Annotated in this window: 112 protein-coding genes and 1 pseudogene (1 of these 113 running past the window's edge); 34 read left to right on the forward strand and 79 right to left on the reverse strand. The window is 69.0% G+C overall.

What is annotated here, in order from left to right; all coding sequences use genetic code 11:
• Positions 1-137 precede the first annotated feature (137 nt).
• Together ACGFNN_RS20860 and ACGFNN_RS20865 are read right to left on the reverse strand one after the other, a co-directional pair.
• On the reverse strand, positions 138-815 hold the full coding sequence (locus tag ACGFNN_RS20860) for a TrkA family potassium uptake protein (protein WP_362539389.1): 678 nt from the start codon (positions 813-815) through the stop codon (positions 138-140).
• Entirely contained in the window at positions 815-1,483 is a 669-nt protein-coding gene (locus tag ACGFNN_RS20865) for a TrkA family potassium uptake protein (protein WP_073748169.1), read from the reverse strand. Before ACGFNN_RS20865 ends, ACGFNN_RS20860 begins: the two co-directional genes overlap by 1 nt.
• A gap of 383 nt (positions 1,484-1,866) precedes the next feature.
• On the opposite strand from ACGFNN_RS20865, the gene ACGFNN_RS20870 reads away from it, so the two are divergent.
• The 5 genes from ACGFNN_RS20870 to ACGFNN_RS20890 all read left to right on the forward strand — a co-directional run bounded on the left by ACGFNN_RS20870 (position 1,867) and on the right by ACGFNN_RS20890 (position 11,829).
• A complete protein-coding gene (locus ACGFNN_RS20870) occupies positions 1,867-3,921 on the forward strand; it encodes an APC family permease (RefSeq protein ID WP_362666727.1) in 2,055 nt (684 codons plus the stop codon).
• Between the two features lie 141 nt (positions 3,922-4,062).
• Positions 4,063-5,406: a class I SAM-dependent RNA methyltransferase gene (locus tag ACGFNN_RS20875; protein WP_393557770.1), complete on the forward strand. Its 1,344-nt coding sequence runs from the start codon at positions 4,063-4,065 to the stop codon at positions 5,404-5,406.
• 549 nt (positions 5,407-5,955) lie between these two features.
• Positions 5,956-6,543 carry a hypothetical protein gene (locus ACGFNN_RS20880; protein WP_393557772.1) on the forward strand — a complete coding sequence of 196 codons (588 nt, stop codon included), beginning with the start codon at positions 5,956-5,958 and terminating at the stop codon, positions 6,541-6,543.
• A 694-nt stretch (positions 6,544-7,237) separates the two neighbouring features.
• Entirely contained in the window at positions 7,238-7,609 is a 372-nt protein-coding gene (locus ACGFNN_RS20885) for a trypco2 family protein (RefSeq protein ID WP_393557774.1), read from the forward strand.
• Positions 7,610-7,656: 47 nt separating this feature from the next.
• Positions 7,657-11,829, forward strand: a complete 4,173-nt coding sequence (locus ACGFNN_RS20890) for a hypothetical protein (protein WP_393557776.1) — start codon at positions 7,657-7,659, stop codon at positions 11,827-11,829.
• A gap of 222 nt (positions 11,830-12,051) precedes the next feature.
• On the opposite strand, the gene ACGFNN_RS20895 is transcribed toward ACGFNN_RS20890, so the two are convergent.
• On the reverse strand, positions 12,052-12,945 hold the full coding sequence (locus ACGFNN_RS20895; RefSeq protein WP_393557778.1) for an IS3 family transposase: 894 nt from the start codon (positions 12,943-12,945) through the stop codon (positions 12,052-12,054).
• Positions 12,942-13,244 (reverse strand): transposase, encoded by a 303-nt coding sequence (locus ACGFNN_RS20900; RefSeq protein WP_393557780.1) that lies wholly within the window; start codon positions 13,242-13,244, stop codon positions 12,942-12,944. The genes ACGFNN_RS20895 and ACGFNN_RS20900 overlap by 4 nt, the downstream gene beginning before the upstream one ends.
• 351 nt (positions 13,245-13,595) lie before the next feature.
• Between ACGFNN_RS20900 and ACGFNN_RS20905 the strand changes: the two genes are divergently transcribed.
• From ACGFNN_RS20905 to ACGFNN_RS20925, 5 genes and pseudogenes are all read left to right on the forward strand, one after another.
• Entirely contained in the window at positions 13,596-16,364 is a 2,769-nt protein-coding gene (locus ACGFNN_RS20905; RefSeq protein ID WP_393557782.1) for an N-6 DNA methylase, read from the forward strand.
• Between the two features lie 48 nt (positions 16,365-16,412).
• On the forward strand, positions 16,413-19,643 hold the full coding sequence (locus ACGFNN_RS20910; protein ID WP_393557784.1) for a type I restriction endonuclease subunit R: 3,231 nt from the start codon (positions 16,413-16,415) through the stop codon (positions 19,641-19,643).
• Positions 19,644-19,683: 40 nt separating this feature from the next.
• A complete protein-coding gene (locus ACGFNN_RS20915) occupies positions 19,684-21,342 on the forward strand; it encodes a protein kinase (RefSeq protein WP_393557786.1) in 1,659 nt (552 codons plus the stop codon).
• A gap of 406 nt (positions 21,343-21,748) precedes the next feature.
• Positions 21,749-21,982: a hypothetical protein gene (locus tag ACGFNN_RS20920; RefSeq protein ID WP_393557788.1), complete on the forward strand. Its 234-nt coding sequence runs from the start codon at positions 21,749-21,751 to the stop codon at positions 21,980-21,982.
• A gap of 417 nt (positions 21,983-22,399) precedes the next feature.
• Positions 22,400-23,266, forward strand: a pseudogene (locus ACGFNN_RS20925) (endonuclease NucS domain-containing protein).
• A 395-nt stretch (positions 23,267-23,661) separates the two neighbouring features.
• Here the strand turns inward: ACGFNN_RS20925 and ACGFNN_RS20930 are convergent.
• The 7 genes from ACGFNN_RS20930 to ACGFNN_RS20960 all read right to left on the reverse strand — a co-directional run bounded on the left by ACGFNN_RS20930 (position 23,662) and on the right by ACGFNN_RS20960 (position 32,352).
• Positions 23,662-24,177 (reverse strand): NUDIX domain-containing protein, encoded by a 516-nt coding sequence (locus tag ACGFNN_RS20930; RefSeq protein ID WP_393557790.1) that lies wholly within the window; start codon positions 24,175-24,177, stop codon positions 23,662-23,664.
• Positions 24,174-25,019 carry a sugar phosphate nucleotidyltransferase gene (locus tag ACGFNN_RS20935; protein ID WP_393557792.1) on the reverse strand — a complete coding sequence of 282 codons (846 nt, stop codon included), beginning with the start codon at positions 25,017-25,019 and terminating at the stop codon, positions 24,174-24,176. Before ACGFNN_RS20935 ends, ACGFNN_RS20930 begins: the two co-directional genes overlap by 4 nt.
• A 191-nt stretch (positions 25,020-25,210) precedes the next feature.
• Positions 25,211-27,340: a hypothetical protein gene (locus tag ACGFNN_RS20940; protein ID WP_393557794.1), complete on the reverse strand. Its 2,130-nt coding sequence runs from the start codon at positions 27,338-27,340 to the stop codon at positions 25,211-25,213.
• Positions 27,337-28,935 (reverse strand): hypothetical protein, encoded by a 1,599-nt coding sequence (locus ACGFNN_RS20945; protein ID WP_393557796.1) that lies wholly within the window; start codon positions 28,933-28,935, stop codon positions 27,337-27,339. The genes ACGFNN_RS20940 and ACGFNN_RS20945 overlap by 4 nt, the downstream gene beginning before the upstream one ends.
• The gene (locus ACGFNN_RS20950; RefSeq protein WP_393557798.1) at positions 28,932-29,981 is read right to left on the reverse strand and encodes an Ldh family oxidoreductase; all 1,050 of its coding nucleotides are present in this window, start codon (positions 29,979-29,981) and stop codon (positions 28,932-28,934) included. The genes ACGFNN_RS20945 and ACGFNN_RS20950 overlap by 4 nt, the downstream gene beginning before the upstream one ends.
• On the reverse strand, positions 29,972-31,537 hold the full coding sequence (locus ACGFNN_RS20955; RefSeq protein WP_393557800.1) for a glycoside hydrolase family 3 N-terminal domain-containing protein: 1,566 nt from the start codon (positions 31,535-31,537) through the stop codon (positions 29,972-29,974). The genes ACGFNN_RS20950 and ACGFNN_RS20955 overlap by 10 nt, the downstream gene beginning before the upstream one ends.
• 41 nt (positions 31,538-31,578) lie before the next feature.
• On the reverse strand, positions 31,579-32,352 hold the full coding sequence (locus ACGFNN_RS20960; RefSeq protein WP_393557802.1) for a hypothetical protein: 774 nt from the start codon (positions 32,350-32,352) through the stop codon (positions 31,579-31,581).
• A gap of 271 nt (positions 32,353-32,623) precedes the next feature.
• On the opposite strand from ACGFNN_RS20960, the gene ACGFNN_RS20965 reads away from it, so the two are divergent.
• On the forward strand, positions 32,624-33,946 hold the full coding sequence (locus ACGFNN_RS20965; protein ID WP_393557804.1) for a helix-turn-helix transcriptional regulator: 1,323 nt from the start codon (positions 32,624-32,626) through the stop codon (positions 33,944-33,946).
• 135 nt (positions 33,947-34,081) lie between these two features.
• Here the strand turns inward: ACGFNN_RS20965 and ACGFNN_RS20970 are convergent, their stop codons facing one another.
• From ACGFNN_RS20970 to ACGFNN_RS21020, 11 genes are all read right to left on the reverse strand, one after another.
• Positions 34,082-34,303, reverse strand: coding sequence for a helix-turn-helix domain-containing protein (locus ACGFNN_RS20970; protein ID WP_393557806.1), 222 nt, complete (start codon positions 34,301-34,303; stop codon positions 34,082-34,084).
• Positions 34,300-34,542 (reverse strand): hypothetical protein, encoded by a 243-nt coding sequence (locus tag ACGFNN_RS20975; RefSeq protein ID WP_393557808.1) that lies wholly within the window; start codon positions 34,540-34,542, stop codon positions 34,300-34,302. Before ACGFNN_RS20975 ends, ACGFNN_RS20970 begins: the two co-directional genes overlap by 4 nt.
• A 207-nt stretch (positions 34,543-34,749) precedes the next feature.
• Complete coding sequence (locus ACGFNN_RS20980; RefSeq protein ID WP_393557810.1) at positions 34,750-36,126, reverse strand: DUF317 domain-containing protein; 1,377 nt, start codon at positions 36,124-36,126, stop codon at positions 34,750-34,752.
• 61 nt (positions 36,127-36,187) lie between these two features.
• On the reverse strand, positions 36,188-37,306 hold the full coding sequence (locus tag ACGFNN_RS20985) for a DnaB-like helicase N-terminal domain-containing protein (protein WP_393557812.1): 1,119 nt from the start codon (positions 37,304-37,306) through the stop codon (positions 36,188-36,190).
• Complete coding sequence (locus ACGFNN_RS20990; RefSeq protein WP_393557814.1) at positions 37,306-38,574, reverse strand: DNA cytosine methyltransferase; 1,269 nt, start codon at positions 38,572-38,574, stop codon at positions 37,306-37,308. Before ACGFNN_RS20990 ends, ACGFNN_RS20985 begins: the two co-directional genes overlap by 1 nt.
• Positions 38,571-39,434: a hypothetical protein gene (locus ACGFNN_RS20995; protein ID WP_393558426.1), complete on the reverse strand. Its 864-nt coding sequence runs from the start codon at positions 39,432-39,434 to the stop codon at positions 38,571-38,573. The genes ACGFNN_RS20990 and ACGFNN_RS20995 overlap by 4 nt, the downstream gene beginning before the upstream one ends.
• Positions 39,435-40,095: 661 nt before the next feature.
• Complete coding sequence (locus ACGFNN_RS21000) at positions 40,096-40,563, reverse strand: hypothetical protein (RefSeq protein ID WP_393557816.1); 468 nt, start codon at positions 40,561-40,563, stop codon at positions 40,096-40,098.
• On the reverse strand, positions 40,556-41,368 hold the full coding sequence (trpA, locus tag ACGFNN_RS21005; protein ID WP_393557818.1) for a tryptophan synthase subunit alpha: 813 nt from the start codon (positions 41,366-41,368) through the stop codon (positions 40,556-40,558). Before trpA ends, ACGFNN_RS21000 begins: the two co-directional genes overlap by 8 nt.
• A 5-nt stretch (positions 41,369-41,373) precedes the next feature.
• A complete protein-coding gene (locus ACGFNN_RS21010; RefSeq protein ID WP_393557820.1) occupies positions 41,374-42,240 on the reverse strand; it encodes an alpha/beta fold hydrolase in 867 nt (288 codons plus the stop codon).
• Positions 42,241-42,383: 143 nt separating this feature from the next.
• Positions 42,384-43,121, reverse strand: coding sequence for a DUF317 domain-containing protein (locus ACGFNN_RS21015; protein WP_393557822.1), 738 nt, complete (start codon positions 43,119-43,121; stop codon positions 42,384-42,386).
• Positions 43,118-43,789, reverse strand: a complete 672-nt coding sequence (locus ACGFNN_RS21020; protein WP_393557824.1) for a hypothetical protein — start codon at positions 43,787-43,789, stop codon at positions 43,118-43,120. Before ACGFNN_RS21020 ends, ACGFNN_RS21015 begins: the two co-directional genes overlap by 4 nt.
• 6 nt (positions 43,790-43,795) lie before the next feature.
• Between ACGFNN_RS21020 and ACGFNN_RS21025 the strand changes: the two genes are divergently transcribed.
• Positions 43,796-43,966, forward strand: coding sequence for a hypothetical protein (locus ACGFNN_RS21025; protein ID WP_393557826.1), 171 nt, complete (start codon positions 43,796-43,798; stop codon positions 43,964-43,966).
• 47 nt (positions 43,967-44,013) lie between these two features.
• Here the strand turns inward: ACGFNN_RS21025 and ACGFNN_RS21030 are convergent, their stop codons facing one another.
• From ACGFNN_RS21030 to ACGFNN_RS21180, 31 genes are all read right to left on the reverse strand, one after another.
• On the reverse strand, positions 44,014-44,775 hold the full coding sequence (locus ACGFNN_RS21030; RefSeq protein WP_393557828.1) for a hypothetical protein: 762 nt from the start codon (positions 44,773-44,775) through the stop codon (positions 44,014-44,016).
• Positions 44,772-45,188: a hypothetical protein gene (locus tag ACGFNN_RS21035; protein WP_393557830.1), complete on the reverse strand. Its 417-nt coding sequence runs from the start codon at positions 45,186-45,188 to the stop codon at positions 44,772-44,774. Before ACGFNN_RS21035 ends, ACGFNN_RS21030 begins: the two co-directional genes overlap by 4 nt.
• 283 nt (positions 45,189-45,471) lie before the next feature.
• Positions 45,472-47,262, reverse strand: a complete 1,791-nt coding sequence (locus tag ACGFNN_RS21040) for a type IV secretory system conjugative DNA transfer family protein (RefSeq protein ID WP_393557832.1) — start codon at positions 47,260-47,262, stop codon at positions 45,472-45,474.
• 31 nt (positions 47,263-47,293) lie between these two features.
• Entirely contained in the window at positions 47,294-48,073 is a 780-nt protein-coding gene (locus tag ACGFNN_RS21045) for a DUF317 domain-containing protein (protein ID WP_393557834.1), read from the reverse strand.
• Between the two features lie 2 nt (positions 48,074-48,075).
• Positions 48,076-48,696 (reverse strand): hypothetical protein, encoded by a 621-nt coding sequence (locus ACGFNN_RS21050; protein ID WP_393557836.1) that lies wholly within the window; start codon positions 48,694-48,696, stop codon positions 48,076-48,078.
• Positions 48,668-49,492: a DUF317 domain-containing protein gene (locus ACGFNN_RS21055; protein ID WP_393558428.1), complete on the reverse strand. Its 825-nt coding sequence runs from the start codon at positions 49,490-49,492 to the stop codon at positions 48,668-48,670. The genes ACGFNN_RS21050 and ACGFNN_RS21055 overlap by 29 nt, the downstream gene beginning before the upstream one ends.
• Positions 49,483-49,836: a hypothetical protein gene (locus tag ACGFNN_RS21060; protein WP_393557838.1), complete on the reverse strand. Its 354-nt coding sequence runs from the start codon at positions 49,834-49,836 to the stop codon at positions 49,483-49,485. Before ACGFNN_RS21060 ends, ACGFNN_RS21055 begins: the two co-directional genes overlap by 10 nt.
• A gap of 26 nt (positions 49,837-49,862) precedes the next feature.
• Positions 49,863-50,669 carry a DUF317 domain-containing protein gene (locus ACGFNN_RS21065; RefSeq protein ID WP_393557840.1) on the reverse strand — a complete coding sequence of 269 codons (807 nt, stop codon included), beginning with the start codon at positions 50,667-50,669 and terminating at the stop codon, positions 49,863-49,865.
• Complete coding sequence (locus tag ACGFNN_RS21070; protein WP_393557842.1) at positions 50,666-51,049, reverse strand: hypothetical protein; 384 nt, start codon at positions 51,047-51,049, stop codon at positions 50,666-50,668. The genes ACGFNN_RS21065 and ACGFNN_RS21070 overlap by 4 nt, the downstream gene beginning before the upstream one ends.
• A 385-nt stretch (positions 51,050-51,434) precedes the next feature.
• Positions 51,435-52,184: a hypothetical protein gene (locus tag ACGFNN_RS21075; RefSeq protein ID WP_393557844.1), complete on the reverse strand. Its 750-nt coding sequence runs from the start codon at positions 52,182-52,184 to the stop codon at positions 51,435-51,437.
• A 425-nt stretch (positions 52,185-52,609) separates the two neighbouring features.
• A complete protein-coding gene (locus ACGFNN_RS21080) occupies positions 52,610-53,452 on the reverse strand; it encodes a relaxase/mobilization nuclease (RefSeq protein ID WP_393557846.1) in 843 nt (280 codons plus the stop codon).
• On the reverse strand, positions 53,449-53,874 hold the full coding sequence (locus tag ACGFNN_RS21085; protein ID WP_393557848.1) for a hypothetical protein: 426 nt from the start codon (positions 53,872-53,874) through the stop codon (positions 53,449-53,451). Before ACGFNN_RS21085 ends, ACGFNN_RS21080 begins: the two co-directional genes overlap by 4 nt.
• A gap of 99 nt (positions 53,875-53,973) precedes the next feature.
• The gene (locus tag ACGFNN_RS21090) at positions 53,974-54,423 is read right to left on the reverse strand and encodes a hypothetical protein (RefSeq protein WP_393558430.1); all 450 of its coding nucleotides are present in this window, start codon (positions 54,421-54,423) and stop codon (positions 53,974-53,976) included.
• 150 nt (positions 54,424-54,573) lie between these two features.
• Positions 54,574-56,373 (reverse strand): hypothetical protein, encoded by a 1,800-nt coding sequence (locus ACGFNN_RS21095; RefSeq protein ID WP_393557850.1) that lies wholly within the window; start codon positions 56,371-56,373, stop codon positions 54,574-54,576.
• The gene (locus ACGFNN_RS21100) at positions 56,370-57,512 is read right to left on the reverse strand and encodes an AAA family ATPase (protein ID WP_393558432.1); all 1,143 of its coding nucleotides are present in this window, start codon (positions 57,510-57,512) and stop codon (positions 56,370-56,372) included. Before ACGFNN_RS21100 ends, ACGFNN_RS21095 begins: the two co-directional genes overlap by 4 nt.
• Before the next feature lie 193 nt (positions 57,513-57,705).
• Positions 57,706-57,927, reverse strand: a complete 222-nt coding sequence (locus tag ACGFNN_RS21105) for a hypothetical protein (protein ID WP_393558433.1) — start codon at positions 57,925-57,927, stop codon at positions 57,706-57,708.
• Complete coding sequence (locus ACGFNN_RS21110; protein ID WP_393557852.1) at positions 57,924-59,225, reverse strand: MFS transporter; 1,302 nt, start codon at positions 59,223-59,225, stop codon at positions 57,924-57,926. Before ACGFNN_RS21110 ends, ACGFNN_RS21105 begins: the two co-directional genes overlap by 4 nt.
• 19 nt (positions 59,226-59,244) lie before the next feature.
• Positions 59,245-60,429 carry a hypothetical protein gene (locus tag ACGFNN_RS21115; RefSeq protein ID WP_393557854.1) on the reverse strand — a complete coding sequence of 395 codons (1,185 nt, stop codon included), beginning with the start codon at positions 60,427-60,429 and terminating at the stop codon, positions 59,245-59,247.
• Positions 60,426-60,881 carry a hypothetical protein gene (locus ACGFNN_RS21120; RefSeq protein WP_393557856.1) on the reverse strand — a complete coding sequence of 152 codons (456 nt, stop codon included), beginning with the start codon at positions 60,879-60,881 and terminating at the stop codon, positions 60,426-60,428. Before ACGFNN_RS21120 ends, ACGFNN_RS21115 begins: the two co-directional genes overlap by 4 nt.
• A 379-nt stretch (positions 60,882-61,260) precedes the next feature.
• Positions 61,261-62,004 carry a glycosyltransferase family 2 protein gene (locus ACGFNN_RS21125; protein WP_393557858.1) on the reverse strand — a complete coding sequence of 248 codons (744 nt, stop codon included), beginning with the start codon at positions 62,002-62,004 and terminating at the stop codon, positions 61,261-61,263.
• Between the two features lie 177 nt (positions 62,005-62,181).
• Positions 62,182-62,766 (reverse strand): hypothetical protein, encoded by a 585-nt coding sequence (locus tag ACGFNN_RS21130; protein WP_393557860.1) that lies wholly within the window; start codon positions 62,764-62,766, stop codon positions 62,182-62,184.
• Entirely contained in the window at positions 62,753-63,268 is a 516-nt protein-coding gene (locus tag ACGFNN_RS21135) for a hypothetical protein (protein WP_393557862.1), read from the reverse strand. The genes ACGFNN_RS21130 and ACGFNN_RS21135 overlap by 14 nt, the downstream gene beginning before the upstream one ends.
• Positions 63,265-64,080, reverse strand: coding sequence for a ParB N-terminal domain-containing protein (locus tag ACGFNN_RS21140; RefSeq protein ID WP_393558435.1), 816 nt, complete (start codon positions 64,078-64,080; stop codon positions 63,265-63,267). The genes ACGFNN_RS21135 and ACGFNN_RS21140 overlap by 4 nt, the downstream gene beginning before the upstream one ends.
• Positions 64,081-64,403: 323 nt before the next feature.
• Positions 64,404-65,918 carry a VirB4 family type IV secretion system protein gene (locus ACGFNN_RS21145; protein ID WP_393557864.1) on the reverse strand — a complete coding sequence of 505 codons (1,515 nt, stop codon included), beginning with the start codon at positions 65,916-65,918 and terminating at the stop codon, positions 64,404-64,406.
• A gap of 28 nt (positions 65,919-65,946) precedes the next feature.
• Positions 65,947-66,384: a DUF6238 family protein gene (locus ACGFNN_RS21150; RefSeq protein WP_393557866.1), complete on the reverse strand. Its 438-nt coding sequence runs from the start codon at positions 66,382-66,384 to the stop codon at positions 65,947-65,949.
• Between the two features lie 25 nt (positions 66,385-66,409).
• A complete protein-coding gene (locus tag ACGFNN_RS21155; protein WP_393557868.1) occupies positions 66,410-66,898 on the reverse strand; it encodes a DUF4259 domain-containing protein in 489 nt (162 codons plus the stop codon).
• Positions 66,899-66,915: 17 nt separating this feature from the next.
• Positions 66,916-68,385: an SCO6880 family protein gene (locus ACGFNN_RS21160; RefSeq protein ID WP_393557870.1), complete on the reverse strand. Its 1,470-nt coding sequence runs from the start codon at positions 68,383-68,385 to the stop codon at positions 66,916-66,918.
• A gap of 75 nt (positions 68,386-68,460) precedes the next feature.
• A complete protein-coding gene (locus tag ACGFNN_RS21165; RefSeq protein WP_393557872.1) occupies positions 68,461-69,834 on the reverse strand; it encodes an ATP-binding protein in 1,374 nt (457 codons plus the stop codon).
• A gap of 36 nt (positions 69,835-69,870) precedes the next feature.
• The gene (locus tag ACGFNN_RS21170) at positions 69,871-70,563 is read right to left on the reverse strand and encodes a hypothetical protein (RefSeq protein ID WP_393557874.1); all 693 of its coding nucleotides are present in this window, start codon (positions 70,561-70,563) and stop codon (positions 69,871-69,873) included.
• Positions 70,563-70,877 carry a DUF6112 family protein gene (locus tag ACGFNN_RS21175; protein WP_393557876.1) on the reverse strand — a complete coding sequence of 105 codons (315 nt, stop codon included), beginning with the start codon at positions 70,875-70,877 and terminating at the stop codon, positions 70,563-70,565. The genes ACGFNN_RS21170 and ACGFNN_RS21175 overlap by 1 nt, the downstream gene beginning before the upstream one ends.
• A gap of 132 nt (positions 70,878-71,009) precedes the next feature.
• On the reverse strand, positions 71,010-72,128 hold the full coding sequence (locus ACGFNN_RS21180; RefSeq protein WP_393557878.1) for a C40 family peptidase: 1,119 nt from the start codon (positions 72,126-72,128) through the stop codon (positions 71,010-71,012).
• A 516-nt stretch (positions 72,129-72,644) separates the two neighbouring features.
• On the opposite strand from ACGFNN_RS21180, the gene ACGFNN_RS21185 reads away from it, so the two are divergent.
• The 17 genes from ACGFNN_RS21185 (at position 72,645) to ACGFNN_RS21265 (ending at position 84,792) form a co-directional block, all read left to right on the forward strand.
• On the forward strand, positions 72,645-73,400 hold the full coding sequence (locus ACGFNN_RS21185) for a DNA-methyltransferase (protein WP_393557880.1): 756 nt from the start codon (positions 72,645-72,647) through the stop codon (positions 73,398-73,400).
• 242 nt (positions 73,401-73,642) lie between these two features.
• Positions 73,643-74,194 (forward strand): DUF4913 domain-containing protein, encoded by a 552-nt coding sequence (locus ACGFNN_RS21190; protein ID WP_393558437.1) that lies wholly within the window; start codon positions 73,643-73,645, stop codon positions 74,192-74,194.
• The gene (locus ACGFNN_RS21195; protein WP_393557882.1) at positions 74,191-74,676 is read left to right on the forward strand and encodes a hypothetical protein; all 486 of its coding nucleotides are present in this window, start codon (positions 74,191-74,193) and stop codon (positions 74,674-74,676) included. The genes ACGFNN_RS21190 and ACGFNN_RS21195 overlap by 4 nt, the downstream gene beginning before the upstream one ends.
• Positions 74,677-74,692: 16 nt before the next feature.
• Positions 74,693-75,388 (forward strand): hypothetical protein, encoded by a 696-nt coding sequence (locus ACGFNN_RS21200; RefSeq protein ID WP_393557883.1) that lies wholly within the window; start codon positions 74,693-74,695, stop codon positions 75,386-75,388.
• A 17-nt stretch (positions 75,389-75,405) separates the two neighbouring features.
• Entirely contained in the window at positions 75,406-76,149 is a 744-nt protein-coding gene (locus ACGFNN_RS21205; protein WP_393557885.1) for a hypothetical protein, read from the forward strand.
• A gap of 149 nt (positions 76,150-76,298) precedes the next feature.
• Entirely contained in the window at positions 76,299-76,646 is a 348-nt protein-coding gene (locus tag ACGFNN_RS21210; RefSeq protein ID WP_393557887.1) for an SH3 domain-containing protein, read from the forward strand.
• A 91-nt stretch (positions 76,647-76,737) separates the two neighbouring features.
• Positions 76,738-77,220 (forward strand): hypothetical protein, encoded by a 483-nt coding sequence (locus ACGFNN_RS21215; RefSeq protein ID WP_393557889.1) that lies wholly within the window; start codon positions 76,738-76,740, stop codon positions 77,218-77,220.
• The gene (locus tag ACGFNN_RS21220; protein ID WP_393557891.1) at positions 77,217-77,660 is read left to right on the forward strand and encodes a hypothetical protein; all 444 of its coding nucleotides are present in this window, start codon (positions 77,217-77,219) and stop codon (positions 77,658-77,660) included. Before ACGFNN_RS21215 ends, ACGFNN_RS21220 begins: the two co-directional genes overlap by 4 nt.
• A 10-nt stretch (positions 77,661-77,670) precedes the next feature.
• Positions 77,671-78,099 carry a hypothetical protein gene (locus ACGFNN_RS21225; RefSeq protein WP_393557892.1) on the forward strand — a complete coding sequence of 143 codons (429 nt, stop codon included), beginning with the start codon at positions 77,671-77,673 and terminating at the stop codon, positions 78,097-78,099.
• A gap of 37 nt (positions 78,100-78,136) precedes the next feature.
• A complete protein-coding gene (locus ACGFNN_RS21230; protein ID WP_393557893.1) occupies positions 78,137-78,979 on the forward strand; it encodes a winged helix-turn-helix transcriptional regulator in 843 nt (280 codons plus the stop codon).
• Positions 78,976-79,494 (forward strand): regulator, encoded by a 519-nt coding sequence (locus tag ACGFNN_RS21235; RefSeq protein ID WP_393557894.1) that lies wholly within the window; start codon positions 78,976-78,978, stop codon positions 79,492-79,494. Before ACGFNN_RS21230 ends, ACGFNN_RS21235 begins: the two co-directional genes overlap by 4 nt.
• Complete coding sequence (locus tag ACGFNN_RS21240; RefSeq protein ID WP_393557895.1) at positions 79,491-80,726, forward strand: MFS transporter; 1,236 nt, start codon at positions 79,491-79,493, stop codon at positions 80,724-80,726. The genes ACGFNN_RS21235 and ACGFNN_RS21240 overlap by 4 nt, the downstream gene beginning before the upstream one ends.
• A 33-nt stretch (positions 80,727-80,759) precedes the next feature.
• The gene (locus ACGFNN_RS21245; RefSeq protein ID WP_385449702.1) at positions 80,760-81,062 is read left to right on the forward strand and encodes a hypothetical protein; all 303 of its coding nucleotides are present in this window, start codon (positions 80,760-80,762) and stop codon (positions 81,060-81,062) included.
• A 50-nt stretch (positions 81,063-81,112) separates the two neighbouring features.
• Positions 81,113-82,342, forward strand: a complete 1,230-nt coding sequence (locus tag ACGFNN_RS21250) for an ATP-grasp domain-containing protein (RefSeq protein WP_393557896.1) — start codon at positions 81,113-81,115, stop codon at positions 82,340-82,342.
• Complete coding sequence (locus ACGFNN_RS21255) at positions 82,339-83,214, forward strand: DUF317 domain-containing protein (protein WP_393558439.1); 876 nt, start codon at positions 82,339-82,341, stop codon at positions 83,212-83,214. Before ACGFNN_RS21250 ends, ACGFNN_RS21255 begins: the two co-directional genes overlap by 4 nt.
• Before the next feature lie 33 nt (positions 83,215-83,247).
• Positions 83,248-83,736, forward strand: a complete 489-nt coding sequence (locus ACGFNN_RS21260) for a hypothetical protein (protein ID WP_393557898.1) — start codon at positions 83,248-83,250, stop codon at positions 83,734-83,736.
• 33 nt (positions 83,737-83,769) lie between these two features.
• Positions 83,770-84,792 carry a SpaA isopeptide-forming pilin-related protein gene (locus tag ACGFNN_RS21265; protein ID WP_393557900.1) on the forward strand — a complete coding sequence of 341 codons (1,023 nt, stop codon included), beginning with the start codon at positions 83,770-83,772 and terminating at the stop codon, positions 84,790-84,792.
• A 527-nt stretch (positions 84,793-85,319) separates the two neighbouring features.
• On the opposite strand, the gene ACGFNN_RS21270 is transcribed toward ACGFNN_RS21265, so the two are convergent.
• Both ACGFNN_RS21270 and ACGFNN_RS21275 read right to left on the reverse strand, forming a co-directional pair.
• Positions 85,320-85,478 (reverse strand): DUF6233 domain-containing protein, encoded by a 159-nt coding sequence (locus tag ACGFNN_RS21270; protein WP_393557902.1) that lies wholly within the window; start codon positions 85,476-85,478, stop codon positions 85,320-85,322.
• A 131-nt stretch (positions 85,479-85,609) separates the two neighbouring features.
• Positions 85,610-86,923, reverse strand: a complete 1,314-nt coding sequence (locus ACGFNN_RS21275) for a hypothetical protein (protein ID WP_393557903.1) — start codon at positions 86,921-86,923, stop codon at positions 85,610-85,612.
• Positions 86,924-87,147: 224 nt separating this feature from the next.
• On the opposite strand from ACGFNN_RS21275, the gene ACGFNN_RS21280 reads away from it, so the two are divergent.
• The 3 genes from ACGFNN_RS21280 (at position 87,148) to ACGFNN_RS21290 (ending at position 88,726) form a co-directional block, all read left to right on the forward strand.
• Positions 87,148-87,522 (forward strand): DUF317 domain-containing protein, encoded by a 375-nt coding sequence (locus ACGFNN_RS21280; protein WP_393557905.1) that lies wholly within the window; start codon positions 87,148-87,150, stop codon positions 87,520-87,522.
• 81 nt (positions 87,523-87,603) lie between these two features.
• Positions 87,604-87,894: a hypothetical protein gene (locus ACGFNN_RS21285; protein ID WP_393557907.1), complete on the forward strand. Its 291-nt coding sequence runs from the start codon at positions 87,604-87,606 to the stop codon at positions 87,892-87,894.
• Between the two features lie 25 nt (positions 87,895-87,919).
• A complete protein-coding gene (locus tag ACGFNN_RS21290) occupies positions 87,920-88,726 on the forward strand; it encodes a DUF317 domain-containing protein (RefSeq protein ID WP_393558441.1) in 807 nt (268 codons plus the stop codon).
• A 588-nt stretch (positions 88,727-89,314) separates the two neighbouring features.
• On the opposite strand, the gene ACGFNN_RS21295 is transcribed toward ACGFNN_RS21290, so the two are convergent.
• Together ACGFNN_RS21295 and ACGFNN_RS21300 are read right to left on the reverse strand one after the other, a co-directional pair.
• Positions 89,315-90,010, reverse strand: coding sequence for a hypothetical protein (locus ACGFNN_RS21295; protein WP_393557909.1), 696 nt, complete (start codon positions 90,008-90,010; stop codon positions 89,315-89,317).
• Between the two features lie 79 nt (positions 90,011-90,089).
• Positions 90,090-90,533 carry a hypothetical protein gene (locus ACGFNN_RS21300; protein ID WP_393557910.1) on the reverse strand — a complete coding sequence of 148 codons (444 nt, stop codon included), beginning with the start codon at positions 90,531-90,533 and terminating at the stop codon, positions 90,090-90,092.
• 186 nt (positions 90,534-90,719) lie between these two features.
• Between ACGFNN_RS21300 and ACGFNN_RS21305 the strand changes: the two genes are divergently transcribed.
• Positions 90,720-91,535 (forward strand): SDR family oxidoreductase, encoded by an 816-nt coding sequence (locus ACGFNN_RS21305; RefSeq protein WP_393557911.1) that lies wholly within the window; start codon positions 90,720-90,722, stop codon positions 91,533-91,535.
• A gap of 26 nt (positions 91,536-91,561) precedes the next feature.
• On the opposite strand, the gene ACGFNN_RS21310 is transcribed toward ACGFNN_RS21305, so the two are convergent.
• From ACGFNN_RS21310 to ACGFNN_RS21345, 8 genes are all read right to left on the reverse strand, one after another.
• Positions 91,562-93,298, reverse strand: coding sequence for a relaxase/mobilization nuclease domain-containing protein (locus ACGFNN_RS21310; protein ID WP_393557913.1), 1,737 nt, complete (start codon positions 93,296-93,298; stop codon positions 91,562-91,564).
• The gene (locus ACGFNN_RS21315) at positions 93,295-93,912 is read right to left on the reverse strand and encodes a plasmid mobilization protein (protein WP_393557915.1); all 618 of its coding nucleotides are present in this window, start codon (positions 93,910-93,912) and stop codon (positions 93,295-93,297) included. The genes ACGFNN_RS21310 and ACGFNN_RS21315 overlap by 4 nt, the downstream gene beginning before the upstream one ends.
• Positions 93,909-94,121, reverse strand: coding sequence for a hypothetical protein (locus tag ACGFNN_RS21320; RefSeq protein WP_393557917.1), 213 nt, complete (start codon positions 94,119-94,121; stop codon positions 93,909-93,911). The genes ACGFNN_RS21315 and ACGFNN_RS21320 overlap by 4 nt, the downstream gene beginning before the upstream one ends.
• Before the next feature lie 86 nt (positions 94,122-94,207).
• Positions 94,208-94,399, reverse strand: a complete 192-nt coding sequence (locus ACGFNN_RS21325; protein WP_393557919.1) for a hypothetical protein — start codon at positions 94,397-94,399, stop codon at positions 94,208-94,210.
• Complete coding sequence (locus ACGFNN_RS21330) at positions 94,396-95,988, reverse strand: hypothetical protein (protein WP_393557921.1); 1,593 nt, start codon at positions 95,986-95,988, stop codon at positions 94,396-94,398. The genes ACGFNN_RS21325 and ACGFNN_RS21330 overlap by 4 nt, the downstream gene beginning before the upstream one ends.
• Entirely contained in the window at positions 95,985-96,626 is a 642-nt protein-coding gene (locus ACGFNN_RS21335; RefSeq protein ID WP_393557923.1) for a WhiB family transcriptional regulator, read from the reverse strand. The genes ACGFNN_RS21330 and ACGFNN_RS21335 overlap by 4 nt, the downstream gene beginning before the upstream one ends.
• A 164-nt stretch (positions 96,627-96,790) precedes the next feature.
• The gene (locus ACGFNN_RS21340; RefSeq protein WP_393557925.1) at positions 96,791-97,498 is read right to left on the reverse strand and encodes a hypothetical protein; all 708 of its coding nucleotides are present in this window, start codon (positions 97,496-97,498) and stop codon (positions 96,791-96,793) included.
• 2 nt (positions 97,499-97,500) lie between these two features.
• On the reverse strand, positions 97,501-98,397 hold the full coding sequence (locus ACGFNN_RS21345) for a helix-turn-helix domain-containing protein (protein ID WP_393557927.1): 897 nt from the start codon (positions 98,395-98,397) through the stop codon (positions 97,501-97,503).
• Positions 98,398-99,066: 669 nt separating this feature from the next.
• On the opposite strand from ACGFNN_RS21345, the gene ACGFNN_RS21350 reads away from it, so the two are divergent.
• Positions 99,067-99,921 carry a helix-turn-helix domain-containing protein gene (locus tag ACGFNN_RS21350; RefSeq protein ID WP_393557929.1) on the forward strand — a complete coding sequence of 285 codons (855 nt, stop codon included), beginning with the start codon at positions 99,067-99,069 and terminating at the stop codon, positions 99,919-99,921.
• Between the two features lie 27 nt (positions 99,922-99,948).
• Here ACGFNN_RS21350 and ACGFNN_RS21355 read toward each other — a convergent pair whose 3' ends face one another.
• From ACGFNN_RS21355 to ACGFNN_RS21420, 14 genes are all read right to left on the reverse strand, one after another.
• On the reverse strand, positions 99,949-101,190 hold the full coding sequence (locus ACGFNN_RS21355) for an MAB_1171c family putative transporter (RefSeq protein WP_393557931.1): 1,242 nt from the start codon (positions 101,188-101,190) through the stop codon (positions 99,949-99,951).
• Positions 101,190-101,480, reverse strand: a complete 291-nt coding sequence (locus ACGFNN_RS21360) for a hypothetical protein (RefSeq protein WP_393557933.1) — start codon at positions 101,478-101,480, stop codon at positions 101,190-101,192. Before ACGFNN_RS21360 ends, ACGFNN_RS21355 begins: the two co-directional genes overlap by 1 nt.
• A 972-nt stretch (positions 101,481-102,452) precedes the next feature.
• Positions 102,453-103,109: a hypothetical protein gene (locus ACGFNN_RS21365; protein ID WP_393557935.1), complete on the reverse strand. Its 657-nt coding sequence runs from the start codon at positions 103,107-103,109 to the stop codon at positions 102,453-102,455.
• 462 nt (positions 103,110-103,571) lie between these two features.
• Positions 103,572-104,438, reverse strand: coding sequence for a phytanoyl-CoA dioxygenase family protein (locus ACGFNN_RS21370; RefSeq protein WP_393557937.1), 867 nt, complete (start codon positions 104,436-104,438; stop codon positions 103,572-103,574).
• Positions 104,435-106,546: a phosphoketolase gene (locus ACGFNN_RS21375; RefSeq protein WP_393557938.1), complete on the reverse strand. Its 2,112-nt coding sequence runs from the start codon at positions 106,544-106,546 to the stop codon at positions 104,435-104,437. The genes ACGFNN_RS21370 and ACGFNN_RS21375 overlap by 4 nt, the downstream gene beginning before the upstream one ends.
• On the reverse strand, positions 106,536-107,189 hold the full coding sequence (locus ACGFNN_RS21380) for an L-threonylcarbamoyladenylate synthase (RefSeq protein WP_393557940.1): 654 nt from the start codon (positions 107,187-107,189) through the stop codon (positions 106,536-106,538). Before ACGFNN_RS21380 ends, ACGFNN_RS21375 begins: the two co-directional genes overlap by 11 nt.
• 14 nt (positions 107,190-107,203) lie before the next feature.
• Entirely contained in the window at positions 107,204-107,974 is a 771-nt protein-coding gene (locus ACGFNN_RS21385) for a phytanoyl-CoA dioxygenase family protein (RefSeq protein WP_393557941.1), read from the reverse strand.
• A gap of 80 nt (positions 107,975-108,054) precedes the next feature.
• Positions 108,055-108,834: a class I SAM-dependent methyltransferase gene (locus tag ACGFNN_RS21390; protein WP_393557943.1), complete on the reverse strand. Its 780-nt coding sequence runs from the start codon at positions 108,832-108,834 to the stop codon at positions 108,055-108,057.
• Positions 108,831-109,529, reverse strand: a complete 699-nt coding sequence (locus ACGFNN_RS21395) for an HAD family hydrolase (RefSeq protein ID WP_393557945.1) — start codon at positions 109,527-109,529, stop codon at positions 108,831-108,833. The genes ACGFNN_RS21390 and ACGFNN_RS21395 overlap by 4 nt, the downstream gene beginning before the upstream one ends.
• Entirely contained in the window at positions 109,526-109,903 is a 378-nt protein-coding gene (locus ACGFNN_RS21400; RefSeq protein WP_393557947.1) for a hypothetical protein, read from the reverse strand. Before ACGFNN_RS21400 ends, ACGFNN_RS21395 begins: the two co-directional genes overlap by 4 nt.
• Positions 109,904-109,974: 71 nt before the next feature.
• Complete coding sequence (locus ACGFNN_RS21405) at positions 109,975-111,024, reverse strand: enolase C-terminal domain-like protein (protein WP_393557949.1); 1,050 nt, start codon at positions 111,022-111,024, stop codon at positions 109,975-109,977.
• Positions 111,011-112,129: a hypothetical protein gene (locus ACGFNN_RS21410; protein WP_393557951.1), complete on the reverse strand. Its 1,119-nt coding sequence runs from the start codon at positions 112,127-112,129 to the stop codon at positions 111,011-111,013. The genes ACGFNN_RS21405 and ACGFNN_RS21410 overlap by 14 nt, the downstream gene beginning before the upstream one ends.
• Before the next feature lie 26 nt (positions 112,130-112,155).
• The gene (locus tag ACGFNN_RS21415) at positions 112,156-113,058 is read right to left on the reverse strand and encodes an NUDIX domain-containing protein (protein WP_393557953.1); all 903 of its coding nucleotides are present in this window, start codon (positions 113,056-113,058) and stop codon (positions 112,156-112,158) included.
• Between the two features lie 127 nt (positions 113,059-113,185).
• A protein-coding gene (locus ACGFNN_RS21420) for a M15 family metallopeptidase (protein WP_393557955.1) crosses the window boundary here: on the reverse strand, positions 113,186-113,963 show its 3' portion. It continues 410 nt past the right edge of the window; only the last 778 of its 1,188 coding nucleotides appear in the window; the start codon falls outside the window, past its right edge; it ends in the stop codon at positions 113,186-113,188.

Consider the following 113,963-nt stretch of genomic DNA (forward strand, 5'->3'; position numbering starts at 1 on the left):
CACCCGCACCAGCCACTTCACAGCACTTCGCCCCGCCGAGCTGACGCTCGACGGGGCGAACTGATCAAGACCCCGGATTAACCAACAGCATCCGTGTGAACGGTCCGGGGCCACTCGCTGTCTCCGGGCGGGGCGCGTCAGTCCTCGACCGGCTCCCGGCGGACCGACAGCAGGTCCTCCAGCTGCTCCTCGCGGGCCTGCGCCGCCACGAACAGCAGCTCGTCGCCGGCCTCCAGGGTCTCCTCGGGGCTCGGCGTGAGCACCCGCGTACCGCGGATGATCGTGACGAGCGAGGTGTCCTCGGGCCAGGCGACATCGCTCACCCGGATACCGGCCATCGCCGACTCCGGGGGCAGCGTCAGCTCGACCAGGTTGGCGTCGCCGTGGCTGAACCGCAGCAGCCGGACGAGATCGCCCACACTCACGGCCTCCTCGACCAGGGCGGACATCAGACGCGGCGTGGACACCGCGACATCGACCCCCCAGGACTCGTTGAAGAGCCACTCGTTCTTCGGGTTGTTCACCCGCGCCACGACCCTCGGGACCCCGTACTCGGTCTTCGCGAGGAGCGAGACGACGAGGTTGACCTTGTCGTCCCCGGTCGAGGCGATCACGACGTTGCACCGCTGGAGCGCCGCCTCGTCGAGGGAGGTGATCTCGCAGGCGTCCGCGAGCAGCCACTCGGCCATCGGCACCCGCTCCACCGAGATGGCCGTCGGCGCCTTGTCGATCAGCAGCACCTCGTGCCCGTTCTCCAGGAGCTCGGCCGCGATGGAACGGCCCACCGCGCCGGCCCCGGCAATCGCCACGCGCATCAGTGACCGCCCTCCTCGGGACCCTCGGCGAAGGCCTCCTCGACCTTCGCGATCTCGTCCGTACGCATCATCACGTGGACCAGGTCGCCCTCCTGCAGAACCGTCTGCGACGTGGGCAGTATGGCCTCACCCAACCGGGTGAGGAAGGCGACGCGGACGCCGGTCTCCTCCTGCAGCGTGCTGATCTTGTGCCCGATCCACGAGGGAGTGGTGTGCACCTCGGCGAGCTGCACACCACCGCTGGGGTCGCGCCACAGCGGCTCGGCGCCCGACGGGAGCAGTCTGCGCAGCATCTGGTCCGCGGTCCAGCGGACCGTCGCGACCGTGGGGATGCCGAGGCGCTGGTAGACCTCGGCACGCCGGGGGTCGTAGATGCGGGCCGCGACGTTCTCGATGCCGAACATCTCGCGGGCCACCCGGGCGGCGATGATGTTGGAGTTGTCGCCGCTGCTGACGGCCGCGAACGCTCCGGCCTCCTCGATGCCCGCCTCGCGCAGGGTGTCCTGGTCGAAGCCGACCCCGCTCACTCGACGGCCGCCGAATCCGGCTCCCAGGCGGCGGAACGCGGTGGGGTCCTGGTCGATCACGGCGACCGTGTGCCCCTGCTGCTCCAGGGTCTGTGCGAGAGCGGCTCCGACACGCCCGCAGCCCATGATGACGATGTGCACCTCGCGCCTACCTCGCCGTCCTGGTCGTCGTCCGGATGACCTGCGAAAACACCCTGCTCACACTTCTCTCTCAGCTTGCGGGGCAAAGAACCGGGCAACCACCCTCGGCGTCGCCCGGGGACGAGCTTAAGCGGCGGCGTCCGGACCGCCTCATCCGAGTGTGCGTATCCGACGGGCCGAAGGGCAAAGCGGGAGTCCGGCAGGAGTCCGGAAGACGGCCCGGCAGGCGGCCTGGCAGACGGAAGCAACCCGTCCGTAACGCAAGGATTTCGTTAAGAATCCCATGGACTTTTCCGGTGAGGGCGGGTAATTATGAAGGTTTTCCAGGCGCGGAGGGGGTGGTGGATCGGCGGCGTGTCTCGCCAGCGCTTACGATCCTCTGCGTGTCCAAACTGACCGACGTGCCCAAACGGATCCTGATCGGCCGGGCGCTGCGCAGCGACAAGCTGGGGGAGACCCTCCTCCCGAAGCGCATCGCGCTCCCCGTCTTCGCATCCGACCCCCTGTCCTCCGTTGCGTACGCACCCGGAGAAGTACTCCTCGTGCTGTCCATCGCGGGCGTGTCGGCGTACCACTTCAGTCCGTGGATCGCGGTCGCGGTCGTCGTCCTGATGTTCACCGTCGTCGCCTCGTACCGCCAGAACGTGCGCGCGTACCCGAGCGGCGGCGGCGACTACGAGGTGGCCAACACCAACCTGGGCCCGAAGGCCGGCCTCACCGTCGCCAGTGCGCTCCTCGTCGACTACGTCCTCACCGTCGCCGTGTCGATCTCCTCCGGCGTCGAGAACCTCGGCTCCGCCATCCCGTTCGTCGTCGAGCACAAGACGTTCTGCGCCATAGGCGCCATCGTGCTGCTCACACTGATGAACCTGCGAGGGGTGAAGGAGTCAGGCAAGCTCTTCGCGATTCCGACGTACCTCTTCGTGGCCGGCGTGTTCGTGATGATCCTCTGGGGTGCCTTCCGGGGGATCGTGCTCGGTGACACCATGCACGCGCCCACCTCGGACTACGTGATCAAGCCCGAGCACCAGGGCCTCGCCGGTTTCGCCCTCGTCTTCCTGCTGCTGCGCGCGTTCTCCTCCGGGTGCGCGGCGCTCACCGGGGTCGAGGCCATCAGCAACGGTGTCCCGGCCTTCCGTAAGCCCAAGAGCAAGAACGCGGCCACCACGCTGGCCGCCATGGGCCTGCTGGCCGTCACCATGTTCTGCGGCATCATCGGCCTCGCCATGGCCACCGACGTGAAGATGGCGGAGAACCCGGCCAAGGACCTGATCCACAACGGTGTGGCCGTCGGCGCGAGCTTCGTCCAGGACCCGGTGATCTCCCAGGTCGCGGCGGCGGTCTTCGGCGAAGGCACCTTCCTCTTCGTCTTCCTCGCCGCGGCCACCGCCCTCGTCCTCTTCCTCGCGGCCAACACCGCGTACAACGGCTTCCCGCTGCTCGGATCGATCCTCGCGCAGGACCGTTACCTGCCCCGCCAGCTCCACACCCGCGGCGACCGGCTGGCCTTCTCCAACGGCATCGTGCTGCTGGCGGGGGCCGCGATCCTGCTCGTCTGGATCTACGGCGCGGACTCGACCCGGCTCATCCAGCTCTACATCGTCGGCGTCTTCGTCTCCTTCACGCTGAGCCAGACCGGCATGGTGCGGCACTGGAACCGTCACCTGCGCACGGAGAGGGACCCCGCGGCGCGGCGGCACATGATCCGCTCGCGGGCGATCAACACCTTCGGCGCGTTCTTCACCGGCCTGGTCCTGGTCGTGGTCCTGGCCACCAAGTTCACCCACGGCGCGTGGGTCGCCCTGCTGGGCATGGTGATCTTCTTCGGCACCATGACCGCGATCCGCAGGCACTACGACCGGGTCGCCGAGGAGATCTCCGCCGAGGACGCGCCGTCCGACGACACCGTGCGGCCCTCGCGGGTCCACTCCATCGTCCTGGTCTCCAAGCTGCACAGGCCCACCCTGCGGGCCCTCGCGTACGCCAAGCTCGTCCGCTCGGACCACCTGGAGGCGCTGTCCATCAGCGTGGACCAGGACGAGACCAAGGCGCTGAAGCAGGACTGGGAGCGGCGTGGCATCGACATCCCGCTGAAGATCCTCGACTCGCCCTACCGCGAGGTCACCCGGCCGGTCATCGAGTACGTCAAGAGCCTGCGCAAGGACCGCCCGCGCGATGTGATCAGCGTCTACATCCCCGAGTACGTCGTCGGCCACTGGTACGAGCACCTGCTCCACAACCAGAGCGCACTGCGGCTCAAGGGACGGCTCCTGTTCACCCCGGGCGTCATGGTTACCTCGGTGCCGTACCAGCTGGAGTCCTCGGAGGCGGCGAAGGTGCGCGCCAGGAAGCGCGCCGACTGGAACGCGCCGGGCGCGGTCCGTCGCGGGCCCGTCGAGCGGCGGCACCACAAGGAGTCCAGCAGCACCAAGAGCTGACCGGGTCACCTCCTGGCGGCGGGCAGTCACCGCTGCGGCCCTTGGCGAGCAGCCGGCTTCCGTCCACGTAGACTTGTGGGCTGTTGTCCGGCCGTTCCCACTTTCCTCTTTCACCTCCCTGATCTCTGGAGCCACCCCCTCATGCAGAACGAATCCACGTCGTCGCAGGCCGGGGAGGACCTGATCGGTCAGGAGTACGAGGTCGAGGTCGGCCCCGTCGCCCACGGCGGCCACTGCATCGCCCGTACCGCCGAGGGGCAGGTGCTCTTCGTGCGCCACACCCTGCCCGGTGAGAAGGTCGTCGCTCGTGTCACCGAGGGCGGGACCGAGTCCCGCTTCCTGCGCGCCGACGCGGTCACGGTCATCGAGGCATCCAAGGACCGCGTCGAGGCCCCCTGCCCGTACGCCGGCCCCGGCAAGTGCGGTGGCTGCGACTGGCAGCACGCCAAGCCGGGAGCGCAGCGCCGCCTCAAGGGCGAGGTGATCGCCGAGCAGCTCCAGCGCCTGGCGGGCCTCACGCCCGAGGAGGCCGGCTGGGACGGCACGGTCATGCCGGCCGAGGGCGACAAGCTCCCGGCCGGCCAGGTGCCAGCCTGGCGCACCCGGGTCCAGTACGCGATCGACGCGGACGGCACGGCGGGGCTGCGCAAGCACCGCTCGCACGAGGTCCAGCCCGTCGACCGCTGCCTGATCGCCGCCCCCGGTGTCTCCGAGCTCGGCGTCGAGAAGCAGGACTGGCCGCAGATGGCCACCGTCGAGGCGATCTCCGCAACCGGCTCCCACGACCGCCAGGTCATCCTGACGCCGCGCGAGGGCGGCCGGCTCCCGCTGGTCGAGTTGGACAAGCCCGTCTCCGTGATGCGCGTCGACGAGAAGGACGGCGGCGTCCACCGCGTCCACGGCCGCGCCTTCGTGCGCGAGCGCGCCGACGACCGTACGTACCGCGTCGGCTCCGGCGGCTTCTGGCAGGTCCACCCGCAGGCCGCGAACACTCTGGTCCGCGCCGTCATGCAGGGCCTGCTGCCCCGCAAGAACGACACCGCCCTCGACCTCTACTGCGGCGTGGGCCTCTTCGCCGGAGCCATCGGCCAGCGGATCGGCGAGAAGGGCGCGGTGCTCGGCATCGAGTCCGGCAAGCGCGCCGTCGAGGACGCCCGCCACAACCTCAAGGACCTCGACCGGGTCCGCATCGAGCACGGCAAGGTCGACCAGGTCCTGCCCCGCACGGGCATCACCGAGTGCGACCTGATCGTCCTGGACCCGCCCCGCGCGGGCGCCGGCAAGGCCACCGTCAAGCAGCTGGTCGCCCTCGGCGCCCGCCGAATCGCGTACGTGGCCTGCGACCCCGCGGCGCTGGCGCGGGACATCGCGTACTTCGCGGAGGGCGGGTACCGGGTGCGGACGCTGCGGGCGTTCGACCTGTTCCCGATGACGCATCATGTGGAGTGTGTCGCTATCCTTGAACCGGCCGCGAAGGGCTCCTGACCTGCTGTTTTGCGTGTGCGCATTATGTGCGGTGTGGGCGCTACGGGCGATATCTTGACGCTGAAATGACGCTCGTGACGCTCATTTGACGCTCGTTCTGATGGTCTGTCAGGTGCCCTACTGGGCAGGTCAGGCCCTGCCAGGGTGGCGTATACCGATGAGGTGTCGAGGGCGGGTGACGCCCTGCGTGGATCTGCTGGCCCCCTGATGGCCGGTTGTCCCGGAAGTGACCAGCGAGCGCGGTGAACTGCCATGATGGAGGCGTGGTGGCCTTTGAGCAGTGCGAATGAACTTTCGGTTGTTTCACGCTCGTGTCGGTTGCCAGGGTCGGAAGTCCCAGAGGACTCCCATGGCTGGCGGAGGCCCTTTCGGCTCTACTCGAGGCAGGGCAGGGCAGCGCGGCATGGGATGGAGCCTGTGCGCTGGTGGTCAGCCTGGATCGAACGGCAGCATCGGCTCCCCGTGGACCCTGTTGTCGACGAGGGCGCTCGGACCTTGACGTCAAGTGGCTGGCGTTCGGCCGACGTGATGCGGGATCGTTGGCTCCTGATGATTGACGACGACTCTGCGGTCGCCGACGGCGGTGAGCCGACGGAGTCTGCCAAGCCTCGGCCGCCCTATAGCGAGCGGCCCATCGCGCGCGCCCGGCAGGCGAAGGCGCAGGAAATGATTGAGCGGCTCGTCGCCGAGGGGCACGTCCGGATCGCTGATCCCGATGACGACGAGGTCGCGGAGTGGCGGCGCGTCGTCAATTATGCGAAGCGCCACGGCCTGGAGCCGACGGGCAAACGCATCGCGAAGGTCCCTTATGGCGGGCCGGGGCTGGAGTTGTTCCTTGCGGAGGGCCCGCATCCCAACGCGCGGAGTCAGCGGCCGACGGCGGTCGGAGGGCCGGTTCCTGTCCCTGCACGGCTGGGACACCTGCATCCGGTGGTGGCTGCGCTCAAAGACGACGAGAGTCGGTTGGTGATGCCGTCTGCGCTGCGCCGTAGGTCGCTGCTCCTGTTGCAGGGTCTGGCGGCTGAGGTGGTGCGGCGAGGGTATGAGGTGCAGAAGGCACGGTCGTCCTTCTTCCCGCGCGAGGGCGGCGTGGACGTCGTTGTCGACGGCTTCGCGTACACCGTCACAGCCAGGTAGGAGTTCCCGGAGTCCACGGATCCGGAGCGCTCCGCTCGTCTCGTCGTGGAGCTTGCCCATGGTCTGGCCGGTCGGCCCGGTCGCTGGCGGGATCGGAAGAGCCGGACGCTTGGAGAAGCCTTGGGCGTGATCCTTAGAGAGATCGAGGCACGAGCTGTAGAGGATGCTCGGCGCCGGCAGGATGAACAGCAGGCCAGGGCGAAACGCGAAGCTCGTTGGCAAGCGGCCATGGGCGTGGCGAAGGAACAAGCTGTTCGCGAACAACTTGCCCAGGTGCTACGCGAAGAGGCCGGGAGGTGGCATGAAGCGGCTGCCCTCAGTGCGTACTGCAAGGCATTGGAACGTCGCATCGGCGAGTTGGACGGCGCCGTGGACGAGCAGGCTCTGGACTCGGCCCGAGATTGGTTGAAGTGGCCAAGGGGGTACGTGACGTTGGTCGACCCCTTGGGCAGCGGGCTTCCGGAGATGCCGCACACACGTGAACCCACGCCGGAGGAGCTCGAGCCGTACCTCAGGGGATTGAGTCCCTACGGGCCGGAACGGCGCGCCGGACGGTGACGCGAGCCGTCGGCCAAGAACACGGCTGGGACGACTACTCGGTTGCTCTTTCTGCTGTCGGTGACCCTGCACAGTTGGCGCGATATGACGTGGTTGGGCAGACTGCTGCGGAAGCGGCGGCGGCAATCGGCCGTTGATGATCAGATCCGAAGCTCTAAGGCCGCTTCGACAGGTGAGGACGCGGGGGTACAGGATGGCAGAGATTGGGCTGGCTGCAGCAATCGAGGAGCTGCGTCAGGAGCTGTACGCAGCCCAGGGGGCAAGCGTGGGGCAGCAGTTCGCATTTGAGATTGAGCAGGCCCAACTTGAGCTGCTCTTGGAGCTACGCAACGAGGGCCGTGGGGAGGGGAAGCTGACCTTCGGCGTGGCCACCGCAGGTGTCGGCGGCTCGACCGGGTCGATGAGGACACACAAGCTAACCCTCGCGCTGAAGGTCAAAGATCGGGCCACTGGCGGCGGGCGGGCTGAGGTCAGTGCCGACGAGACCGGCTCCTGGGGCGAGGACTGACGGTAACGCAGAGGGTGGCTGATCAGGGCATAGGCTGAGACGACTGCATGGACAAGCACAGACTGGCAGATGTCCGCTGCGATGGCACAGGCCGCCGCAAATCTGGGTCGGGCTACCTCATCGCTCCTCAATTGGTGCTGACCGCCCGCCATGTCATCGTCGATGAAATCGGTAAGGTCTGGCCGAGGATCACCGCCGGGGTGGGCCATCCGCCGTCCGGCGGCGTGGAACGGCGTGCGGCCACCGTCTGCTGGATAGATCCTGACGGCGCGGACGCGGCCCTGCTGCACCTGGACGCGCCAGTGGACGTCCCAGGAACGGTGCGCTGGGGCCGTCCGGTCGGCACTGAAGCCCTTCCATACTCTGGCCTGGGTTACCCGCTCCAGACCAGAGCCGAGGACGGCCAACGTCTCGTGGAACACCTACGCGGTGTCCTCTCGCCGCTGGCCGGAGGCGAAGGCCCGCACGACCTTTACACGCTCGACCAGCACGCTGCGCCGCGCCTACGAACCGACCAGCGGAGGGCGTGGAGTGGGATCTCAGGGGCGGCAGTCTTCTGCCAAGGTTGCCTCATCGGCATCGTGCTTCACGACGACGAGGAGCACGAGAATCGCCGCCTGCGCGCGCTGCCGGCCCGTAGGTTCGCCACAGGTTCCGCCTTCGTCGACCTGCTGCAGAAGAATGGGGCCCCGGCTCCCGAACTGATGCCTGCGGAAGGACAGCCAGCGATTCCCCACTCGGGCCGCCAACTTGAAGCACGCGGGTTCACAGCGGAGCATTCCGAGTCCCACGCGGAGGAGTTGGTCGCGATGGCAGACTCCTGTATACAGCCCTCCGAACCGACGAGCAGTGACGTTGCCAACCGCATTGCACAGTTGCGCGACAAGCTGGAGCTCGGCGCCATGGTTGTCATCGGAACAGGGTTGTCCCTTACGGCCCCGTACCCTACCAGTGCAGGACTGACCGCACTGCTATGGGACGCCATCGACGCCGATCCCGAAGCCCGAACGCTGCTCGCTGCTGAACTTGGCCAGCCCGATCAACCTGCGAAGCTCCTCATCGGCGACGACTTTGCTCGTAGCAATCTCGCGTGGCGCACTGTGGACAACCACATACTGGCCAGACGGCGCTTCCAACAAGAGATGGCCAACCTCGATGTCCGTCGCAGCACACAGCCATCCACTGCCCACGAGGAACTCGCGGCGCTGATCCACGCCGGCGTTATTGAGTGTGTCGTCTCGCTCAACTGGGACACCTCTCTCGAATCTGCTTATCGCCGTCAGTACGGAACCGAGATCCCTTCCGGAATTCTGTTCAAACCCCACGGCGACGCTGCTCGTCCTGAACAGCCATGGGTGCTTCCTCATCTGCCCGGAACCCTCAGCCCTGAGCTCGATGCCCGCATACAGCACCTCGTAGCCCACCACCCGCGCACCCTGCTCCTGGTCGGATACTCAGAACGAGACCGACACATGGTCGAGCAACTTATCGCCCCTTTGGGCCACGGGTGGCTCATCTGCCGCATTGGGCCTGAAGCGACTGGCATCGACGATATCCCCTCCACAGCCGACACGGCTCTGACCGTCCTTGCCCGCAACGTCCGCGAACGAGAAGCCATGTCGGCATGGCACACGGTCACGTTCACTGGCAAAGGAGATATCGGGCGTGCTTTGGCCGGAGCACGCCTCGGGCCTCGCGACGTGGACGCCTGTCCACGACTCCTCGAAGTCGATCTCCTCGCCGACGCCCTACGCCGCGATCACGCCGTCGTGCTCAACGGGGACAGTGGCTGTGGCAAGTCGATTACCGCGTACCAAGCCACGAGTGATCTCCTCAAGGGCGACGGCTACGAGGTACTGAGGCTGCGCGACGATGCTCGCAAGCGCGATCCGCGGCAGTGGGCGGCCGATCTCGCCCTGTATGCACATCGCAAAGTCCTCCTGATCGACGATGCGCAGGATCTGTCTGCAGATCTCGTACGTGAGTTGGCTGAGACCGCCACCACAGATCAGCTGATACTGATCGTCGGAGTGGATCATGTGGCAGGCGGCGTCAGCACTTACCGCATCAGCGGTGCTGCGGCGGTAGGCACGCTTGCCCACGAAATGCGCAAGCGTGCGGACGAGATCCTCCCTGCGGTACGCAGGCTAGACGACTCCGTTGGGGAGCAGATCGGTGACGAGCGGCTGCTTGACCGCCTTACCGAAGCCGGTCAAGCAGAGTCTGCCTGGCGTTTCTTCTATACGCTTACCGGCGGTTGGCGGCGCACCGAACGCGACGTGCTCGACTTGCGCGGCCATGACCGTGCGGATCTGCTTCTGCTAGCGCTCGCCATCGCGCAGGTTGCCAGTGTGGATTCCGGTGTGACGGCTCGCGACCTTGAATCCTATGCATACGCGCTTGGCCGCGACCGCGCCTGGATCGTTCAGGGTCTGCGCATCCTGCAGGACAAGCGCCTGACGATTGTGAGTGACGGGATTCTGCGCTGCGCACACCTCAGGGCCGCTTGGGCGCTGATCACGTGGATGCTGCATCTACCTCAGATTCCCCTCCCGCCCCAGAAACGCATCGTGATTCCGCCTATCGCCTCAGCAGTGGCTCCCGGGCCACCGACGCCCGTGCCTGCTGCTCGCCGGTCGTGCCGTGTCCGAGCCGCACTGCCTGAGAGTCAGATTGAAGCAGATCGTGAGGCTGCAGCGGCCCTTCTCTGCCTCGCGCTGGACGCACCCGGAACATCGATGCGGGGCGCCGCGTGGCTCATTGGAAGAAATCACAGTTCGGAAGCGCGTTGGATGCTCGCACGGCACGGGGTTCTTACTCGCTCACGTATTCGCGCGCTGGCCGAACGTGCGCTCTCCACGCCTGCCGGAGCTGATGTCGGCATGGCTGCCCATCTCCTCGAACGCCTCCTGCTTCTGGACGAGAGCGTCTGCCTGGATCTAGTTCGCAATCGTTGCGGTAACATCCGTGAATGGCTAGTCGAGGTCTCACCGGAGAACGGGTGGGCAATCGGAGACTTGATCAATTCTCTATCTTATCATGATAGGGAATTCACTGAGAATCTTCTCGTCGATGTGGACCCGCATGCACTGGCGCGGCTTATTTCCGAGGGTGGGTGGCCGCATATCTACTCCACCACCCACGCCGTAGAAAGGATCACGCAGGGGGGTGGGCTGAGCCTTATGGAGAGAGTCGGCGACGCCTATGACCCGAATTCCTTTCAGGTGCTTGTCGACCGCCCTCCTGCGAGTATTGAAGGAATTAGCGAGCTGCTCAAGACTCTGGCCTACACGGCTCGGGATCTAGGTCTTTCGATATTTGAAAGGTTGATTCCCTACCTTGCGGCGCAGGTCTCAAAGAATCCTCCCGTTGAGTCGCAGAAGATATTTGATACATGGGCATTTCTCCTGGGGTTTGCTCCACGATTCCTCCGGGGCAGGCGATCTCCCGACCGCGCGGCTCGCCGACTGGCCAAGAAGTTTGCCCGGAGCCTTGACCTTGACCAACTTGCGCAATCCCTCTCACGGCCTCGCGCAGACCTGACCTGGCACAACTTCCACTATTTCGTCTCCTTCGTTTGGGAAGCCGATCCCACGATCGGCAAGGCCGTCGTAGGCCGGATGAATCTTGAAGCGCTCGCAGCTGAGTTCGAGCGGAGCCTGCCGTCTCCTCCCCAAAACCATCTGTATGCGGTCGAAGTTCTCCACGAATTCAGGCCGGCCGAGGCCCGGGAACTCCTCGAACGATACGAGGCTCAGTACGCCACGATCGATCCTTTCCTAGCCCACATGGCCCCCGAGATGACGATCCGGTTGCTTCGCCGCAGTCTGCCACTCGACCTCGGTCTGCCCAGCCAGCACTGGGAATTCGCCGCGGAACTCCTGAACAGCCTGGCGAGCTATGACACTCAGGTTGCAGTCGAACTCGCCGCTGCCAACTGCTCTGGATTTGTTGCAGGATTGTCCTCTAATTACACAGACCCGTTTGAAGGTCTCTCCGCCTGGGTGCAAGCATGCGACACCCACGCTCCCGGGCTTGTAGACGATGTAATTCGCCTGCTCCCCTCCGGCGCAGTTGCGAATTGGGCGCGAGCGCTTCGGAAGCGTAACCGGAGGCGCGAGATCGCACCACTTCTATACCGGGCTCTGGAAACGGATGGGGCAGCCGTAGCAGAAGCGCAAGAGTTGATTCGCCAATTCCCTAGCTTGAAACAACCCTGACTCGGGCGAACTTGGCTGTGCGGGCGCCCTCTGGTCGAGGCAATCCTTGCCGACGCTTGGACCGCCGCCTATTCGGTAGCATCTGCGAGATCATCCTTGGCGACTCTGCGGTGAAACGGGCGTCCCATCTGAGCCCGGACCCCGAGACGTGCATCAGCGTGTCTCGAACTTCCTGGATTGTGCCCGCTGTTCCCCTCCCCCATGACCTTGGACACTCGTTCCTTACGCTGCCAGGAAATGACCTTGCTGGTGTCGTTGTCGGATCTCGAGCGGGGTGAGGTAGCCCCACAAAGGGTGCTTGCGTAGCCGTCGGCGGTTGTAGAAGGTCTCGATGTAGGTGAAGATCGCTGCTCGGGCGGTGGCCCGGTCCGGCCAGACACGGACGCCGATCTCTTCCTTTAGGACGGCGAAGAAGCTCTCAGCTGCGGCGTTGTCGTAGCAGGATCCGGTCCGGCCCATGCTTTGGCGCAGGTTCAAGCCCTGTATGCGGCGGCGGAGTTCGTCCGAGGTGTATTCGCTGCCGCGGTCCGAGTGCGCGATGCAGCCGGGCTGGAGGTTGCCTCGGCTTGCGGCCATGGTGAGTGCGTCGACGACCAGTGAGGCCCGGTGGTGGTCGGACATCGCGTAGCCGACGACCTCGCGGGTGGCCAGGTCCAGCCAGGTCGCCAGGTAGAGCCAGCCCTGTTCGGTGGGGATGACGGTGATGTCGCCGACCAGCTTTACTCCGGGCGCCGGAGCGGTGAAGTCGCGGCCGATCAGGTCCGGGGCCGGCACCGCCCGTTTCGCGGGCCTGGTGAGCGACCGGCGCCTGCGGCGCGTGACGCCGGTGATGCCCCGCTCCCGCATGACGCGCTCCACCCGCTTGCGGTTGACCTGGCGTCCGCGGCGGGCCAGCTCCGCGTGGATGCGCGGGGACCCGTAGGTGTGCTTCGAGGCGACGTGCAGCACGGTGATCTCGTGGGCCAGCGCGTCGTCGGCCTCCTGGCGGGGGCGGCGGGCAACCTCGCCCTCAGCCCACGCATAGAAGGAGGCCCGGGCGACCTTCAGCAGTCGGCACAGGAAAGCGACGCCGAAGGTGGCCTTCTCCGCCTCGATGAACCGGTGGACATCGGTCATCGATCGCTCTCCTTCGCGAAGAAGACCGCCGCTTCTCGCAGCACCTCGATGGTCTTGGCCTGCTCGGCGTTCTGCCTGCGCAGCCGCTTGAGCTCCTCATGCTCGGCCGAGGTCAGCTCGCCAGGCCGGCCCTGGCCTCGGTCGGCCTTCGCCTGCTTCACCCAGCCCCGGAGGCCCTCGGCACTCACGCCGAGGTCACGGGCGACCTCGGTGACCGTCTTGTCGGAGGCCAGCGCCAGCTCGACGGCATCGCGCTTGAACTCCTCCGTGTACCGCCTGCTGCGGTTGCTCTTGCTCAACCTGAACCACTCCCCCCGGGACCCATCCGTCCCAGTGTCCATGTGTCCAGGTCAATGGGGGAGCTTTAGTCCCGCCGAATACGAGACCGCACTCGCAGCCTGACCACCACACCAATGGTGTCCGTCAAAGCGGATCAAGCCCACAACCTCCTGTCATGGCACGTGGCCTCGGGTGTGTCGCGAACGGCGTGAGCGCAGCGGCCCAGACGACGCCAGCAGCGATGAGGAGAATACCTGTCGGCGTCCCGAGGAGGACGTTCGCTTCCGTACCCTGGTGAGGTTCGCCGTCCGGCTCGCTGTAACGGGCGGCACAGAGACTTCTCGGCAGGAAGCAACACGAAAAGGTGACGAGTGAGCGACAAGAACCAGGAGCTGGCCGACTTCATCTGGTCGGTGGCCGATCTGCTGCGCGGCGACTACAAGCGCTCTGAGTATGGCAAAGTCATCCTGCCGATGACCGTGCTGCGCCGCATGGACTGCGTGATGGAGGACACTCGCAAGGACGTGTGGGCGCGTGCCGAGTCCTACGCGGGTATGAACAAGGACGGCGTGCTGCGGGCTGCTGCCGGCCGGAACTTCTGGAACCTTTCCCAGCAGTCATTCGCCACCATCGGTGCCGACCAGGACACCGACAAGGTCGAGAAGAACCTCAAGGACTTCATCGACGGCTTCTCGGCGGAGGCCACCGAGATCCTCGACCACTACGCCTTCCACCTTCAGATCGAGCGGCTGGCCAGGACCGGTCTGCTCTACCTCGTCGTGCAGAAGTTCGCCGAGATCGATCTCAGCCCCGCAGTCGTGGATAACCACAACATGGGCTTCGTCTTCGAGGAACTCATCCGCAAATTCGCAGACGCCTCGAACGAGACCGCCGGCGAGCACTTCACTCCACGCGAAGTGATCGAGTTGATGGTCGAGCTGCTACTTGCTCCAGACGCTGAACGCCTCACCGGTGAGGCTCCTGTGGTCGATATCCTTGACCCGGCCTGCGGAACCGGTGGCATGCTGTCGGCAGCTGAGGAACACATCAAGACGCTCAATCCTCGGGCACGCGTGAACCTGTTCGGGCAGGAGGTCAACGCTGAGTCGTACGCGATCTGCCGCTCAGACATGCTCCTCAAGGATCAAACGGCCTCCAATATCTGCTTCGGGAATTCCTTCACCCAAGACGGTCATGAAGACGAGCAGTTTGAATACATGCTCGCCAACCCGCCCTTCGGCGTGGAATGGAAGAAGGTCGAGAAGGAGATTAAGGAGGAATACGAAGATCGCGGCTACGATGGCCGCTTTGGTGCTGGCCTGCCCCCCATTAACGATGGCTCCTTCCTCTTCCTTCAGCACATGATCCAGAAGATGAGGCCATTGAAGAAAGATGCCGAAGGCGGGGAAAACGGGGGCAGTCGAATCGCCGTTGTATTCAACGGTTCGCCGCTTACTGGCGTTGCGGGATCGGGCGAGTCGGAAATCCGCCGATGGATTATCGAGAACGACTATCTGGAAGCGATCGTTGCTCTCCCGGACCAACTCTTTTATAACACAGATCTTTCTGCCTATTTCTGGATCGTCACCAACCGAAAGCCGAAGAACCTTAAGAATCGGATCATTCTTGTCGACGCGCGGGATCAGTGGCGCAAAATGACAAAGTCGCTGAGCAAGAAGCGTAAGCGGATCGCTGAGGAGCAGCGCAAGGAGATCTGTCATTGGTATGGGCAGGCGTATCGACTGGCGCGCTCAGGTGAGAACTCTGAACACTCCGTACCGGATAAGGTGAAAGTCCTTGCTGCCGACGAATTCGGATACAAGCGGATCGCCGTTGACCGGCCACTCAAGCTGCGCTTCGAGGTCACTGAGGACACCCTTGACGGGTTGCGTGCATCCAGGGTAGTTGCCAGGGAGTTCCGCGATCCAGAGAAGCTAGTTGATGCATTGAAACCCCTGGTCGGGTCGAGTTGGGCTACCAAGGCCCAGGCGTGGGGTGACCTTCTAGCAGCAATGGCTGAGAAGGGTGTGCCGTGGCCGAAGGGCAAGCCCTTCGACAGGGCCATGCGTGACGCAGTCGGAGTGCCGGATCCCGAGGGTGAGATCCAATTTGCAAAGAAGGACCAGCCCGAACACGACCCAGGTTTGCGAAACTTCGAGTATGTGCCCCTTCGTGGTGACATCGACGAATACTTCGCGCGTGAGGTGAAACCCAATGCCGAGGAGGCGTGGATCGCGGAGTCCAAGAATGCGGAGACGCAAGAAATCATCCGTTTTCGGATCGGGTACGAAATCCCGTTCACGCGACACTTCTACGTCTACGAGTCCCCGAATTCACCGACTGATATCGACAGGGAGATGAAGGCCCTGGAGGCGAAGATCCAGACGTTGCTGAGTCAGTTGGCCACATTGGATGATTTCACCTTCGCTGAGATCTCTGAGACTGTGTCGCCCGGCGGTTTGGGGAAGTCGCGTGCCGAAGGGTCGTGGAGGTGGCTCCCCGAACTGCCTGACAGTTTTAAACTGGTACGCCTCGCGTATTTGGCTCGCCTGCAGAATGGGTTGACGGTCGACGCGAAACGCGATATCACCGGGGATGTCGTCACGCGTCCGTATCTGCGAGTAGCCAATGTTCAAGCTGGTCGTCTTGCGCTCGAATCCGTCACGGAGATCACGGTGCCGCGGAGTGTGGCCCGGCGTAGCACGCTCAGGGCTGGTGATGTTTTGATGACCGAGGGCGGGGACTTGGACAAGTTGGGCCGCGGGACCGTATGGCGAGGTGAGCTGGAAGGTTGCTTGCACCAGAATCACATCTTCGCCATCCGGCCCGATGAACGGCATCTCGATGGCGAGTACTTGGCTTACGTCACTCAGTCCCTCCATGGGCGCTGCTATTTCGAGAGCACGGGAACTAGGACTACAAACCTCGCGTCCACCAACAGCAGCAAGATCCAGAACTTCCCAGTGCCGCTCCCGCCCGTGCCGACACAAAAAGCATTGGTCCGTTCCCTTAACGCGTCGCTCGACCGCCAAACACGGCTGCGCGACGAGATCGAGTGCCAGCTCGCGCTCCTCATCGAGCGCCAGCGGGCACTCTCCACCGCTGCAGTCACCGGTCGACTGCAGGTTGCCACCACTTAATTGCCGCTCGATGTTGTATGCCGCTTCCCCTATCCCCAAGGAGAATCGATGACCCCCGTCCCTGTGCAAGCACGAGAGGCGCACACTGAAGGAGCCTTCGAGGCCGTCATCGAGTCTGCCCTGCTCCGGAACGGCTGGGAGCAAGGGCTCGGCAATTCTTACGACCACAAGCTTGGCATCGACACCTCCGAACTCTCCAAGTACCTTCGCGCGTCCCAGCTCGACGCCTGGGAGCGGCTGATGGATGCCTACGGAGAGGAGGAGCCAGACGCCGTCCATCGCTTCGCAGCTCACGTGGCCCAGCAGATAGACGCCCGCGGGACCCTCGACGTACTACGGCACGGAGTTGTGGACCGGAACGTGAGGCTGCGGCTCGCCTACTTTCGCCCCGCGCACACCCTCGCCGTCGGTGCGCTCGACGAGTACGACGCCAACCGCCTCACTGTTGTCCGGCAGTTCCACTACTCCTCGGTCAAGCCGACGAGGTCGCTCGACCTAGCGCTTTTCCTCAATGGCCTACCCATCGCATCCGCCGAGTTGAAGAACCCGCTCACCGGCCAGACCGTCGAGCACGCCAAGCGGCAATACCGAACGGTTCGAGATCCGAAGGAGTTGTTCTTCGCGCGTCGTAGCCTCGTGCATTTCGTGGTCGACCCGGATTTGGTGTTCCTGACGACGCGTCTGGCTGGTCCCCAGACCCGCTTCCTGCCGTTCAACATGGGCGATGGAGGCCCGGGGAACATCGGCGGTGCCGGCAACCCGCCCACTCCCGACGGCACCACGTATCGCACTTCGTACCTGTGGGAACAGGTGTGGCAGCGTGACAACTGGCTCGACCTCCTGCACCGCTATCTGCACGTCGAGGACGAAGCCGCCAAGGCGGGCAAGGCCCCCCGCTATCGCCCGGGCGCCGCGCACACCCAGCCGCTGATCTTCCCGCGCTTCCACCAGTGGCATGCCGTACGGAAGATGACGGCGCACGCCGCCCAGCACGGGGCGGGCGAGAACTACCTGATCCAGCACTCGGCGGGGTCCGGCAAGTCCAACACCATCGCCTGGCTCGCTCACCGTCTCGCATCACTGCACACGCCCGAAGACCCGGTACTCCTCGACCCGGCCGCAGCCAAGGCCAAGAACCTCGCGGCGAACAAAGCCGTCTTCGACAAGGTCGTCGTCATCACCGACCGCCGCGTGCTGGACAAGCAACTCCAGGACACCATCTACCAGTTCGACCACACACCGGGTGTCGTGCTGCGTGTCGACGACAGCTCCCAGCAGCTGGCCGAGGCGCTGACCGGGGCGACCGCCCGGATCGTCATCACCACGCTGCAGAAGTTTCCCTTCATCCTGGGCAAGACCTCCGGCCTTGGCCGCGAGCGCCGCTACGCGATCATCATCGATGAAGCGCACTCCTCACAGGGGGGCAAGGGCGCCGACGCGCTCAAGAAGGCTCTGGGCAAGATCGGTTCGGATGCAATCGACGAGGACGGCGATCCACTGACCGCTGCCGCCCTCGCCCGCGGCAAGCAGCCCAACCTGTCCTTCTTCGCGTTCACCGCGACCCCGAAGGATAAGACGCTCAAACTCTTCGGTACTAGGACTTCTGATGGCGGGCAGATGGAGCCGTTCCACATCTACTCGATGCGGCAAGCCATCGAGGAAGGCTTCATCCTGGACGTGCTGGGCACCTACGTTACCTACGGCACGTACTTCAAGCTTCAGAAGGCAGCCGTGGACGAGGCGGAGAAGCAGGTCGATCCGCGCAAGGCCAAGTCGAAGCTGGTACGGGCGGCCCTGCTGTCCGAGGCGTCTCTCGACTCCCGGGCGAAGATCATGGTGGACCACTTCCGGGCACACTCTGCCGACCGCCTCGGCGGGCGGGCGAGGGCGATGGTGGTCACGCCCAGCCGTGAGCACGCCGTGCGCCTCTATCAAGCAATCCGCGCCTACGTGGAGCGGTGCGGCTTTACGGACTGCGCGACTCTGGTCGCGTTCTCCGGCACTCTCACCCTCGACGACATCGAGTACACCGAGGCCAAGCTCAACGGCTTCGCCGAGAGCGAGCTTCCAGTTCGATTCGCCTACACCCGTCTCGACGATCCGAAGCCGCCGTCCGTTCCCCGCCCTGAATACCGCATTCTCGTCGTCGCCGACAAGTATCAGACCGGATTCGACCAGCCGCTGCTGACCACCATGTACGTCGACAAGCCACTGGCTGGCCTGGCGGCCGTGCAGACGCTGTCGCGGCTCAACCGCACGCATCGACTCAAGTCCGCCGAGGACCTCTTCGTCCTGGACTTCGCCAACAGGCCCGAGGTCATAGTGGAGGCATTCCAGGCGTACTACGAGGCGTCCCTCGCCGAAGAGCCCGAGCCCAACCTGCTGTTCACCAGGCACGATGAGGTGATGGCCTATCGCCTGCTTATCGAGGCGGAGATGGACGCCTTCGTGACCGCGTACTTCGCCGCGTTCCAGGACGGCTCCGCCACCGATGCGGCGGTGTCCAAGGCTCACGCGAAGCTGCACCACTACACCACCGGAGCCGTGGACCGATTCAATCGTTTGGCGGACGAAGAGCCGGACGCCGCCCAGGAGTTCCGGAGCGCGTTGGACGCGTACGTCAAGGCGTACGGATGGCTCTCCCACGTCATCGGGTTCGAGAACGAGGAACTGGAGCGGCTCTTCCAGTACGGACGGTTCCTGGTACGACGCCTGCGTCTACCGGCGGGTTCCGCCAGCGTGGACATAGGGGAGATCACTCCTAGCCACATGAACGTACGGAAGACCGGCACCCCCGAACTACGGCTCAAAGCGGAGGGCGCGCAGCTCCTGCCGGGCATCGTGCCGCAGCCCGCTGGCGCATCCCCTGATGCGCAGGAGAAGTCGCTAGCTGAGGTCATCGAGTCGGTCAACGAGGAGTACGGCATCGGCCTGTCCACCACAGACCAGATCCTGCTCGGCCAGCTCGTTGTCGCCGTCTCTGAAGATCCCGATTTGAAGCGGATCGGCCTCCACAACGATGAGGAGACCTTTCGCCGGGAGGTCGACCGGGACATGGACCGCATCGTCATCGACCAAGCCCAGTCCAATGATGCCCTCTTGGTGCGCTACTACGACGATCCGCTGGTGAACAAACTGTTCAAGCAGGTCGCCACCCAACAGGCGTACGGACTGATCCGCCGGCCCGCCCGCCGCGAGGCGGAACGCCGAGCGACCGCCGAGCGGGCCGCGGCGATCAAATCGGGTGAAGCCCCGGCCGCACCGTCCGCCGATGCGTAACCTGCGCAGGTAACGGCCTGTCACGTCAAACAGCCGGTGCGTGCCCAGCGCCCGCGCGGAAGGGACCACCGAGGTGCTGCAAGACGAGTCGACCGAGGATGCCGCCGTGCCGTCCCGTCTCCTCGCTGGACGCTACCGGCTGGACAGGCCGATCGGTGCCGGCGGTATGGGCGAGGTGTGGCACGCATACGACGAACGGTTGGGGGACAGGCGCGTCGCGGTCAAGATGATGCTCACCGACGTCCGCGGCGTATCCGGCATGCCGGGCTTCGGCGCCGCCGAGGCGCTGCAAAACCGGCGCGAACGCTTCCTGCGCGAGGTGCGCACCACCGCCGCCATCGAGCACCTCGGCATCCCCGCCGTCTACGACACCGGCGTCGACGACATCTCGGGACGGCTGTATATCGTGATGCAGCTTCTGCGTGGGCGGGAGATGCAGAGGTTAATCGACGAGGCGGACTACACGGCTCAACCACTCGCCGTTTCCTGGGTGGCCGGGGCGGGCGCACAGATCGCATCCACGCTGGATGAGGTCCACCGGCACGACGTTGTCCATCGCGACATCAAGCCTGCCAACCTCATGCTCACCCCGGAGGGCGTGGTCAAGGTTCTCGACTTCGGCGTCGCCGCCCTCCTCGGCTCGGGCACTAACCCGCGCCTCACCCAAGAAGGCATGACCGTTGGCACGCCGCCCTACATGTCGCCTGAGCAGAGCTTGGCCAACGCGGTCGGCCCTGCCTCCGACATCTACGCCCTTGCATGCGTGCTGTACGAACTACTCACCGGAAGACCGCCGTTCACTACCGACAGCAGGGGCTCCTGCACTTTTCACCATGTCCGCACTCCACCTCCGCCGATCCGCACCGTGCGCTCGGACATCCCCGAGGAGCTGGAGCATCTCCTCCTGGGGATGCTGGACAAGGAGCCGGAACGGCGGCTCGGGGCCTCGCAGGTCTACGATGCTCTACTGCCCTGGGTATACGGACAGGACGACTCCACCACTGCCCAGCAGGAGTACGACCCGCGCCAACCTTTCCGCCGCCCCTTCGGCGGCCCGACCAAACGCGTCGCCGTCCGCTCGTACACGCCGACCGAGGTCGTCACGGTCACCCATCATGCCGCTGGTGAGAAGGGGCCCACACCGCTGACCGATCAGGAAGCGGACGAAGTGTCGGACGTTGCGGCACGCTTGGCCCAGGACGGAAAGTTCGCTCAGGCTGCCGATCTCCTCGCGGGTGCCATAAACCGTGCCGCGAACGGAGTCCTACACGATGACCTCGTCTTTTCCCTGGCCCAAGTGAAGTTCTTGGCGGGAGCCCACCGAGAAGCGGCAGACCTTTTTGAGGAAGCGGGAGCCGCCTACGACGCTCTATACGGGGCTGAGGACGAGCAGGCCAGGCTGTGCCACTACTTTGCCGGGCAGTGTCGCATGGCCCTTGGCGAATCCACTGCTGCCATCCAGGCGTTCCGCGCATACTCGGCCAGGCAGCCCGACACGACCGACGGTGAAGCCATCGACCGATACCTGGACGCCCTTGCCTCCCTTACCCGTCTGCATGCCGCCAAGGAACGTTTCCCCGAGACCGTGGCCGCAGCGGAGGAGCTGCGGGAAGCCACTCGACGCCTTCGTGGTCCTGACGCACCGGAACTCACCGACATCGATGGGTTCCTGGCCCGTCTTGGCCGCTTCACAGGCTGACGATGGCGACGGGATGCGCGGCCAACACAGGCTCAAATCGCGGGCCTGCGCGGCCAGCTCGGCCATCAACTCCAGGTCCGGGCCGGTATCCTTCCAGCTGTGCAGCGCCGAGCACTGGAGATCGGGTGGTAGGAGGTCCGGTGCTTTCCGACCCGAACCATCACCCACACCGGCTTCTCCTCGCGCGTCTCCGGCCTCGTCAGCACGTGCGGTGATGTCTCCACGGATACCCCTCCCAGGAACGGGCACCAGCCCGCGTGCAGGGTACTGGTCCCGCAGCCTTCGGCGAGGTCGGGCTCTCCGTCTGGTGGCAGGACTTCGGCCAGGTGTCACAAGCCGGTCCCGTAGCCAGGTTCTCGGAGTACGGTCGGGCGACGCGACCAACGAGAAGAGGGGCCGGAGCGGGATGGCGAGCGAAGACCGGAAGAAGCTGCTGCGGGCGGTGGAGCTGTTGCTGCTGCCGGGGGTGACCACCACGCCGATCGGCGAGCTGATGCCGTTCCTGACGGACAGCAACCACCGCAAGTGGGAGATCGCGAAGGCGGTCCGCGAGGCGATGAACAACATGACCGGCGAGGGCTTGGAGGACGAGCAGCGCGTGGAGCTGATCTCGCTCTCTGAGGTCGTGCGCCAGCACTGACCGGTTTGGTACACGTGGGCCCTGCTTCGGCAGGTCCCATCCATGCAGTATGGCCCGCTTCTGGATCATCTGACCCGCCGCGGCTCCGTCCTCCGGTCAGTCGCAGGCGACGCCGTCCTTGTCCCGGTCCAGATGGAGCAGGCGCTTAGAAGGCACGTGCTCTATCCACTGAGCTACGGGGGCTGACCTGCGTAAACGCAGCTTCCGGGCGCTGTCCCCCGAGGGCCGGGGGACGCATGGGGGAATCGCTGCGTCCCGGCGGTTGGGGGAGGCGAGTGCTCTCCGGCTAGGTCGTAAAAAGGGTCTCACATTACCTTCACGCCCTCATGGCCTCGCGCGGAAACAATCTGGTACCTCTCCGGCGTTGATGATCTCCGAGCCGAGGAGGGGTCGAGTCTGAAGTTGTTTCGCACGGACATGATGAGTAGCGGCATGACTGAAGTCGTGCCGCGTCTTGCTGAGGTTGAGGCCGACGTGCAGGGTCTCGTCGAGATGCACATGGAGACGCTGCTGGGCGTCCGGTTCCTGGCGAGCGAGTACAGCACCGGACCGTTGCACGGGGGCCGGATCGACTCGCTCGGACTGGATGAGAACGGATCTCCGGTCATCGTCGAGTACAAACGCGGCACCGATGCCAGCGTAATCCATCAAGGATTGTTCTACCTCTCGTGGCTGATGGACCACCGGGCGGAGTTCGAGCACCTGGTCCGCGACCGGCTCGGGGTGACGGCCGCGTCCCAGGTCCTGTGGAGCGGCCCACGCCTGATCTGTATCGCCGGCGACTTCACGCGCTACGACGTGCATGCCGTGCGCGAGCACCGTCGGTCGATCGACCTGGTCCGCTACCGACTCTTCGGCAGCGACCTGCTCGGCCTTGAGACCGTGGCGTCGGTGAGCGGCGGCATGCGGGTGGCCGGTCGGGCGCGCCGGCAGGCGGTTGCTCGGGCGGCGGCTGATGTCCAGGGCGCGTCGATGGTGGAGCTGGCGGGTGCGGTGGACGAGGCGCTGCTCGGGCTCGGGGACGGCGTGAAGCGTGTCGAGCGCAAGACGTACCGGGCGTATCAGCGGCTGCGGAACTTTGCCTGACTGTGCCCGCCGCAGCGGAGCAAGGTGCTGGTCTACCTGAAGGTCGATCCGAAGGATGTCGACCTCGTGCCGGGGTTCACCCGGGACGTGTCTGGGCTCGGTCACCACGGGACGGGCGACCTGGAGGTGCAGCTGCATACCCCACGGGATGTGGAGCGGGCAGGGGATCTGTTCCGGGCGAGCTTCGCAGCGGCGTGATCGCCTGCCGGCCTCTCGGGCGTGGCTGTTTTGTGGTCGTGGGGACGATGCCTTTCGACGTGCGGGTGGGACGTGGCGGTGGACTATCAATGATGCGCGGGATCGCCGGTTTGGCTAACCGGCGATCCCGCGTTATGTTGCGCGGCCGGTGGGCGGCGGCTATCGACTCAAGCTGGGCTGCCTCGGCCGCTGTGGCGTCCCAGGCCCGCACAGTCCAGCGAGGACGCTGGGCGACAATCCACCCGTGAATCCCTCCCGGGGCATGCGCCGAAAGAATGGATTGCCATAGTTCTGGTGCGAGGCGGGAGGGAGGCCCTTCTACGGTGGCTCGGAGCTCCAGCACGGTTGTCTTGTCGGCGTCTTCGAGGGTGAACTGGCGGCTTCCATCCGTTTGATCAGCGCCAGGTGTACGTCTGGTCGGTGATCGGGGGGAGCAGTACATCGCTGGGCGGGTCGGTGGGTTCGGTCAGCTCGCTGAGCGCGTTGCCAACGGCGGGGTAGAGGTGGCGGCGGGCGGCCTGCGTGAGGGGAACCCAGACCACGCTGGTGACGTCTTCGGCGTCTTGCTCGGTTGTGGGGAGGGCGGCCCGGACGTGGCGGGGGATGGCCAGAAGATGGATGAGGTGGAGCCGGCGGAACGTGCCGGTTCTGCCGGGGCGTGTCGTGATCTGGTCTTGTGCCCAGCGCAACCGGGGACGGTCGGGGAGAGCGGTGACATCGAGATCGAGCTCTTCCTTGAGTTCGCGGGCGAGGGCGACTGGTACTTCCTCGTCCGGGTGGAGGAGGCCGCCCGGCAGTGAGTACTGGTCTCCATCGGGGCGGTTCCGGCGGATCAGGCAGATTTCGTCGTTTTCGATGATGGCTGCGCAGGTGCGGATCGCGATGGCCGGAACGGCGCCCGTCGTGGTCATGAGTCCGTCCGCGGCTGGAGGGCGACAGCGTTGTTGGCGGCCAGCCAGCCCGTCGGGTTGCCGCAGTCGAAGTACTGGCCGGTGACGGGGTGGATGAGCACGTTGTGGTCGCGGGCGAAGGCGGTGATGGCGTCGGTGGCCTGGTACTCGCCGTTCGCGGCCGGGGTGAGCTTCTCGAAGTAGGCGGTGGCTTCGGCGGGAAGCAGGGTGCGGCTGATGTTGATGTAGGCCGTCGGTGCGCTGTAGGTGGTCGGCTTTTCCAGCAGGTCGTCCATTACCTGCTGGCTGTCCTTCGTGTTTCGGGGCTTCAGGATTCCGTACCGGTGAGCGTCGCTGCCGGGGACGGTGGCGGCGGCGACAGCACCCGCGGTGCCGGCGGCGTTGCGGGCGGCGGCCAGGTCGGCGAGGTCGGATCCGCCGTCGGTCCGCAGGAGCAGGTCGTCGCCGGCGATGAGGAAGAAGTCCTGGTCGCCGATGAAGTCGGCGGCCAGGATCGCGGGCAGGGCCGTTCCGTACCGGTCGCCGTCGCGGGGCTGCTCGATGAAGTGGAAGTCCGCCTGGTCGTGAAGGTGTGCGATCGGTTCGTACTTCTTGTGCCAGCCGCGGGCGGCGAAGTAGTCCCGCATGCCGTGGTCTTCGGTGAAGTAGTGGCGGACCTGCCGTCCGCCCTCGCCCTGTGAGGTGACGATCGCGATCTCGCGCACGCCCGCTGCCAGGCAGTCGGCGACCGCGTAGGCGAGGACGGGTTGGTCGAGTACCGGCAGCATGCACTTGTTGACCGATTTGGCGATGGGGAAGAAGCGGGTTCCCATGCCGGCTACGGCGATGACGGCGCGACTCACGCGGGCCCTTCGGGTGGGTGCGGGCTCTGCCTGTGGTCCTCCGGCAGGGCCCGGCGGGGCGGGATAGGCGCGACAGTCTACGCATACCGCGCACGGTTTTCGTGTACCCGCAGTCCGCGGCGGTGGCGCTCAACTGGCCGAGCCGCCATCGCTGTTGAGCGAGGCGGCTTGGGCGGGGCGCGTCTTCTGGATCAGCGGGTGGGGGGTGTGATCGAAACGGAGAGGGGCTTGGGGGCCGCGGCGGCGGTCAGCGAGCCGGCCTCGCGGATCCGGTCCCAGATCGGGGTGGCCCGTTTGCTGGGGTCGAAACCGTGGCGTACTGCCTGCTGGTGGACCGCGGCGAGCATGGTGTCGTAGTCGCGGGGCGTGCCGACCTGGCCGTCCACGTAGCGGTGCAGGGCGGCGATACCGACCTCGATGATGTGGTGGCCGGTGCGCTGGAGGGCGCCGAGCAGGTCGGTGTCGAAGGACAGCCGGTGATCGGTGACCTGGGGCAGGGCGGCGGCGAGGGCGGTGCGGGTGAACGCCTTGAATCCTGCCTGGGGGTCGGTGACGTGCAGGCCGAGGAGTTCGTTGGCCGCCTGCATGTAGAGCAGGGTGGCCGGCGTGGGGCCGGCAGGCGGGTAGTAGCCGTGCGAGTCGGGCCTACGGCGCGATCCGATTACCGCCCCGGCTCGGGAGTGGGTCAGTGCTTCGAGGTGTAGGCCCAGTTGGTCGAGGGGGTAGGTGAGGTCGAGGTCGGTGTAGGCGAGGGTCGTGTGGCCGGCGGCGTGCAGCTGGTTGAGGCCCCACAGCACCGCTCCGCCCTTGCTGCTGGTCGCTGCTGCTCGGTGCGCGATGGTGATGCTGATCCGGGGGTGGGAGCCGGTCAGTTCCGCGGCGGCCTGTGCGGAGGCGCTGTCAGGGGCCTCGTCGATGAGCAGCAGGTGCGCGCGGGCGTCGGGACGGGTGTCGAGGAGCCAGGCGAGCTGTGCGGTCTTTGCGGCCAGGGCGTCGAGTCCGTCGGGGTTGTCGGGTGAGGCGGGGGCGAGCCGGCCGGTTTCGGAGCGCATGGGGATGACGATGCCGACGTCGGGTGTCTGGGTGAGGGTGAGGAGCGCCGCTTTCGAGCGGGCTGCTTTGAGCGCGGCGATCAGGCCGTGGATGTGCAGGGCTCCGGGGATCTTGTGCCGGCTGTTCTTGGCGTGGGCCTGGACGAAGGTGATGAGCAGGGCGTCATCGAAGTGCGGAAGCGGGCTGTGACCGAGGTGGCCGGTGAGGTGGTCCGCGATGGTGTGCAGCAGGGCACGTCCTGCCGGGTCGGAGGCCCAGCACTGCTCGGGGGTGGGAGCGGTGCTTCCGGTGTAGTGGGTGCGGACGTGCTCAGCGAGGAGGTCGTAGCCGGCGATCAGCGCCCGTTGGCTGGGGTCCCAGGTGGACCCGTCTGTGGTGGTGGCGGCCTTCTGCCAGGCCGGTGACCAGACCTGGGGGTGACGGCTCGCGGCGCGAGCGGTGGCTCGAAGCTGCTGCCAGCGGGCCTGGACGGCGGGCCAGGGGCACTCGGGCACCGCGTCGGCGGCGAGCGTGCGCGGGGCAAGGAGGGCTATCGCCAGGGCGCGTCCGGCGTTCTGCGGGGTGTCGGCGGCCTCGGCGAGCGCGCCGAACCAGAGGGTGGCGGCCAGGGTGAGGCCGCCGGTGTGCTGGGCGATGGCGGCGATTGTTTGCTCGCGTCGGGCGGCGAGTTCGGTGCCGATCCGGTTGCGCTGGGTGCGTTCTCTTGCACGGGCGGCGGCTTGGTCCAGGTCGCTCGCCGGGATCTGTGCCGCGCTGCGGGCCTGGATGAGGGCCCCAAGCGCCGCGTCGGCGGGCCCGGTCAGGACGGGGGCGGCGAGCAGGGGCGCGAGGAGGTCGTTCAGCGCCTGGGGGTTCACGGTGGCAGCGGCTTCGGCGAAGCGGGGGCTGGCCAGGAACAGGTGGTCGATCGTTTCGGGGCGGTGGGCGAGCTGGGCCATCGTGCGGGCGAAGGTGTGGCACCCGGTGGCCGTGGCGGGGAAGAGCAGGTCTTTGAGCCGGGACGTGGCCGGCTTGGACGCTGGGCGGTGGGCGACCAGCAGGGCGAGTGCTGCAGGGGGCAGGTCGGTCCGGGCTTCCAGGGCGGCGGTGATGAGGCCGGCCGCCTCGGGGGCACGGACGTTGAGGAGGGAGCGGATGGTGTCCGGGTCGGGTAATGCCTGATGGGCCAGCCGGATGGCGAGTCCGGCGTCTGAGCGGTGCGTCCGGCCGGTGAGCAGCGGGGACTGGGCAAGCGGCAGGTAGGTGCGCGGTGCGGGCAGGGTGGTCATGCGGAGAGCCTTCCGGCGACGAGTTCGGCGGCCTGGCGGGCCGTGTGCACGGGGTGGAGGAGGTTCTGGCGCAGGAACGTGCGCTCGAACGGGCTGAGGTCGGCGTGGACGACGACGGTGGAGGGGGTTATGTCGACCGGGGTCCCTTCCCGGTCGATGCGGGCCAGGAGCTGTTGAACTGTTTCCTCGTCCGGGCTCTGGCTGGCCGCGCACACGTCGTGCTGGGCGGTGGGGCAGCGCAGGCGGCAGTTCGTCTGGGGCAGGTCGTAGTGGCCGTTGTAGTCGGGGATGTGGCTGCCGCGTTCGACCGACCGGCCGCAGGAGGAGCGCTTGAGGACGGCCGGTTGTTCGTTCGCGGGGACGTCGGCGTACACCTCGTTGAACGCGGTCATGATGCGTTTCTCGGTGGCGCCGGTCAGCAGTTTCTTTCCCGGGGTGAAGGACCCGCTGGGCAGCGGCAGGCCGTAGGACATGAAGGAGTGGACGTGGTCGTCACCGAACTTGAGACCCCCGAGGACGACGGTGCGGGCGCCGGCCTCTTTGAAGGTCTCCCAGACGTGGCGCAGGTGGGCGTCGGTGGTATTGATGCCTTCGGCGATCGGCCGGTAGTAGGCGAGGGTGTTGATCCGGTCGGACGTCAGGATGCGGCGCAGGAAGTCCAGGCGCCGTTTGCGGTTGGGCGGCTCGATCGCCTCGGGCATCGCGGCGTAGCAGACGTTGACGTCGAGGTCGACGTTGACGAGGGACTCCAGGCATCCGATCTGTTCGTCGGACAGCGTGTACTTGGTGATGCAGGAGACGCGGTTGGTCAGGCCCAGGCGATCCAGAAGCTGCAGGGTGGCCCACGTTCTGGGCCACAGCTTGGGCAGGAACGCCTCGCTGGTGGACATGTGCAGACCGATCGGGGTGACGTGCGGGGTGAACCAGGGGTGGGCGAGCAGCCGCTCGACCGCCTGGTCCGCGGTCAGAAACCCGGTGGGTTCCCACGAGCCGAGGTAGCCGTCGACGGTGTCGCCCTCGCGCCGGTAGCAGTAGGCGCACATCAGCGGGCATCCGATCCCGAAGTCGACCGAGACCCCGCCCTTCATCTGCGACACCATGTAACTGGTGTTCAGGCCGTCGGGGCCGGCCATCGCCTGGGTGGCGGCGATCTCCTGGGCGGTAGCCACCGGCTTGAAGCCGTCGGGCAGCGTGGTCTTCAGCGCGAGGGGCGCGTCGGGGGTGCCGACGATGCCGGGGTAGGCGAAGGTGCAGCGGAGCACGAAGTGCAGCGCGTCTACCTGTTCCGGACGGAGTCGGTGGCGGGCCGTGAGCGGGCGCAAGGTCCGGGAGGGCAGCTCCTGCAAAGGGATGCGGCGGCCGGTCACTTCGTGGAGCAGCCGCTGGTCGACGACGTCGGTGAGAGCGAGTTCCAGCACTCCGTCGCACAGGCGGCGAGCGGTGGTGACCACCGAGTACGGATCCGCGATGTCCAGGGTGTCCTGCAGGGCCTGGGCGGCGTCCGGGCGGAGTCCTCGGTCGTGAAGGACCCGGTGCCCGGCGTCGATGAGCCGGGCCAGGGCCGCGGTGGTGGGCGGTGTGGCGTGCGTGGTCACAGCAGTACCTCCGTGGAGTTGTCGGTGCGGTCGTTCTGGCGGGTGGTCCAGGCGGGCGGTGGGTGCACGTGCGGGGCGCCGACGGCGATCAGCGCGGCCAGATCCGGTTCGGCCAGGCTGATGCCCTGGGTAGCGGCGTGGTCGTGATGGGACCAGGCGCGTTCGCCGGGCAGCCGGGCGCCGTGCTCGCTGAGGGCAAGGGCGACCTCGGCGACGGCACCGGCGAGCTGACCGCTGGTACCGAGACGGGCAGGGTCGACGGACAGGCACAGCAGACCCCGGCCTTCGTCCCCGCAGGGCAGTGCGGGGCTTCCGGTCAGCGCGCCGACCAGCAGCTCCAGCACGATGACCAGCGCCTGGGCCCGTTCGCCGGACGGCAGCAGGACGGCGGCCTGCGCCGGGTCACGGGTAGGCTGCCCCGCTTGGTCGAGCGCGCAGCCGTCAGGCAGCTGACGACCGGCACGGGCATGCTCGTGCAGACGGCCCCAGGACATGGACCCGGCGGCCATATCCAGCAGCGCCGGCCGCTGCGGGTCGGTACCGGGAACGGCCACAGCCAGCGCCGAGTTACCCAGCAGCGCTGTCCCCGGGCCACCCAGTACGGCCACGCTCGGCCCGGACGTCTGGGCGGCCAGCACCCCGACCAGCCCACGCCGGGCCAGCTGGGCGGCTCCCACACCGAGTGCCCCGGCGTGGCCGGCGTTGCGCACGATGACGAGCGCGACGCCCTGGCGGCGCGCCCCGGTGGCCGCGAAGGAGACCGCGTGGTCCACGGCCAGCGGTCCCGGTGCCCGGTCCGCGTCCATGACCAGGCAGCCGGCCCCGGCCGGTCGGCGGGTCATCTTCGGCCGGGCTGTCAGGCGTCCGGAGCGCAGCTTTGCCACATACCCAGGAGCGAGCCTGCTGCCGTGGCCGACAACGCCCCGTAGGTCGGCCTCTACCTGCGCGGCGGCCACCGTTCGCGCTCCGCCCCGGGTCATTCCGGCCGTCAGGTACAGGCGGATCAGGTAGTCGGTCAGTTCTTCGGGGCGCACAGTTACCGCCATGTCGTGCCCCCTACAGGGACGTCGGCAGGGCAGGGAGCCCTGCCGCCCAGCAGGAGGTCCACCACCGACTCGGCGCTGGAGCGGTGCGGGCTGAACGCCGCTACCAGGACATCGGCCGGCGAACCGGCCAAGTCGTCCGGATCACCGAGGGCGACCTGGACGACCACGCGCCCAGCATCGACCCACCGGGCCGTCTCGGCCGCCGCGGCGCTGCCGGTGTCGTACCCGTACACCACGACCGTGCCAGTGCCCGGCGGCATGGCCGCACCTGGGCTGAGAGAGGTCACGGGCCGGTGCCTGGTAAGGGAGCCGAGCAGATGATCCGGGGCATGGCGGGCACTGTCGGCCCGGCGCTCCCCGGTGTTCGGTACGCGTACCGCAAGCACCGGTTCGGTGGGGGAGAGCGGGAGGTCATGGCGACCGTGCACCACGGCCACCGATCGGCCCGCGATACGCCGGGCCGCGTGCTCGGCCGCCACGTTCGCCTCCTCCCACGACGGAAGGACGGCGTCGGCGCCGAGACCGTAGGCGTGGTGCAGCGCCCGCACACGGGCCGCGGCCTCTTCGATCCGGTCCTGACTCACCCGGTGTTCACGCACCGCGTTCAACAGGGCCCGGGTGACGAGCGCGCGGCGCCGCACGCCGGCTGCTCGTTGGGCGAAGTCCTGGTGGCCGCGGGAGATCTCGGAGTCCAGCATCACGATGTCCACGCCGGCGGCAACGGCTGCTACCGCTGCTTCGCTGAGTCCGCCGAACGGCTGGTGCACCGCGGGGATCGACAGGTTCTCGCTGACGATCACACCGGTGAAGCCGAGATGGTCCCGCAGCAGCCCAAGGACGCGCGGCGACGCGAGCGCGGGCCGGTCATCAAGGGCCCGCACTGTATGGCTGCCTGCCATCACGCACGCCACCCCGGCTTTCACCGCAGCCCGGAAGGGCAGCAGCGCTCCGTGGGGGAGCCGTTCGGTGACGGGGGCGTCGTGGTGGGGGTCCGCCGTGATCCCGCCCAGTCCCGGAAAATGCTTGGCCGTCGCTGCGACCTTGCCGCCCTGCAGGCCCCGGACGTAGGCCGCCGCCATAGCGGCCACGGCTTCCGGGTCCGAGCCGTAGGATCGCGTTCCGACTGCGGACACGGATGGCCACGTCGCCAGATCACACACCGGCGCCAGATTCCACGTCAGTCCCGCAGCCCGCAGCTGGCCCGCGATTACCGACCCGGCCAGCTCGGCGGCCTCCGGGTCCCGGCCCGCACCGAGAGCGAGGTTGGCGGGAAGCTGGGCCACCTGCGGCCAGTCGAGTGCGTTGAGCCGGCCCCCCTCCTGGTTCACGCTCACCAACAACGGGTACGGAAGCGACTGTTGTGCCCCGCGCAGAGCCTGGCGGAGCGCGTCCGGGCTGGTGATCGTGTCCTTGCAGAGCCGCCCGGACGCCGCGCCGGCCACGCGCTCCAGCCGGGCCTCGGTGATGTCATAGGCCAGAGAGTGCCGGCCGGGACGGACGATCAGATCGATGCACGCCTTCAGGTCCGGTGTTGCTCGGGCGGGGTATCCGGGCATGGCAGTCCTCCTCGCTCACGTGCTCGTTTGCCGGACGGAATTCAGGACGCCGGTGTCGCGGGTCCGGCGAGTTCGAAGCCGTCGCCGCTGGGCCGTTGTGTCTCCTCCGACAGCAATCCCGCGACCGAGAGGATCTGCCGGGCCATCTCCTGGGGGGTGTACTGCTCCGTGTCGAAGACCAGCACCGTGTGGTGACGGCGGCCGAGGTAGTGCACAAGCGCCGAGTTAAAACGGCCCGCGAAGCCTTCCTCGACGCTGTTGCGGTCACCGACGTCCACGCGCTGGCGACGCAGCATCCGGGCGCGGCGCGCCTCGGGGGATGCGTGCACGTACACGGCGACATCGAAGGCGGCGAAGTAGCGCGCGGCCCACAGTGCCAGGGCGGCCGACAGAAAGGGGCCGCCGGCCAGTCCGACGGCCATGGTGCGATCCACGTAGCCTTCCTGGACCAGGATGGCGTCGCCGCACTGCGGCGGGTCGAGGTGGACCAGCAGGGCGTCCAGGGCGAACCCCCCGACGAGATAGGCGGTGGTGATACCGCTCGACTCGTATTGGTGGGCCAGCGGCAGCCGCTTCAAAAGCTTCTCCAGCGGGTGGTGCTCAGCGAGCATCCCTCGGTGGCGTACCGCCGCCGTCCCTTGCGCGGCACACATGGTGAGCAGGGCGTCGGTCAGGGTCGTCTTACCCGACAGGTCCAGTCCGTCGATCAGGATGCGCGGCCGGCGAGATGACCGGCCGGCTCCACCAGCGAGCCAGCGGACAGGGCGGTTGCGGCGAGCGGCGTCCCCCGGCGGGGGAGCGGAGGGTCTGGGCATGGGTGTCCCTTCACGATCTCGCGCTCCGACATGGGAGCGCCGGCGGAGAACCTCCCGGTCGAGCTGTCACCCGGGAGCGCGCGAGCCACTGGCTGATGTCTGCGGCTGTCGTTTCCTGGAGGACTTCTTCCGGCTTCGAGCGGAACCTGCTCGATGTGCGTCGAGTACAGCCCAACCTCCGTCAACACGACAGGAGTTGCCTGTAGATGCGGGGTAGATTCGCTGTCGCTGACGGTAGAGTCGCCGTCACGGTTGATGATGGAATCGAAGCGTGGACAACCCGATCCGGCACCCGCTTGCCTACGCCAGAGAAGTCAACGATCTGTCCCAGAACGAGCTGGCCCATCTCCTGGACCGGGCGGCCCGGAAGCGCGGGCTGCGCTCTGGCGCCGACAAGACGACCATCAGCCGGTACGAGCGTTGGCTTCAGCGGCCGAACCGCGAGACCCAACTCCTTATGGCCGATGTGGGAGTGTTCGACGTGCCTGTGGCCCACGTGGACCGGTACGGCTGGCCGGACTGGCTGCCCGGCTCGGAGATCCCGCTACCGCTGGGGTCGGGGTACACCGTTCAAGTCCTTCGCGACGCACAGAAAGCCGCTATGGATCGCCGCACCTTCATGACCTACAGCGCAGCCGCACTGGCCGGCCTCGGGGCCCAATGGGTCTCGATCGAACCGGACCACCTGGCCTCCGCACTCAGCGGAAGAACGACAGCCGACCACGAACTCATTGACTGGCTGGAGGAAACCAGCCGGAAACTGACCGGCCTCCCCACCGAACAGCGACAGCACACCATCAAAATGATGGATGCCCACCTGGAAACCGTGACCGACCTGATCGAAGGCGGACGCCACACCGGGACATCTACGAAACGGCTGCACAGCCTTGCCGCATCCTTGTCCACCACGTGCGGCTGGTACCGGTTCGACCAAGGGAGGCACTATGCGGCGGGAAAGCTGTGGACGGCAGCCTTGCATTCCTCCCATGCCGCAGGCGACCGCGACTTCGGAGCCGGCGTCTTATCTGATTTCGCCTATCAGTCCAACTGGCTCGGACAACCGAACGTCTCCGTGGACCAGCTCGGCCACGCGATCACCGGCACCGAACACCCGACCGCCCGGTCGCTGCTGTTCCTCCGCCGGGCCAGGGCCTACGCCGCACTCGGCGAACGCTCCCTCTGCTACCGCGATCTCTCCGCAGCCGAGACGGCACTGTCGTTGCAGCCCGTCGATGCCGCACCGAACTGGTGCTCGTGGATGAGCCCCGCCGACCTCGCGGTCGACTCCGGTCAATGCCTGCTCGACCTCGGTAAGGTCGATGACGCCTCGGCGAAGATGCGCGAGGGCCTTAGCTTGCTACCGAAGGCCCGGGACAAGACACGCGGCATCTTCCTGACCTATCAGGCCAGAGGACTCCTGCAGTCCCACGACGTCGAACACGCCCTCGCCGTTACGGAGGAAGCCCTCGAGCTGGCCCGTCGTATCGGCGCCGAACGATGTGTGGCCCAGGTTCGCGAACTCGCGCGGGCCTTCAAGCCCTACCGGCAGGTGGACGGCGTGGATGACTTCATCGAAAAACTACACGCGGCCTAACGCTGTGACCAGCACCATTCGCCGGACACCTTGGCCCCGGTGACCCTTGCCTTCTCGGCCGCGGAGCCCCGATATGGGCTACCTGACTCGACGAGGGCGGTCAGTATTCCGATCACGGTTACGAAGGTTGGCGCTTCAGGTAACGAGCTGACACGAACGCCAGCGGCGAGATGTGCGACGGACTAGACCCCGCTCTTCCAGCTGGCCCAGTTGATAGTGGACTGAGCTGGCGCTGGTGAGGCCGACCCGCTCGGCGATTTGGCGGAGGCTAGGCGCCTCACCGCTCTCGGTTATCGCGGCTTTGATCGCCTGGAGGATGGATTCCTGCCGTGCACTGAGGGGAGCGTCACCGGTCATGCCGGTCTGCCCTGCTCCGCGGCGCGGGCGGACCTTTGGAGTTCCATCCGGGCTGCCGAGGCCCGGCCATTCCTCGTACCCCAGAACGGATGCCACCAGACCCGCGCGGACAACTGCAGCAGCCGTCGACGCAGGGCGGTGTTCTCGACAGGGCTGAAGGTGCTGAGCGCCAGGTAAGCGGCGTGCCTCTCACGCTCGGCTTGCAGCAGATCGTAGGGGAAGGGGGGTGTCGGAGCCATACTCCAATTAGAGCATGCGTTCGAATTTGGAGCACCTTCTGGAGCAGCGGCGGGTCGGACCCAATGAACGTGCACGTTGGTCGAGTGCCTCATACGAGTGAGTGCAAGCGTTCGCTTGGCGGACGGTCGGCTCGGGATCCGGACGATGGCCTGTGGTGCATCGGCAGCATTTTTCCGCGCTACGTTGAGTCGTTTGGTCTCTGAGGATCAGCGCGTACGACTGGGTAGGTGGCAGGCGCCGGTGGTGACAGGTACGGCCGGTGAAGAGGTGACGGGGCGTGTTTGACGGTGGCGGCTCGTGGCCGGCTTCTGGCGGCTGCCGGTTCCGCAGGCGAGGTTTTCGGAGAGGTCGGCCAGCAGCGAGCTGGGTGTGTACGGGGACGCGGTGAGCGTCCAGGCGGGGCGGTCGGGGTCCGGGCCTCCCCAGATGGTCCAGGTGGCCTGGTTCTGGGTCGGGCGCTGGGCCGCGAAGGCGTCGAACTGGACTCCGGCGTCTCCTGCGGGGGACGTCCAGTGGATCCCTCGTCCGTTCATGGTGTGGCTCCACCCGGCTTCGGAGAGGGGGCGAGTGGAGGCGGTCACGGTCTTCTCACCCACGGGGGAGCCGAGAGCGGTGTTCGAGCTGTCGGCATCGGCGAGGTGACGCAGCAGCCCGCGCAGCACGGGGGCCGGGGTGGCGCCGGTGGCGGTGAGGACCCACATGCGGTCGGAGACGGGGCTCTCGTACGCGGCCACGGTCCACGTTGTTTCGTGGGCGTCGGTTTCGTGGACGTGCTCGATGCGCAGGGTTTGGTCCTCGTGGATGGCGTGGGTCGTCTCGTCGGACCAGGTGCGCCACTTCTGCCAGTCGCGGTGATCTTCGAGAAAGGTTTCCAGGAGGGCGTCGTGGTTGCCGGCGTCGGCCGCGTATGCGGGGACGGTTTCTGGTTCTGGGCGCGGAGACTCGGCTCTGGCGGTGGGTGGGCTGAGCGAGGTTCGGGCTTGAGCGGTGTCCTGCTCGGTGTCGGTCAGGGGAGCTGGGCCGGGTCGCATGGCGGCGCCGTGGGCCTTTTCGAAGGCGACCAGGGCTGCAGCGGGTGAGTCGAAAATGTCGGCGACCTGCCGCAGATGGTCCTCGCCGTGGAGGTAGACGGACTTGCCGCTCCGGTGGAGGTAGGTGCCGACCGCGACGGTGGTGTGGCCATCGTGGGCGTGGGCGTGGATGAGGAGATGGCCGTGGCGGATGTCGTCGTGGATCTTCTGGGCCTCGTCGGAGACCTGGCGGATCTCGCTGCGGGTGCACCAGGGCATCGGGTAGGTGGCCCAGGTCCATTCCTCGTCCATGGCTTCCCGGAGCTTCGGGGTGATCTCGACGGCGATGCCGTCCGCGGCCAGTTGTTCGGCTGCCCACTCGGCCCAGTAGGGCTCCTCGTGATCGATGCGGACCAGAACGAGGGTGTTGTTGCCCACGACGCTCCAGTTGCCGGCCTCCAGGGCCGCGTGGGCGATATGGGCCTGGGAACCGGTCAGGACGGCGGTAACGGCGCTGGAGTGATGGGGGTGGACGTCAAGGCGGACGTGGGCGTCGATGGAGGGGGTCGTCATGTGGGGGCTCATTCCTGCCGGTTGCCGGGGCGCGAAGGGCCCGGCAACCGGCGGGTGGGGGTCAGCGGGGACTGCGCGTGGCGGAGGGCGCCGTGGTCTGCGGCGGACCGGCTCGGGGCACGCTTGCGGCTCTCGTGGCCCGTGCGCGTGCGGTCCGGTCGGCCGGAGAGGTGGCGTGCCGCCATCGCGTACGCACGGCTGAGAGGTCGGCGAGCGCACGGCGGCTGCCGACGACGAGCTGGTAGGGCGTGCTGGCCGCCTCGTCGGTGAACGCCTCGATGGTCTGGCCCGCGTGGTCCGCGACGGCGAGGACGGAGCGCTGGACGACGCGCTCACCCCAGTGTTCGGGGGAACCGAACGACCCAGACAGGAGCCCCAGCAGCTCGCGCGGATCGGCCCCGGGACGCAGGAGCCCGCTGTGCTGTGCCTCCCACAGGACGGTCACGGGGTCGATGGGGGTGCCGCGCCGGTCCAGGGCCGTCAGGCACTGCCACAGCCCGGCGTGCAGCGGGTGCGTGAAGTCGCCGGGCGTGAGCCACCGCATTTGCTCGACGCTGCTGGGGTGGGCGGTGGTGGCCGCGAGGAGCAGTCGCTCCTCGTCGGCCGCTTCTTCGTGCTGGGGCCTGGCTGGCGCGGGAGCGGGAGCGCGGGGCAGGGATCCGGGGTGTGGAGGGAACCGGGCGGCGATGTCGTCCACCACGGTGGCAATGGCGTCGGCCTCCGTGAGGGTGGCGGCCACGCGCTGGGGGAGTGAGGTGTCGGTGGCGGTGTGCGTGAGGCGCTGGGCGGCGGCGGCCAGACGGCGCCGGCAGTGTTCGGCTTCGACCATCCGGGCGTAGGCGGGTGCGTGCCGGGCCAAGGGGCAGACCTGGACCAGGCTGTGCAGATACGGCGCGGACAGCCCGCGGGCTTCCTTGCGGGCGGTGGTGAGCACGGTGTCGAGCCACTTCGCGTCCTTCGCGTGCTCGACCGGGTCGGGGGCCGGCAGGGAGCGGATCGCGGCGAACAGCGCGCGGTGCGCGGCGGTGGAGAACGCGTCGGGGCCGATACCGGTCACGTCATGCACCCGTTGCGGTTCGAGCAGGAGGGCTCCGAGCAGGGCCTGCTCGACGTGGAACACCGGGTGCGGCCGTGGGACCGCGGTGAGATCGTCCTCGTCGGGGCCAGGGGTGTTCGGCATCAGGCGGCCAGAGTGAAGTCGTCGGGGTTGAGGGGGACATCCAGGTGCGGGGCCAGCAGATGGGCCGCGAGCAAGGGGGGTACCGCGTTGCCGATCTGGGAGAACTGCTGGCCCTTGTTTCCGGCCCAGGGGTAGTCGGCGGGGAAGGTCTGCAGGATGCCGGCCTCGCGGGCGGTGATCCGGATCGGTTCCGGGACAGGCACCGAGCCCGCTTTCTCCCCGGAGAGGGTAGGTTCGGCGATCCAGGTGCATTCGTTGGCCCGGTGTCCGAAGAACAGCGTTCCCGCTGGCTCGGACAACGGCCGGACGGTGGCGTTGGCCTGGTTGTTGCTGCGCAGGGACCAGGACCAGTGGTGTGCCTCGGCGGTGAACGTGGGCGCCGGAGCGTCGGCGGCTAGGTTGTCGCGGGTGCCGTGCCGGGCCGCCCATCCCGCGCCTTCGTGGCGGGACTGCAGGACCACCCCGCCCGGCCGGGGCATCCACGTGCCGCGCTCACGGGCGTCGGACAGTGTCTTGCGGGAGCCGGAGGGGAACGGCTCTGGGCCACCGCCGGGTCCCCCGCCGGCGCAGACGGTTGGCACGGGCCGGTCGGTGGCACCCCAGCCGAGCGCCTCGGCCATGCTGACCCAGCGGGTGCGGCCCGGCCCGAACAGCGAGTCGGGCTCGCCGACCTGGGCGTGTGTCGGTGCGGGGGGCTGAGCTGTACGGACCCGTGAGGCGAGCAGGATGGCGCGCCTTCGTGTCTGGGGTACTCCGTAGTCGGCGGCGTTGAGGATGCCCGTCCATACCGAGAAGCCCCAGCGCCGTAGCACAGCCGCGTACTGCTTCCACAGCGGAAGGACATCGGGTACTTCCTCCATGACCACCCACTCGGGCTCGCCGACCGAGTTCAGGGCGTGGAGGTAGCGCATCGGTTCCGCCGCGAGTAGGGAGCGTTCGTCGCGGCAGGCGGCGAGGAGGCGCTTGCTGGTGTCGCGTCCGGCGGCGAGATTCTGCACAGCCTCGTGCACGAGAGGCTGGTCGAGGAGGCCCAGGCGTTTGCCGGCCATGCTCCACGCCTGGCACGGAGGGGATGCGATCAGCCCGCGGGTCCGGCCGATGAAGGGCCAGGTCGGATACATCGCCACGTCGGTCCGGACAGTCAACTGCCCAGCAGCCGAACGTGTCTTGCAGGCCCATGCATCCCACTCCAGGCCGATGTCACGAACTCCGAGCACGCTCAGCGCCCGACTCCAGCCGCCCGGACCCGCGAACAGGTCGAGTATCACGTGGCCAGCCCGAAATCGGTCTGCCCCATCGCGTCCGCGTCTCCGCGGCACGCCCAGGGCGAGCAGCCGTCCTCGACGCCGTTTTCCAGTTCCTCCGCCTCGTCCGCCCCGATCTGAAGGGCGGCCTTTTCGGCGGCGGTGACGTGATCGATCGGGGCCTCGCTCAAGGGGACGTGGGAGCGGTGCAGGAATGCTTCGCCGAGCAGTCGGTTTCCGGACGCGTTGGCACGGGCGTTTCCCTGACGGATGGCCGCATCGAACTCGACCACATCCGCCCACTCGGACGGTGACGTATCCCTGATATGCCTCCACTGTGCATTTCCGTGGAACGGGCAGCCGAGGCAACTCGATTTCGGTGTTGCGGCCAGCCCGAGTGAGGTCAGGTAGCGAACGCAGTCCGCTCTGCTCCAGTCGAGGTCCAGAAGGGGGTGCCGGTTGCGCATGTACTGGACATCGGCGTCCTTGGCCCGATGGAACTCATCGGTCGAAATGCCGACCCACTGCTCGACGAACACCCCCCTGGGGATGCGTGACGGGTAGGGGTAACCGAGAAGTTCACGCACCTTCTGCTTTATTGGTTTTATCTTATATTCGCCGGTGCACTGCCTGCGGGTCATCCCGGGCCGGCCGTCGGTGTTGAGGATATGGAGAGGCATCGAAGCGAACCGGTGATCCGGATTCAACGCATCGCTTCGAATATTTCCGGATGCGACGCGGAGGACTGGAATGCCGGCGGGATTTGCCACCTCTTCTTCCAGGCGGTTCAGATGGGCGTAAACGGCCTTCGGCTCCCATCCCGTGTCGGCGAAAATCGCGTAGTCGACCTTGGGGAGGACGCCTTCGGCGGACAGGGCGAGCAAGGTGCTGGACTGGACTCCGGCGCCGAGCGAAAGGACTCTCAGGGTGGGGGTGCTCATAGAATTCCAGGGGTGAGGGCGTAGTGATCCGCGGGGCGAAGGGACAGCCGGGGTGCCGGGGCAGCTCGCGCGAGGGCCGGCGACTGCGGCATCCGAGGCCAGTCCGGACGGGCCGCCGGTGGCGGCGGACCTGCGTCCCCGGGGTGGATCGGCGGGGGGTCAGCGGGTGCGCGGCGTGGCTGTGCTGGCGGGCGGCGGTGCGGGCGGGCTGGTTGTGGTGCGTGTGTGAGTGGCGGAGCCGCGGAGGACTTCGAGGTGGGCGCCGGTCTCGGCAAGGCGCCAGAAAGTCCATCCGGTACGGATAGGCGAGACCTGCGGGCGTAGCGCCGTGATGACGGCGCGAGCAGCGCCGCTGGGAGTCTTGTACTGCCCTGCCCCGGGGCCTTCGGGGATGCTCAAGGCGCCGGTGGAACGGTCGAAGTGCCCATTGATGCGCCTGCGCTGATTGGCGTCGGACCGCGCTCCTTGCGTTTGCTGGTGGAGGCGTCGTAGGTGCGTGTGCAGCACGCTGAACTCGGTACAGACCCGCACCGAGAGGAAGGTCGGGAAGTCAGGGCTGACCTGAAATGGTCAGTCCTGGCGGTGGGAAACGGCGGGCGTGCCCTCAACGCGGCTGGTGCGCATGGTGAGTCGGCGGCACCAGCTGCTCGCGGTGTATCGCGTGGCAGAGGGCGGGGATGCGGCCGAGGATGTCGGCGGCCGAGGCGATGAGCTGCTGGGGTGAGGGCCCGAGGACAACGACCGGCCCCGAGGAGGCGGCAGCACAGCGGCGCTGGTTCTCCACGGCGCGAGCCAGCGCTGCGGTCAGCTCGGCGCCGGTGTCCTGGGCGGCCTTGGCGATCTGCGCGAGACGTTCGAGGAGCAGCAGGTCCTCGTCCGTGGTGTGCGGCCTCGCCTGCGTGAGCTCGAGAAGTATTTCCACCGCACTGCGGGCGAGGGTCTGCGCATCGGTGATCCAGATGACCAGGGTGCGGGCGCGGCCCGTGCCGCCGCAGCGCAGGGAACGGTGCAGGGCAAGCGTGTCGATGATCAGGCGTGAGAGGGCTTCGGCCGGTGCAGGGGAATCAGACACGGTGCTCCGCGGGGTGGGGTAGGCGCAGTGCCTGGGCGAACGAGGCGGCCACAGCGGGGGCCTGGCCGGGGCCCGCCAGCAGGGCACGGACCACAGGGGTGCCGATGACGACCGCGTCGACCAGCGGGGCGACCTGTGCGGCGAGGGCAGGGCTGGAGATCCCTACTCCCGAAACGACGGGGAGCGAACTTGCCGTCCGAAGACGCTGGGTGAAGTCGGCGAGGGCAGGGATGTCCAGGGCGCCCCGGTAGCCGGTGAGAGCCGTACTGGCGGGCGCGTAGAGCCACCCCGACGCCCCGGAGACCGCCTTCGTCAGACCGGACTCGCGGGTTTGACGCGAGACGAGGCTGGGAGTGAGCAGGCCCGCATTGCTCGCGGTCTCATGCCAGCGTGCGGACAGGTGAGCGGGCAGATCGACGATCATCACCCCGGCGGCGCCGGCGTCGGCGAACAGGCCGGCAAGGTACTCGGGGCCGTAGCGACTGACGGGTTCCCAATAGGTCATGACGATGGTCGGCCGGAGGCGTGCGGCGTGCTCAACGGCGCGGACGGTGTGATCCACACCGTGGCCGTGTCGAAGGGCGCGGCGGTAGGCGGACTGGATGACGGGGCCGTCGAGAAAGGGCGCGTGGTGAGGAAGGCCGATCTCGAACAGGTCGGCTCCGGCCTGCGCGAGGCAGTCGAGGTGGAGCTGCTCAGTGGTCTGCGGATGCAGGCCGGCGGGGACGAAAGCACCGAGTCGGCATGCGGGTTGGGCGAGGAGAGTGCCGAGTTTCTGAGCGGCGAGCAGGATGTTCCTTTCCACGGGGGTCAGTGGTTTCGGGCGGTGAACAGGAGGTGGGTCAGGCTTTCCACGACGGCGTGGGGGTAGCGGATGGGAAGCGTGTGGGTGGCCTGGTCGGTCACCACGAACCGTGCCTGGGGCAGGCGGCGGGCGAGGGCCCGGGTGTGGTCGGCGGGCACGTGGACGTCAGCGGAACCTGCAAGGAGGGTCAGGCGCTCACCCAGGGTGCGCAGCCCGTCGACCGGACGGGATCCGCGGATGGCGAGCGCTTGCCAGAACGCGGCGATGTCACGGGTGGCGGTGTGGTGCAGGCCGCGCCGACAGGCGACTGGCACGCTGGTGCCACCGCTCTCGGACGCGGCGGTGGACAGGGCCCAGGGGCTGGAGCGAGGCAGACGTCGCCGTACCGCGTCCACCACCGCGGGGGCGTGGGTGCAGGTATGTGCGAGGAGGTCGCGACCCCAGCTGAGGAGCCGGGTCCGCAGCCCGGGCACGGGGCGGGTGGTGACCGGTCCGTCGGGCGTGGAGATCAGCAGGAGGCCCTGTATCCGGGGGAGCAGGTCCGGACGCATCGTCGTCAGGGTCTGCAGGATCATTCCGCCCATGGAGTGGCCGGCGAGGACCAGCGGACCGTGCGGGGCGCAGTTGTCGATGAGGAAGGAAAGGTCATCGGCGAGTTTTTCGAGCCTGATCGGGGCTGTTCCCCGGGTGGACTGTCCGTGTGCGCGCTGGTCGTAGCGCACGACCCGGATGCCCTGTGCGGCGAGAGGCGGGGTGTGCAGGCGCCACAGGTCCGCGGTGACGGACAGCCCGTGGACCAGAACGAGGGTGACGGGCGCGTCGGCCGGCCCGTCGAGGTAGGCGGTCAGTTCAGCGCCGTCGGGCAGGTACACGCGGCGCGTGCTGGTGGGGGAGGGGAGCGAAATGATGAGCGAGCTTTCTGCAGTGGGAAACGAAGGACCTGTGTGCGGGGGTCCGCCAGGGGCGCTGAGCAGGGCTGCGGAGGCGGCGTCGCGGGATCCGGTCGGCGGCGAGGTCAGCGGTGGCGTACGGCACGGCCGAGCTGGGCTCCGGCGTGGTGGACATGCGGGTTCACAGCGGCTCCACGGGCCGGGGTGATGAGCACTTCGTCCAGCTTCTGCACGAAGTACGGGACATCGCGGAAGAGACGTTCCACCGGGGTGGTCGTCGCGAGGTGGGTGAAGAACTGGGCGACCAGGGGCTCGGGCACCTCCGGGGTGAAGGTGGCGCTCCAGTGCGTGTCGAAGCCGTCGTACACGGAGTGTTGGATCCGCCACGGGTGCATGGGGTCCGTGCTGTGCTCGACGGTGCAGTGGCCGTCGGGAGAGGCCCACGCCACCCCCGACGAAATGGAGGACGCCTCCCAGCCGCTGGTCTTTGCGAGGTGGGCCACGGGCTCGGTCGCCAGGGGTATGCGCTCGGCATGCCGGCGGTCACCGAGCAGCTGGGGCAGGGCCTGGGTTACGGAGGCGACGGCCTCGCTCGGCGTCTGCCGGCTGAACTCGATTCTCCAGTAGGGCTCGTGGTGGGCGATGGTCCACCACACGCCGTCCTGACGGTTGGGGTCGAAGTCGAGGAACACGCTGCCGCAGGGGCTGTCGATGTCGATGCGGCCGGTCTGCGGATTGTGCTCGTAGGGCCACGTGAACAGGTGGACCAGGGGACCGATGACGTCGTTGATCTTGTTCATGCCGCCGCCGGCCAGGTACCGCGGCGAGACGAGGACCAGATCGTTCGGGGCGAACGTGTTCACGGCTTCCTGCCGCCCGTGTTGCGGGGTGTCGGCGGCGGTTTGGCCGGTGACGGTGCCTGGGAGCGGTGCGGCTTCTGGAAATCCAGCGCGAGCTGCCCGGCGGCCGTGACCACGACGTCCTGACTCACGTACCTGGAAGTCCGCGCTACACGGATCAGGCGCTCCTTCTCCAGCATGCCGAAGGGCTTGGGGTGGATGATCCGGCCGTCGCTGTCGGTGATGCGGACGGGGCTCTTGAGCGGTGCGTATCGCCGGGTGCCGCCTCGGGCGATTCGTTCGAGCACCGCGTACTGGGCGGGCGACAGCTCCGGCAGGTCGGGCCGGTGTTCGGGGTGCTCTGTCAGGTCGCGGATGATGGCGGATGCGGTGTACTGGCAGCAAGAGGCGCTCAGTTCGAGGTGCTGGGCGGCGGTGGCGAGGCTTTTGGCCAGGACCGGTGCGGCCTCGGTGTGCCGCGTCTGGCGCACGAACTCCTCGCCGGCAGGCGGGCCGTCGGCGAAGAGTGCGCCGTCGAGCGGGTTGTCGCCGATGGCTCGTGCCAGCTGGGAGGCGGCGATCGAAGCGGACGCGGTGATGCCGCTGAGCGTCTCCAATGAGACCCGGCTCCCGGGCACGGCGGTGTACTGACTGCCGTCCAAGACGGACAGCCGGACCAGGGACCGGCTCACGAGGTCGTGGATGGCGAGGATCTGCGGGCCGACCTGCCGCAGCAGGTCACTGCCCGGCTCGGGGGCGAGCGCGGTGACTTTGGTGTGCAGGGCGGTGAAGTCGGCTCCGAGCTCGCGGAGAAGGTCGATCTGGAGCGGCAGGTCGATGTGGCGCAGGGGGATGATGGGCTCCGGTGAGTTGCGGATCCGCGCGACCTTGAAAAGGGGCGGCGCTGGAGGGTCGGTCAGCGGCTTCGGGCGGCCGTCCGCGCGCTGGCAGGGGCGGGCGGCGAAACCGTTACCGACGGGCTCTTGGCGGCCGGAGGCAGGCCGAGGGTGGAGGCCAGGGCGGTGGTTCCAGCCGAGGTGAGACGGACTCGGTCCTGCAGCGGCCCCCCGACACAGGCAGGGGATGCGGACTGCGGGACGCGTTCGACGAGGTCGTTGGCCTCCAGCGACCGCAGCGTGCCGATCAGCACGCGGGCGTCCCGGGAATAGACGTAGTGCCGACCCTGGGATGTAGTGGCCACGACGTGTCCGCGTGCGATCTCCTGCAGGGCGAGGTCCTGTGTGGCGGTCAGTTGCAGGTCTGGAACGTCGGTGGTGCTCCAGCGTCGGCGCCGGATCTCTCCGGCTACGCGCACGGCGCTTTCCACGGCAGCCTCTGGGGCCAGCGCGGTCAACGCCCGCGCCACCGACAGACGTTGCTCTGTGCAGGCGGTGCTCAGGAAGGCGAGCTGCTGGAGGCGGAGCGTCGCGTCGGCCACCTCGGGACTCTCATAGAGCCGCTCGTTGGTGAGCGCCTGAAGGGCGGTGCGGGTTGCTGATGCGAGTCGCCGTGCTGAGGCGATGTGGGCGTCAGGCTCGTAATGCCCGCTGGCATGGAGAAGAAGGTCGAGCATGTCGTTGTGGCGGGTGTACTGGTCCGCGAGCAGCAGCAACCGTTCGACCGACGTCGGCGGAGCGGGGACCTCAAACAGAAGGCCCTCGACGGGCGGTGTTGTCATGCGCGGCGCCGGGCAGCGCGTGCGAGCGGTGCGGCGAGTGCCGGAGCGGGTGCGCTGGGAGCAGCGGGAGGCTGCGGTGCCTCCAGCGCGGTGCGGGCTTCGGTCAGGGCCCGGCCGGCGTCGTCGAGGTGGGCCAGCAGGCGGCTGTGGTAGTCGAGCGAGTCGAGCTTGGGCTGCACCGTGGTGGTGAGGGCGATGAGTGGGGTGAGGGCCTGCGTGTAGTGGGCGATGGCCTGTCCTAGGTGGCCAGCGGTCGTACCGAGGATCTCGGCGGGCGGGAGGCCGGCGATGTTCGGGGCGAGCTCGTACTCGGCGTCGGCGGTCATGCGCGAGGTGAGGTGGCACAGCAGGCCAATGTGCCGCGTGGCGTTGAACAGGCCGGTGCCGTCCACGGTGATGTGGTGGTCGCGCATGTCCGCAGCTACGGCATCAACTGCGTGGCGCGGGGACATGTCATCGAGGTCGGTGGGTTCGTAAATGTGCAGGTCATCTCCAGGAGTGTGAATCCGCGCTCGTCCAGCCCGTCCCGCAGACGGTTAGGGCGAGACGTTTGCTCAGGGGCTCACAGGAAGCGGGCGACGTGCCCGGGAGGGGGTGTCATCTGGCCCGAGGCAGGCGGCCGGCGTTTAGTTGCCAGGCGCGCGCAGTCGTCCACCTCACGGGAGCGGATCGGCGCCGGGCGCAAGTACATACGGCTCAGGCGGCTTGCCCGAAGCCGGACTGTGTCGGCGCGTGTTTCGCGACGGCGCGGTCGGTGATCGCCTTCGACGCACGGGCGGACGCTGCGGACAGTTCTTCCGCACCGGGCTCCCGGTACCAGGGGCGCAGGTCGAGCATCGCGGCCCGCATGCCGGTGGCGAAGCAGAGCGCGGTGCCCTTGGGCAGGGCGCGGATCGCGTCGGCGGGCAGGATCCGCTCCTGCCGCATCGACACCGAGGTCGACTTGCCCGACTCCGAGTGCGAGGTCGAGGTCGTCTCGACGTCGTGGTCGCCGATCAAACGGCTGAGCTTGTCCGCGAAGTCGGGGTCATCGATCCCGGAGCCGATGACCTTGACGGTGGAGGCGCTCCACATGGCGTCCATGCCCGCGTCGCCCCAGACTTTCTGGCCCTGGCGGTAGCTCTGGAGGATCGTGATGGGGATGATGCCGCGGCTGCCGAGGTGGGAGTACAGGTCCGGAAGGTCCGAGATTTTGCAGACGTTGGCGGCCTCGTCGAGGATCGCGAGCATCGGCGGGTCGAGGCGTCCGCCGGCGCGTTCGGCCTGGGCGGTGGCGGCGCGCATCACCGAGTCCGCACATGCCGCGATCAGTGCCGAGGCCCCGCCGCCGCCGTCCTTGCTTAGCAGGAACAGCGTGTCGGTGGAGGTGACGAAGTCGGCGGGCCGGAACTCGGCGACGTCCTTCTGCGGCGTCACCCACGCGGCGATCTCGGAGTTGAGCAGGGCGGCGGCGTACTGGCGGGCGGTCTCGTAGATGCCGTCACGTGTCTCCGGCGGCCCTTCGACAGTGCCCTTGAGCTGAGCGGCGACGGCGGCGAAGTCGTGGTCGCGGAGGATGTCGAGCGGAGCGCGGTCGGCGGGGAAGGCGAGCCACTGCATGATGTCGGTGATCGGCCGCTCGTCGAGGGCCGCGGCCAGGAGCAGCTGGGACAGGATGTTGCTGCCGGCCCTGGACCAGAAGTCGCCCTGTTGGGAGGCGTCCACCGAGGCTGCGAGGAAGTGTCCGGCGAGCCGGTTCGCCCCGTCCAGGGTGGTGGCGCTGGCGAGGGGGTTCCACCACATCTCGCGGGCAGCGTGGGCGATCTGCTGCGGGTCCATGGTCCACACCGTCCCCGCCGCCGCCCGGGCCTCGTAAGCGGTGGTGAAAGCGTCTCCGGCGGCCTTGTTCGAGGTGAGGAGGACCGGGCCGGGGGCGCTGAGCATGGAGGGGATGGCGAGTGAGGTGGTCTTGCCGGACCGGGGGGCCATGATCGCCACGGCGACGTCCTCGAAACCCATCCGCACCTCGTGACGGCTGCCTTGAAGGTTACCGAGGAGGATGCCGGTGTCCTTGGCGGCGATGTGCTTGGCGTCCTTCAGGCTCGGACGCAGTGAGCGGGCCTTGTCGGTGATCGCCTTGGCCATCAGCGGCTCGATGTCCCGGGCCTTGGCCATGGCGGTGACCTTCCTCCGGCCGCCGCCTCGGTTCTTGTACCGGACCCATAGGAGGACCGCTGCTGTTCCAAGGGCCAGGAACAGGAGTACGGGGACGATGCGGGTCCCGATAAGCAGGGCCGATTTCCCCGCGTGGGGCCAGACCTGCTCGGGGTGAAGCAGGGAGGCGGTCGGCTGGTAGGGGGCCCAGGCGGTGCTGGTGAGGTAGGCGGTGATGTTGCCGCAGAGCCAGGCGAGGTGGGCCAGGGGAACGACTATGGCGAGGACGCCGAGCAGGAGGCGCAGGACGAGGTCGTATCCGTCGGTGTTGCTGTTGGAGGAGGAAGGGGGCAAGGGGCACGTGCTTCCGGGCGGGGACGGGGGTTCAGCGGCTGCGGCGCTTCTTGGCCGGCGGTTGTCGCGAGGGGGCCGGACTCATCGGCGGGGCGGCCTGCCGGGCGGCGAGGGAGTGGACGCGTTCTTCCAGCGCCCCGGCGAGGAGTTCGGCGCGTACGTCCGTGGTCTGGCGGGTGACGATGTTCGGGTTACGGGTTGGGAGGCTGCCCCCGCTGTCGACGCGAAGCACGGGCTTCGGATCGGCAAGCGCAGCGGTGAACGCGGTGACCAGTCGGGCGGGGATGTGCTCACCGAAGCGGGCCTGCCATACCGGCCGGTCCGGGCCGAGGGCGGCGGTGACGAACCAGGCGCCCGGTTCTTCCGCGCTGCCTAGCCGCTGGAGGCACGCGGTGCTGTCGGGTGACGCGAGGCCGTTGCCTGCGGAGGTGGGCGACCAGCCGGTCTGTCGAAGGGGCTCGTACGGATCGAAGGGAGCGTCAGTCGGCGGGGCCGGGTCGGTGAGGGCGTCGGTGGCGGCGGCAATGAGTTCGACCGGTGTGCGGGCGCCGAAGCTCGCGTACCAGGCGGATTGTTCCGTTTCCCCCGCGTGGCTCAAGGTCCACCACTGGCCTGCGGGGTCGGGCCACAGATGCAGGAGAGCCTTGTGGTCAGGGCTGGAAAGCAGGACCTGCGGCACCAGGGGATCGTCGCCGTGGCTCCAGCCGCATGCCCTGTGGAGGGGCACGGTGACCCAGGCTGGGTCGCCACCCCCGGCGAGATGGCGGGGGGTGATGAAATCGACTTCGACGGTCTCGAGGATCGGGGACACGTTCACCGCCGCACGGGGGTTCGCCGGCCAGGTGCGGGAACCGTGGTCGGAGGCGGAGCCAGGGGCGAAGAAGTGTGCCGGGCGGCGGAGTTGATCTCGCGCAGGGTCTGGCCGTGATTGGCCCAGTCGTCGAGGTAACTCCACGATTCGGCGTGGTGCTCGGCGAGTGCGTCATCGAAGACCGGGGTTCCGGGCTGGGCGTTGGCGGGGAGGCTGTCGCGGGTTTCCAGCCACCGCTCGTGCAGCTCGTCGAGCCGGTCGAGTGCGGTCTGGAGCACGCCCAGTTGGTAGACCCAGCGGTTTTGCACCGCGGTGGGGGGGAGGTATCCGAGCTGCACTTCGGCCGTGGCCAGCAGGTGGCGGGCGCCAGTGCGGATGTCCTCGAACGCTTCGGCGGTGTCGGCGTCGCGCCGGCTGGCGCGCATTCCGTAGGCGTGGTCGTCGTGGGGCCAGCCGTCGAGGTCGGTGTGTTCGTCGGAGTAGACGTCCCACGCGTCGAGGATCTTCTTGCTGTCGCTCAGGTAGCGGTCGAGGTGACGGAGGAGCTTGCGGTGTGCGGTGTGGTCGGCGGAGATGGTGAGGGTCCTGTCGGGATCAGCGGCGAACGGCCGGGCGAACGGCACGGGCCGTGGCCGGAGTTACTGCGGGCTGGGCCCGTTGCTGGCGGCGGGCGGTGCGGGCCTGTACTCGGATGGCGTCGAGCCGGGTGCTGTGGGCTGCCACGACGTCCTCGGGAGTGAGCCGGCTCAGGCTCTGTTCGGCGCTGTAGTGGGCGGTCCGGTCGTACATGGCGCGCTGGAGCGGGGCGGGGTCGGCGAGTGCCGCGGCGAAGGCACCGACGAGGTGTTCGGGCATGGACTCGTCTATGAAGGCGTGCCAGATCCGGGGGCCCATCGGCGTCTCGAATCCCGGCTGGCAGGTCTCCACCCGCCAGGACGACCGCCATACGCCTTCGTCCGTCGGCCGATGTACGTGGCACATCCCGTCGGGGGAATGGACTGTGGTCGCAGATTCGAGAATCCACCCCGCCGACTCCAGAACCTGGAACGGATCGACGTGCTCCGTGGGCGTCGGGGCGATGAGGGCGTCGGTGAGACGGCCCAGGATTTCGGCAGGGACGAGTTCGCCGAACTCCGCGTACCAGCCCCGCTCGGTGCGGATGGGTTCGGCCTGCAGCCGCCACCACGCGGAGGTGGCGGACTGCGGGTCGAACTGCATGCTGTAGCGCTGATCCGGGCTGCGCAGCACGATCTCGGGGCTGAGCGGGTCGGATGTGCAGGTCCATCCGGCGGCGGCGAGGCCATGGGTGACGTGGCGGGCATCCCCAGAGCCGGCCAGGTGACGCGGACTGGTGTCGAACGGAAGCTGGGTGGCGTGCCTGTGCGCGAAGGCGGCGAGCTGCCGCTCGCTCACCGGCACCAGCTGCACCCCTGCTCGCTGTCGTACGCCTCGTTCAGGGAGCGCAGATCATCGACGATGTAGTGGAGGGTGTGCTGGTCGGACTGCTGCAAGGCGGCGGTCCGCAGCTCTGCCACGAGGAGGGCGGTCTCGGCGGTGCGCGAGTCGTCGAGATGGCTCTGTACCGCGCGGGCCAGGGCGCGCAGGACGTCGGCGAGCTGGACGGGGACGCCGGTGTACTCGTCGAGAAGCGGCTCGACGAGCGCGAGGGCTTCCTCGGGGTCGGGATCATCGCGCAGGAAGTCGGTAAGGTCGGCGAGCGTTTCGGTCAGGGTGCGGATGGTGTCCGGGGTGGGTGCGGGCATCGGGCTCCTTCGAACGGGGAGGCGGGTCAGCGGCGGGTCCGGGAGCCGCCGGCCGGTGCGTACGGGCGGGTGTCGGTGCGGGGCCGGGTGCTTTGCACGCTGTTGCGGGCCCAGGTGGCGGCGCGGGCTGCCGTGACGCGGGCCTGCTGCCACGCGCTGAGCTGGGAGGGCTTGACGGAGACCGACCAGGTACGGATCTGCGCGCTCATGGGGACGCGTCCGCGCGGGCGCATCACGGGATCGGGCCCGGCGAGTTCGGCCGAGAAGGCTTGCACCAGGTGCATCGGTGTGTTCGGCGTGAAGGTGGCAGTCCAGCCGTTGCCTTGCTGGTCCTTGGCTCCGGTCCACCACATTGCCGAGCCGTCGGGGCTGTGGTGGTACTGCATCCATGCGGTGCCGTCGGGGCTGGTGGCCATGTAGAGCTCGCCTTGGAAACCCATGTCCCACTCGTGCTCCTTCAAAGGCGCCCAGACGTTGGGGGCGTGGGCGGAGCGGGGATGGGTGAGCGCGTCGGTCAGACCGGCGACGATCTCCACCGGCGTCTGCCGGCCCAGGTGAGCCGCCCACTCCCCGTTCGCCCCGTCCGCCCTGCCGTGGATGGTCCACCCGCCGGGCAGGACGTAGGGGTCGTAGGCGACACGAAGGGTGCGGTCCGGGCTCTCCATGTGCAGAGGACCGCCTGTCTTGGACTTGTCCCGCCATCCTGAGGCGCGCAGGAACTCTGAGACGTGCCGGATGTCCCCGCCGCCGGCCAGGGCCCGGGGCTGGACCAGGTAATGCTGCTCGGCCTGCTCTCCCGGACCCCAGCCGGACCACTGCTTCCTCTTCTTCACCGGCGCCGCCGGACCACGAGCGGTGCGGGGGGTGGAGGCTTTGCCGCAGTAGTGGAGGGCTGGGTGCCGACCTGCCGCAAGGTGGCTTGGTGTTCGTCCAGGTCGAGGCTGATGTCGTGCAGTTCGTTCGAGGCGCGGCCCAGAGCGAGCCACACCTCCGGGGGTAGGAGGCCGAGTTCGGCCTGGTTCTTGGCGAACACACTGCCGGTGGTGACGAGGTGGGTGATGCCGCCGAGCACTCCGGCGTCCGGGTCGAGTATGCGGGCGATGACCTGCGCGGCCTGGGGCGGGGGAAGCTGGGAAAGGTGGTCGGCGAGCTGGCCGAGCCGGCGGGTGATGTCGTCGGCCAGTTCGACCGGGCAGGGGGCGGGGTGGGACATGCTCCTCCGGGTCGGTGGACGGTCAGTGGTAGTGGCGCTGTCCGACGCGCTGCCTCTCGGAAAGGACGGCCTCAGGGCGAGCGCCGGCCAGGGGAGAGGCGCGGTCGGAGCTAGCCAGAATGCAGGCGCGCAGGTAGCGGCGGAACAGAGCGGTTGCGAGGCGGGGCTTGAGCCGGTGGCTGATGGGCGGGGGCGTGCGGGCTACAGGTTTCTCCGGGAATCGAGCGGGGCGACGTGGCCCCGGAGCGTGCCGGCGCCACCAGGTTTTACGGGGTGCGCGACGGGCCGGTGCGAGGTGGAGCTGGCGCTGGCTGGTACCGGGCTCAACGACGGCGGGAGGCCGGGGGTCGGGTGGGACTCGGCGGTGTGGAGGCCGCCGTCTGCTTCATCGCCCTCGGGCCGCCGGCACGCGGGTACCTGCCGGCACCGGCGGCACGGCGGCCGGAGCGGACGTGGGTGCGGCCCGGCCTGCGAGATGCTGAAGGGCGGTCCCGATACCGATCGCCTCCAGCTGCGGGCCGATCTCACGCAGGGCACGAGCCTGCGCCTGGGTATCGTCGCTGTTGAGGCGGTGGATGCCGCTTTGCGGGTCCTGAACGAAGCCGTTGGCGGTGAGGACCGCTGCGGCGCGGCCGTCGACAGGCGCGGTGGCGACGCTTCCGTCCGGCTGCCAGGTCAGGACGACCCGGTCAGCCTGGGAGTGCTGGATGCCACCCAGGGCGTTGTGCCGCACCTGGGCGAGCGCGGCGTCGTAGCGGGGGAGCAGGTCGCCGGCAACCTGCTCGGCGCTCAGGAACGGGTCGTCCGTCAAGGCGATGCCGTTGGGTTCGGGCACGGCGCGGTACGCCTCGTCGGGCAGGGCGCTGGGGGCGACTGCGGCGATGAGGAATCCGTCACGCTTGTCATGCCGGTCAAGGACGACGAGCTGGGCGCCGTCCGGGCGGCTTAGGACGGCGGCCTGCTGATGGGGGTGTTCGGCGAGAAAGTCGGCGACAAGGTCCAGGTCCCAGATCCGGTCGGCGAGGCTTCTCATCGCGTCGGCCGGGACGGGGGAGCTGATCCAGGTGTCGGGGAGTTCGCCGACGAGGACGTCGGCATAGGAGGCGAGGCGCTCGGAGGTGTCGTGGTCGTGCATGGTGTCCTTGGGCGAGGTGGGAGTCAGCGGCGCAGTCCGGCGGCCACCGGGGGCGGTGGGGCAGGTAGCGCGCGCCGGGGGCGGGCTGGCGCACACAGCGGAGCGCTCGGTTTCGGTGGCGGGGACCTCTCCGCTGCAGGTGTTGCGGCCCGGGGTGTGGTTCATGCCGGTCGGCGAGAACGTTGCGGGTGTCGGAGAGGTCGGTGCGGAAGACGCACAGGTGCCCGTCGGCGAGGTCGCGCACCCGCCCGCGCGATGTGGGGGTCGGCTGCCTGGCCGGAAGTTGGCGGTGACGGTGAGAATTTCATCCAACGCGGCGAGGAGGCCGTCGTGGGGTGGTGGTCAGCTCGGTCAGTGCCTCAGCTGTCGCGTTTGTAGTAGCGGCCTCCCGAAGGCGCTCGACGAGGGGCAATGAGACGTTTGTCCTACGGTGATCGGTGGGCGCTGCGCGGGGGTGAGGGTGGCACGGCGGCGATCCGGGCCTGGGCCATCTGAGCGGCCGTGGTGTGCAGGTCCTGCTGGAGGGCGAGCAGGCGGCGGGCGAGCAGCTCCAGGCGGTGAGCGGTGTCGACGGCTTCGGACTGGCGGGCGAACCGGTGCGCGGTGTGCTCGATGAGTCCGCGGACTGCGGCCAGCGGACCGACCTGTTCGTCGGCGAGCTGGGTGAGGACGCTCGCGAGCTGGGCCGAAGCCGTCGGCGCCATCCGGAGGGCAGGCCGCGTTGTGGGCCCGGTGCGTACTGGGGAGATCAGGTGGAGGTCCTGTTCGATGCGGCGGGCTTCGTCCGCGAGGCACCGAAGGACGTCGGTGGGCGGAGCGTGCCACGCGCCGTCGAGGTGGATCAGGTTGGCGATCAGGTCGAGGCGCCCGGGCCGGGCCTGGACGGCGATCCACGCGCAGCCGCTTTCCTTGCCGGGGATCTCGATGCCGGCGGTCCGCGCGAGCCGGTGCGCGACTTCGGCCCACTCCAGCCCGGTCAGATCCCGGTCATCCGGGTGCAGACGGACATCGAGATGGAGAATCGCCGCCCGGTCGTCACCGGGGCTGGCGGCGAACGGATGCTCCAACAGGGCCTCTTCGACGTGATCGGCCCACTGCAGCGACGTCCAGGTCCTCTGCTCGTCATCCGCGATGAAGCGGTTCATACCGGGCCAGCGAGCGACGATCGTGTACTCCGGCAGACTCTGGTCTGGTGACAGGGGACGCGCCAGCGCTTCTTCGAGCGGGTCGTGCGGAGTGCGGGAGCGCCCGTGCAGGCGGGGGATCACCGGCCGCTCCGGACGTCGGCGATGTGGACGAGGTGCCCGAGGGCGGTGGTGGTGTACCAGCCGCAGTTGATCAGATCGTTGCGGCCGGCGAACCGCGCGAGGAGCGCGTCTTCCATGGCCCGGAGGTAGATCAGGCAGTCCGGGCAGCGGCGTGAGAGGTGCACGAGGTAGCGGGGGTGGGCAGTGACGTAGGACTGGGTGCCGCCGGTCGCATCATGCAGTCGCCATCCGTCCTCGTCGGTAGGGGTATGCCAGGACGGAGCGACGACGCGCATCGAATCTCCCCACAGTTCACCTGCGGCGACCCCTTTGAGAACGACGACGGTGTCGCCGGCCTGGAAATGCCGATGTGTGATATCTCGGTCGGGGGTGAGCGGGTCGGGTGTCGGCGCGAAGGCCGAGGTGGGCGGGGGCTGGAACATGCGGTTCCTTCCACGCAATCGGTGGCGGGGTGGGAGGAACAATGGTCCGGAGGAACGCCGGTTTGGCTAACCGGCGTTTCCCGGCTATGTTCCCTGCGATCAGCGGAAGGGGTTCTCCGTCCCGCGGTCCGTCTCGGCAGCTGCGTCGAGGAGTTCGGGCACGTCGGTGCCCTCGGCGTCGCGCTGGTCGATCCACCACCCGGCCCGGGTGATCGAGCGGGCCTTTTCCTCCAGCTCCGCCCAATCCGCCTCGTCCCAACTCCCCTCCACGACCAGCACGGTGTGTGCGAGCGTCATCAGCTGGTGGCGGGACCGCTCGCCCCAAGCCAGAGCCCGCTCCGAACCCTCCAGCGGCGGCATGTCGAACTTCTCGGCCCACTCGGCGGCGGCATGCTGCTCCTCGGAGCGCTTGGTGGCGAGCCACTTCTCCTTGGACTCGGTGTCGCTGTCGCGCGACGCCTTCCAACATTCGGTGCAATTCCTGCCCGCGAGCCATCGGGCGAAGCCGGCGCGGCGGTCGGCGGGACGGTCGGACAGATCATGGACGATCGAATCACCGCACAGGTGCTCGACGGTCCATTCCGTGCGGACTCCCGGGTAATTCTGTTTCACGGGCGTTGCGTTCGAGGTCGCGCGGTTGTTCTGCGGCTTCAAATCGAGAGCCTCTCTGTTGGGGTGTGGTGTGGGGCCCACGTCGTCTCAGCGTGTCCTGCGGATGGCGTCGGTGGCCGCCGTGGCGATGGCGGTGGGAGCGCTGGAGGGCCGGGGCAGGTGCAGCAAGGTGGTCCCCGGCAAGTGGCGGGACTCTGCGGTGAGGGTGAGCTGGAGTACGGCGCAGCCAGCGGTCGTGAGCTGCTTGACGCGGGTGACGGCTTGAGCGGTTTCGTCGCTGACGTATCGGGCGTCGGTGACGATCACGAGGAGGCGGCCAGCGCCGGGGCGGCTGAGTTCGAGGCCGTGGTCGAGTGCGTCGATGGCGTCGCCGAGGTTGTGGTGGCCGCCAGTGGCATCGAACGTCGTCACGTGTTTTGGTGCGCGGTGGGTGGGCCGGGTCAGTGCGGTCAGGTGCTGGTCGTAGGCGATGGTGGCCGTACGGGAGTCGGGGTCAGTCAGGGCCGCTGCGCGTGCCACGATCCAGGCAGCGGACGCGACGGGCGCGCAGGCGGCACGCATGGAGCCGGAGACGTCGACGGCGATACCCACACGCAGCGGTGGGGTGGGGGAGTTCCGGCGGCGGGTGTGGGTGAACGGCTCTGCCGTGGGCCTCGCCCCGGCGGCGCGCTGCGCGTCGCGGGCGAGGGCGGCGCGCATGTTGAGGCGGCCGGGCGGTGTGGGGCTGGTGGTCCGTTCCTCAATTCGCTCGCGGTAGGCGGCGGCGCGCAGGGCGCGGCTCAGACGCGCGGCGGCACTCTGCTCGGCGGCGGTGGGCCTGCGGGTGCCGGTGACCGGATTGCTGCGGGGCGCCGGTGTGCCGTCGGGGGTGACGGTGGTGCCGCGGGTGTTGAAGACCGACTTGGCGGTGGCGGCGGCTTTGCGTCGCTGGCCGACCCGCTGGGCGCGGTCCTGCGCCTGCGCCTTGGACTGCGCGGCCATGGCGTTGGTCGCTGCGGCCTGTGCCGCGAGGTCGGCGGCGTCGGTGGCGGCCGTGCTGTCCATGACGACTCCCACGGCGCCGGACAGCAAGTCGGTGAGGTTCTCCGGCACGGGCAGGTCGGGTGCCGCGGTGTCCAGGGCGTCACACCACTTCTGGCCGTGCACGAGCATCGTCGTGGCGTCGTGGTCAGCGCACTGCTGGGCTGCGGTCCAGATGCGGGTGAGAGTGGCCAGCAGGTTTGCACCGAGCACCTTTTCGCACAGAACGGCGACGGCCTGGGTCTCACCGGCGTCCAGGATGCCGACGTCACGGCGGCCGAGGATCAGGGCCGCCGCGCCGGCGGCCTGCTCGATGCCCTGGAGGGTGGGGTGGGCGATGTCGGGCATGACCAGGGTTCGGGCACTGGTGCGCAGGTACCGGCGGTCCGTGGGCCGCGTGATCAGGTGCGCGCCTTCGACACGGCTCTCCTCCAGCAGGAGCGCGGCCTCGACGGCACGGGGGTCTGCTCCAGCAGGCTGCGTCCAGACGGAGTGAGCCGCGTGCGCGGCCTCGTGGACGAACACGCCCCAGGCGGCGGGATAGCGCTCCTCGTCGCCCACGATCCGCGGATGGATCTCCTGGGGCTTCAGTGGCGCAAACAAACGGGCGTCGAACTCGACCTCGCCCAGCGTGGGGAAGTAGGCGGCCGGTGCGCCGCTGCGCGTGCCGGGGCGGCAGGTGACGAGGAGGTCCTGGCGGCCGGATAGGGCGACCAGCCGGTCGCCGAGTTCGGCTCCCACGCGCAGCCATGCGTCTGGGGAGGTGCGGGGTTGTGCGGGCGGGGCGCCGTCGTCGTCCCAGCGTGCGAGGTCGGCGTCGTCGTCCGGCGTGATGGCGGGCGACTGGACGTGGTGGTGGGCGCTCATCGCGAGCGGCCCCGGGGTGCGGAGCCGACGCTGCCCGGCGGCTGCCGGGCGGCTGAGGAGGGGAGCTGCTTGCCGAGGGTGAGGGGGGCGATCTTCTTGATGCCGACGGCCTTGGTGACGGCGTCTGCGACGGCGTCGCGATCCTCCATAGGAGCGATGCCGACGAGGTTCGCGAGCGCGGCTTTGGTGCCGAGGACGGCCTCGGTCTTCTGGTAGCTGAGCAGCTCTCGCAGTTGAGGGGCCCAGCCCAGCTCGCCGAGTTCGACCTGGTGGGCGAGGTGTCGGGCGACCCGTACCACCCGGGCATCGATCCTCAAGGCCAGGGCGAGGTCGTAGTCCGTGCCGATCTGGATCTGCACGCTGAACCGGCTTGCGAGGGCCTCCGTCAACACCGCCCCGTGGACGCCGGGGTTGTGGCCCGCCACCACGTAGAAGCCAGGCTCGGCCTTGATGGTCTCGCCCTTGTGCGCCTTGACCTGGATCTGCCGGCGCCCGTCCATCGCGGGATACAGCGCCGCCAACACCTTCGGTGAGATCAAGGTGGCATCGTCGATCAACAGGGCGCGGCCCTCGGTCATCGCGGTGACCAGCGGACCGTACTGGAACACGTAGCCTCCGCCGTCGGCCTGCGTCCAATCGCCGATCAAGTCGCCGACCTGGGTGTCGCCGTCACCGGCGACAGTGAGCAGGTCCGGGAACGCCGCCTCGACCAGACTCGTCTTGCCGGTGCCGGGAGGGCCGTAGAGCAGCACCGGTACGTCGGCATCGCGCAGGCGGTTCAGCGCCTCGACGTCGGGCAGATCGGCCAGTTCCCGGGGGTGGTAGAGCTGGCCGCCCGCGCGGCGGATCGGGCCGGTCTGCCTGGGGATGGCTGCGGCGGGAGTGGCCGTGCGGGCCGTGGCCGCTTGGGCGCGGGGAGCGTGGGTGCCCGGTGGGCTGATCACAGCGGTCTGCGCGGCTGCGGCGGTTTTCGCGTTCGCGCGGAACTCCGGTTGTCCGGTGCCGCTTTGGTCGGCTTCGCCACGTCGTACCAGGGTGAGGGCGGCGTTGCGGACGGCGCCGTGGGAGTGGCCCAGCTGCCTGGCCATGTCCCCGATGGTGAGCCTGTCCGTCGGTCGGTCGGCCAGTAGCCGGGCCACCTTGGCCCGCAGTTCGCCGCCCTTGGTGCGCGCTGGACTGGTGGGCGTAACGGGTGTGGTCAAACGAGCCTCCTTGAACGGGTGCGGGTGCGGGCGGGTTGGCGATGCGCTGGAGAGGCTGGCCGCTTCCGGAGCGAAGCACGGGCTGTGGCGACATCGGCGACCGGGCCAGCTGAGGGATTGCCGGCAGCGTTCACCGGTCGGCCGATGGCTTGGTGCAGGTGCACGGGATGGTCGGCGACGGGCAGTGTGCTGGCTGCCGAGCGGGCCCGTATGTCCGTTGCGTACCGGGTTCCGTCGTTCGGCAGGCGCAGTCGGGCGTCTCTTCGAAGCCGTCCTGGAGCAGGATCCGCCGGGCGGCGGCGTTGTAGCCGGTGGTGGTGATCTCGCCGGTGATGGTGTGCCGGATCGTCAGGAACGGCTCTGCTGGTGTGTCGGGCAAGGCGGATCTCCTATCGCTGGTGGCGGGAACGGGGAGGGTCGCGGGCTGCTTGTCGGCTTCCGTGGCGGTACGAGTCGGCGGCGTGCGGCGAGTAGGACGGCGAGCGCGACGGCGGCGCCGGCGGCGGGGAGCACGGCGCTCGCTAGGGGCTGCTCGGCGAGGCGTCCGGACAGGGCGGTGCCGGCGGACTGCCCGACGCCGATCGAGAGGATCAGCCAGGCGTACGCCTCGCTGGTGCGGGCCACGGGTGCGAGGGTGTCGGTGGTGACGTAGGCGCAGGCGACGACGACGGTCAGGAAGGCTCCGGGCACCACGACCGCGGCGGTGGCCGCGTACGGGCCGGGGAGGAACAGGAGTGGCACCCACCCGGCCACGAACGCACCGGCGGCGGTGATCAGCCGGCTGGTGGTGGTGCTGTTCCAGTGCCGGCGGCCGTAGAGGAGGCCGCCCAGGAAGCTGCCGGTGGAGAACGTGGCGGGCAGGGTCCCGGAGAGCATCTCCTGGTGGTGTTGCTCGGCCATGGAGACCGCCCAGATGTTCATGGCGCCGATCGCGAAGCCGATGCCGATCAGAGAAGCGAAGAGCAGTACCAGTGCGGGACTGGCCAGTCGCGGTGTCTTGCGTGCTGGTCCCTGAGTGGGCGGGGCCGGACGCCAGCGTCGTGACGGTGGGGCGAGCGCTACCGCGGCGGTACCGGCCATGCCGAGTACAGCGGTGACCGCGAGTGCGGTGGTGGGGCTGTGCGTGGCGGCGAGTGCTGCCACGAGCAGGGGGCCAATGATGTAGAGCAGCCCCTGCGTGCCGGTGTCGAGGGCGAGGGCCGCGTGGCGGAGTCGGGGGTCGGGCAGGACGCTGGGCCACAGGGCCCGCAGTCCGGCCTCCAGGGGCGGTGTGCTCAGGCCGCCGGCTATGACGATGGCCGTGGCCAGGCCCGCTCCGCCGTACGGGCCGGCCAGTGGCAGGGCCACCAGGAGCGCGGAGTTGATCAGGGCGGCCGGCAGATGCACCGCTGTCTGGCCGTGGCGGTCCATGAGGCGTCCCTTGACCGGCTGGGCCAGCGCGGAGGACAGCCCGTACAGGGCGCTGAGCATTCCGCCGAAGGCGATGACGTGGCCGCTTGCGGTGGCCCACAGGACGATGGCGACCGGTGCCATGCCGTTGGGGAGCCGACCGGTGAGGGTGCCTGCGAGGAGACGGGTGACGTACGGGCTGCCCAGCACCGCGCCGTAGGTGGGGCGCGATGCCGGGGCGGGGGAAGCGGTCAGAGACAACGCGGGGCTTTCTCGGTGGTCAGCGGTGGTGGCTGCTTGTGCTGGCGCGCGGTGGTGGTGCGGGTGGGGTGGTGTCCACGGCCGGGCGCGGGCGCATGCGCAGGACGGGGGTGCGGTGTGGGGGCAGGACGGCGACGGTCGCGCCAAGGTCCTCGGCGGCGTCTTCGACTTCGCGGGCGAGGAACTCGACCTGCCGGCCGAGCGCGGACAGGCGGGCGGCGATCTGGCGTCCGTGCACGGTCTGCAGCGCGCTGGCGAACTGGCTGCTGGTCTCCAGGAGTTCCTGCAGGCGGACCGTGGGGCCGGCGTCGTAGCCGCGCTGGACGGCGCTCAGAAGCGCGTTGGATGCGTCACCGGCACTGTGGCCTTCGAGGACGTCGCGGATGAGTTCCTGCAGGGACACCTCCGGGACCGGCACGGGGCGGTTGAACCGGGAGATGTCCGGGCGCAGCACGCCGGGCGGGACCGCGGGGGGCAGGGCCTTGCCCGCCTCCCACTCGTGGGCGTGGTGCCCGATCACCTTCCAGCCTGGTGCGCCCGGGTCGCCGTGGAGCGCGACCACCGTCGAGTCGTTGTCCTCGACGAGGTACGCGAGCGTGATGGGCTGGCCGTCGGCGGCGTACCAGGACTCGATCAGGTCCAGTTCGCCGCGCTCCTGCGCGGCCTGGGCCTTCTCGGTCCACGCCTGCTGTTCCTCCATCGTCAGCGAGGGTCGGTGACGAGGGGCGCCGTGTTGGTCGGCGAGGTTGCTGGCGATGGAGCCGTGGTCGGCCCACGCGGTCAGGTGGGGCCACAGCGCCGCGCGCCGAGAACGCTCGGCCGAGGGGCCGGTGACCGGCCGGTCGAGGGCGGGGCGGATCTCGGCGGTGGTGGCGGACAGGCCGTCCAGGACGGTCCGCCACCCGGCCAGGTGTCGTGCGGGCGGCAGTTCGTCGAGCGCGCGGCGGGCGGCGTCCAGGAGGTCCTCGGCGTGCGGGGCGAGGTGGGTGGCGTACGCCTCGACCGCCGCTTTGTCGCGGTGGGCTCGTGCGGCTGCCGCTGCTCTTGCGTGGACGGTGCGGCCGAAGCGGTCGCGGGTGGTGTCGAGCGCGACCTCGTACTCGTGGTCGATGACCGCCATCCGCAGCCGGAAGGTGCGGGCGCTTTCGATGATGTCCTTCGCCACCGTTGGGGAGCCGTCCGGAAGGGGGCTTGGCTCTGTCATCGGGACCGCCCCGTTTCAGCGGTCAGGTGAGCGGTCGGTGCGTAGGTGGGCTTCGGCGGGATCGGCCGGGCAGAGGGAGGCGAGGTGGTGGGCGCGGTGGCGCGCTGGGTGGTCCGGCCGGCGGCAGCTTGTGCGAGGCGGCTGCGGCGCCCTTGGAGGCCGTTGGGCCGTGCCGGGCGCGCAGCTGTGGCGGACTGCATGGGGTCCAAGCGGATGTTGGCCCGCACGGTGTAGCCGTGGCTGCGCAGGTCGAGGACGGCCTGGCGGGTGCGGCGGGCTCCGTCCCGCTCGGGCTCGCTCAGCCGGTAGAGCCCCGGCTCGTCGGGGACGGGCTCGAACTGCTCGCGCTCAAGGAACCAGTGGGCGAGGTGTGCGGGCATCGAGGCGGTAGAGGAGGCGACGAAGCCGTGCTTGGGGTGGGTGCCGAAGGCGAAGTGGGATCCGGGGTGCAAGGGGGAGTGCTTCTCCTGACGTGGTTAGGGCGGGGTGGCCAGTGGCCGTGTCGAGGGCGGAGGCATCCAGCGAGGTGGCGTCGCTGTAGCGGCCAGAGGCGGCTATGCCCTGCCAGGTCTCGTACTCGCCTTAAATCTCGTCAAGGGCGGCGGCGATGGCTGCGGCCCGGCGGACGTGGACGGCCTGGCCGTAGGCGGGCGTACCGGTTGGTTAGAGCCTGCGCCGCATGGAGTAGATCTCCACCCGGCGCTGATGTGATCTCCAAAATCGACCAGTGCTGCTCGTTGCCTCACTCGCTCCGGTGTTCAACGCAGTAGGGGTTTCGGTGAGCGTCGCGCACGTTGTCGACCGGGGCTGCCCGCGTGGATGATCTGCGCCTCAGCCTTGGGCGAAGTTCCCGCTCTCGCGCACCAGGGCACGCAGGCTGCGTCCGTATGCCCACGCGTGCTCGCGAGCCGCTGCCTCCAACTGGTCGTGTCCGACCTGGGCGGTCATCTGACCGCCCCACTTGCGGTACCGGTACACGGGAACCGGAAGCAGGATTCCGGCAGCGAGTGCGGTCACGCCGAGGGCCGCGCAGTAATCCTCCCCTTGGACGAGGCCGCCCATGGGTGCGGCGCGCACGAGGTCGGTACGGGCGAGGATCGTGGTCGGCCCAATGGGGATGGTGTCCGCCGGTGATGTCCAGTACGTCCATACCTCGCCGGCCTCGTGCCGACCGGGCGGAGTGGGGCAGCGCCACAGGGTGGTCGAGCCGTCGGAGTGCTGGTCCTCGCTCCACCCGGCGCACCAGCCGACGCCGGTCGATTCCAGGGTGTTCAGCCGGAGGGACATCGCGTCGTCGGTGAACTCATCGTCGTCGTCCGCCCAGTTCACGAATTCGGTGCGAACTTGGGTGAGGGCGAGGTTGCGGGCGCAAGCGGCGCCGACCGGTCGCGGCAGCGGCAGCGTGCGGACGCGGGAGTCGTGCGCGAGCGGCGCGGGCAGGCGGTCGGGGGTGGCGCCGTCGAGCGCGATCACAGCCTCCCACGGCACGGACTGCCGGGTGAGGCTGGCGTGCATGGCGCTGAGGAACTCGAGCCGTTCCTCGCGCAGGCGACTGGCGATGACGACGGTGATCAAGGGCTTGGTGTGTGAGGGCAGGTCAGGCTCCGGGAAGCGTGGAGGTGGTGGCTGGGCCGTCCGTCGAACTGGACGTGGATGCCGCTGTATCCGGCACCGGTGGTGGGGCGGCGATGAAGGAATGGGTGGACGGGGGGTCACGCGATCAGGGCCTCGGGAGACCGCCGTTGCAGGTAGTTACCGGCGGGGCGCGGTGCCGGGGGACGGAGGGGCCGGCGGCAGGCCCGTAGCGGTAGTTCCCCGCTGGTGGTCGGTCGGTGTCGTTGGGGTGGGGGCCGGGTCGTAGGTGGCCCGCAGCCTCTGCATGCCGGCCTCGTCGGCGAGGGCCAGGACCGACACGGCCCGGCTGGCCGCCGTCATTAGAAGGTTTGAGATTGACTCCTTGGCCGCATCGCGGCTCTCCCGATTCCAGCGGGCCGCCGCGACGAGGTAGTCGCTCAGAGCCTGCAGCGCGGGTTCGGCGGCGTCCAGTACGTGGTCAGTGACCGCGTCGATTTCCGCCGGAGTCTGGGCTGAGGCGAGGGCGTCCAGGTACGGAGTGGAGTCGAGGCCGGGCCAGGGCTGATCGGGTAGGGGGTGCGCGGCAAGGAAGGGCTGCGCGTCGCGGCGTGCCCACCGCTTCAGGTCGCTGGGAGTGGCGACGCAGTGCCGGGCGGCGTGGATCTGGTCGGCGTCGCGGCCGACGTTGTCGTACAGGTCGAAGTCTGGGTCGCGCGGGGTGATGCGGGTCCTTCGAGGCCGGTGCGGGCTACAGGTCGTCAAGGTCGTCGGTATCGGAGAAGCTGTCGTCGAGGGTGTCCTGCTGGTAGTGGAAGACCGCTTCCTCCAGCGGGTGGAGGTTGGAGATTCCGGGGTGGGAGCGGAAGGCGTCGGTGCGCTCGTGGATGTACTGCTGGGTGTCCGCGGCGGCGGTGATGGTGCGGACGGTGTTCCGGGAGGAGATCAGGCCCCACTGCGTCATGTCCGTTGGGGTGGTGTGCTTCATCCACACCCAGATCCCGTTGCCGAGCTTGATGATGCTCTCGGGGTGGTACAGGCCGCCGGTCCTCTTGTTGCGGCGGGGGCTGCGGCGTTCCCCGAGGTCCCGCATCAGGCCCTGGGCGGCCTTCTTCAGGACGGCGCCCTCCAGGTCGGCGCGCTCGTGGATTCGGGCACACAGGTCGTCGAGGAAGTCGTCCTTGTGCATACGGCCGGCGTCGGTGGTGACGTGCTGGGCTGCTTCGAGGGCGAGCTGGCGCAGCTGGGGGTCGGAGGAATACTTCACGGGAGGTCGCGGTCCTTCCAGGCGGCGGCTACTTCGGCCAGGGCGGTGGTGGCGTGCTCGATCACTTCGCGGGTGACAGCTCGGCCGGGCGGTGCGAGTTCGGGGTCGTACTGTGCGAAGGTGCGGCTGCCGCGTATCTGGGCGAGGGCGGGGAGAATCTCGCAGAGCAGGTTGGTGGCGACCCTGCGCTGCCGCAGGTCTTCCTCCTGGCGAGCCTTGCGTTCCGCCCACGCGCCCTGGATGGTGAGTTCTCCCTCGGCGACCCTGTCGGCCAGTTGGGGGTCCTCGGAACGCAGGCGCGCGAGCTGGGCTTCCGACGATTCGGCCTGGGCCTTGTTTCTCTGCGCGACTGAGTACGCCTCGTTCAGGCCCATCGTGCCGTTGATGACGGCCTCGGCCAGGTCCGGTGCATGCCGCAGGACCATGTTGGCCTGTCCGATGCGTCCCACCGAGACGCCAGCTTGTTCACTCAGTGAACGGACGGACCGTTCACCGGGTGAACGCTGCTCGTGTTCACTGAATGAACGCGCCTTGGCTGTGATCATCGCGAGCTGGCCCTTGGTCACGTTCCGGCGCTGCCTGTTGGCCGAGAGTACGTACCGGCCGGTGTCGTCGCCTTCGTATGTGATGTAGGTCGGCTGAATGCCTGCGATCTCGCAGGCCCGCAGGCGGTTCTTTCCGTCCAGGATTCGGCCGGTGGTGTCGAGGACCACAGGATTGTCGAGGCCGTGCTCGCGGATGTCGTCCGCCAGGGACTGGAGCTCTTCCTCGTCGAGCAGGGGGAAGAGTGCGGTGGTCGGGTGTAGCTCGATGGTGTTCTCCGTGGTGGATCAGAGGTGAGGGCGAATCGGCACCCGGGTCAGTGGCGACGGCCACTGCCTGGGCAAGCCGCTCAAGAGCGTGGGCTCATTGGCGGACGAGGCGATGGCCAGCCGGTCGTCCCGCAAGGAAGGGGAGCGGCGGCGCCCGTAGTCGCCGCCGCGATGGCTGCAAACGGGAGTTCGTGCTTGGGGGCTATCCGCCTCGTCTTGCATGCCACGAGATACCGATGCGGCTGGAGCTGCCCACGAAGTGTGGGCTTGAGCAGCCGGTCAGCCTTGTGTCGCGCGCCTTGATTCGTGAACTCGGCGCATTTTCAATGCATGCGGGCGTCGGTGTCGAAGAGGGCCAGTTCGTGGCTGTGCAGGAGGTGCTGGACGATGAAGCTGCGTCCTGCGACCTTCCACAGGCCACGGCCGCGGTTGAGGTGGGCGATGGCGTCCATTTCGACGGAGGTCAGCCCGAGCAGGGAGGCCGCGGCGCGGAGCTGGTCGGTTTCCTGGCGGTAGATGATTCGGGTGCTGCAGTCGGCGAGGAGGCCCTCGGCCAAGGCCCGGCCTTGTGAGCCGGCGTCGCCGGCAGTGAGTAGGTCGGACAGCCGGTGGATCACCATGAGGTTGGCGATGCCGAGGCCGCGGGACAGCTTCCACTGGGCCTGCATCCGCTGGAGCAGACCCACGTGCCGCATCAGGCGCCATGCCTCGTCGTAGACGATCCAGCGCCGGCCGCCGCTGGGGTCGGAGAGGGCGGATTCCATCCAGGCGCTCGCACAGGTCATGGCGAGGACGAGGGCGGTGTCGTCTCCACTGCCGCCGAGGCGGGACAGGTCGATGGTGAGCATCGGCACGTTCGGGTCGAAGCTCACGGTGGAGGGGGCGTCGAACATGCCGGCCAGGTCACCGTGGATCAGGCGCCGCATGGCGTGGGCCAGGTCGCGTGCGGCGTCGCCGAGTTGGCCCGACATCATCCCGGCGGCCTCATCGAGAGTGTGAGGGGTGTTGAGGGTGGCGGCGATGTCACCGAGGAGCGGGGTGCGCTGCGTGTCGGCGGCGCGGGTGACGACGGCGTCGAGGGCGACATCCAGCGCGGTGTGCTCCATGGGCATCAGGTCCCGGCCCAGAACGGTCCGGGCCAGGGATCCGAGCAGGAGCAGGCGTCGCTTGCGGATCTCGCCGACCCAATCGGCCTCGGAGACGCCCTGTGGACGTGGCGCCGCGTCCAGAGGATTCAGGCGTCCCGGCAGCCCAGGGCCAAGGGCGACGGACCGGCCGCCGAGAGCCTCCGCCACCGGCGTCCACTCGCCCTTCGGGTCGCACGGCACGTAGACGCGGTATCCGAAGGCCACCGAACGCAGCGCGAAGGACTTGGCCAGGGCGCTCTTGCCCTGGCCGATCACTCCGGCGAGCAGGAGGTTGGGGTTGGTGAATCCCTCGACTTTGCCGTACAGCGCGAACGGATCGAAAACGAAGCTGGCTTCGGCGTGGACGTCACGGCCGATGTAGATGCCTTCGGCGCCGAGGCCGCCTTCGGCGAGGAAGGGGTACGCGCCTGCGGCTACAGCGGTGGTCATGCGGTGGGTGGGCAGTTTCAACCGGTGCTGGCGGGCGGAGGCGGGCCCAGGGCGTCCGCTCGACGGGTAGAGCGGTGCGGGTGGCTCGTGCTTGGCCGGTGTGGCGCCTGTCTGGTGGGCGCTGGCTTCGGCACGGGCCTTGGCGGTTGCTTCGGTGAGCTGGCGACGGGCTTCCTTGCGGCTGGCCCTGTCGGTCCCATGCGGGGTGAACAGGGGGCTGGCGGAGGCGCGGCGGGCGCGGCGGTCGGGCCGGTGGCTCATCGGGGGCGCTCGATTCTGCGGGTAGTGCTCATCGCACGCATGCCGTGGTGTGCGCGCGGAGGTCACTGGGGGTGGTCTTGCGCCGGGTGATGTGCCCGGCGGCGAGGTGGCGCTGGCAGATCGTGAGGACTGTTGGTCCCTCGGGAAGCTGTTCGGGGCGGCACTCGGTGGAGTTGGCAGTCGTGGTCGGTAGCTGGTGGAAGGCGGCGTGGGTTTCGGTGGCGGCCTGCCACAGCCGGGTCCGCGCGGTGGCCAGGTGGCGCCCGGCAGCGGGGTTCTGGGGCCGGGTGGTGTCTGCGAGCTGGTCCAGAAGCTGGTGCAGCGTGGTCAGGTGAGCGTGCAGCACGTCCAGGTGAACGCGGTTGGCAGCACGTTCCTGGGCGGGCAGGCTCCGGGCGTGGTGGCGGATGCCGGCGGTGGCGGCGCGCAGATAGGGCTGTGTTTCGTGCGCGGCACTGTTTTTCAAGAAGGTCCTTGCTGGGTCGGTGAGGTCAGCGGCGACGGGGGCCCGAGTCGGATGGATTCGGCGGAGCGGGTGCCTGCTGGTTGGGAAGGCAGGCCGGAGATGGGGCTGGGGCCGGCTGGGGCGGCTTGGCTAGCGCCGCTGCGAGCACCCCGTGCAGTTGGGCGAGGCTTGAGCGCCAGTGTGTGACGAGCTGTTCGCTTACCCATCCATAGGTCTGTGGAGGCCGGGTGAGGAGGGTGACGAGGGCCGCAGCCGCGAGTTCCCGCAGATCATGGGGGAGCGGAGGTAGAGGCTTGTGCGGGCCGTATTCGGGGTGGAGAGGCTTACCACCGGGACAGGACGAGGCGGTTACCGCTGCCGCTGCGACTGTTACTTCCCAGTTCTCAATCCTGCTGCTGTCAGGCTGGGAGAGGGCGTGGCGCAGGAGACCCTCGGGCATGTCTGACCGGTCGAGCAGCAAGGCGTAGTCGGCTGCCAGGTCGTTGTCGAAAGGGCCGGTGCCCCATGTGCCCATGGAGGACTCCTCAGTTATCAGGTCGTGCGGGCGAGGGGGAGGGCGGCGACGGTGAAGGCTTCGGGCTGCTGGTAGTTGAGACGGCGCAAGTCGACGCCGGCGGTGACGGCGGCGGTCTCGATCTGTGCGCAGGCAGCGTCGAGGAGAGCATTGTTCTCGGCCGTGACGGTGACGAGCCCGGTCAGGGCCACGTCCGCGTGCCCGGCGATCAGCTGGCGCTCTCGCGTCTTGACGTCGGCGTACTCGACGGAATCGCTTTCGGAATCGACTTGACCGCGTCGGGCGCGCTCGCTCGCATCGGCGATGATCGCAGCCTTCCTCCGTTGGACGTCCCGCAGTGCGGACTCGAGCCCCTGGGGTGCGTAGATGAGGGACAGGCTGCGCCGTACTCCGGCGGTGAACATGATCCCGTGCAGGAAGCCCGCTCCCATTTCGGTCCGCGGCCAGTTCTCCACCCAGTACGTCGCATGCCGGGCGCTGTCGGTGGCCAGACGGTCGTACTCCTCGACCTGGACGACAGGTCCCGCGGCGGCGGGTTCCGCTTCGGCGCGGCCGGTCTCGGACCACTGCTGGAGGGCGGCGAGAGCGGCCGGGTCGTAGGCGGTGCGGATAACCGCGGCGATCTCCCGGGCGCTCAGCCACCCGGTCACCATGAGACCGGCGTTCCGGGCTGCCTGGGCGAGGGACGCGGTCGTCTGCTCCATGACGGTGAATGCGCCTGGCAGGCCGCCGCCGGCCTGTGCGATCAGCCGTTTGGCGGCCTTCAGGTCAAGGGATATGGCGAGGTAGGTCTCGTGCGGTGCGGCGGCGGGGCTGGCTGAGGAGACCAGTTCGGAGTAGATCTGTCCGGCGACCGGGGTCTGGGGACGCCCGTTCTGGGTCCAGTGACGGGTCAGGGTGTCACCGCTGTCGGGGACGGTGCGTTCCAGCACTTGCACGGTGGCGATGTGGCCGGTGCGGGCGATGCCTGCCAGCGCTCGGCCCCAGCTGTTGACGTTGTGGTTCTGGGTGGCCGGGTCGAGGAGCGCGAAGGCGCGGGAGGCGACGCGTGCGATGGCGGTCAGGGTCTGCTGGTGCGGGTCGTACACGGCCGCAGCGCCATTGGCGGAGTCGCCGGGAGTAACCACCTTGAGGGAGGCTGCGGCGCCAGGTAGGTGTAGGACGCCTTCCTGCCGTGGGCGGGTGACGGGCCGGGCGAGCCAGAGCGTCTGGCCGGTATGGCGGCGGTGTGCGTAGCGGGTGACGATCGGCGCCCAGTCGATGAGGGAGCGGCCGTGCCGGCGGATGGCGATGAGGGCACCGGAGGCGGCCCACAGCGGGGTCAGGGTGACGGCGCCCAGCAGGCCCGTGGAGATCACCGTCATCAGCAGGAGCGCCAGCGTGCACGCGGCCAAGGTGAGCTGGGGGAGTGAGAGGCCGAGGAGGATGCCGCGGCGGCTCCGGTGCGGGAATTTCACGCTGATCGGAGCGGCGGAGAGATCAGTCAAGGGGCGGTTCCTGGAGGCGCGGGTGGAACCCGGGGACGGGGCGCGTGGTCCCGCCCCCGGGAGTCGGGCAGAGAATCAGAGACCGGCCGCCGGTGGTGTGGCCGACCCGCTGGACGTGACGCTCTGGGAGCCGGAGGACGGCGGTGCGCCCTGGGGCGGCGGGGTCGTGGTCGGCGGGGTGGACTGCCAACCCTCGCCCTGGCCGGATGAGGCGCTCGTCCCCGATCCGCCGGGCCCTTGGCTCCCGCCCAACTGGCCGCTGGCGTCGTCGGACACGCTGGTCGGCGCGGGTTGGACGGTCTTCCCCAGACCAGACTTGACGGAATCGCCACCGGGCGAGACACCCGAACCACCTGATGGTGAAACTTCCTTGCCCTCTGTGCCTCCGCCGGTCGGGTTGGCGGCGACATCGCCGGGGAATCCCCCTCCACCGTCGGCATCGGGCCCCTGCGGGGCGGCACCCGCTCCTGCTGCGACACCGCCGGTCCCGGCGGTGGCCGCAGCCGAGGCGGCCTTGCGGGCGGCCTTCTCGGCATGTGCCTTGGCGATCTGGGCTCCCGCGCCACCGGCACGGTGGATGGACTCGCCGTCGGTACCATCGGCCGCCCAGTGCACGAACCGGAAGACCGCGTACGGGCACAGCAGCACCAGGACCATGATGACGATGCCGGCCATGACGTCGGCCAGCGCGGCGATGCCGCCCTTGGCCTCGGTCTTGCCCATGGCGGCGATGCCGAGGACGAAGATCACGGTCATCAGGACCTTGGAGACCACGAGGGTGGCGGTGGCTTCGATCCAGCCCTTACGCCAGCGCCGTGCGACTTCCCAGCCGCCACCGGCGGACGCGAAGATCGCCAATGTGACCATGACGAGGATGCCGACCTTGCGGACCATCATCACGCACCAGTAGAGGAACGCTCCGATGGCGGCGCCGAGACCGGCGACGACCGGGACGAGCCAGCCCAGTCCGGTCAAGACCGCGAGCTGGTTGACCTTCACGATCCGGCGCACGGCTGTCTCGATGTTCAGGTGCGCGGCCTTGAACAGGCCGTCGGATATCGCGTCGACCACTTCGACCGCGACCGTCGTGAACGCGATGGCGCAGAAGGCGAACAGGACGCCGCTCATAGTGCCGGTGAACGCTTGTGTCAGGGCCTGCCCGTCACGCCGGATGGCTGCCCGAACCAGCTGCGCGCAGAACGTGGCGACCAGCAGGACCAGACCCAGCGGCAACAGCACCTCGTAGTTCTCGCGGAACCAGCCGGCGTTCAGGTCCACCTTCGTGGTGGTGTTGACTGCCGCGGCGGCCAGATCGGCCGCCGCGGCGGCGAGTTCGCCGGCGGACTTTGCCATCCAGTCACCGATGGCCTTACCGGGGTTCGAGGCGAAGTCCACCGCATCGCCGACGGCGCACATCTTGTCTGCCAGGGGGAGATCACAGAAGCCCACGGGGAGCTACCCCTCCGTTCTTGTTGCAGGCGCGGGTCACTGCGTGACGCTCGGGGCGATGGCGGCCAGGGTGCAGTCGTGGTTCGGGCGGCACTGGACGGCAAGGGTCACAGCCCGTTCCTCGGCTCCGCCGCCGCCCTTCTTCCAGGCGATCTGCTGCGCCCCGTTGACTGTGACGACGTAGATGTACGCCTTCGTGATCGCGGACGGGTCATCGGCCAGCGCCTGCTTGAACGCCGAGGGGAAGTGGCCCTCGGCGACGTCGGCGGTGGCGTGCTGCTCCTGGTCGGCCATCCGCGACCACAGCACCGGATCGGGCACCTGGCCGGAGATCGAGGCCCAGTCGGCGTACGCGCTCTCGTTCGTCATCCAGGTGTGCATACCGGCGAGCTGCTGGTCGCGGCTGGTGGTGCGGGTGTCGTAGGACCACAGCATCTGGGCCGCCGACTGGGCGTAGGCGATCGGCTCGGCGATCTGGGGAGGCTTGGGCACCGACCCTGTTCCGGAGGAAGGCTTCGGGGCGTCCTCGGTGGAGGACGGGCTGCCGGTCGGGGTGGGCGCGGCGGCCCCAGGAGCCTGGTGCCCGTTTCCACCGCCGGTCAGCAGGGCCACGACCGCAGCGATGGAGAGAAGGACGGCGACGGCGGAGGCAACGACCGCAATGCGCTTGCCGGTTGGCCAGTGTGCGCCGTACGAGAGCGCCGAGAGGGAAGGGAATCGTGTCCGCATCAGTGAACCTGCGACCCCAGACTGGAGAAGAAGTCAACGATCCCGTTCGCGGCACCGAGGCCGAGCGCGGCGCCGGATGCCACGAGGGCGCCCTTCTTGCCGTTGGCCTCGGCCTGATGGCCGCCGGTGTGGTGGCCCCAGGCCCATACGCCGAGCGAGACGGCGAGGGCGCCGACCACGGCGATGATGCCGAACATGTTGATGCTGTTGACGACGTTCTTCAGCACGGCGAGGCCGGGCAGCCCGCCGCCCTGGGGTGAGATTCCTGGGTCGTAGGCGAGGTGGATGACGCGGTCTGCGAGAGGGACGGACATAGGCGTGGTGGGGCTCCTTGCATACGCGGGCCAGGCGAAGGCCGGCGGAAAAGGGGAAGCGGAGGCGGATGTGCGCCCGGGGTGCGGAAGTGGCCGTGGCGGCGGCGCGCCCGGCGCGGTGCCGGGCGAACGTCAGAGGACGCGGCGGGCGGCGAGAATCGTCCAGCCCTTGACCGGGGTGATCCGGACCGGCTTGGTGGTGCGCGGCGCCTCGATGACGAGGCCCTCGCCCATGTACATGCCGACATGTTCAGGCCGTGCGGCGCTGCCGCGGCTGAAGATCAGGTCACCGGGCTTGAGCTGGGCGGGCGATACTGCCTTGCCCTCGTTGACCTGCGTATACGTGGTGCGGGTAAGCGTGACACCGACGTGGGCGTACGCCTGCTGCATCAGACTGGAGCAGTCGCAGCGGCCCATCGGGTCGGGGCCGTGGGCGTTGGTGCAGGACCCGCCCCACTGGTAAAGCGTGCCGAGCTGGTGCATCGCCCACTCGATGGCCGTGCGCGCCTTCGGGTCGGCGTCCTTGGGGATCGTGTAGCCCTTCGGGACCTTCCCCTCGGGGATGGGACCGAAGCCGGAACCGTCCTGGCCCGGAGCGCAGCCGGTGGTAAGAGTCGGCGGTTGCACGGCCTGGTCCGAGCCGGTCCCGCCGCCGGGGAAGGTCTTGGCGATGGCGGCCTGCAATGCAGTGGCCAGGTTCTCCCACTGCGCGTACGCGTCAGGCAGGCCGGACTTCTGCACGGCTTGGGCGGCCTGGGTGACGGTCATCTGCTGCCAGCCGTCCACCTTGAGCAGATGCTTGTAGAACTGCTCGGAGGCGTAGACCGGGTCGCGGATCTGCTGGGCGCTGCCCCAGCCCTGGGAGGGGCGCTGCTGGAACAGGCCGAGGGAGTCGCGGTCGCCGTAGCCCAGGTTGCGCAGCCGGCTCTCCTGCATCGCCGTGGCGAGCGCGATGATCTGGCCCTTCGTGGGGACGTCGAGCGAGAGGCCGGCGGCCACGATCGTCTGCGCGTTGGGGACCTGCTCGGAAGGCAGGTCCAGGCCCTCGACGTGGACGTTCTCGCCGGATACGCCGTCGAGGATCTTGCCGACCTGCTCGGCGACCTTGTCGGTGTCGATGTCGGTCAGGCAGTTGCTGAGGGAGCCGGTGCTCTGCACGGCGTCGGCGGAGGTTGCCAGCATCATGCCGGTGCCGGCGATCAGGATGGGGGAGAGGAAGACTACGCCGATGCCGGCGGCAAGCGCCTTCAACCGGAGCCGATCGCTCGCGGGTCAGCGTTTTCGGGCATGGGTGGGCAGCGAGACGTCATGAACCTGTCCTTGAGGGGTGCGGTGACCGGCGTTCCGCGTGCGCGAGGCGTCGTGGAAGTGCGCGGCGGCCGGGGTGGGCGATCGGAACGGGCCGGCACGGGCGAGTTGCCGCTCGCCACGCGTGGCCGGGCCGTGAACTAGGTGTTCAGGGACGGAAATACCTCCGTGAGGCACGGAAGGGGTTAGCCAGCGGTGGTTTGCCGCGCGGTTCAAAAACAGTAGGCGCGGATCGGCCGTTGACCAAAATGATCGGCGTGAGGTGTCGGAATCCGGCACCTCACCGGAGCACTTCTTGGTCGTCGGCGGATTCGCCTCTACAGTTTTTGGACTCCCCCTCACCTTCCTCGGTCTGTGGCTCTGGGCTTCTGCATGCCCGATTCCAGCCCGCGAGGACAACTGCGTGAGGCCGTGAGTCCCATCTCTCTCCGCGTTCCACACCCGAATAGGGGTTCCTCTTTGCCCTTTTCCCTGCACCAGGGCGACGCCCTCAGCGTCCTCACCGGCCTTCCGGACGGCTGCGTCGACTCCGTCATCACCGATCCGCCGTACAACAGCGGGGGCCGGACCGCGAAGGAGCGCACCACCCGCTCCGCCAAGCAGAAGTACACCTCCGCCGATTCCAAGAACGACCTCGCCGACTTCACCGGCGAGAACATGGACCAGCGCAGCTATGGGTTCTGGCTGACGCAGATCATGACCGAAGCGCACCGTCTGACGAAGACCGGCGGGACCGCGCTGCTGTTCACCGACTGGCGCCAGCTCCCCACGACAACGGATGCGATCCAGGCGGCCGGATGGCTGTGGCGGGGCGTGCTGGCCTGGCACAAGCCGCAGGCCAGGCCGCAGAAGGGCCGGTTCACCCAGAACTGCGAGTTCATCATCTGGGGGTCCAAGGGGCCGATCGACGGTTCCCGTAACCCGGTCTACCTGCCGGGCCTGTACTCGGCGTCGCAGCCCTCGGGGGCGAAGCGGCAGCACATCACGCAGAAGCCGGTGGAGGTGATGCGCGAGCTGGTCAAGATCTCCCCGCCGGGTGGCATGGTGCTCGACTTCTGTGCCGGCTCCGGCTCCACGGGCGTCGCCGCCCTGCTGGAAGGCCGGGACTTCATCGGTGTGGAGAAGACCGAGCACTACGCGTCGATCGCGGCCGACCGGCTCACCGAGACAGTCCGCGAAACCCTCACCCAGGACGACGTGGTTCTCACCGTCTGAGCCGCGACCGTGCTTCCGGCCGAGGCGACTGGAGCCCTTAGCGGAATCCCGGCACAGCAGAGCCTGTATCTCACCGTCCGGTCCGTGCGTCGCCTCCTCCGTCCTTCTCTCTTTCCGCGTCCCATAGGAGGCCGAAACTTTTCATGCCCGAATCCACGAAGCCCGCAGACGACGGGGAGTTGGAGCCGGTTCGCGTTCCGGATCCGCAGCTGGAGGGAATTGAGGCGAGCGTCCGACGGCTTATGGAGCAGTCGGCGCAGCAGGCGCAGCAGCTCGACCACCTTGCGTCCGCCCCGGAGCCGGGCGGATCGCCGTTCGCCGCGTTCGGCATGCCAGGACTGGGCGGGCTGCCTCCCGCAGCCCCGCCCGAGCCCCGCCCGATTCTGGAACTCGACGGGGAGGAACGGGAAGACGAACTCGACGCCCTGTCGGACTGGGTCGACGACTTCTTCCTCCCGGTCTACGGCTCGGAGGTCACCACCGCGGCACCCTGGTGCCTGCAGTGGCAGGAACACGACGATGTCGTGGCCTGGCTCCATGCCCTGTGGCTCGCCTACCAGCAGCACAAGGAACCCGACGCCGGTCTCTCCGGCCTGTTCGTGTGGCACCGGGACTTCCTCACCCACGCTGTCGCGGCGATTCGCGCCCCGGGCGGCCCGCTGTCGGCGTGCATGACTTCTCCCGACCGTCCCGCACACCGCCTCCTGCCGAGCCCGCCGCCGTCCGTGCGCACGGAGACGGCGGGCCCGGCAGAGGCCGCCGGGCCTGCCGAGCCGGACGAGCCGACGCCATGAGCACGGGACAGGGGCAGCCGGCCTTCGGCCTGAGCTTCGACCCGCGGGCCCTGACAGACCTCATCCAAGCCCCCAGCGACATTCGCGACCTCACCCTTGCCTACCTGCAGGAAGTCGTGAACGCCCAGCGCTTCGGGCTACGCCTGGACGGTGACTTGGAGGGTTTCCGGAAGCTGTTCGTGGACGCGCGTAAAGAATGGCGCGTCGTCTACGGACTCCGCCCGGCACCCGCGGAGTCTGCACACCCGAAGGAGATCCATGTGGTCGCGGTCCGGCCGCGTGCGGGGAACGACGTCTACGACGAAGTCGGCCGCCGCCTGGGGATGGCCCGTCGGCCGCTGAGTGCCCGCACCCACGCGGCACGCTCCCGCCCGCCGCAGCTGACCACCCGCGGCCCCGTCCCCCGGCCCGGTCCGCCGGTCACCGCACCGCCGGGTCTGCCCCGTCCTGCACAGAACCCCGCGCACCATGCAACCCGCTGAACACGGAGTGTCGCCTATGCCCCTTCAACCCGCGCCGACACCAGTGCGGCGTGCAGTCACGCAGCTTGACCACCGCATCGAAGCGGTCACCGGCCACGACATCGACACCTTGTGGGCCTACCGCGAGCGCGGCATCCTCGACGAACTGCACGCCCAACTGGTCGACCGGCACCGCACGCTGGCCAGCGCTCAGATCGGCGTCACCTTCTACCTCAAGCTGCTCAACCGGCTCACGAGCGGTGAGTTCCCTGTCGACGGTGCTCTGTTCGTACGCATCGATCGCACCGTGGACCAGTTGGAGGAAACCGCCGACGCGCGCGACGCCGCCGCCGAAATGGTGCTCGCAGTCCTGGAGCCCATCGAGGCCGCCGCACCATCGACACACGAAAAAGGACCGCTCTCGACCGACGACCAGACGGCACTGCTTGCCATCGCCGGCGGCGCCAAGCTCCACGAACACCTGCTGACCGGCCGGGCATCCGTGGCCGCCTCCTGTGGCACCCGTATCCCCTATCCCCTGATGCAGAGGCTGGAACGGGCCGGCCTGGTCGTCCGGGACACCAACCACCCGGTGCACGCCGGCCAGCCCGTCTCCCTCACCGACACCGGACGAGCCGCGCTGCTCGACGCCCGCCGGACTCCCACGACGCATGCGCCGAACAGTCCAGCTCGCCCGGGCGCATTCCCGTCCACTCCGGCGAAGCGGCGCTGAACTCGACCGAAAGGCTCTTGTTGTCCCCTACCGAACCGACGCCGGTCCCAAAACCCATCCCCCAGGTTGACTTCGAGTTGGACGACCTCGACGCCGACGAGGAGAGGTGCCTCGACTTTTACCGAAAGGTCGCTGTCCACGAGGACATGCTCGTCCCCCTTGCCGAACACCACGACGGTCCGCAGAGCTATTACGTGCTTTTCGACCGCACCGCCACCTGGGGGCACCCCGGCATGCCACAGATACTCGCTGTCCATCTGCAGCGCGAGCACGGCAAGCGGACGTTCAGCTTCGAGCGGGCGGAGTTGCCGCTCCCCGCGATGGCGCAGTCCTGGCTCATCCACCGGGGCTGCCCGCACGACGCCATCGGCCTTGACTCCGAGCGGGGCACGCCGCCAGCGGACGAGGCCACGCGAGCCTTGGAGCGGCGCCTCGTCGACCACGGCGACCACTACGCCATGGGCTACTCCTACACCTGCGACGACCCGGACGACATGGTCACCGTCGTGGCGCTGCGCGCCCTGGACGAGCGAGCTCTCAGCCCGTACCGCGTCGTGGTCGAGGAGGTCGACACCAGCGCGTGGACCCACACCCTGCGCGAGGGAGGTTTCGACACGAGCAAGGCCGCCCTGCAGTGGTGCGAGGACCGTCTCACCGGCGAGGCCAGCCCTCTCCCACCGGTCCGCCCATCAGCCGCAGCCATCCCTCCGGCAGCGGTGGCGAAGACCCTTGCCCCGCGCCCGGCCGGCTGTTCCCGCTGAGCGCCATGCCCGACGCGAGCTGCGCAACATAACCGACGATCGCCGGTTAGCCAAACCGGCGATTCTCCGGACTCTTATACAGCCGTCGCAACAACCACCGCGGCGCCATTCCTAGCAATCCCCCATGCCTTCACGGAGGTTTCTTCCGCATGCGCTCGACCCGAATTGCCATATCCGCAGCGATGCTCGGCGCTCTCGCTGTGCCCATGCTGTCCGCCGCGACCGCCAGCGCGGCACCCGCCGCCGTGGCCGCCGCCCCCGCGAGCAGCTGCTCCTCCCTGCCGCCGCTGCCCTACGAGGTCCACACGGCGGCCGTGACCATCCGGTCCAAGGCCACCACGACGTCCACCGCGCTCGGCGTGCTCTACCGCAGCCACAAGTTCACCGTGCACAAGAAGAGTGGCAACTGGCTTTACATCACGGACAGGTCGACCGGCGTCAAGGGCTGGGTGTCCGGAACGTACGTCTACCGCGACGTCCGCATGTGCCTGAACTGACGTAGCTCGCGCCTGCTTTGCCCGAGCCACCGGGACAGGAGCCCCTCGAATTTCTGCCAGGCACCGGCCTTTCCCGAAGGGAGCCTTTCTCTTGTCCGATGGAATTTCCGTTGACGCTGAGGACGTCGTGGGCGTGCTCACCGAACGTATCGAAGCACGCTTCGACATGGACATGGACCATCTGCAGGCAGCAGTCGCAGCCGCGCCGACCGCCAATCCTGACGCCACCGACATCGTCAAGTGGCACGGTCATCTGGTCGCGGCCCAGGCTGTGCTCAACCGCGCGGAGGACGATCTTCTGACCGCGTTGGAAACACAGCCCAACGAGGTCGACGACCCGACCATGGGCCTCGCCCACCGTGTGAACGCGGCCGTTGCCACACGCGACGGGCGGGCCATCGTTGTGCGATGGCTTCTGGACCCGGACGCTCTGGGTAAGAAGGACCTTGCTGCCGAGAGCCTTGCCCGCTTGCGCCCGCGAACCGGGCCTGCTGTGCAGACCAGTGCTCCCCAACGCCCTCCGGGGACACCAGCGCCGACGTCGGCATCGCGGGCGGGTGGGGCCGTCCGATGAGCCGGGACAAGGCCAGCACCATGGACGCCGAGCTGGAGAAGGTCTTTGGGCCCCCGGTACCCGAGCTGTACGAGGCGGCGACCGGGCCGGATGCCTCTCCGGCGCTCGCCCGCGCCCTGGAACTTCGTTCGTCCCTCGCGCTCACCGAGGAGCAGGTTGCCCGTGTCCGCGACCGCGTGCACACGGACATTGATCCAGACCGCGATATGGGTGATCTGTCGGCGGACAAACTCCGCGCCGATGCGCAGTGGCTGGAGGCGGCGCTGGAAGCCCGCGACAGCTATCGCGTAGCCCTCGGAGAGCTGCTGCGCAGTATGCCTCCTCCTGGCCGGCTGGCCCGGCCCGTCTGCATGGCAGAACTCAGGACCACCGCGACCCTGCCCCCGTCCGCCGCCCCGGCACCCCAGCGTGCCGGGGCGCCCCGGGCGCACCGACCGTGAAAGCCGCAGCTTGTCCCACCTCACGTCCGCTGGGGTAGCCGGACGGATCGAAGACCTGTATGGCGCGCCGCTCGCCGACCTTGAAGCCCACGCACGTGGCCAGGCGCCCGGCATGCTCTCCGCTCTGCTCGGCATGCACGGCACCCTTGCCCTCGCCGAGCGCAGCATCGACTTTCACCGCGACCACCTTGCCCGGCTGATCCACCCCGAGCGCCAGGTCGGCCTGCCCGAGGTCTCCCATCTCCTTGACGGTGTACGCCGGCTCGCCGAGGCCGTCGCGGTCCGCGATGTCCAGGCCAAGTCGCTCGACGCCGTTCTGGAGAGCCTCGCCCGCGTCCCGGCCTCGGAGCCGTCCCCGGCGACTCCCTCGCCAGCCGTCCCGGCTTCGCCCCTTCCGGCTCCGGCTCTTCCGTGCCAGAGCACGGCACATAGCCGCTGATCCGGCTATTCCCCCTTATTCACCAGGAGTTCTTCCCGTGGCCATCACTGCTCTGCCTCCCGACATCGACGCCGACATCACCCGGGTCACTGAGGCCCTCGCCATGATCACCCCACGTTGGAATGTGAGGATTCTGTTGGCGCTCTCGGGGCCGCCGCAGCGGTACAGCGAGGTGGCGGCCAAGGTGTCCTGGCTGCAGAGCGGCCAGCTCCACCCCAAGCTCACCTCGCTGTGCGACGCCGGTCTCGTCGAGCGCACCGAATTCACCGCACGGCATGTCACCTACGGTCGCACCGAGCGTGGCGAGGCCCTTCTGCCGGTCCTGCCGACGATCGTCACCTGGGCCGAAGAGCACCTGGAGACGGCGGACCGCCCGGTGCCCGCGATCGAGCAGATCGAGGACAGTCTCACCCTGCTCACCCGGCGGCACGCCGCCTCCATTCTGTGGGTGCTCAAGTCCCGCCAGGAGGTCGGCGCGATGGCTCTGGCCCGAATCGTGATGCCCAGCAGTGACTGGACCAACGTGTACCCGCCGCTACGGCAGCTCGTCACCGACGGCTTGGTCGACACTGAGGGCAACGGCCAGCCCTACCGGCTGTCCGCGGCGGGCGACGGCTTGGGCCCCGTTCTCAGTGCCCTGTCCGCGTGGTCGGCCGGACAGCCCCTCAGTCAGGGAGCCCATCACCCGGTCTGGGGGCACGCCCAGGCACAACCCGTGTCGAGTCCGTGGGTCAGTAGCCAGCCACGGCCTGCACCCGCGGCTCTCCCTCAAGCCCGCACACTTGAGTCCTCTCCGGCGTGGCACAACCGAGATCTCTTCTCCCATGCCACGCCCGCTCGCGCGAAGGCGGCCGTCCCGGCGGGAGGCCCGCGCCGATGACCAGCCTCTTCACACCCGCCGAAGTACGCACCGTCGTCGAGCTGCTGGCCTCACGCTCCTTGATCCGCCTGGTCACGGAGATCGACGACAACGGCGCGATACCGCCGCGACGGCTGGCCAACGCCCTCCCCGATCTGTCCAGGCACCAACAGCGCAGCGCCCCCGAAGCCGCCCGCGCCCGCGGTCTCGTCCGGACCGCACCCGGTACCGGACTGGAACTCACCGAGCCCGGGTCGGAGCTGGCTGATCTGTACGACGCGGCAGCTCGCTGGGCCCGCCGCCACGCCTACCCGACACCGGTCTGCGAGTTCAGCAGCCGCATCCGACACGTCCTCGACCTGCTGGCCCCCTCACTCGTGGCCCAAGACACCGAGGGCAGTTCGTGGCCGTCGGGTACGCGGCTGTCGAGCGCCGCGGCTGTGGCAGACCTCGGCCGTGTCCGAGCTTTGCTGATCCAGTGGCTGGCCGCCAACCCCCAGGCCACCCGGGTACCCGAGCCCGAGCCGGTCGCGTGAGCGCAGCGATTGCACCCCGGCACACACGCCACAGCGCCGGGCTGATGCGCAGCATCTACCTGCCCCGCGCGGCAGACGCGCTGACGTCCGCGATGTCCACGTACGGCATCCCGCTGCTGGTCCTGACCACCACGACCTCCGCCGCACTGACCGGTACCGCTTTCGCCCTGGAATGGATCCCGCGACTAGCGGCGTCCGGATGGGCGGGAGCACTCGTCGACCGGCGTGGGGCAGCCGCCGTCTTCCACCTCGCCGCCCTGGGACGCGCCATGGCCCTCGCCGCTGGCGCGGTCCTGCTGCACCTCCACCCATCCGGCCTCGTCGCAACCGTGACCGTGATGGTGCTCGCGCCGACGACCGGGATGCTCACCGCGATCAGCTACATCGCCGCCGAATCCGCAGGCGCCGCCGCCGGCCGCCAAGCAAAGGGGCAGGCCCATCGCGTACAGGCCATCCTGCTCGGCATCGAACAGACCGCGACCGTCGCCGGCCCGGCGCTCGCCGGAGTGCTGCTGCTGGCAGGGCCACCACCCATGCTCGCCGTGATCACCACGTTCTCGCTCCTTGCCGCGCTGCTCGCCCTGCGTACACCCCCCTCGCCCGTCATCCCCACCCGCCCTTCGAACCGACAGCCGGGCACCGGACTCCTCACCGGGTGGCGCACCATCCGTTCCCTTCCCGCCCTCGGCTGGCTCGTGACCGGGCTGACCCTGTCCAACCTGGCCACCGGGCTTCTCCAGGCGGCCAGCCCAGTGATCGTCGTCAAGCACTTCGGGCAGTCCGCCACAGCCGTCGGCCTGGTCTGGTCCGCAGCAGCCGGAGCAACGCTCCTCAGCGTCACGATCTGCCGGTTCGCCCTAGACCGCCTGGGACTGTGGCCGGTCGGCGCCGCCTGCGCCGCCCTCGCCTCACTCGCCTGCCTCGCCGCCGCCCAGGCCCCCAACTATCGCTCGTACCTGGCCCTGGTCGCGATCCTGATGGCAGCCGAAGGCGGCATGACGGTGGTTCTGCGCACCTTGCGTTCCCGCCTGATCCCGCCGGAGAAGTTCGGCAGCACCCTGTCGGCGACCGTCCTCATCCTCCTGCTGCCCTTCCCCCTCGTGGGCATCCTCACCGCGCTCACCCCGCCGGACGCGCTGGGCCACGTCATCACTGCATGCGCCGCCCTGCAGGCTCTCGGCCTGTTCTGCGCCTTCGCCCGGCTGCGCACCGATCCCGCCCTGCGCACCTGAACCTGCCGCACTCCCCAGCCTGTGGAGACCCCCATGCCCGCCGCCATCCTCGGATCACACCGCGCGAGCGGTCGCAGCATCACCGAGCAGTTCCGCGCCTTCGACGCCAACAACCCACACGTCTATCGCGCCCTGGAACGCCTGGCCGCCCGCCGCCTGGCCGCGGGCGCCACCCGCGTCAGCTTGAAAGACCTCTTCGAGGACCTGCGCCGTCAGCTTCCGCACGGCGTCGTCGGGCTGAACAACAACTACACAGCCCTCTACGCCCGCCTCCTGATCGACGAACACCCGCACTGGGCTGCTGCGTTCGAGCTGCGCCGACGCCGTGCCGCGTGAGGGCCAACTCTGTCCTTTCTCGTCCTGCCGTCCACCGATACGGAGAACCCTTGTCAGCTCGCCCTCTCGTACTTCTGGTTTCCCCGGGTGATGAGACCTATCGTGGCTACTGCCTTGAGCAGGTGGCAGCCGCGTACGATGTCGCCCTGCTCACCGGCACCGAGCCGACATGGGAGACACCGTTCATCGTCGACCACGCCGTCGTCGACCTGACCGACCCCACCGCCTTGCTCGCCGGCGGCCGGGCCCTGGCCGATCGCCACGACCTCGCTGGCGTGGTCACCTGGGATGAGTGGAACCTCGTACCCACCGCCCGCCTCGCCCGAGCGCTCGGTCTGCCCTCGAACTCCGTCGAGGTGATGCGGGCCTGCCGCAACAAGGCAACCGCCCGCTCCCTGTTCGCCCAGCACGAGGTGCCGTCGGCGGCCTCGATGAAGGCACGAACTCTGCTGGAGGCCGGCCTTGCGACGATGACGCTGGGGTTCCCCGCCGTCATCAAGCCCGCCGCCTTCGCTGGCAGCATCGGCGTGATCCGCGTCGACCGCCCCGAAGAACTCCCCACCGCGTTCGCCTTCGCCTCCGAGGGCGCGAGCCGCAGCCGCGAGGACACGGGCGTCCTGGTCGAGGAGTACCTCGACGGACCGGAGGTCTCCGTCGAGTGCGTCACCCACCGCGGCGAGACCACCGCGGTCGCCGTGACCCGCAAACACCTATGCTCAGCACCGTACTTCGACGAGACCGGGCACACCGTCGAGGCCACCGACCCGCTCCTCACCCAGGTTGCCCCAGCCGCCGCTGCCGCAGTCAGGGCCCTGGGAATCACCGACGGCGTTCAGCACGTCGAGCTGCGCCTCGTGGACGGGAAGCCCCGGCTGATCGAGGTCAACGCCCGGATCGGCGGCGACATGATCGGACACCTCGTCCGCCTCGCCACCGGCATCGATCTGCCCAAGGCCGCCGCCGACCTCGCCTGCGGCCGGGCACCGGACCTCACCCCGACCCGACGCGGGGCAGCGGGCATCCGCATGCTCTACCCGGACGCCTCCGGCACCCTCACCGCACGGCACATCAACATCCCGTTCGCCGCCCACACCCCGTGGCTGCACCAGGTGCAGTGGATCCGCGAGATCGGCGAGCAGCTCCTCCTGCCGCCCGACGGTGACCTCTTCACCGCGAGAGCGGGGTTCTACATCGTCACCGGCCGCAACACCGTCGAGGTCACCGACCGCCTCGACACCACCGCCGACGAGATCACCATCACCACGAGGGCGGACCGCTGAGCCACCAGCCTGATCCGCGCTCCGACATCGACGGAGACGTCTACGTCTCCCCGCCCTACCTCGCCGGCACCACCGGCGTCGGCGACCCAGCCCTCGCTCCCCTCCTCGACCTCGGCTGGGAACTGCAGCACGACGACCTCGGCAACGCGTACACGAACGCCCCCGACCGCAAGATCCGCCTCGGCTACCTCCCCGAAGGTGAGGACGACGGCCTCTGGCGCATCAACGCCTACCAGGACCCGTTCGGCCCGCCGACCTGGGGCGTCTGCTTCAACGACAGCACCCCCACCGAGTTCGTCCAAGCATTCACCACCACCCTCGCCACGGCCTACAAGCAGGGCCCAGATGCCTACCTCGCGGCACCGGACCCCCGAAGCGATGACCGCGAGCCGTTCCTGGCCTTCGTCCCCCTCATCAAACGAGGCTGGCAGCTGGAGCGTCCTCGGTGGGGCGTCCTCGCAGTCCAGGCACCCGACGGGCTCGCCGGGCTGGAGTTCACCACCGGGCCTCTGGACCCGGAAGACGAACTGATCACCCGAGACGCACGCTGGCAGCTATGGGCCGGCACCTCCACCGACCAGCCCGCCTGGTACGCGACCGCCAGCACCGGCACCCCGGTCGCCCTGCTCACTGCCGTCACCCAGTGCGTCTCCGACCCGGCCCCACTGCCCCGTGGGCGCGAAGCGACGTTCAGTTACCACGAGGGCATGGTCCAGCTCACTTCGATCCTGCCGCCCGGCCCACCGGCTGCTCCCACGCCGCTCGACGTGCAGCGGGCTGTCTCATCCCGACGCCCGGCCGCGCTTCCCGCGACCAGCGTCCCGCGCTGGAGCACCAGCAGCCGACCGGCCCTGCCCGGCCCTCGTCGCTGACGGCAGCGCAACCCTCTACCTGGAGGACCCTCTTTGTCCTTGCAGGCCCCCGAGTTCTTCGCCGAGCTGTGCCTTCCCTTTCACGATCACACCGTCGTGGGCAACACCTACTTCGCCGTCCCCATCCCAGGCGCACCGATGCGGCTGCGGATCGACTTCAGCCGCAACATCCACGCGGAGACCTACGGCGGGCTGCGCTTGGCGGTCGTCCACCCGGACTGCGGCGAAATCGACGCGGTGACGCTCAGCTTTCTGGACCACGGCACGTTCCACCGCCGCGACGAAGCCACCAACACCCGTCCGAACACCAAGCAATACGGAACTTTCGACACCTACAACCGCCCCGGCCACCCGCCGTGGGACGGCGCCGTCACGACCGGGCTGCGTGACGCCATCGAGAAATACACCGCCGTCTGGTTCCCCGGCGCCTGGACCGCGTCCGCACCCAGACGCACGACGGGGCGTACCGCGGTCAAGGCCGCTGCCCCGCCGCTCACCCGCAACGGTGCCCACATTCGCTGACCTTCCCTCCATGTTCAAGGAGTCCTCTTCCCCGTGCACGCACCTTTTGTCCGAACCGCTGCCGTCTCCGTGGCGGTGACCGGCACCCTCACCTGGGCTCCCGCCGCGAGCGCCCAACCCTCCGAACCGACCCCCTTGGCCTCCGCCGCCCCCGCCGAGACGCCGGCCCCGGACGCGGGCAGCGTCGAGATCACCACCAAGGACGCAGCCGGGGACGTGCTGCCGGGCGCTGTGTTTCTGCTGCTCGACGCCGCCGGTCAGGAAGCCGGACGGGGGAAGAGCGACGCGCAGGGGAAGCTGGTCTTCACCGACGTCGCGCCGGGTGTCTACCGATTGAAGGAGACTGCTTCCGGCAGTCCGCTCCACGAGATCGTTGCCGACCAAGACGTCATCGTCACACCGGGCGCGACCACCCAGCTGATGATCACCGGCCCCTTCAAGGCGGCCAAGGTTCTCCTGCAGGCAAAGGATGACAAGAGCGGCAAACTCCTGCCGGGAGCGACCGTGAACATCGGCACTGGCGACTCGTCACTGCTCACCCTGACCACGGGAGCCAAGGGCACGGCCTCCGGAGACCTGCCGGTAACAAGCAGGAAGACGCAGTTCTGGGTCAAGGAGATCAAAGCCCCCACCGGCTACGGTCTCTACAAGCCGACCAAGACGTTCACCGCGGGCCCTGGCGCCCCGGTCACCGTGACCGTCACCAACGCCAAGACCGCGACCGACCCGAAGCCCGACCCCTCGGACAAGCCTACCCACAAGCCCGCCCAGCACCCGTCCACACCGGGTATGCCGAGCACCGGTTCCGGCGAGACCACACCCTCAGCGCCGGCCACCGACACACCGGATCCCGATTCCTCCACCCCTGCCACCGCGACCCCGGTCGGCAACTCCACGTCGAAGGCACCAGCGGGCTCCCTCGCTCACACCGGCGCTGATGCCACGCCGTGGCTGATCGGCGGCGCGGGGGCGCTGATCATCCTCGGCGGAGGCGTCCTCGTCATGGTCCGCCGCCGTCGCGCGGACGAGTCCCCTGACGACTCCAACGAGAGCTGACTCCTCACCCTCGATGCCTTCGCGACACAGAGCCCCCGGCTTCCACAATGTGGAAGCCGGGGGCTCTCCCGTCCGCGCACTCGCAGATGCCTCGTTAAGCTGTGGCAGGGATCGAGCCTTCCCTGCCACCCGGTGCCCCCTCTGCGCACTACGTGGGCCGACGCATCATGACCGGAGTTGCCACGAGCAACCCAGGAACACCGCGAAATCAGGAGGTGGACCGGCACCCCCACTTCGTCCGGCAGCGCCTGCAGGGGCGGGGCGATCATGTCGGGCTCGAGGCCGATCTTGTCCGGGTGCACGCTGGCCGGAACTCCGTCGTTGGTGTAGCGGTTCCCGCTCGCCGGGTTGAAGGGGCACTCCCATGACGGCCTGTTGTAGATGACGAACTGATCTCGCGGGTATCGAGTGGCCGGGCAGATTCCGCAGACCGGCCGCTCCCGGTCCCCTCGGTCCCAATGTAGGTACGGCGGCCCGTTGGGCTCCGGGATCTCCATAGCAGGCAGAGGGTAGCGGTAGTCGCTCTGCTATCCGTGTCCCTGGCCGAGTTCGAGCGCCGGGACCAGTACAGCCGCCGCGTCACATTCGGTGCAGGCTCGAGCGCCCTCTCGCATCAGGGCGTCCACTGCTTCCTGCGTGCCCAGCTCTGTTCCGCTGCCCGCAGTTGTGGCGGCACGGGGCGTCATGAACGACTGTCCTGTCCCCGCGGGCGGGCTCGGGGCGGACTACCCAGCCGGGGGCCGGCTGGGGTGGCGGCCCGGGTAGGCGCCGGGCCCGCCACGTTGGGCGGACTGCCCACCTCCGCGCGTTGCACTGCTCACGGCCGGTCGGGCCAGAAAACCGACACTGGGAGCCGAACGGAGGGCGGCCGTACCGCCTGGATCGGTCCGAGAGCGGCTGCCGCAGCGCGAAGGGCTTCGTCGTAGGAGCCGCAGCCAAGGACTTCAGCAGAACAGGCAGCACAGTCACCCGGGCGGCGGGTGTGGCCGGCGCTGAGATCTCCGGAGCCTCGGACGTGCGCGAAGGCGTCGTCGGGAAAGTCGGCCCGCACGGCATGCCAGACCCCGACGCGTTCGTTGTCGGGCAGCCCGGCCGCTACCGCCGGCCGCATCGGTGGCAGCAGGCGTTCGTGGTCCTGGACGAGGAACACTCGGTCGATGAAGTCGACGCTGTCCCCCTCGGGGCGCTCCTCCTCCAGCCACGTCCGAGCCTGCTCCCGGGTGCCCGGCCCCCACAGGTAATCCGTCGGGAACCGCGTGGTCTCGTAAAGGGTGTCGAACTCCGCCCAGTGAGCGTCATCCCAGCGACTGCCCTGTACGAAGGGGATGGCCCGCACTACGACGTACTGGTACTCGTCGTCCTCGTGTTCGTCCACGTGATTGGTGGCGGTGAGCGCGTCGGCGGGCTCCATCCGTGCCCGCCCAGAACCGTTCCAGCTCAGCACGGCAATCTCCCGGCGCAGGGGTGCCGGGTACAGGCGTCCGCCGGGAGTGGCCTGCCCCCACAGCTGGTTGATCAGCTCTGCCAGATCCCGCACCGTTCCGGCCGCCTCGACGGGGGTGTCGCCGTGGTGGCCGGAAGGGTGGGCAACATAGTTGCGCAGTTTGGCCAGCGCGTCCTCGACTGCGCGGCTGCGCCGCCCGCGGAGAAGCCCCGCAGCACGCGCCCACAGGCGAAGCCCGTACAGCATTCCGTTGAACTCGATGGCGTGGGTGGCGACGACCAGCTTCGCTCCTCGGCGCTTCATCGCCTTGGCGCGCTTCTCGACGTCCTCGAACGACGTGACGGTGTGGGAGACGTCCAGGGCACGAGGGACGCGGAAGGTGATGGTGCCGGCGCACCATTCCATGAAGCGGTCGCGCAACGCCTGCTCGTAGATGAGAAGTGCCTGGTCCCCGACCATGGTGTAGATGTCGTGGCACAGCACGCCATAGGCGAAGACGGTACGCAGCCGCTCGAAGGAGTCGCGTGTTCCGGCCGCGACACCCGCCGCCAGGTCGCAGTCGGCGATCTGACGCTGCTGGAACTCGGCAGCGTCCTCCGGTTTCATTCGGCCGCCGAGCCCATAGGGGTTGAACGCCAGCGACAGATTGTCCGCGGTGCGCAAGTCCTCAAGCGGCCGGATCTCCATGTACTTCTCCTCACGATGGGAAACGGGCCAGCATGCACCCAGAGGGCCCCGGCTGGCCAATCGATTCCCTTCGGGTGGGGTCGTGAGTTCGATGCGAGATGGCTTCGCAGCAGCAGTTCGCCGGGGGCAGACAGGAAAGACCTCGGAAAGACTGGCCAACATGGGCGAAGGCATGTCAAGGTAAACGACCTTGCAGGAAACCCCAGGTCAGAGAGGTGATGCCCATGACCGTGGCTCCCGTGAGCCCTGGTTTTTCAACGACTGTCGAAGCCCTGCGGCTGCGGGAATGGCGACTCGGTCCCGGACAGCCCACGCTGGTCATGGACCAGTTCTCCGCAGAGGACTTCCACCTGATCGTCGATGATCGCGCGGACGTGCATGTCAGCTCGAAGGACGGCCGGTTCTACCTCGGCTGGTTCCCGCTCGGGCGCCCCGGTACCGATGGCGAGGGATGGACAATCGCCGTCACCGGCACGGCCAAGGTACGCGGCTACCGCCTGTCGTTCGATACCGAGACGCCGGCCGACATTGTCGCCGCTGCCGTGGCACGCGTGCTGGAGACATCACGTCGCAAACGGCAGTCAGACGCACACACGTAACCCTCGCGTGGCGGGCTGCCGTCCGCCGAACGCCCACCCTCTTCCATCGTTCGATGCTCCCCCACCCACAGGAGGCTGTTCGTGACGTCCTCGGAGATGACCGTTGCTGATCTCATGGACCTGCTGTCCGGCTGCGACCGGCATGCTCCAGTCCGCCAGGCCATGAACCCGTTCTTTCCGATGGCCCACCGCTTGGCCCAGGTCGTGCAGTCGGTGGACGAGACCGGCCGGACCGTTGTCTACCTCGCCGAGGGAAGTGACACGGAGGCGCAGCTGGGCCATCTGCCGCCCGAAGTCGCCGTCGAACTGACGTGGCAGGGCGCCGTTCAGGCACCCCCTCGCCGCCCTCGCCGCCGTGCCGGCGGCAACTAGACCCGCACCGAGCCCTGGAGGCGCCCTGTACCCCGACTTCTCCCTCGACCCGCCCACCTCGCGTGGCGGACAGCCCGCGTTCTGGGTCGGTCCCCGGCATCTTGCCGGTGACGACGGCCGTCTCTACGACCGCGTTTCCGACACGCTCGCCGGCCTGGGCTGGACGAGCCTGACGATCGTCCGCGGACGCCACGAGCTGGACGAGGAACCGGAGGACCGCCAGGTCCTACGCAGCACCGTCCTGCACATCAGCCCCGACACCCTGCGCTGGGCGCAGTGGAGCCTGGCGGACGAGCCGTTCCACCTGGGGGGCCTGCCGATCGCCTGGCAGATCTCCGCCCGCACGGACACCAGCAGCCCGCTCGCGGCGTGGTCGTCCTATTTCACAACCGACGTCCCCGGCGAGGCGGTGGCCGACTACCTCGTCGCCCTCCACGCCCGCGATCAGCCCGCCGTGCCGTACACCGGGCCGGAGATGGTCCTCGACGCCGTCGCGGCACACGGCTGGTTTCGCGATATCGATCAGTTGCATGCGGGAGCGACGGACCCGACGTTCACCTCGCAAATCAGCCTCGGCGAGGTGCCGCCCCTCATCCAGGACGCCGATCCACGCGTCCTGACCGCCGAGGCCGACGAGGTGGGACCGGCCGGATGGCAGGCATGGGCCGAGCCCGCGCTCGGTGTTCCCTGCCTGTGGGCGGCCTCCTTCTCCGCCAGCGTGCCGCACGACCTCGTCGCCGTGTTCGCCGCCTCCCTCAGCTCGACCGCACCGGTCCTGCGGCGCGTGCTGCCCGAGGCCACCAGGGAGCGACTGCTCCGCGCGCCGGCCTAGCGTTCGACGGCCCCCTGCAACCCGACGTGAGAAGCCCGGTCCTCCCCAGAGAGGGGGCCGGGCTTCTGGCGTTCCATCCGGGGCTATGGCGGGCCCTGGGCCGGGGAAGTGGGGTGAAGTGGGGTCTGCCCGGCGTAGCGGTGGGGATCGCTGGCGTGGTAATAGCAGCGCCTCGAATACGGCAAGGTGGCCATGTTCTGGCGTTGAGATCCAGTCCAACTTGTGTTAATCGGAGCGGCGTTGAAGTGGGGTGAAGTGGCGAAGGTATGACGTAGCGGTGCCACGTTTCCGTGCTGCTGAATAGCTACATGCCTCGAACCGAAGAGAAGCAACGGCCTACCCTCGAACTCCGATGCGGCGGAGTGCACGTCATCGTTCAACGCATCTCGCCCTGGGCGGTGGTGGCCATCGCCGCGGCCTTCGTCGCGACGGCGGGGAACGGAATCGCAGCGTCGTTCACGTCCCATCTCGCAGCATGGGTTGCGGCCCGTTAGAAACGTGCCGGACGGCCCCAGGCCATCCGCTACACGCACGGCTGCCCCCGCCGGCGCAATCCGGTTCGGGGGCAGCAGTGCGTGCCGGGGCCGGTCAGCTGGCTGCTGTGGCCTTGGTGAGGGCCTTGCCGAGGTGGCGGTCGACGAGGGCCGGGGAGCCGGAGACGATCAGCAGCAGGCTGCCAGCGCGGATCGCGGTCTGCTTGACCACGGTGCTGCGGTCTCCGGTGGAGAACGTCAGCAGCTGGCTCCACTGCTCGTCGCCCAGCCCGCGGGGTGCGGGCAGCTCCTGCGAGGCCATGTCGATGGGAGTGCCGCCGGCGAGGACCTGATAGGTCGGGCAGCTGGTCATGGCGTCGAAGATCCGGCCGATGCCGTGGGACAGCTTGGCCGCGCTGTCGCTGTACAGCTCCTCGGAGACCTCTGAGGAGCTGCCGCCGTAGGTGAAGTCCGCCTTCGCCTTGCGCGGGAAGCTGAGCGTGCCGCCGGTCGCGGCGTCGCCGCCCAGCTCGTTCAAGGCTGGACAGCCCATGACGGTGACGTCGTCGTGCTGGGAGGGGCGTTCAGGCTTGCGCAGGTAGCCCCTGCCCAGGTCGCTCTCGTTGAGCAGGCGCGTCTCCAACGCGGCCGACGAGAGCAGGGCAGCCTGCTGGGCTGTGTCGGCCTGCGCCCCGGGACGGGCGGACGGCGCGGAGTCGGACGGGTTGCCGACGGTGTCGGTGGAGCAGGCCGGTACGGCGAGGAGGACGGCGGTGATGCCGAGGATGGTGGTGGCGACGCGAACGCGCATGACGAAACTGACCCCTTGGTGCTAGGCGACGGGTGGTCAGTGCGGGCCCGGAGGCCCGGTGGGGTCGTAGGAGTGGTGGTCAGTGCCCAAGGTGGCGCAGGCAGTCCTCGAACGTGGCGTGCGTCGCGTCCGCCGGTCCAGAGTGCCGGTTGTACCACGCGGTGTCGAGGCGGGTCTCCTGCTGCTGGTGGCCGACCCGGCAGCGCAGCCAGATCTGGCCGCGGGTGGAGAGGATGAGCCAGTCCCGGTATGCACCGCACTCGGCGCAGGCCACCATCTCGCCGTCGAGGACGAGGGGCTGCTTCCACGGCATCATTTTGCCGTCGACCTGGTCGTGGCTCGGTACGCGCAGCTCCGGCGGGAGGAAGTCGTCGACGACGGCGACCGGCTCGGTGGGCTCCGGTGTAGCGCGCGGCGCCCCGAGGCCCGGCGGGACCTGGTTCTGCATCCGCGCAAACACCTCGGCGAACTGGCGCTGCTCCTCGCTCGGCCCCTTGGCCCTGCGGCGTATTCGATGAAACACCCTGGCGTCCTCCCCTTGCCTCTTCCAACTCGCTTCATGATCGTGCCTCACGCCCCTGGCGGTTTCAATTCACAAAGTTCACAGTGCCTTTCGGCAGGTCATAAGGCGTTTCCTCGCATCCTCGGCTCAGGGCCGCTGTGGGCGAGGCACTCCGAGCGAGGTGGAGGTCGTCTACCGTGGCATGCCATGACTGTCCTCATTGTCGGAGGCAGTGGGCTCCTGGGCGCCGAATTGGTCCTCCAGGCGTCTGCCGCTGGCCATTGCGTTGCCGCGACCTTCGCGACCAGGCCGTGCGATGGTCCGGAGGCGACGTGGCACCAGGTGGATCTGAGGGACGGCGGTCGTGTCGAAGAGGTCGTTGCCTCGCTCGCCCCCTGCGTGGTCATCAACGCGAGCAGCGGCAGCGCCAACTGGGCCGTCACGGCCGAAGGCTCCGTCCGCCTGGCGATGACGGCGGCGAAGTACGACTGCCGCCTCGTTCACGTGAGCAGCGACGCCGTGTTCTCCGGCACCCGAGTCCACTACGACGAGTCCTGTCTCCCCGATCCCGTCACCCCGTACGGGGCAGCGAAGGCCGCGGCGGAGACTGGCATCCGGCTTCTGACTCCGGATGCCGTCATCGCCCGTACCTCTCTGATCATCGGCGGCATCCAGTCCGAGCATGTCCGCCTCGTGCACGACCTCGCGACCGGCTGCCGAACCGGTGCCTTGTTCACCGACGACGTCCGCTGTCCCGTGCATGTCGGGGACCTCGCCGCTGCCCTGCTGGAGCTGGCCTTCACCGACGCGTGCGGCATACACCACCTTACGGGTGGGGATGCCGTGAGTCGTCACCGTCTGGGTGTGCTGATCGCTCAGCGGGACGGGCTCGATGCTTCCCGGTTGCCGGAGGGCCTCCGCGCCGGCACCTCGCTTTCCGGCGCGCTCGACGTCCGCCTCGACAGCCGGGCCACCCAGGCGAAGCTGCGTACGAGAGTGCGCGGCGTCCACGAGTTCCTGTGAGGCGCACTCGCATCGGCGGCGAGGGCTCATCGCGTGTTGCCGGGTGCCACGTCGCCGAAACGGCGGCCAGAGCTGGTGGTTCGGGGCGCCGTCGGGCGCACGGTCGCCGGATTCTTTGCCGTGCGGTTCTTCGGTATGCCGGTAGCGTCGACCAGCAGATCTGCCCGGAGCCGCAGTCGCCACACCAGGACGTCACTGACCGAGTCCGCAGTGCCGAGTTCTCGGCTCTCCACGGAGTCGGACAGGAGCGCTGCCGGGTCGTGGCCGGCGGCGTCGGCTTCCGCGATGGTCGCGGCCAGGGCATACCAACCGGGCTCGGCGAGGATCTGCTCGGCCAGGCTCGGTAGCGTTTCGCGCAGAAGCGCTACCTGTCGTTGGAGCACCGGCAGGCTCAGGCGTCGGCCGCGCTGGTAGAGCACGTTGAGCGGCTGAGCGGCGGCGGGCCGGTAGGCGTTGCGCAGGTGCTCGGCGGCCCGGCTAGCGGCCTCGGCCTGCTGGGCATGGCCCTTCCTCGCATGCCAGTGGGCGGCGGCAGTGACGAGGAAGAACAACATGTCGATCGCCATCGCCGTGGTGGCGCCGTCCTCGCCCCGGCCGAGGGCTGGACCGCCCTGGACGAGGTCGCGGGCGGCCTGTCGCAGGGCTCGATCGTGCCCGCGTACAGCGCGAACGTGAGAGCGCGAGGCCCGTTCGAAAGCCGTTGCTGCGTCGCGCAGTTCGCGGCGGGTGTGAGCGGCAGACGTCTTCGCGAGGGCATCCAGGACCTCGCCGACCGCGGCGATGTGGGCGGCGGCGACCCCGTCCTCGCCGTGTTCGACGACGAGCACGGCCTGCCACACGGCCGATGCCGTTCCGCGGCGCGCGGAGGCAGGACTGCCCGGCTCCCTACGAATCGCTTCCCCTCGCAGGGCCGCAGGGACATCCTGCGCATCACCAGACCACCGCTCGCGGATGCGAGGCAAGGACAGGTCGGGAGCCAGGCGCGCACCGGGGTAGAACACGGGCTCGCCGTCCTTGTTCAGGTCGTCGTGCAGGGCGACCTTGTATCCGAGCAGGTCTCCGGAGGGCGCGGCACGTTTGCGGATCAGGAGGCCGGCGGCGGCGAGCCGTGCGAAGAACTCCTCATCGCTGCTAGCCCCGGTCACCGCGCGCCGTACCGTCTCGCGCAGTTCCTCGCGGGCGGTGCGCTCGCGGCCCTGACGCTGGGCCTTGTGCCGTTCGGCGCTGGTGGGACGCTGTGCGGCGGTGCCGTCGCCGGGAGCGACCTGGTGGAGTCCGAGTTCCTTCTCGATGAGCCGGGCTTCGGTCTGGGCCCGCTTTCCCGATCGGTGGTGGTCGGGGCGGCGGCCGTCTTCGCGTACGAGGGTGGCGACGATGTGGATGTGGTCGTCGGCGTGCCGTACGGCGGCCCAGCGGCAGCCCGCGCCGTCGTCCGGGTCGATTCCGGTGGCGGCGACGATGCGGCGCGCGATGTCCGCCCATTGCTCGTCGCTGAGGATCGGGTCGTCGGGCGCGGCCCGGACCGAGCAGTGCCACACGTGCTTGTCGGGGCGCTGGTCCGCGGCAAGGAGATGGAGAGGCTGGTTGAGCAGCTGCGCGAGGTCCTTCTTGGTGGCCGTCGCGTCGCGGCCGGGGTCGGGTGACATGCCGTCGAAGGAGGCGACGAGGTGCGGGTCGATGTGTTCCTCGTGAGTTCCCTTGCCGTAGAGGTAGTACAGCAGTCCCAGGGTGTGGCTGCCCTGCTTGTGGATCTGTGGAATCAAGGTGCCTCGTCCGACTGTCGCTTGGCCACCTTGTCGGCGGCCAATCTCACCGCGTCGGCCGCCCGGTGCACATCGGCCATCACCTGGGCCAGATGGGGAACGTCGCCGCCGGAGTTGAGGATCTTGGCCGCTTGATTGAGGTTGCTGCCGGCCCAGCCGAGCTGCCGCCGCATCGCGAACAGTTCCGTGAGCACGTCTCGTTCAGTGGCGATGGCGACGGCGCTACGGGATCGGTTACGGGCCATGGCGAGCCCGGAGTAGGCGAGGAAGCCCGCCACGCTCATACCGGCGGCGTCTGCTCCGCCCTGGATGAGAGCGAGTTCGGACGGGTTGAGGCGGACGCTGTGTGCGCGACGCTGCTTCTTGTCGCGCGGACGCGCTCGCCCCCTCGACCGGACTGTTCGGGCGGTTTCCGGCTGCGATCCGCCCTCGGTCGCAGCCTTCCCGACCGGCGCCCCCTGGTGCCGGTCGGGCCCCGCCACCCAAGGGGCGGGGTCTGGTTCGGACGCTCCCCCCTCGGGGGAGTGTCCGAACCTCCATCTTGCTCGCCCCGGGACCGAGTTGGAGTCAGGAGCAGGTTCCGGGGTGGTGCCGTTCTGGGGCGTGTTCGTCATCGGGATTCGGACCTCGTGGAGCGGTTGCGATGCTGGATGGTCGCGGCCTGCGCGACGACGTCGGCCGGCCCCGAGAGGACGCGCAGAGGTCCCTCGGGCCGGTCCTGGACGAGCCACTGGCCTGCGGCCTGCAGGGGCCGTCGGCGGACCAGGACATCCGCCCAGGCGCTGGCCTCGGCGGCGGTGGGCTCGGACGAACGAGGGATCACGGCGTGTCTCCCAGAGCGGGGAGGTGGCCCGGCACGGAGCCGGGCCACCGATACCGATAGGGGCGATGAGCTGGTCATCTGCCAGTTCAGCCGCACTCGGGGCAGCGCGCGACGTGGCTGCTGAGCGCCCGGGCCATCCGCTGTTTCGCCGAGGCCGCCTGCTTCGCACTGGACTTCGCCGCCGGCCTGCCCTCGTATCGCTGGGAGTGAGCGAGCATGTAACCGATCTCCCGCTCATACTCCCCGCGGACGGTGTTGAACTGGCGGCAGGTCCTCATCTGGTGCCTCGAGTCGTCGTGGTGTCCTCGCTCCGCAGTTCCTGGAGGACGAGGGTGATTCGGTCGTTCCGGCAGCCCGTCAGGCCCTCGCGGCGGATGATCTCCCGCAACTGAACCCGAGTGATCGCTCCGTTGCCGTCCCGTGCGAGCAGGCCGGGGACGTGGGGACGGACATCCCGAACGAGCTGGTGCTCCGGCGGCTCCAGCTCTCGTGGCAGGCGCTGGGTCTGCGGGGTACGGGACCGGCCGCGTTTCCCCTTGTTCTTCGTCCGGGGCTTCGTGCTCGGCTTCCGACGGAGAGGGACCGTCGGTCCCCGGTCCCCGGTGGGTTCGGTCCCCGTGTCGGTGGTGGTCGGTCCCCGGTCCCCGGTGGGTTCGGTCCCCGTGTCGGTGGTGGTCGGTCCCCGGTCCCCGGTGGGTTCGGTCCCCGACTCGGCGGCAGTCGGTCCCCGATACGCATCGGGGACTTGAGCAGGCAATTTTTGCATGGGACGGTCGGTCCCCATGCCTGCGGCGTCCTCCTGTGTCCCCTCCCATCGGGAGGGTCCTGCCCCCGGGGCCGCACCTGCTTCTGGAGTCGTGGTCCCCACGATGGTCCCCGCGTACCCGTCCTCGGTCCCTTGGCGTTCTCGCGCCGTCAAGGTCTCGACGTCAAGGACCGGTCCTTTCGCGTCGCTCGGTCCGCGGTCCCCGTTCGTCGTCGGCTGCGGAGGGACGGTGGCGACCGGCGCGGTCTCGGGCTCCGGGGACCAGGGGGAGGGCAGCGGGACCGTGGCGAGTGCGAGTGCGTGCCGTCGTGCGGCGAGCTGGTCGAGCAGTTGTGTGCGCTGCAGCGGGTCGGTGCCGACCGAGGCCCTGCCGACCGCTGTCGAAAGGCGCCGGGTGAGACGCCGCCCGCGCCGGTTCTGCCGCTGCTGGGGTGTGCGCTCGGCGAGTTTGGCGGCGAGGGTGACCGCGCGGGCGGTGGCTCGGTCCCGGGTGATCTGCGCGGCGTCGCGGTCTCGGGCGGCGATGCCGAGGCGGGACAGGAGCCGTTCGCGGGCCTCCCGGCCCAGGACGGCGATCAGCCCGTGGGAGGCGGCACCAGGAGTGTGCAGGCGCAGCTCGATCCCCATGGCGAGATGCCACAACATCGCCGCCATGACCGGTCCGACAAAGGCCCGGACCGTACCGCCGACGAGGCCGCTCTCAGCGAAGGCGGGGATCACCTGCACGCCGGTGATCACCCAGACCAGCGTGCCCGGCAGGCCGGGGGCGCCCTGGGTGGCCAGGTTCTGTCGGGCCATCAGGGCGGTCGCGAAGAGGGCCAGTTCGGCTGCGGCGAACATCATGATCCGCTCGGCGGTGCCGGCCATGTCGAGGTAGTCGGTGGCGAAGCGCCAGCTCGTGTCGGCGCTGTAGGCCGTGCAGCCGAGGGCGGCCAGGGCTGCGACCTTGACCGCCGGCCCGCCGCGACGCTTCTGCGTGCGGGTTGCCCGGCGCCGGGCCGTCCAGGCGGTCAGTACGACACCCAGGGCGGCGGGCACGACGGTGGCGAGGAGGAGGGGGAGGTCCGGAGCGACACCGAGGGCCAGGACGGGGTGGGTCATGCGGCCTTTCCGAGAGGGGCGGGCGTCGGCGTCGACGCTGCCGGGCGGGGTATGGCCTGCTGGGTGCAGGGCTTGACGGTGGCAGGGCCGCCTGCTGCCGGAGCGGTCTTCTTCCGCTTCTTCTTGGGGCGTGGCACGCCGTAGGTGCGGTCGCGATCGAGGACCCTATTGGCGGACTGCCGGAGCAGGTCACGGGCGTGCTTGCGGCTGATCTGCAGGGCGGCCCCGAGTCGGTAGGGACTCCAGCCGCGGACGTAGGCGTGGTCGATGACGACCTGCCGCTCGACTTCGGTGAGATGGACGTCGCGTCCCCGGAAGAAGGCCGTCACACGCCGGTAGTCCAGGCGCTGGGGCAGACCGTCGTGCAGGGGACGCCGCTCGGCTTCGGTGAGGCCGCCCCAGACTCCCTCCTTGAGGCCGTTCTCCAGGGCGAAGTCGAGGCAGTCGTGTCGTACGGGACACCAGCCGCACAGTTCCTTCGCCTCCGCGATCTCTTCGTGGTCCCGGGGGCCGGGGAAGAAGACCGCCTCGGCGTCCTCGACATCCATGCCGTAGCAGGCGCCGCGGGTGTGCCAGCTGGTGTCTCCGATGCCACGCAGGCCGGTGGCCGGCGCGTCGTGGGTGGTGATGTGGCGCAAGGGGATCTCCGATGTGCTGCCGCGTCGGCCGCGCGGGGGCCGTCGAGGCGGGGACGCGGCGTCGGGGGCCGGCTGCGGCGCGAGAGCGGACGCCGCAGCCGGGGCGGGATGGTGGTGTGGGGAGGGCGGTGCGCCGGACGGGATGCACGCGCGGGGTGCGCCGGTCAGGCCAGGGCGGGTTGCTGGGCCTTCTCGGTGTGCTGGGCGGCGGCGAGGTCGAGGCGGCCGGGGTGTGGGGTCTTGCGCGGCGTGATGGCGCGTACTCCGTCGTTGGGGCCGATCCGGCGGCTTCGGCATGGTTCGCCGGCCGGGGCCAGGCACCACTCGCAGCGCACGCTCAGGGCGTCGGGCATTCCCTGTGCGACGGCGGCTTCGCGTGCTGCCCGGGCGGGCCGGAAGGGTGCGAGGGCGGCTCGGGCGGCGGGTGGTATGCAGGAGCCGATCTGGTCGAGCCGAGCCTGCAGCCGCGGGTTGATCTCCTCCTGGCTGCTGGTGATGGCCCGGGCCTGCGAGGGCTGCGCTATGCCGGTGGCGACGGCGCGGCGGGTGCCGACCAGCTCGGCGGTCCAGGCGGCCTGGTCGTCCGGGTCCGCGGACGGTGTGGGGTCGGAGTGGAGGGCCAGGCGGTTGCGCCGGTAGCTCTCCCAGGGGCGGACTACATCGGCGGGCTGGATCTGGTAGGGCGAGGCGCGGTAGTGCTGGCGGGCGGCGGCGAAGGCGTCCCAGCTGTGCGGGGTGGCCATCGCCACGTCGCCGAGCAGCTCGCTCCACTGGTCGAGCTGGTCGCGAGCCTCGCCCTGGTCGGTGCGGATGGTGCGGGGGTCGAGTCGGCCGATGTAGGCCAGCAGGGCGGCGATTTCGCGGCGATCCACGGTCAGCCCTCCAGTCCGGTCGGCTCGTTGAGAGCGGCGAGAAGGGCGGCGGTGTGGGCCTCGGCCCGCGTCATCCCGCCAGGCGCGGCGCTGCTCTTGCCGGGCACGGCGTGGAGGTTCGGGCGGCTGGGGGCGTGCTCTCGGGCGATCCAGGACCGCCAGTCGACAGCCCAGGCGTCCGCCGGCCTCGGCGGGTGTGCCGACCGGTGTGCACGCCACTTCGCGTCGGCGGCCTGCAGGCCCTGCTTGCCGAGGCGGTCGAGGTGTCCCTGCTGGCGGGTCCAGGTGTGGGTGGCGGGGTCGACCTGCCACTCGGCAGCCGAGGTGACGGCAGCACCACTACTGCTGTACCTCCGGTTCAAATCAGGTTTACTACGGTTCTGTGTGCCGGTAGCGGGTACATCGCTGTGCCGGTGGCCGGTACGCCGCTGTGCCGGTTTCCGCCTGGACCTGCCGGTTTCCGGTACTGCCGGTTTCCGGCCCCTCGCGGGGGATTCCGGCACCTCACGAGGGCGGATTCCATACCGCCGCAGAGCCGAGAGCCGGAGCTTCGCAGGGGCGACGGGCCCGTCCGGCACCGTTGCGTCTCCGTCCTCCCCCTGCTGCTCGCACCGGGCCTGTGCGAGGGCATCGGCGGCGAGGGGCAGGCGGTAGACGGTGCTGCGCTGCGGACCGACGAGGTCGTCGAGCTGTTCCAGCTCGTCCGCGAGGATCAGGCGCTCGATGGCTTCGCGCACCGTGGAGACCGAGGCGCGGGTGCGCTTGGCCAGGCTGGACAGCGAGGCCCAGGAGATGCACTGCTCGTCGGCCACCCGGTCGGCGATCGACAGCAGTACCAGGCGCGCAGCCCCTCGGCTGGAGCTGTGCTCCCACACCCACTCGCGGGCTTCGCTGCTCATCGGCCGCTCCCGAGGAGCAGGCGGGACCGGCGACTCGCCCGGGCCAGGGGGATGCGGTCCGGCTCGGGGAACGGAGGCGCCGAGGCGGAGGTGGCTGCCGCGCAGGCCGGGCGGAAGGGCCTTTTGCGCAGGGCGGAGCGCATGTAGAATTCTCCTTTGGTGTTGCCGCGCTGAGACGCCCCGTGGAAGGGATCAGCGTGGTGATGGTGGCGATCTCCGCCCTTGCTGGGGCGGGTACAGCCGTTAGGCGTCCGGCGTCCGGGAGTTGCTGCTCTCGGACGCCGTCGCTGTGTCCAGGGACCTACGAAACCTGGAGGTTGTACACGTCATTGCTCCTGGGCTCGTCCATGCGGGCGGTCTGCCCCGTGGGGACGACGAACATACGCACGGCTCCGCGTCAAGGTCCAGAGTTGGTTCTTAAACCCTGTAGAAGTCGCTTGAGCTGCGACGACGGGGAGGGCGTGGTAATGGATCATGAAGGGGCCTTAGAGTCGGGAGTCGCAACACGAAGCACGCGTCAGGGATGCAGACGTACCGCAATCGGATGATCGAATTCCGGTTCTACAGCGCGAAAGCCCCTGCGTCGAAAACCTACGTCATGTAGATTGTTGTTGCAAGGGCTCGTAAAGCCGATCCCTGCATCTCCTACCTGCAGCTTTGGAGCAATCGATGCCCCCGCGCCGATTCGATGGCCGACGCCTGAGAGCGAGGCGCCGGGAAGCCGACATGCATCAACGCGTCCTGGGGCGTGAAGTGGGCGTCGGCTCACACGAGCCCGTAGCTCGATGGGAGAGCGGCAAGTCGGTTCCGCCCGCCGAGAAGCTACCGGCCATCGCGCGGGCGCTGGGCGCGGATATCGACACTCTGTTCCCGCGGGATGGCGCCCCCGATCTGGTCGACCTTCGATGCGACGCCGGGTACTCCCAAAGTCATGCGGCCGACCTGCTCGAAACTGTCAGCCGATTCCGTCTGGGGGCGGCAGAGCGAGGCGTGCGCAAGCTCGACGCAGCGTCCCTGCTCGAGCCGGCCAGGCTCTACGGGGTCACGGTCGAGGAGTTGCAGGCCGCCCAACGTCGATCGTTCGGCGAGGACGTCCCTACGCCTGAGGCCGCTCGTCCTGCCGGCAAGCGGCTGGCCGAGACGCTTTCCGAGCTCGTGGAACAGGCGTTCCCTGGCAGCCGTCCCACGGCTGAAGAGTTGGCCATCGCAGTCAATAGAAGGATCGGTACTGAGGTACTCAAGGCCGAGCACGTGGATGCGCTTCTCGGCGGCGTTTCCGCGGAAGAGATCTTCGACGACGGTGCTCGGACGGTCGTTTACGAGGCGCTCGGCCTGTACTTCGATGTCTCGCCCATGGTCTTCCACGACGGACAGTCGGCGCAACGACGCGTTCTGGAAGACATCCGCTTCCTGGCGGCTCAGCACGACGTCGCCCTCGCTGCGCGAGGCGGCGAGGGCGGCGTATCTCCAGCGTTCCTGGCTGTTCTCAACGAGTTGCTCTCCGGCGAAGACGAACCGCGCTGATCAGGCGGCCTTCCCCGCTGCCGCTTCCTACGGTTGCCCCGCAGTTTGTCTGCTGAGGTGGTGGCCTCCAGATCCCTCGGTCCGGAAGAGCAGGGACTCGACCTGTTCGTTCGAGATGGTCGCGTAGACGGCCTGTACACGGGCTAGCCAGTGCGCCTCGGCGTGGCTGTCGGAGAGAGGCTTGTCCCTAAGACCTCGCACCGGCAGCGGAGAGCGACTGCCCAGACGCGCGTTGTGCAAGGCCGCCTTGATCCAGTACGCCTCCGCCGCCGGCTGAGGGTCCGGATGCTCGGAAGTCACGTCCTCCGCTGTATGGAGCAGGGTCGGAGTGGCGTGGTGCCGAAGCTGTTCCACTGCGTCCGCTATCTCCTGCGTCCACCGATCGAGCCTGACATCCAGCGAGGGCGAAGCGCGCGTCCACTCCCGTAGACGGGATCCTGACGGCTGGAATGGGACGTCAGGGAAGACCTCCACCAAATCGTGCCGGAGCGGGTACAACTTGTGCAGCGCTCGCCAGCTAGTCCAGCGCGCTGAAAGAGCTTTTGCGGACGGGATGCTTGCCCCTGCGGCCCACAGGAGGGCGACCGTGAGATTGCTGGAATCTGCGACGACTCGCATAGTGGACGCGCTGGCGCTCGTCGGGCTCCAGACCGTGACGATCCGGAACAGCGAGTACAGCGTGTAGAGCGTCATGGCGAGGGTCATGAGCGCGAGACCTGAGCGCAGAAGACCAGTCTCCGCGCGCCGGGCGGCTCGGCCCCATTGGAAGGCGCAGGTTGCCGAGGCAGACGCCAGGTACACGTACAGGATGCTGATGAAGGTGGCCGCGCCCCATTGCCCTGCGTGATCGGTTGCGAACTCTACGCTGGGTTGACTCCGGTCCACCGCAGTGAAGAAGAGTACGATCATCGCGCCGACTGCGCTGAGCGCGCAGGCGTGCGCGATGCGGTTGATGCGCCGGGACGTGCTCACGTGGCGCGGTGTGGGTGCCTCGGTCGCCGGCTTGCCGTAGATCGCCGTGATGTAGCGCAGTACCGCGAGGATGGCAAAGATCGAGGTGAGGTACTTCACCAGCACGTACAGGTCGGTGATCGGTGCGTCCAAGGCGCGCTTCACGGCAGGAACGCGGCACCATAGTGCGGCGGCGAACCCGACGCTGCAGGCCCAGAGGGCCCGTCTCTCGGGCTCGTCGTATCGAAGCGCCGGCAACCGCCACAGCGCCATTACGGTCATGGCCGCCGCCCCGACATAGGTGCAGATATCAAGCATCAGAGTGTCCTCGCAGTTCGTGCCACAGGGTGCGAGAGGCTCGACTCCAGCAGGCTGAGCGGGTCCTCTCCGGCCCCTGCCCGCCGCTGCAGCATGATCTTGATGAGAGTCGCGGAGAGCTCAGCCTCCCTCTCCTCGACCGTGCCGTACTGTGACCGGGCTTGGACCTCCACATCGGGGCCCAGTTCCGCAGTGATGCTCTCCCAGAAGGACTCAGGAATGTAAGGCAGCACCTCTCGGGGTGAGAGGGTGGAACGGTGGTCGAACCACTCGTGCGCGAGCTCGTGCAAGATCGTGTGCTCTGTTTGGTGCGGGGTGGGACGCCGCCGGAAGAGTATGTAGGTGGTGCGCCGTCCTCGGACGCGCAGCCCGCACGCAGTGCGACGATCGGATCTCGTATCGTCAATCTCCACAAGGCGGATCGTCCGGCCGCTGACGGCCTCCATATTGGCCGCCAGGGCGTGCACGCTGAAGGTCTCACTGGGGAGTGGCAGGTTGCGTAGCTTCGCTTCGCACTGCCGCCGCAGTCTGCGCATCTCGCTGCCCGAGACCAATACGCGCGACGCACTCATTGTCGCCCCTTCCTAGGTGTCCCTTTTGTCACGCACGTCAGTCCGGTGCGAAGGACACGTTGCTGCGAGCGAGAGGTGAATCACGGGAAGGCCAGCCGTCCCGTGGAATGACCTTATGTCTGTCGCTCGGGGGGGATTTTGGCGTACATGCCCTGCGGGGGAATCGACTGCAAGTGGTGAGAGGCCGTCACGGGCGGTCAACGCTGGCTGAGAGTGGCAGATTTGGAGTGCCGATCGCTGAGCGGGGTATGCCTCCTGAGAAGTAGAGGTGTCGGAACTCACCAAATTTCATGTGCTTCAAATCACAGAGTCTCGAATTTTGGCCACAAGTGACGGATAAGTCTGGTTGGTCGTTTCGGTTCTGAGTCGCTCGGGCAGGGAGTTCGAGGGTCAATTCGTCCTCCGTTGACAATCCCGTCTGGTGGCGTAGAAGTAAGGTGGAGCTGCGTGGCGCCTTCCCATCGCCAGGCGTCGAAATGCCTATACCGCAAAGCCATATGGAAGAGCGTCACTCTGGTGAGGTTTCCGCGTCTGATGTAAATTCGCACGATCATGTTGCCGGGAGCGCTCGAAAGGGCGTTTTTGGCACGGCTGGTGACGCGGCGTCAGTTAGTCCTTCTCGCCGGAGTGTTGGATCAACGGGGACTGGGCTCTCTGTCGACGCCGAGGCCGGCTGGTGCCTGCCGTTACTTAGTGGCTGACGCCCAGACCGGGAAGGAACAGCTGGCCAAGGTCTCGACCAAGGCGGCCCGTGTCCAGGGTCTCCTCGGCGCTGAGATTCGAGAGGCCGAGGTCGGCGGGCCCCCGGGCACCACGGCTTCGCAGTTCGCGGACGATGAGTGCGGCCAGCGCTGTCGCGCCCATGGTGCCGCGCGGGAAACTCGCCTCCCACCACCGGGCCACCGGGATCTTGGAGTGCCAGCCGCGGCGGGTCATGCCGTCTTCGTACTCGGCGTGTCCCGGGCTCCACTGGTCAGGCGAGTCGGTTGTGTCGATGAGCGCCATCAGCTCGTCATCCGGATTGCACAGGACAGCAAGGACCCGGTCTCCGTCGGCCCGATTGACGAGATTGAAACCCACTCCGGCCGTACCGAGCTGTGCCGGCAGCTGGTCCGACAAGGCGATCAGTAGTGTTCTCACCGACTGCTCCAGTTGCGGCCAGTCGGAGGCTGGAGGGGGTGGCGGCGAGACGGTAGCGGGCGTGCCCGAGTCGTGACGGTTTACCAGCCACAGGTAAGGCAGTTCACCGTACGTCGCCACCTGGTGGATGCCACTTCCCACCCCATGGCGGAAGGCGGCGGCCTCGCGATCGGTAAGCTCGTCGCTCCGGTGAACGGAAAGCTGCAATCCGTCTGATCCTTGATCCAAAAGGAGAGTGCTGGTCGCCCACTGCCAACGGATGCTGGGGCCGACTCCACTTCCGCCGTATTGCGCAGGAGGACCCAGTCGCTCCTCAATAGCCTGCAGCGTGGCCCGTACGTGGGCTATAGGGTCCAGGGCGGGCAGTGACGCACTATGCCATTCCGCCAACGGAGTGGGGGTCGCCTCGTAGCCAGCCGCCGTCGCCTGCTGGCACAGCTTTTCAGCTATTTCCCCTATGTGGGCTTGTTGTGCTCTGTCCATGTTCACACAATGTACTGGACGATCCCGTCGCGCCTGGTGGCCGGACCATGCCGTCTCGCTTCACTCGCATAGGAGTGATCATCTCGACCTGATTCTTCGGCGTGCTCTGACCCGCGACGCCCCATAAACTCCGTGGGGCTAATATGACCGGCGGTTTCAAATGCGCTGAGGCCGTCGTGCTGGGTTTCATCGCCGTCGAGCGGGCACGTCGGAAGAGGTCCACGGGCCGGTGCCCCACCAGGTCCGGATGGGTGCGGCTCCGCTGCCCTTGGCGAGGGATCCGTCCGGACGACGGTCAGGCAGGCCGAGGAGCTGCCGTTCGATCGGGGTGAGCGCGGGGTCTTTCCGGAGGTCGGTGGTGAGGTCGTCGACGGGGTGAAGCCATCGGTATCCGTACTGGAGCATGAGGGCGATGCGGGGGCTGCCGGAGAGGTTGATGCCTCCGGTGTGCCAGGTCCTGTTCTCGAAGAGGACCGCGTCGGTGCCGGTGAGGTCGGGCGTGACGGCGTCGGGCGGGTCGATGGCGTCGACGGGGACGACGGGTTCTTCGGTGAGGCGGTGGCTGCCGGGGAGGAACATGGTCAGCCCGCAGTCGGGGGTAATGGGGGTGAGGTAGTGGGCGGCCTTGATGGCCATCCGGGGGGTGTGGGGGAAGCCGAGGTCGGCGGTGACGCCGTACATGTCGCGGTGCCAGCCGTGGCGTTCGGGGATGCGGATGGTGCGGGGCGGGCCGCTGGGCAGGGCGATGAGGTGGGCGGATAGCAGGTGGATGTTCGGGCTGAGTAGCTGGACAACGGTGGGCAGGACGGCCGGGTTGGCGAGGAGCGGGAGGAAGGTGCGGTCGAGGTTGAGGCATCCGCGGAAGCCGTCCTTGCCGTCGCCGCCTTGGTCGCGGCCCTGGGTGATGTCGCTGGCCAGCAGCTTCTCGGCGGCGATCAGGAGTCGGTCGCGCAGGTCCGGAGTGATCGCGTTGTGGATGACCGCGTACCCGTCGCGTTCGAAGGCGTCGACGGTACCGGCGTCAGGGGCGACGGGCGGGAACGGGATGCTCATGCCGGTATCTCCTTCGGGGTGACGGTGAGGGTGGTGGCGAGCTGCCACAGACCAGCGGCGTCGAGGCCGCTGAATCGGCGGAGGTGTTCCTGGGAGACGGGGCGGCCGGGGTCGCGGTAGCCGAGGACGGTGAGCCGGGTTCCGGGGTGGCGGCGGCCGAGGAGGGCGTGGATGTCGGCGGGGTGTCCGCTGGTGGCCAGGATGATCGGCGCCCGGGTGCCGAAGTGGCGGGCGAACGCGTCCGGGGCGAGGGCGAGGGGGCGGGTGCCGTCCTCGGCGAGGGCTGTGAGGTCGTGGACGTGGATGTACCGCAGGCGCAGGTCGGGGCGTTCGGCGCGCAGCCGCCGGGCGAGGGCGGTCAGGGCCTCGGCGGGCAAGTCTCCGGCGGAGGCGAGGATCAGATCGGGCTTGCCGGGACCGGGGTGGGTCAGGTGGGGCCAGATCGCGATGCCGTGCCGGAGCTCCTCGTCGACGGTGTCGAGGGGGTGGTGGAGGTGGGTGTGCTTGCCGGCGACGACGATCGTGCACCGGTCGAGCTTGCGCAGGGCGAAGGTGAGGGCGGCGGCGGTGCGCGCGGGGTCGGCGGGGGTGAGGACGTGGAGCGTGGGGTCGCCGCCGGCCAGAAGCGCCGTGGTGAGGCTGGGGTTTTGGTGGGTGAGGGTGTTGTGCCAGCCCAGGCTGGTCAGGAGGTAGACCAGGCTGGGCAGCGGGGCGAGCCCGGTGTGCCGGCGTACGGAACGGTGCTTGAGCTGCTGCTGGATGAGACTGAGCGTGATGGGCGCGAACGCCTCGTAGGTGGCGACGAGGGCGGTTCTGCCGGTCTCCGTGTAGCCCTGGGCCCAGGCGTGGCACACCTCCTCGCTGAGCACTTCCACTGCCCACGGCGCCGGGAGTCCGTGTTCGTCGGTGAGGTCGAGGCGGTTGGAGGCCAGCTCGTCGGGGCTGAACACGCGGAACGGTCCCTGTCCGGCACGGGTCCGCAGGACTTCGGGGACCACCTGTGCGAACGGGCGCCCTGCGGCGTGGGCGGCGACCTGGGCGGAGGCGGTGACGCAGCCGCGCGGCGCCGGGAGGCCGCCGGGCTCGGGCAGGGCCTGCGGGAGCGCGGGCAGCAGGTGCGGCCGGGGCCGGCCGCCGGGGGTGAGGAGCTGGGCGGGCTGGTAGGAGGCCAGCCAGTCGGCGAGCGCGTCGAACTCGGCGCCCGCGGGGTCGCGCAGCGGCGTCTTGTGGACCGCCGGGGTGCCGGCGAGGCGGGCGGGGGCGCCGTGGCCCTTGTCCAGGGTGAGCACCAGGACGCTGGAGGTGCCCGGGATGCCCAGGGGCTGGGCGGCTCCGAGGGCTTCGGCCAGCGCCTGGCGGAGCTGGTCGGTGTCGAGGCCGTCGGTGTAGACGGGTCGGTGGCCGAGGCCGGTGAAGTAGGCGGTGAGTTCGGCGCGGCTCAGGGTGGACAGCACGCTCGGTCCGCCCATGCGTAGTCCGTTGAGCAGGACGATGGGCAGGACGGTGCCGTGGTCGCCCGTACCGTGCAGCGCGCGGGTGGCGAGCCAGGAGGCGGCGGTCATTCCGGTCTCGCACTCCCCGTCGCCGATCAGGACCACCGACAGCCGGTGGGGCGCGTCGAGGACGGTGCCCTGTCCGATCGCGAGGGCGGGCCCGAGCTGGCCTCCGGTGTGCAGGTGGCCGGGGATCATCGGGGTGATCTCCCCGCCGATGTCGGCCCGGGGGAAACCCGAGACGAGTTCGCGCAGTCCGACCTCGCCCTGGCATAAGCCCGGGTGGGCGTGGCCGAGTCGGCCGGTGAGATAGGCGTGGGCGAGGGCGGAGGGCCCGGCGTGCCCGGCACCGTGCAGGACGTGCAGTTCGTAGCCGTCGGGGACGGCCGCCTGGAGCGGGCCCAGAGCGGCGAGCATCCGGTTGACGGGCGGACACACCCCCCAGTGCCCGGTCGGCCGGGGCTTGATGTCGGCCGGGGTCAGGGGCCGGGCCAGGAGCGGGTTGTCGCGCAGGTAGAGCTGGGCGAGACAGAGGTAGTCGAGCGCGTCGGCGACGGCGGACACCGACGCGTCGGGCACCAGGCGGTTCGTGCGGCGGGCGAGGTCAGCCCACATGCGGTCCTCCCGGCTCGGTGAGGGCGGCTTCGACGGCGCGGGCGTGGACGGTGCCTTCCCGCTCCAGGCGGGCCGGGGCGCCCGCGGGGCAGTCGACGATGGTCATGTGCCGGCCGTGCGGGCAGATCCCGCCGTCGACGACCGCGGCGATCCCGCTCTGCGTGGCCTGTTCGAAGGCGGCGACCTGGGCGGCGGTGAGCGCAGGGTGGTCCCGCTCGCCGGCGGCGGGGGTGGAGATGCTGCACACGGCGGCGGCGAGAGGTTCGCCGGCCAGGGCGACGAGGCGGCCCAGGATCCCGTCGGGGCATCCGACGAGCGCCGGGGAGCCGACCGCCGCGACGGCCTGCGCGTCCGGCTTCCACGGAAGGCGCAGCGCGAGGTCCCCCGGCCACAGGGCGCCGGCCAGGAGGCGGGCGTCGACGCTCAGGTCGAACAGGGCCCCGGCCGTGGCCGGGGCGTCGAGCAGGAGCAGCAGCGGCTTGTCGGTGGGGCGTTGCTTGGCGCGGAAGACCGCGTCCGTGGCGCCGGGGTCGGCGGCGCGGGCACACAGCATGTACCAGCGCGGGGTGGGCACGGCGACCACCTGCCCGGCGGCCAGGAGCCGTGCGGCGGCGGGGAGCTGCTCGGGTGTGAGGACATCCACGGTGCTCCGCCCTCTCACGCGGTGCCGAGGCGGGCGAGGTCGGCGAGCGCCGGGTACTCCAGCCACAGGTCCGACAGGGCGGCCAGGGCGAGTTCGGGGTGCTGGGCGTGCTGGATACGGAAGTACGCCATCACCCTCGGGGTGCTGCTGGTGTTGATGCCGACCCGGTGCGGGACGAGGTGGTGCATCACGATCACGTCACCGGGTTCGGCGGTGAAGGCGGTGCCGTCCTGGGCGTCGATGTCGTCGGGGGTCTGGGCCGGCTGCCCCAGGGTCCAGTCCGTGGCGAAGTAGCGGGCCATCCGGTGGTGCCCGCCGGGCACGTAGTGCAGAGCGCCGGCGTCCGCGGTGGCGCTGCCTTCCAGGACGACGCCGATGATGAAGCTGAACGTGCGCAGGTCGGACGGTTGAAGGTGGGGGCAGGAGACGCCGTCGACGTGCATCCGCTTCACCGGCTGCTCGGCGCCGTGCGGAAGCCGGATCTGGATCTGCGCCCGGGTGACCGGGGCGATCCACGAGGGCCGCAGCAGGTCCTCGGCCAGCTCCTCCAGGCCACTGCGGCGGTAGAGGGCGAGGAGAGCGGGGTGCTCTTCCAGCTCGGGGGCGAAGCTGCGTTCGGTGTAGGCGGTGATCCGCGCGGGGTCGTACGTCTCGGTCAGCCAGCCGCCGACGAGGTCACGGGCCCGGGACAGAGCGTCGCCGTGGACCAGGCCACGGCGTATGAGGACGCCGTCGTCGACGAACCGGTGCTGTTCGTCGGCGCTCCATATCTCGGGTCGAGGCATGGTGGATCTCCTTCCGGAAGGGTGGGACAGAGGGCCGGGGCGGGAAGAGGGACCGCCCCGGCGAAGAAGGGGGGAGCGGGTCAGCCGCGGCGGCCGAGGACGACCTGGAAGGAGGCGTGCTCAGTCAGACCGCCGGCGGCGGCGTGCTCGTCGAGCAGAGCCCGGGCACGGCGCTCGAAGTCCTCGACCCGCTCGCCGAACAGCGGCCGGGCGGCGAAGGAGGTCGAATACAGGTAGCCGATCACCATGTCGGTGGTCCACTCCCGTTCGACGGCGATCGTGTGCTCCTTGACCTGGACGAAGGCGGACTCGGCGAGGATCTCGCTGTACGGCCGGTTGTGCGCCGCGTACGTCTTGCCCGCCCCGGCACGCCGCTCCTCGCCCAGGTACTCCTGGATCAGAGCCCGCAGGGCGTCGGTCCACGCGGTGCGTGCGGTCCACAGGCTGCCGTCGCCCATGACCGCGACGGTCGCGTCCGGCGCGGTCATGCCCTCCAGCCGCGACAGCACCACGTCCTGGTCCATCCAGTGGAAGGCGCGGCAGACCGTGACGAGGTCGGCGCGGTAGGAGGCGGGCGGGGTGAACTTCTCGGCCGGGGAGTTGTGCAGCCGGACGGTGACCGGCAGCCCGGCGAGCGCCTTGTCGGCCTCGGCGAGCATCCCCGCGTCCTGCTCGACGACGTCGATCTCCGTCATCGTCTCGGCTAGGGCGAGGGGGACCTGCCCGGTACCGGATCCGAGGTCGAGCAGGGCCCGGTGCTCCTTGCCGGCCACCCGCTGCGTGAGCAGCTCGACGGCCTCCCTCGGGATGCCGGGCCGGTAGGCGGCGTAGAACGGTGCGGTGGTGTCGAACTGGCTCACAGTGTGGCGCTCCTGGTGGACGGGGTTGACGAGGGAAGGGTCTGCTGGATGTGCCGGACCGCGCAGGCGAGGTCCGGCACGACCGTGACCCGGCCGGGGTGCTCGGCCAGCACCCGGAGGGCTTCGGCCGACGGCGGGCGCGGGGTGATCCACAGGGCCTGGGCTCCGGCGGCGAGGGCACCGCGCACGTCGTAGTCGAGACTGTCGCCGACGTGCAGCACCTCCACGGGATCCCGGTCGTGCAGCCGGGCAACAGTCTCCACGGCGCGCGGGTCCGGTTTGGCGAACCCGATACGCCATGAAGGGTGATGGGCCCGCAGATGGGGGGAGAGAAGAGCCGCGACGTCGGTCTCCCGCTCATCCCAGTGGCTCACGTTCGACAGGGTGACCACCGGCACGACCCGGGCGATCCGCGCCACCGCCTCCACCGCGCCGGGCCACAGGGCGAAGGCGGGCGGACGGTGGTCGTGGGGGAAGGCGGACGACGCAATACCCAGGGCGGCGCACACCGACTGCGGCCCCGTCGTATCGGCACTCGGGTCCAGGGCGTGCAGGATCCGCTGGGCGGCCCGCTTCGCCTCCCGGGCCGGGCGCGGGGACAGCTCCACCAGGCGCTGCGTCAGCGTCATCCCGGACGGCTCACCCAGGGTGTACCCGACATCGAGGCTCACCAGCCGCACCGGCGCCGCGCTCACGAGCGGCCTCCCAGAGCCGTGATGATCATGCCGATCCGCTCGGCGCGCACGGTTGCGGACCCGGCCTCGCCGAGGAAGGTCAGCAGGTGCCGGGCCTCGGCCGGCGACCAGCCAGCGGTGTCGACGCTGGCTTCGGCAGCCGCCTGGGCGAGGTCGTCGGGGATCGCTGGCGGGCGGGCGCCGTGCGGAATCAGCAGCGTGCCGCTCCACTCCTCGCCAGCTCGCTCCTGCGGCAGGACCGGGGCAAGGGGCGACAGGACGGTGACGTCATCGAACGTGAGGATCCGGACCGCGACTTCGGGCAGGTGCACCGGCTGTTCGAGGCGCAGGGTCGTGGACAGGAAGGTGTCGTGTCCGCTCAGCCGCTCGTCCACGACGAGCAGCGTCTCCCCCTCGTGCTGCCGCAGGTGGCCGTGGACGGCTAACTCCCCTGTGTGTCTGGGCATTACCGGCGCACCTCCATCCCGAGGCCGGGCCGGTCGGGGAGAACGACGTGCCCGCCGTCGGGCCGGAGCGTGCCGCGCAGCGCCCGCTGCCGCCTCGGCTCCCACACCACCTGGTGCTCCACCGCCCCGGTCGCGTCGGGGAAGGCGGCGGCCAGGTGCACGGCGGGCAGGAATGCCCGGCCATGCAGGTGGACCGGCACCCTCGCGTCCTGGGCGGCGCCCAGCCAGCCTTGCGCCTCGGTGATGCCGCCGCACCACACCGCGTCGAACGTGAACGCGGTCGGGCGGCAGTTCTCCAGCAGCGCCCTCGCGTCCTCCTCATGCGACAGCCGCTCGCCGAATGCGACCCGAAGTTCCCTTGTATGACTTAACAGTTGCGTGTAGGCGGTCTGGTCGGTCCGCGCGAGCGGGTCTTCCACCCAGCGCACTGTCTCCGGGCCGAGGAGCGGTGCGACCTCCACGGTCCGCAGGTGGCCCCAGGTGCCCAGGGCGTCCACCGCCACGCTCTGCCCCGCCCACTTTGCCGCCCGTTCGGCCAGCAGCGCGATCTCGCCTGCTTCGGCGTCGCGCAGGGCCCACTTGGTGAAGGCGAACCCCTCGTCGGCGGTCGCCCTGACCAAGTCGGCGGCCGACGCCACGTTCAAGTCCAGGGAGAGCCAGGAGGCGTAGACGGGGACGCGCCGCGCGGGCCGGTCGCTGAGCAGGGCCGCGACCGGGAGGTCGGCGAGGCGGCCGTGCAGGTCCCACACCGCGCAGTCCAGCGCCCCCACCGCCCACCGGCCCAGCCCCGCCTCGTGCGGACCGAGTTCGGCCAGGAGCCTGTCCAGCAGGCCCCGGTGGTCGCTCACGGGGTGGCGCAGCGCGCTGTGCCCGAGCCGGGTGGCGATGAGCGCGGCGGGCAGCTCGTCGACCGGAGCGAACGCCCCGGTCACCCCGCTGGCCTCGACCACCACCGCGAACCGGCTGTCGCCCTTCTCCCACGGGCCGGCCACGCTCTCGTCGAGGCACTCGACCCGCACCCGCTCGATGACCGCGTCAGCGGGGCCCACCGACGAGGTCCTCTCCCGCATAGGTGAAGTACCACAGCGGCCGGTAGCACTCCCAGCCCACCGGCCGCAGCCCGGTCGGCGCCATCGCCCGCTCGATGGCCGTACGCGCCCGCAGGTAGTAATCCAGGCTCTCCGCGCCCGGCGTCCGCATTACCTGCATCACCGGCGTGTGCGCCTGGAAGACCTGGAAGTTCGGGAACTCGCTGACCTCGCCCGCCAGCGTGTTCACCCCGTGCGCGAGGTCCTCCAGCGGGTCGATCCCGGCTATGTACGTGTACGAGGTGTCCAGCCCCGCCGCCCGTGCCCGCGCCAGCAGGTCCGGCATCTGCCCCGGGAGGAGGCTGGCCTTGGTCTCCTTCATCAGGGCCTCCCGCCGGGTGAAGTGCTCGACGGTCAGCCGGAGGACGAACGGCGACACCTGCGAGGCGATCGTCGCGAACACCTCGTCGCTGCGCAGCACGGAGGTGAGGAAGCCGATCCGGGCCGTGACGCCAGCCCGTTCGAGGGCAGGCCGCAGGGCGGTCAGGTGGTCGACGGCGGCCCCCTCCCGCTCGAAACAGCCGGTGGAGACGGTGACCTCGGTAAGTTCGGCCAGGTTGCGGCGGGGATGCTGCTCGCCGAGGGCGCGCAGCAGGGCGTCGAGCCCCTGCTCCTCCTGCATCTTCGGGTCGGCGGCGGCTTCCAGCGTGTTGGGGCACCAGCCGCACCCAACGCACCGGCTGCGCGCGTTCGGGTTGAGGGTCGCGGCCCGGCCGCCGTCGCGGAAATACCCTCCGACCGCCTCGTCGGCGTCGATGCGCTCGACGTGCGCGACCACCTCGCCGTTCAGCCACAGCTCGTCGCCCCGGAGCAGGAACGGGCTGGCTGGCCGGTTCAGCGGGACGATGACCTGCCAGGTGGTCTCGGGGCGGCGAGCGAGTCGGAGGTTGACCCTGGCCCGATTGCGGTCGTGATCGGAGGTGATTCCGTGCAGGTTGACGGCGATCAGCAGCACGTCCTCGATGGGGACTCCGTGGCGCAGGGCGATCTGCCCCAGATCGTGCAGTCGGTGAGCACCGACAGCGTTGGCCGAAGGTATGGACCGGCGCATGGACAGTTGCGGCATGAGCAAACTCCAGCTTGGTGTTGAGGTCAGGTGTGCGTGATCAGGTAGGCGGGGCCCTCGCCGAGCCGGGCTCGTTCGATCGCGTCGAGGCGGGTGAAGGCCCGCGGTGCCATCAGGTCCTGCCAGGTGGCGAGATCGTGGACGGCCCACATGTCGTGCTCGGCCGGGTCGAGACGGATCCGACCGAGCTGGTCGGTGGTCAGGCGCCCTCCGTCGAAGATGAGCCCCACCTTGTTCAGTGGCAGGCTGGGCCCGGCGTGCAGGAAGTGCGTCAGGAGGAGCGTCGGCGTACCCAGACCGAGTTCGAGGCACGTCTCCTCGACCGCCTCACGCCGGGCGGTCTGCAGGGGGTCTTCGCCCGGGGTGTCGAGGTTGCCGCCCGGGAACTGCCACAGTCTCGATCCGTAAACCGAGCGGAGCTGGACCGGTCGGTCAGCCTCGTCGCGGATGTACAGGCAGCCGTACACCGTGTGGTGGGGCACGGTCTGCGCGTACGCCTCGGCCGTCATCGGCATGGGGCGGCCGGGCCGGGCGGGACGGTGGTCGAAGGCGAACGCGAGTACGCCGAGAGCCTCCTTGGCCGGCGGGTAGATGTCGCGGAGGCTTGCGAGCAGCTCGCCAGGTTGCTCGTCCGGGTCGATGAGCGCGCTGTCCTCCGAGCGCAGCAGGTCCTCGAAGGAGCGGTACGCGGTGATCCGCTGCACGACGACGTCGACTTCGCGCCCGGTGTCCCGGTCGTGGAAGACGACGGTGTCACCGATGCTGATGTCGCGCCTGTTCGGCGTGGCCACCCTCACTTCGATCGTCTTGCGACCGGATTCCACCTGCCGGTAGTACCGCGCGAGCAGGTGCATGTGGTGCTCGGGCGGCACCTCTCCGGCGGAGGGGCTCGGGACGGCGGGAATCGCCTGCTGGGTGTGGTCGGGCATGTATGCCTCCGTTCGATGCTTTCCGTCTGCCTGTTCGTGGTGGGGGGGCGACCGTTCACGGAGCAGTGGCCCGCTCCTGTGCCTTGGATCGGAACGGGGCGAGGAAGTGGACGGGTCCGCGAACGCGCTAGGGCAGTTCGATCGGCCCGTAGCGCGCGTACGGTTCCCGCCGCATCAGAGCGTCGTACCGGTCCGCCGCCGAAAAGTGCCAGAACTCGGTCCCGTAGTTCGTGAAGCCCGCACTCTCCATGGCGCTGAGCAGCAGAGTGCGGTGGTGGCGCGCCTGGTCGCTGAGGTTCGGGGCGTGCGTGAAGCAGGCCCCGTCACTCTCCTCGGGGGAGGCGTTGACGCGGGTTCCGAGGTCGAGTTCGTGCCCGTCCTGGTCGACGAGGGTCACGTCTACGGCTGCGCCCGCGGAGTGGGGCGCGATCTCGGGCGGCGACACGTACCGGCTGGCGGCCTGGTGCAGCTGTTCCGGTGTCCAGTCGGGTTGCGCGGCGGCCAGCTCGTCGCGGTACTCGGTGAAGTAGCGCCGCTGGAGGGCGAGCGGCCGGTAGCCCTCGATGAACAGCAGGTCGATGCCGGCGGGCAGGAGCGAGCGCGCGTGCTTCAACCGGGCGAGGATGCCTTGGCGGACGTGGGCGTACGCGCCCAGCGGATCCTGCTTGCGGGGATCGACGCGCAAGTCGTGTTCGCGGACGTCGACAAGCGGCTCTCCGCACTCGCGCACCGGGATCTCCGCTACCTGCGGATCGGACATCAGCACCAGGTTCATCGAGTCTCCCTGTGACGGCTTGCGCTGCGGTGGCCTGCCAGGGGCGGCAGCGGTCAGATCGGTGTCGCGCACGATCCGGGCGACGGTCTCGGGCAGAGCGCTGTCGGCCGGGATCACGGACTCCAGCCCG

Source organism: Streptomyces sp. NPDC048590, assembly GCF_043199535.1.
Taxonomy (GTDB): domain Bacteria; phylum Actinomycetota; class Actinomycetes; order Streptomycetales; family Streptomycetaceae; genus Streptomyces.

Bases quoted from the DNA above. Each gene is read 5' to 3' on its own strand.
- ACGFNN_RS20860 (WP_362539389.1), bottom strand. From the start codon at position 815: ATGCGCGTGGCGATTGCCGGGGCCGGCGCGGTGGGCCGTTCCATCGCG.
- ACGFNN_RS20875 (WP_393557770.1), top strand. From the start codon at position 4,063: ATGCAGAACGAATCCACGTCGTCGCAGGCCGGGGAGGACCTGATCGGT.
- ACGFNN_RS20880 (WP_393557772.1), top strand. From the start codon at position 5,956: ATGATTGACGACGACTCTGCGGTCGCCGACGGCGGTGAGCCGACGGAG.
- ACGFNN_RS20885 (WP_393557774.1), top strand. From the start codon at position 7,238: ATGATCAGATCCGAAGCTCTAAGGCCGCTTCGACAGGTGAGGACGCGG.
- ACGFNN_RS20890 (WP_393557776.1), top strand. From the start codon at position 7,657: ATGGACAAGCACAGACTGGCAGATGTCCGCTGCGATGGCACAGGCCGC.
- ACGFNN_RS20895 (WP_393557778.1), bottom strand. From the start codon at position 12,945: ATGACCGATGTCCACCGGTTCATCGAGGCGGAGAAGGCCACCTTCGGC.
- ACGFNN_RS20910 (WP_393557784.1), top strand. From the start codon at position 16,413: ATGACCCCCGTCCCTGTGCAAGCACGAGAGGCGCACACTGAAGGAGCC.
- ACGFNN_RS20920 (WP_393557788.1), top strand. From the start codon at position 21,749: ATGGCGAGCGAAGACCGGAAGAAGCTGCTGCGGGCGGTGGAGCTGTTG.
- ACGFNN_RS20930 (WP_393557790.1), bottom strand. From the start codon at position 24,177: ATGACCACGACGGGCGCCGTTCCGGCCATCGCGATCCGCACCTGCGCA.
- ACGFNN_RS20940 (WP_393557794.1), bottom strand. From the start codon at position 27,340: ATGACCACCCTGCCCGCACCGCGCACCTACCTGCCGCTTGCCCAGTCC.
- ACGFNN_RS20950 (WP_393557798.1), bottom strand. From the start codon at position 29,981: ATGGCGGTAACTGTGCGCCCCGAAGAACTGACCGACTACCTGATCCGC.
- ACGFNN_RS20955 (WP_393557800.1), bottom strand. From the start codon at position 31,537: ATGCCCGGATACCCCGCCCGAGCAACACCGGACCTGAAGGCGTGCATC.
- ACGFNN_RS20960 (WP_393557802.1), bottom strand. From the start codon at position 32,352: ATGCCCAGACCCTCCGCTCCCCCGCCGGGGGACGCCGCTCGCCGCAAC.
- ACGFNN_RS20970 (WP_393557806.1), bottom strand. From the start codon at position 34,303: ATGACCGGTGACGCTCCCCTCAGTGCACGGCAGGAATCCATCCTCCAG.
- ACGFNN_RS20975 (WP_393557808.1), bottom strand. From the start codon at position 34,542: ATGGCTCCGACACCCCCCTTCCCCTACGATCTGCTGCAAGCCGAGCGT.
- ACGFNN_RS20980 (WP_393557810.1), bottom strand. From the start codon at position 36,126: ATGACGACCCCCTCCATCGACGCCCACGTCCGCCTTGACGTCCACCCC.
- ACGFNN_RS20985 (WP_393557812.1), bottom strand. From the start codon at position 37,306: ATGCCGAACACCCCTGGCCCCGACGAGGACGATCTCACCGCGGTCCCA.
- ACGFNN_RS21030 (WP_393557828.1), bottom strand. From the start codon at position 44,775: ATGACAACACCGCCCGTCGAGGGCCTTCTGTTTGAGGTCCCCGCTCCG.
- ACGFNN_RS21035 (WP_393557830.1), bottom strand. From the start codon at position 45,188: ATGCGCGACCACCACATCACCGTGGACGGCACCGGCCTGTTCAACGCC.
- ACGFNN_RS21060 (WP_393557838.1), bottom strand. From the start codon at position 49,836: ATGCCCGCACCCACCCCGGACACCATCCGCACCCTGACCGAAACGCTC.
- ACGFNN_RS21070 (WP_393557842.1), bottom strand. From the start codon at position 51,049: ATGTCCCACCCCGCCCCCTGCCCGGTCGAACTGGCCGACGACATCACC.
- ACGFNN_RS21075 (WP_393557844.1), bottom strand. From the start codon at position 52,184: ATGCACGACCACGACACCTCCGAGCGCCTCGCCTCCTATGCCGACGTC.
- ACGFNN_RS21085 (WP_393557848.1), bottom strand. From the start codon at position 53,874: ATGTTCCAGCCCCCGCCCACCTCGGCCTTCGCGCCGACACCCGACCCG.
- ACGFNN_RS21095 (WP_393557850.1), bottom strand. From the start codon at position 56,373: ATGAGCGCCCACCACCACGTCCAGTCGCCCGCCATCACGCCGGACGAC.
- ACGFNN_RS21115 (WP_393557854.1), bottom strand. From the start codon at position 60,429: ATGACAGAGCCAAGCCCCCTTCCGGACGGCTCCCCAACGGTGGCGAAG.
- ACGFNN_RS21145 (WP_393557864.1), bottom strand. From the start codon at position 65,918: ATGAGCCACCGGCCCGACCGCCGCGCCCGCCGCGCCTCCGCCAGCCCC.
- ACGFNN_RS21155 (WP_393557868.1), bottom strand. From the start codon at position 66,898: ATGGGCACATGGGGCACCGGCCCTTTCGACAACGACCTGGCAGCCGAC.
- ACGFNN_RS21170 (WP_393557874.1), bottom strand. From the start codon at position 70,563: ATGCGGACACGATTCCCTTCCCTCTCGGCGCTCTCGTACGGCGCACAC.
- ACGFNN_RS21175 (WP_393557876.1), bottom strand. From the start codon at position 70,877: ATGTCCGTCCCTCTCGCAGACCGCGTCATCCACCTCGCCTACGACCCA.
- ACGFNN_RS21190 (WP_393558437.1), top strand. From the start codon at position 73,643: ATGGAGCAGTCGGCGCAGCAGGCGCAGCAGCTCGACCACCTTGCGTCC.
- ACGFNN_RS21195 (WP_393557882.1), top strand. From the start codon at position 74,191: ATGAGCACGGGACAGGGGCAGCCGGCCTTCGGCCTGAGCTTCGACCCG.
- ACGFNN_RS21200 (WP_393557883.1), top strand. From the start codon at position 74,693: ATGCCCCTTCAACCCGCGCCGACACCAGTGCGGCGTGCAGTCACGCAG.
- ACGFNN_RS21210 (WP_393557887.1), top strand. From the start codon at position 76,299: ATGCGCTCGACCCGAATTGCCATATCCGCAGCGATGCTCGGCGCTCTC.
- ACGFNN_RS21220 (WP_393557891.1), top strand. From the start codon at position 77,217: ATGAGCCGGGACAAGGCCAGCACCATGGACGCCGAGCTGGAGAAGGTC.
- ACGFNN_RS21235 (WP_393557894.1), top strand. From the start codon at position 78,976: ATGACCAGCCTCTTCACACCCGCCGAAGTACGCACCGTCGTCGAGCTG.
- ACGFNN_RS21245 (WP_385449702.1), top strand. From the start codon at position 80,760: ATGCCCGCCGCCATCCTCGGATCACACCGCGCGAGCGGTCGCAGCATC.
- ACGFNN_RS21270 (WP_393557902.1), bottom strand. From the start codon at position 85,478: ATGACGCCCCGTGCCGCCACAACTGCGGGCAGCGGAACAGAGCTGGGC.
- ACGFNN_RS21275 (WP_393557903.1), bottom strand. From the start codon at position 86,923: ATGGAGATCCGGCCGCTTGAGGACTTGCGCACCGCGGACAATCTGTCG.
- ACGFNN_RS21280 (WP_393557905.1), top strand. From the start codon at position 87,148: ATGACCGTGGCTCCCGTGAGCCCTGGTTTTTCAACGACTGTCGAAGCC.
- ACGFNN_RS21295 (WP_393557909.1), bottom strand. From the start codon at position 90,010: ATGCGCGTTCGCGTCGCCACCACCATCCTCGGCATCACCGCCGTCCTC.
- ACGFNN_RS21305 (WP_393557911.1), top strand. From the start codon at position 90,720: ATGACTGTCCTCATTGTCGGAGGCAGTGGGCTCCTGGGCGCCGAATTG.
- ACGFNN_RS21315 (WP_393557915.1), bottom strand. From the start codon at position 93,912: ATGACGAACACGCCCCAGAACGGCACCACCCCGGAACCTGCTCCTGAC.
- ACGFNN_RS21325 (WP_393557919.1), bottom strand. From the start codon at position 94,399: ATGAGGACCTGCCGCCAGTTCAACACCGTCCGCGGGGAGTATGAGCGG.
- ACGFNN_RS21330 (WP_393557921.1), bottom strand. From the start codon at position 95,988: ATGACCCACCCCGTCCTGGCCCTCGGTGTCGCTCCGGACCTCCCCCTC.
- ACGFNN_RS21345 (WP_393557927.1), bottom strand. From the start codon at position 98,397: ATGAGCAGCGAAGCCCGCGAGTGGGTGTGGGAGCACAGCTCCAGCCGA.
- ACGFNN_RS21350 (WP_393557929.1), top strand. From the start codon at position 99,067: ATGCCCCCGCGCCGATTCGATGGCCGACGCCTGAGAGCGAGGCGCCGG.
- ACGFNN_RS21355 (WP_393557931.1), bottom strand. From the start codon at position 101,190: ATGCTTGATATCTGCACCTATGTCGGGGCGGCGGCCATGACCGTAATG.
- ACGFNN_RS21370 (WP_393557937.1), bottom strand. From the start codon at position 104,438: ATGAGCATCCCGTTCCCGCCCGTCGCCCCTGACGCCGGTACCGTCGAC.
- ACGFNN_RS21375 (WP_393557938.1), bottom strand. From the start codon at position 106,546: ATGTGGGCTGACCTCGCCCGCCGCACGAACCGCCTGGTGCCCGACGCG.
- ACGFNN_RS21385 (WP_393557941.1), bottom strand. From the start codon at position 107,974: ATGCCTCGACCCGAGATATGGAGCGCCGACGAACAGCACCGGTTCGTC.
- ACGFNN_RS21410 (WP_393557951.1), bottom strand. From the start codon at position 112,129: ATGCCGCAACTGTCCATGCGCCGGTCCATACCTTCGGCCAACGCTGTC.
- ACGFNN_RS21415 (WP_393557953.1), bottom strand. From the start codon at position 113,058: ATGCCCGACCACACCCAGCAGGCGATTCCCGCCGTCCCGAGCCCCTCC.